Annotated in this window: 111 protein-coding genes and 1 pseudogene (2 of these 112 running past the window's edge); 27 read left to right on the forward strand and 85 right to left on the reverse strand. The window is 54.9% G+C overall.

The features are described 5' to 3' along the window. The 3 genes in view from D0851_RS05080 to D0851_RS05090 are tightly spaced (at most 22 nt apart) and all read left to right on the forward strand, a layout consistent with a single transcriptional unit that may run on beyond the window. Positions 1–22: the final stretch of a putative bifunctional diguanylate cyclase/phosphodiesterase gene (locus D0851_RS05080; RefSeq protein WP_117617647.1), read on the forward strand. It extends 2039 nt beyond the left edge of the window; only the last 22 of its 2061 coding nucleotides appear in the window; its start codon lies beyond the left edge, outside the window; it ends in the stop codon at positions 20–22. Positions 23–44: 22 nt separating this feature from the next. Beyond that, positions 45–632 (forward strand): LemA family protein, encoded by a 588-nt coding sequence (locus D0851_RS05085; RefSeq protein ID WP_117617648.1) that lies wholly within the window; start codon positions 45–47, stop codon positions 630–632. Between the two features lie 11 nt (positions 633–643). Further along, positions 644–2641 (forward strand): M48 family metallopeptidase, encoded by a 1998-nt coding sequence (locus D0851_RS05090; protein ID WP_117617649.1) that lies wholly within the window; start codon positions 644–646, stop codon positions 2639–2641. Positions 2642–2645: 4 nt separating this feature from the next. On the opposite strand, the gene gspD is transcribed toward D0851_RS05090, so the two are convergent. The 6 genes from gspD to D0851_RS05120 all read right to left on the reverse strand — a co-directional run bounded on the left by gspD (position 2646) and on the right by D0851_RS05120 (position 9170). Then, the gene (gene gspD, locus D0851_RS05095) at positions 2646–4595 is read right to left on the reverse strand and encodes a type II secretion system secretin GspD (RefSeq protein ID WP_117617650.1); all 1950 of its coding nucleotides are present in this window, start codon (positions 4593–4595) and stop codon (positions 2646–2648) included. A gap of 32 nt (positions 4596–4627) precedes the next feature. After that, complete coding sequence (locus D0851_RS05100) at positions 4628–5482, reverse strand: type II secretion system protein N (RefSeq protein WP_117617651.1); 855 nt, start codon at positions 5480–5482, stop codon at positions 4628–4630. 1 nt (position 5483) lies between these two features. Beyond that, positions 5484–6284, reverse strand: a complete 801-nt coding sequence (gene gspN / locus D0851_RS05105) for a type II secretion system protein N (RefSeq protein WP_117617652.1) — start codon at positions 6282–6284, stop codon at positions 5484–5486. Between the two features lie 133 nt (positions 6285–6417). After that, positions 6418–8067, reverse strand: a complete 1650-nt coding sequence (gene groL, locus D0851_RS05110; protein WP_117617653.1) for a chaperonin GroEL — start codon at positions 8065–8067, stop codon at positions 6418–6420. A gap of 78 nt (positions 8068–8145) precedes the next feature. Then, entirely contained in the window at positions 8146–8433 is a 288-nt protein-coding gene (gene groES / locus D0851_RS05115; RefSeq protein WP_011785505.1) for a co-chaperone GroES, read from the reverse strand. A 194-nt stretch (positions 8434–8627) separates the two neighbouring features. Continuing rightward, a complete protein-coding gene (locus tag D0851_RS05120) occupies positions 8628–9170 on the reverse strand; it encodes an FxsA family protein (RefSeq protein ID WP_117617654.1) in 543 nt (180 codons plus the stop codon). A 309-nt stretch (positions 9171–9479) separates the two neighbouring features. Between D0851_RS05120 and D0851_RS05125 the strand changes: the two genes are divergently transcribed. The 3 genes from D0851_RS05125 to D0851_RS05135 all read left to right on the forward strand — a co-directional run bounded on the left by D0851_RS05125 (position 9480) and on the right by D0851_RS05135 (position 11780). Then, positions 9480–10241, forward strand: coding sequence for an SDR family oxidoreductase (locus tag D0851_RS05125; RefSeq protein ID WP_117617655.1), 762 nt, complete (start codon positions 9480–9482; stop codon positions 10239–10241). 122 nt (positions 10242–10363) lie between these two features. Continuing rightward, on the forward strand, positions 10364–10606 hold the full coding sequence (locus tag D0851_RS05130) for a helix-turn-helix domain-containing protein (RefSeq protein ID WP_117617656.1): 243 nt from the start codon (positions 10364–10366) through the stop codon (positions 10604–10606). Beyond that, positions 10596–11780 carry a type II toxin-antitoxin system HipA family toxin gene (locus D0851_RS05135; protein WP_117617657.1) on the forward strand — a complete coding sequence of 395 codons (1185 nt, stop codon included), beginning with the start codon at positions 10596–10598 and terminating at the stop codon, positions 11778–11780. The genes D0851_RS05130 and D0851_RS05135 overlap by 11 nt, the downstream gene beginning before the upstream one ends. Here D0851_RS05135 and D0851_RS05140 read toward each other — a convergent pair. The 3 genes from D0851_RS05140 to D0851_RS05150 form a co-directional block, all read right to left on the reverse strand. Further along, positions 11737–12045 carry an MGMT family protein gene (locus D0851_RS05140; RefSeq protein ID WP_117617658.1) on the reverse strand — a complete coding sequence of 103 codons (309 nt, stop codon included), beginning with the start codon at positions 12043–12045 and terminating at the stop codon, positions 11737–11739. The two genes, D0851_RS05135 and D0851_RS05140, sit on opposite strands and share 44 nt — an antisense overlap. A 52-nt stretch (positions 12046–12097) precedes the next feature. Beyond that, the gene (locus D0851_RS05145) at positions 12098–13432 is read right to left on the reverse strand and encodes an AmpG family muropeptide MFS transporter (protein ID WP_205422271.1); all 1335 of its coding nucleotides are present in this window, start codon (positions 13430–13432) and stop codon (positions 12098–12100) included. A gap of 78 nt (positions 13433–13510) precedes the next feature. Beyond that, the gene (locus D0851_RS05150) at positions 13511–13993 is read right to left on the reverse strand and encodes a YajQ family cyclic di-GMP-binding protein (protein ID WP_117617660.1); all 483 of its coding nucleotides are present in this window, start codon (positions 13991–13993) and stop codon (positions 13511–13513) included. Positions 13994–14170: 177 nt separating this feature from the next. Here D0851_RS05150 and D0851_RS05155 point away from each other — a divergent pair, with 177 nt between their 5' ends. Continuing rightward, positions 14171–15142 (forward strand): response regulator, encoded by a 972-nt coding sequence (locus tag D0851_RS05155; protein ID WP_117617661.1) that lies wholly within the window; start codon positions 14171–14173, stop codon positions 15140–15142. Positions 15143–15451: 309 nt separating this feature from the next. Here the strand turns inward: D0851_RS05155 and D0851_RS05160 are convergent, their stop codons facing one another. The 8 genes from D0851_RS05160 to D0851_RS05195 all read right to left on the reverse strand — a co-directional run bounded on the left by D0851_RS05160 (position 15452) and on the right by D0851_RS05195 (position 23281). Beyond that, positions 15452–15712 (reverse strand): DUF2442 domain-containing protein, encoded by a 261-nt coding sequence (locus tag D0851_RS05160; RefSeq protein ID WP_117617662.1) that lies wholly within the window; start codon positions 15710–15712, stop codon positions 15452–15454. Positions 15713–15721: 9 nt separating this feature from the next. Next, entirely contained in the window at positions 15722–15988 is a 267-nt protein-coding gene (locus D0851_RS21015) for a DUF4160 domain-containing protein (RefSeq protein ID WP_053112549.1), read from the reverse strand. Positions 15989–16017: 29 nt separating this feature from the next. After that, complete coding sequence (locus tag D0851_RS05170; protein WP_117617663.1) at positions 16018–17031, reverse strand: AraC family transcriptional regulator; 1014 nt, start codon at positions 17029–17031, stop codon at positions 16018–16020. A gap of 140 nt (positions 17032–17171) precedes the next feature. After that, positions 17172–18383 carry an argininosuccinate synthase gene (locus tag D0851_RS05175; protein ID WP_117617664.1) on the reverse strand — a complete coding sequence of 404 codons (1212 nt, stop codon included), beginning with the start codon at positions 18381–18383 and terminating at the stop codon, positions 17172–17174. Between the two features lie 247 nt (positions 18384–18630). Continuing rightward, entirely contained in the window at positions 18631–19029 is a 399-nt protein-coding gene (fliS, locus tag D0851_RS05180) for a flagellar export chaperone FliS (RefSeq protein ID WP_117617665.1), read from the reverse strand. Positions 19030–19065: 36 nt separating this feature from the next. Further along, entirely contained in the window at positions 19066–21057 is a 1992-nt protein-coding gene (gene fliD / locus D0851_RS05185) for a flagellar filament capping protein FliD (protein WP_117617666.1), read from the reverse strand. 200 nt (positions 21058–21257) lie between these two features. Then, positions 21258–21695: a flagellar protein FlaG gene (locus tag D0851_RS05190; protein ID WP_117617667.1), complete on the reverse strand. Its 438-nt coding sequence runs from the start codon at positions 21693–21695 to the stop codon at positions 21258–21260. Between the two features lie 71 nt (positions 21696–21766). Next, positions 21767–23281, reverse strand: coding sequence for a flagellin (locus D0851_RS05195; protein ID WP_117617668.1), 1515 nt, complete (start codon positions 23279–23281; stop codon positions 21767–21769). A 395-nt stretch (positions 23282–23676) separates the two neighbouring features. On the opposite strand from D0851_RS05195, the gene D0851_RS05200 reads away from it, so the two are divergent. Further along, entirely contained in the window at positions 23677–25188 is a 1512-nt protein-coding gene (locus tag D0851_RS05200; protein WP_117617669.1) for a flagellin, read from the forward strand. 74 nt (positions 25189–25262) lie between these two features. Here the strand turns inward: D0851_RS05200 and D0851_RS05205 are convergent, their stop codons facing one another. From D0851_RS05205 to D0851_RS05215, 3 genes are all read right to left on the reverse strand, one after another. Then, positions 25263–26672: a plasmid pRiA4b ORF-3 family protein gene (locus D0851_RS05205; protein WP_117617670.1), complete on the reverse strand. Its 1410-nt coding sequence runs from the start codon at positions 26670–26672 to the stop codon at positions 25263–25265. An 80-nt stretch (positions 26673–26752) separates the two neighbouring features. Continuing rightward, on the reverse strand, positions 26753–27157 hold the full coding sequence (locus tag D0851_RS05210; protein WP_117617671.1) for a type II toxin-antitoxin system VapC family toxin: 405 nt from the start codon (positions 27155–27157) through the stop codon (positions 26753–26755). After that, on the reverse strand, positions 27144–27389 hold the full coding sequence (locus tag D0851_RS05215) for a hypothetical protein (protein WP_162893689.1): 246 nt from the start codon (positions 27387–27389) through the stop codon (positions 27144–27146). Before D0851_RS05215 ends, D0851_RS05210 begins: the two co-directional genes overlap by 14 nt. A 205-nt stretch (positions 27390–27594) precedes the next feature. Here D0851_RS05215 and D0851_RS05220 point away from each other — a divergent pair, with 205 nt between their 5' ends. Both D0851_RS05220 and D0851_RS05225 read left to right on the forward strand, forming a co-directional pair. After that, positions 27595–29595 (forward strand): tetratricopeptide repeat protein, encoded by a 2001-nt coding sequence (locus D0851_RS05220; RefSeq protein ID WP_117617673.1) that lies wholly within the window; start codon positions 27595–27597, stop codon positions 29593–29595. Positions 29596–29712: 117 nt separating this feature from the next. Beyond that, positions 29713–32979 carry a DEAD/DEAH box helicase gene (locus D0851_RS05225; protein WP_117617674.1) on the forward strand — a complete coding sequence of 1089 codons (3267 nt, stop codon included), beginning with the start codon at positions 29713–29715 and terminating at the stop codon, positions 32977–32979. Between the two features lie 36 nt (positions 32980–33015). Here D0851_RS05225 and sbcB read toward each other — a convergent pair whose 3' ends face one another. Both sbcB and D0851_RS05235 read right to left on the reverse strand, forming a co-directional pair. Next, positions 33016–34461 (reverse strand): exodeoxyribonuclease I, encoded by a 1446-nt coding sequence (sbcB, locus tag D0851_RS05230; RefSeq protein WP_117617675.1) that lies wholly within the window; start codon positions 34459–34461, stop codon positions 33016–33018. 49 nt (positions 34462–34510) lie between these two features. Continuing rightward, positions 34511–35386, reverse strand: a complete 876-nt coding sequence (locus tag D0851_RS05235) for a hypothetical protein (protein ID WP_117620290.1) — start codon at positions 35384–35386, stop codon at positions 34511–34513. A 267-nt stretch (positions 35387–35653) separates the two neighbouring features. Between D0851_RS05235 and D0851_RS05240 the strand changes: the two genes are divergently transcribed. From D0851_RS05240 to D0851_RS05255, 4 genes are all read left to right on the forward strand, one after another. Beyond that, entirely contained in the window at positions 35654–36682 is a 1029-nt protein-coding gene (locus tag D0851_RS05240) for a response regulator (protein WP_117617676.1), read from the forward strand. Between the two features lie 3 nt (positions 36683–36685). After that, positions 36686–37639 (forward strand): GGDEF domain-containing protein, encoded by a 954-nt coding sequence (locus D0851_RS05245; protein WP_117617677.1) that lies wholly within the window; start codon positions 36686–36688, stop codon positions 37637–37639. A 150-nt stretch (positions 37640–37789) separates the two neighbouring features. Continuing rightward, a complete protein-coding gene (locus D0851_RS05250) occupies positions 37790–38443 on the forward strand; it encodes a transposase (RefSeq protein ID WP_117617678.1) in 654 nt (217 codons plus the stop codon). Positions 38444–38558: 115 nt separating this feature from the next. After that, positions 38559–39257, forward strand: a complete 699-nt coding sequence (locus tag D0851_RS05255; RefSeq protein WP_117617679.1) for a Fic family protein — start codon at positions 38559–38561, stop codon at positions 39255–39257. A 76-nt stretch (positions 39258–39333) separates the two neighbouring features. Here D0851_RS05255 and D0851_RS05260 read toward each other — a convergent pair whose 3' ends face one another. Beyond that, a complete protein-coding gene (locus D0851_RS05260) occupies positions 39334–39702 on the reverse strand; it encodes a histone-like nucleoid-structuring protein, MvaT/MvaU family (RefSeq protein ID WP_117617680.1) in 369 nt (122 codons plus the stop codon). A gap of 374 nt (positions 39703–40076) precedes the next feature. On the opposite strand from D0851_RS05260, the gene D0851_RS05265 reads away from it, so the two are divergent. From D0851_RS05265 to D0851_RS05280, 4 genes are read left to right on the forward strand one after another with little or no spacing between them, the layout of a single operon-like run. Further along, entirely contained in the window at positions 40077–41573 is a 1497-nt protein-coding gene (locus D0851_RS05265) for a DUF3375 domain-containing protein (protein WP_117617681.1), read from the forward strand. Positions 41574–41579: 6 nt separating this feature from the next. Further along, the gene (locus D0851_RS05270) at positions 41580–42320 is read left to right on the forward strand and encodes a DUF4194 domain-containing protein (RefSeq protein WP_117617682.1); all 741 of its coding nucleotides are present in this window, start codon (positions 41580–41582) and stop codon (positions 42318–42320) included. Further along, the gene (locus tag D0851_RS05275) at positions 42317–45640 is read left to right on the forward strand and encodes an ATP-binding protein (RefSeq protein WP_117617683.1); all 3324 of its coding nucleotides are present in this window, start codon (positions 42317–42319) and stop codon (positions 45638–45640) included. Before D0851_RS05270 ends, D0851_RS05275 begins: the two co-directional genes overlap by 4 nt. Then, complete coding sequence (locus D0851_RS05280) at positions 45624–46835, forward strand: DUF3322 domain-containing protein (protein ID WP_117617684.1); 1212 nt, start codon at positions 45624–45626, stop codon at positions 46833–46835. The genes D0851_RS05275 and D0851_RS05280 overlap by 17 nt, the downstream gene beginning before the upstream one ends. A 553-nt stretch (positions 46836–47388) precedes the next feature. On the opposite strand, the gene tviB (D0851_RS05285) is transcribed toward D0851_RS05280, so the two are convergent. From tviB (D0851_RS05285) to D0851_RS05495, 44 genes and pseudogenes are all read right to left on the reverse strand, one after another. After that, positions 47389–48651 carry a Vi polysaccharide biosynthesis UDP-N-acetylglucosamine C-6 dehydrogenase TviB gene (tviB, locus tag D0851_RS05285; RefSeq protein ID WP_117617685.1) on the reverse strand — a complete coding sequence of 421 codons (1263 nt, stop codon included), beginning with the start codon at positions 48649–48651 and terminating at the stop codon, positions 47389–47391. A gap of 17 nt (positions 48652–48668) precedes the next feature. Then, positions 48669–48833 carry a DUF2442 domain-containing protein gene (locus D0851_RS21020; protein ID WP_413773545.1) on the reverse strand — a complete coding sequence of 55 codons (165 nt, stop codon included), beginning with the start codon at positions 48831–48833 and terminating at the stop codon, positions 48669–48671. After that, on the reverse strand, positions 48776–48922 hold the full coding sequence (locus D0851_RS20475) for a DUF2442 domain-containing protein (protein ID WP_227539451.1): 147 nt from the start codon (positions 48920–48922) through the stop codon (positions 48776–48778). Before D0851_RS20475 ends, D0851_RS21020 begins: the two co-directional genes overlap by 58 nt. 27 nt (positions 48923–48949) lie before the next feature. Beyond that, positions 48950–49243: a type II toxin-antitoxin system RelE family toxin gene (locus D0851_RS05295; protein ID WP_117617686.1), complete on the reverse strand. Its 294-nt coding sequence runs from the start codon at positions 49241–49243 to the stop codon at positions 48950–48952. Next, positions 49233–49481, reverse strand: a complete 249-nt coding sequence (locus D0851_RS05300; protein ID WP_117617687.1) for a type II toxin-antitoxin system Phd/YefM family antitoxin — start codon at positions 49479–49481, stop codon at positions 49233–49235. The genes D0851_RS05295 and D0851_RS05300 overlap by 11 nt, the downstream gene beginning before the upstream one ends. Positions 49482–49573: 92 nt before the next feature. Continuing rightward, positions 49574–51058, reverse strand: a complete 1485-nt coding sequence (locus D0851_RS05305; RefSeq protein ID WP_117620291.1) for an MBL fold metallo-hydrolase RNA specificity domain-containing protein — start codon at positions 51056–51058, stop codon at positions 49574–49576. 355 nt (positions 51059–51413) lie between these two features. Then, positions 51414–52124, reverse strand: coding sequence for a Fic family protein (locus D0851_RS05310; protein ID WP_117617688.1), 711 nt, complete (start codon positions 52122–52124; stop codon positions 51414–51416). A 278-nt stretch (positions 52125–52402) separates the two neighbouring features. Continuing rightward, a pseudogene (locus tag D0851_RS05315) lies at positions 52403–52531 on the reverse strand (transposase domain-containing protein); the annotation flags it as partial. 401 nt (positions 52532–52932) lie between these two features. After that, positions 52933–54876 (reverse strand): polysaccharide biosynthesis protein, encoded by a 1944-nt coding sequence (locus tag D0851_RS05320; protein WP_117617689.1) that lies wholly within the window; start codon positions 54874–54876, stop codon positions 52933–52935. A gap of 44 nt (positions 54877–54920) precedes the next feature. Beyond that, positions 54921–56687 (reverse strand): SLC13 family permease, encoded by a 1767-nt coding sequence (locus D0851_RS05325; RefSeq protein WP_117617690.1) that lies wholly within the window; start codon positions 56685–56687, stop codon positions 54921–54923. A 4-nt stretch (positions 56688–56691) separates the two neighbouring features. Further along, a complete protein-coding gene (gene cysC / locus D0851_RS05330; protein WP_117617691.1) occupies positions 56692–57297 on the reverse strand; it encodes an adenylyl-sulfate kinase in 606 nt (201 codons plus the stop codon). A 15-nt stretch (positions 57298–57312) separates the two neighbouring features. Continuing rightward, positions 57313–58725 carry a sulfate adenylyltransferase subunit CysN gene (gene cysN / locus D0851_RS05335; protein ID WP_117617692.1) on the reverse strand — a complete coding sequence of 471 codons (1413 nt, stop codon included), beginning with the start codon at positions 58723–58725 and terminating at the stop codon, positions 57313–57315. 81 nt (positions 58726–58806) lie between these two features. Further along, positions 58807–59721 (reverse strand): sulfate adenylyltransferase subunit CysD, encoded by a 915-nt coding sequence (gene cysD, locus D0851_RS05340; RefSeq protein WP_117617693.1) that lies wholly within the window; start codon positions 59719–59721, stop codon positions 58807–58809. A 9-nt stretch (positions 59722–59730) separates the two neighbouring features. Beyond that, positions 59731–60693, reverse strand: coding sequence for a DHH family phosphoesterase (locus D0851_RS05345; protein WP_117617694.1), 963 nt, complete (start codon positions 60691–60693; stop codon positions 59731–59733). Positions 60694–60801: 108 nt separating this feature from the next. Further along, on the reverse strand, positions 60802–61977 hold the full coding sequence (locus D0851_RS05350) for a DegT/DnrJ/EryC1/StrS family aminotransferase (protein WP_117617695.1): 1176 nt from the start codon (positions 61975–61977) through the stop codon (positions 60802–60804). Next, positions 61978–62613, reverse strand: coding sequence for a sugar transferase (locus D0851_RS05355; protein ID WP_117617696.1), 636 nt, complete (start codon positions 62611–62613; stop codon positions 61978–61980). It lies immediately after the preceding gene. Then, positions 62600–63457 (reverse strand): sulfotransferase family protein, encoded by an 858-nt coding sequence (locus D0851_RS05360; RefSeq protein ID WP_117617697.1) that lies wholly within the window; start codon positions 63455–63457, stop codon positions 62600–62602. Before D0851_RS05360 ends, D0851_RS05355 begins: the two co-directional genes overlap by 14 nt. A gap of 15 nt (positions 63458–63472) precedes the next feature. Beyond that, positions 63473–64660 carry a glycosyltransferase family 4 protein gene (locus tag D0851_RS05365; protein WP_205422273.1) on the reverse strand — a complete coding sequence of 396 codons (1188 nt, stop codon included), beginning with the start codon at positions 64658–64660 and terminating at the stop codon, positions 63473–63475. 10 nt (positions 64661–64670) lie between these two features. Next, positions 64671–65801, reverse strand: coding sequence for a non-hydrolyzing UDP-N-acetylglucosamine 2-epimerase (wecB, locus tag D0851_RS05370; RefSeq protein WP_117620294.1), 1131 nt, complete (start codon positions 65799–65801; stop codon positions 64671–64673). Positions 65802–65818: 17 nt separating this feature from the next. Next, positions 65819–66940: a UDP-2-acetamido-2,6-beta-L-arabino-hexul-4-ose reductase gene (gene wbjC / locus D0851_RS05375; RefSeq protein ID WP_117617698.1), complete on the reverse strand. Its 1122-nt coding sequence runs from the start codon at positions 66938–66940 to the stop codon at positions 65819–65821. A 3-nt stretch (positions 66941–66943) separates the two neighbouring features. Next, complete coding sequence (locus D0851_RS05380; protein ID WP_117617699.1) at positions 66944–67981, reverse strand: polysaccharide biosynthesis protein; 1038 nt, start codon at positions 67979–67981, stop codon at positions 66944–66946. A gap of 48 nt (positions 67982–68029) precedes the next feature. Beyond that, positions 68030–69094 (reverse strand): hypothetical protein, encoded by a 1065-nt coding sequence (locus D0851_RS05385; RefSeq protein WP_117617700.1) that lies wholly within the window; start codon positions 69092–69094, stop codon positions 68030–68032. After that, positions 69091–70149 (reverse strand): non-hydrolyzing UDP-N-acetylglucosamine 2-epimerase, encoded by a 1059-nt coding sequence (gene wecB, locus D0851_RS05390; protein ID WP_117617701.1) that lies wholly within the window; start codon positions 70147–70149, stop codon positions 69091–69093. The genes D0851_RS05385 and wecB (D0851_RS05390) overlap by 4 nt, the downstream gene beginning before the upstream one ends. A 144-nt stretch (positions 70150–70293) precedes the next feature. Then, positions 70294–71511, reverse strand: coding sequence for an O-antigen ligase family protein (locus tag D0851_RS05395; RefSeq protein ID WP_117617702.1), 1218 nt, complete (start codon positions 71509–71511; stop codon positions 70294–70296). Between the two features lie 892 nt (positions 71512–72403). Next, positions 72404–73822: a lipopolysaccharide biosynthesis protein gene (locus D0851_RS05400; RefSeq protein ID WP_117617703.1), complete on the reverse strand. Its 1419-nt coding sequence runs from the start codon at positions 73820–73822 to the stop codon at positions 72404–72406. Continuing rightward, on the reverse strand, positions 73819–75015 hold the full coding sequence (locus D0851_RS05405) for a TDP-N-acetylfucosamine:lipid II N-acetylfucosaminyltransferase (protein WP_117617704.1): 1197 nt from the start codon (positions 75013–75015) through the stop codon (positions 73819–73821). Before D0851_RS05405 ends, D0851_RS05400 begins: the two co-directional genes overlap by 4 nt. Next, on the reverse strand, positions 75012–75575 hold the full coding sequence (locus D0851_RS05410; RefSeq protein ID WP_117617705.1) for an acyltransferase: 564 nt from the start codon (positions 75573–75575) through the stop codon (positions 75012–75014). Before D0851_RS05410 ends, D0851_RS05405 begins: the two co-directional genes overlap by 4 nt. Next, a complete protein-coding gene (locus D0851_RS05415; RefSeq protein WP_117617706.1) occupies positions 75575–76687 on the reverse strand; it encodes a DegT/DnrJ/EryC1/StrS family aminotransferase in 1113 nt (370 codons plus the stop codon). The genes D0851_RS05410 and D0851_RS05415 overlap by 1 nt, the downstream gene beginning before the upstream one ends. Continuing rightward, positions 76684–77556, reverse strand: coding sequence for a glucose-1-phosphate thymidylyltransferase RfbA (gene rfbA / locus D0851_RS05420; RefSeq protein ID WP_117617707.1), 873 nt, complete (start codon positions 77554–77556; stop codon positions 76684–76686). The genes D0851_RS05415 and rfbA overlap by 4 nt, the downstream gene beginning before the upstream one ends. Positions 77557–77635: 79 nt before the next feature. Beyond that, positions 77636–78709, reverse strand: coding sequence for a dTDP-glucose 4,6-dehydratase (gene rfbB / locus D0851_RS05425; RefSeq protein ID WP_117617708.1), 1074 nt, complete (start codon positions 78707–78709; stop codon positions 77636–77638). Next, on the reverse strand, positions 78706–79785 hold the full coding sequence (locus D0851_RS05430; RefSeq protein ID WP_117617709.1) for a DegT/DnrJ/EryC1/StrS family aminotransferase: 1080 nt from the start codon (positions 79783–79785) through the stop codon (positions 78706–78708). The genes rfbB and D0851_RS05430 overlap by 4 nt, the downstream gene beginning before the upstream one ends. A gap of 42 nt (positions 79786–79827) precedes the next feature. Beyond that, positions 79828–80403 (reverse strand): UDP-2-acetamido-3-amino-2,3-dideoxy-D-glucuronate N-acetyltransferase, encoded by a 576-nt coding sequence (wbpD, locus tag D0851_RS05435; RefSeq protein ID WP_117617710.1) that lies wholly within the window; start codon positions 80401–80403, stop codon positions 79828–79830. A gap of 60 nt (positions 80404–80463) precedes the next feature. Then, positions 80464–81411: a Gfo/Idh/MocA family protein gene (locus tag D0851_RS05440; RefSeq protein WP_227539454.1), complete on the reverse strand. Its 948-nt coding sequence runs from the start codon at positions 81409–81411 to the stop codon at positions 80464–80466. Between the two features lie 46 nt (positions 81412–81457). After that, positions 81458–82735: a Vi polysaccharide biosynthesis UDP-N-acetylglucosamine C-6 dehydrogenase TviB gene (gene tviB / locus D0851_RS05445; protein WP_117617711.1), complete on the reverse strand. Its 1278-nt coding sequence runs from the start codon at positions 82733–82735 to the stop codon at positions 81458–81460. 101 nt (positions 82736–82836) lie between these two features. Then, positions 82837–83775, reverse strand: a complete 939-nt coding sequence (locus tag D0851_RS05450) for a Wzz/FepE/Etk N-terminal domain-containing protein (protein WP_117617712.1) — start codon at positions 83773–83775, stop codon at positions 82837–82839. 87 nt (positions 83776–83862) lie between these two features. Then, positions 83863–86424, reverse strand: a complete 2562-nt coding sequence (locus D0851_RS05455; protein WP_117617713.1) for an SLBB domain-containing protein — start codon at positions 86422–86424, stop codon at positions 83863–83865. 282 nt (positions 86425–86706) lie between these two features. Continuing rightward, entirely contained in the window at positions 86707–88188 is a 1482-nt protein-coding gene (locus tag D0851_RS05460; protein ID WP_117617714.1) for a capsule assembly Wzi family protein, read from the reverse strand. Between the two features lie 220 nt (positions 88189–88408). Continuing rightward, the gene (locus tag D0851_RS05465; RefSeq protein WP_117617715.1) at positions 88409–89167 is read right to left on the reverse strand and encodes a Wzz/FepE/Etk N-terminal domain-containing protein; all 759 of its coding nucleotides are present in this window, start codon (positions 89165–89167) and stop codon (positions 88409–88411) included. A gap of 277 nt (positions 89168–89444) precedes the next feature. Beyond that, entirely contained in the window at positions 89445–89876 is a 432-nt protein-coding gene (locus tag D0851_RS05470) for a putative toxin-antitoxin system toxin component, PIN family (protein ID WP_117617716.1), read from the reverse strand. Between the two features lie 15 nt (positions 89877–89891). Continuing rightward, positions 89892–90164 (reverse strand): type II toxin-antitoxin system prevent-host-death family antitoxin, encoded by a 273-nt coding sequence (locus D0851_RS05475; RefSeq protein ID WP_117617717.1) that lies wholly within the window; start codon positions 90162–90164, stop codon positions 89892–89894. Between the two features lie 156 nt (positions 90165–90320). Beyond that, the gene (rfaH, locus tag D0851_RS05480; RefSeq protein ID WP_117617718.1) at positions 90321–90800 is read right to left on the reverse strand and encodes a transcription/translation regulatory transformer protein RfaH; all 480 of its coding nucleotides are present in this window, start codon (positions 90798–90800) and stop codon (positions 90321–90323) included. An 86-nt stretch (positions 90801–90886) separates the two neighbouring features. Then, positions 90887–91660 carry a 3'(2'),5'-bisphosphate nucleotidase CysQ gene (gene cysQ, locus D0851_RS05485; protein ID WP_117617719.1) on the reverse strand — a complete coding sequence of 258 codons (774 nt, stop codon included), beginning with the start codon at positions 91658–91660 and terminating at the stop codon, positions 90887–90889. A gap of 42 nt (positions 91661–91702) precedes the next feature. Continuing rightward, positions 91703–92068 (reverse strand): type II toxin-antitoxin system VapC family toxin, encoded by a 366-nt coding sequence (locus D0851_RS05490; protein WP_117617720.1) that lies wholly within the window; start codon positions 92066–92068, stop codon positions 91703–91705. Then, positions 92058–92282, reverse strand: a complete 225-nt coding sequence (locus D0851_RS05495; protein WP_117617721.1) for a hypothetical protein — start codon at positions 92280–92282, stop codon at positions 92058–92060. The genes D0851_RS05490 and D0851_RS05495 overlap by 11 nt, the downstream gene beginning before the upstream one ends. 291 nt (positions 92283–92573) lie before the next feature. Between D0851_RS05495 and D0851_RS05500 the strand changes: the two genes are divergently transcribed. From D0851_RS05500 to D0851_RS05510, 3 genes are all read left to right on the forward strand, one after another. Continuing rightward, positions 92574–92822, forward strand: coding sequence for a helix-turn-helix domain-containing protein (locus tag D0851_RS05500; protein WP_117617722.1), 249 nt, complete (start codon positions 92574–92576; stop codon positions 92820–92822). 3 nt (positions 92823–92825) lie between these two features. Continuing rightward, entirely contained in the window at positions 92826–94127 is a 1302-nt protein-coding gene (locus tag D0851_RS05505; protein WP_117617723.1) for a type II toxin-antitoxin system HipA family toxin, read from the forward strand. 438 nt (positions 94128–94565) lie between these two features. Next, positions 94566–95927, forward strand: a complete 1362-nt coding sequence (locus tag D0851_RS05510; protein ID WP_117617724.1) for an MBL fold metallo-hydrolase — start codon at positions 94566–94568, stop codon at positions 95925–95927. Between the two features lie 56 nt (positions 95928–95983). On the opposite strand, the gene D0851_RS05515 is transcribed toward D0851_RS05510, so the two are convergent. The 9 genes from D0851_RS05515 to D0851_RS21025 all read right to left on the reverse strand — a co-directional run bounded on the left by D0851_RS05515 (position 95984) and on the right by D0851_RS21025 (position 100670). Further along, entirely contained in the window at positions 95984–96310 is a 327-nt protein-coding gene (locus D0851_RS05515; protein ID WP_117617725.1) for a nucleotidyltransferase family protein, read from the reverse strand. Further along, on the reverse strand, positions 96297–96725 hold the full coding sequence (locus D0851_RS05520; protein ID WP_117617726.1) for a nucleotidyltransferase substrate binding protein: 429 nt from the start codon (positions 96723–96725) through the stop codon (positions 96297–96299). The genes D0851_RS05515 and D0851_RS05520 overlap by 14 nt, the downstream gene beginning before the upstream one ends. A 314-nt stretch (positions 96726–97039) precedes the next feature. Further along, positions 97040–97483 carry a pilin gene (locus D0851_RS05525; protein ID WP_117617727.1) on the reverse strand — a complete coding sequence of 148 codons (444 nt, stop codon included), beginning with the start codon at positions 97481–97483 and terminating at the stop codon, positions 97040–97042. Between the two features lie 317 nt (positions 97484–97800). Next, complete coding sequence (locus D0851_RS05530) at positions 97801–98229, reverse strand: hypothetical protein (RefSeq protein ID WP_117620296.1); 429 nt, start codon at positions 98227–98229, stop codon at positions 97801–97803. Between the two features lie 175 nt (positions 98230–98404). Further along, positions 98405–98704: a HigA family addiction module antitoxin gene (locus tag D0851_RS05535; protein WP_205422274.1), complete on the reverse strand. Its 300-nt coding sequence runs from the start codon at positions 98702–98704 to the stop codon at positions 98405–98407. Between the two features lie 12 nt (positions 98705–98716). Further along, the gene (locus tag D0851_RS05540) at positions 98717–98995 is read right to left on the reverse strand and encodes a type II toxin-antitoxin system RelE/ParE family toxin (protein ID WP_117620298.1); all 279 of its coding nucleotides are present in this window, start codon (positions 98993–98995) and stop codon (positions 98717–98719) included. Between the two features lie 118 nt (positions 98996–99113). After that, positions 99114–99698 carry a hypothetical protein gene (locus tag D0851_RS20785; RefSeq protein WP_264756468.1) on the reverse strand — a complete coding sequence of 195 codons (585 nt, stop codon included), beginning with the start codon at positions 99696–99698 and terminating at the stop codon, positions 99114–99116. 523 nt (positions 99699–100221) lie between these two features. Beyond that, complete coding sequence (locus tag D0851_RS05555; protein ID WP_117617728.1) at positions 100222–100413, reverse strand: DUF2283 domain-containing protein; 192 nt, start codon at positions 100411–100413, stop codon at positions 100222–100224. Then, positions 100410–100670: a DUF4258 domain-containing protein gene (locus D0851_RS21025; RefSeq protein ID WP_117617729.1), complete on the reverse strand. Its 261-nt coding sequence runs from the start codon at positions 100668–100670 to the stop codon at positions 100410–100412. The genes D0851_RS05555 and D0851_RS21025 overlap by 4 nt, the downstream gene beginning before the upstream one ends. 149 nt (positions 100671–100819) lie before the next feature. Between D0851_RS21025 and D0851_RS05565 the strand changes: the two genes are divergently transcribed. Further along, entirely contained in the window at positions 100820–102181 is a 1362-nt protein-coding gene (locus D0851_RS05565; RefSeq protein ID WP_117617730.1) for an MBL fold metallo-hydrolase RNA specificity domain-containing protein, read from the forward strand. A gap of 101 nt (positions 102182–102282) precedes the next feature. Beyond that, on the forward strand, positions 102283–103323 hold the full coding sequence (locus D0851_RS05570; protein ID WP_117617731.1) for a GSU2403 family nucleotidyltransferase fold protein: 1041 nt from the start codon (positions 102283–102285) through the stop codon (positions 103321–103323). Positions 103324–103380: 57 nt separating this feature from the next. Here D0851_RS05570 and D0851_RS05575 read toward each other — a convergent pair whose 3' ends face one another. The 4 genes from D0851_RS05575 to D0851_RS05590 all read right to left on the reverse strand — a co-directional run bounded on the left by D0851_RS05575 (position 103381) and on the right by D0851_RS05590 (position 104627). Beyond that, positions 103381–103500, reverse strand: a complete 120-nt coding sequence (locus D0851_RS05575; protein WP_227539456.1) for a CcdB family protein — start codon at positions 103498–103500, stop codon at positions 103381–103383. Positions 103501–103535: 35 nt separating this feature from the next. Further along, positions 103536–103790, reverse strand: coding sequence for a type II toxin-antitoxin system CcdA family antitoxin (locus D0851_RS05580; RefSeq protein WP_117617733.1), 255 nt, complete (start codon positions 103788–103790; stop codon positions 103536–103538). A gap of 179 nt (positions 103791–103969) precedes the next feature. After that, positions 103970–104272 carry a helix-turn-helix domain-containing protein gene (locus tag D0851_RS05585; protein WP_117617734.1) on the reverse strand — a complete coding sequence of 101 codons (303 nt, stop codon included), beginning with the start codon at positions 104270–104272 and terminating at the stop codon, positions 103970–103972. A gap of 1 nt (position 104273) precedes the next feature. Further along, on the reverse strand, positions 104274–104627 hold the full coding sequence (locus D0851_RS05590; RefSeq protein ID WP_117617735.1) for a type II toxin-antitoxin system RelE/ParE family toxin: 354 nt from the start codon (positions 104625–104627) through the stop codon (positions 104274–104276). A 147-nt stretch (positions 104628–104774) separates the two neighbouring features. Between D0851_RS05590 and D0851_RS05595 the strand changes: the two genes are divergently transcribed. Then, positions 104775–105740 carry a transposase gene (locus D0851_RS05595; protein ID WP_117617736.1) on the forward strand — a complete coding sequence of 322 codons (966 nt, stop codon included), beginning with the start codon at positions 104775–104777 and terminating at the stop codon, positions 105738–105740. Positions 105741–106086: 346 nt separating this feature from the next. Here the strand turns inward: D0851_RS05595 and D0851_RS05600 are convergent, their stop codons facing one another. Further along, a complete protein-coding gene (locus D0851_RS05600) occupies positions 106087–107085 on the reverse strand; it encodes an Rpn family recombination-promoting nuclease/putative transposase (RefSeq protein WP_117617737.1) in 999 nt (332 codons plus the stop codon). 175 nt (positions 107086–107260) lie between these two features. Here D0851_RS05600 and D0851_RS05605 point away from each other — a divergent pair, with 175 nt between their 5' ends. Beyond that, on the forward strand, positions 107261–107803 hold the full coding sequence (locus tag D0851_RS05605; RefSeq protein ID WP_227539457.1) for a hypothetical protein: 543 nt from the start codon (positions 107261–107263) through the stop codon (positions 107801–107803). Positions 107804–108135: 332 nt separating this feature from the next. Here D0851_RS05605 and D0851_RS05610 read toward each other — a convergent pair whose 3' ends face one another. From D0851_RS05610 to D0851_RS05630, 4 genes are all read right to left on the reverse strand, one after another. Then, positions 108136–108756 carry an O-antigen ligase family protein gene (locus tag D0851_RS05610; RefSeq protein WP_162893690.1) on the reverse strand — a complete coding sequence of 207 codons (621 nt, stop codon included), beginning with the start codon at positions 108754–108756 and terminating at the stop codon, positions 108136–108138. A 381-nt stretch (positions 108757–109137) separates the two neighbouring features. Continuing rightward, on the reverse strand, positions 109138–109566 hold the full coding sequence (locus tag D0851_RS05620) for a hypothetical protein (RefSeq protein WP_117617740.1): 429 nt from the start codon (positions 109564–109566) through the stop codon (positions 109138–109140). Positions 109567–110277: 711 nt separating this feature from the next. After that, positions 110278–111564 carry an O-antigen ligase family protein gene (locus D0851_RS05625; RefSeq protein WP_117617741.1) on the reverse strand — a complete coding sequence of 429 codons (1287 nt, stop codon included), beginning with the start codon at positions 111562–111564 and terminating at the stop codon, positions 110278–110280. A 644-nt stretch (positions 111565–112208) separates the two neighbouring features. Next, the gene (locus D0851_RS05630) at positions 112209–112700 is read right to left on the reverse strand and encodes a pilin (protein ID WP_413773546.1); all 492 of its coding nucleotides are present in this window, start codon (positions 112698–112700) and stop codon (positions 112209–112211) included. 490 nt (positions 112701–113190) lie between these two features. On the opposite strand from D0851_RS05630, the gene pilB reads away from it, so the two are divergent. Together pilB and D0851_RS05640 are read left to right on the forward strand one after the other, a co-directional pair. Next, positions 113191–114906, forward strand: coding sequence for a type IV-A pilus assembly ATPase PilB (gene pilB, locus D0851_RS05635; protein ID WP_117617742.1), 1716 nt, complete (start codon positions 113191–113193; stop codon positions 114904–114906). A 2-nt stretch (positions 114907–114908) separates the two neighbouring features. Further along, a protein-coding gene (locus D0851_RS05640; RefSeq protein ID WP_117617743.1) for a type II secretion system F family protein crosses the window boundary here: on the forward strand, positions 114909–115343 show its 5' portion. Its footprint extends 786 nt past the window's final position; the window shows 435 of its 1221 coding nt (coding positions 1–435); the start codon lies at positions 114909–114911; its stop codon lies beyond the right edge, outside the window.

Consider the following 115343-nt stretch of genomic DNA (forward strand, 5'->3'; position numbering starts at 1 on the left):
AATCGTGGAAAATAACGCCTGATTCATCACCCTGAGGAGTTGCCATGGGAACTACCGTCATTGGCCTGATTGTTATTGCCGTCGTCATAATCTATCTGGCCTTTATCTACAACCGCCTGGTTTCCCTGCGTAATCAATTCAAAAACGGCTTTGCCCAGATTGATGTGCAGTTGCAGCGTCGCCACGACCTGATTCCAAATCTGGTTGAGGCTGCCAAGGCCTACCTTACCCACGAGAAGAGCACCCTCACCCAGGTCATGGAAGCCCGTAACAACGCAGTCAGTGCCCAGAAAGACGCCGCCAGGGATCCCGGTGACGGCACCAGGATCCAACGGCTCGGTAGTGCGGAAAATCTCCTGACCAAGGCCCTCGCCAACTTTTATGCCGTTGCGGAGAACTACCCGGAGCTGAAAGCCAACGAGACCATCCAGCAACTGATGGAAGAGCTGTCCAGCACCGAGAACCGGGTTGCCTTCGCCCGCCAGGCCTATAACGATGGCGTTATGAGCTACAACATTTTCCGGGAGCAGTTCCCCAACAACATCATTTCGGGCATGTTTGCCTTCAAGGAAACCGCTCAGCTGGAACTGGATTCACCGGAAGCCCGCCAGGCCCCGAAAGTGGCCTTCTGAGGCCCTGAGGCATGGCTCATCCCGGTTTCTTTCAGCGCCAGGCCCATGCCCGGCGCAACACCAGCCTGCTGGTACTCCTGTTCATCACAGCGGTCGCCTTTATCACCCTGGCGGTTGCTCTCGTGGGTTACTTCGTTACCCGCAGCGAATCCTCCGGCCTCGCCTTTCATCGCTGGCTGCCTTCCAGTCACGGGCTGTTAACGGCCGTAACGGTCGTGCTGCTGATTGGTCTCGGCTCCCTGCTGCGCTGGGTCGATCTGGCCGGTGGCGGCAGCCGGGTTGCGAAAATGGTGGGCGCGCGGCCAGTTGACCCGGACACCCGCGACAGCGACGAGCGCAAACTGCGCAACATTGTCGAGGAAATGGCCATCGCCAGCGGCGTACCTGTACCAGAGCTCTACGTAATGGACCAGGAAACCGGCATCAACGCCTTCGTGGCCGGCTACACGCCCGGCGAAGCGGTGATGGTGGTCACCCATGGCGCCATCACCCAGCTGTCGCGGGACGAGCTCCAGGGCGTTGTCGCCCACGAGTTCAGCCACATCTTTAACGGCGACATGCGGCTGAACGTGCGCCTTATTGCCCTGCTTGCCGGCATTCTGATGATCGGTCAGATTGGCGGTTTCCTGCTTCGGGCCTCCTTCCACCGGGGCCACCGGGTCGGACGGTCCCGGGACGGGCGGGCCCAGGCCGCCATGGGCATCATCGGCCTGGCGCTGTTTGTGATTGGCTACGTGGGGGTTTTCTTCGGCCGGCTTATTCAGGCGGCAGTCTCGCGGCAACGGGAAATGCTGGCAGATGCCTCATCCGTTCAGTTCACCCGCAACCCGGAAGGCATCGCGGGAGCGCTGTTCAAGATTGGCCTGAAGGGCGGATACCTGGACACCACCAGCCACGCCAGCGATATGAACCATATGTGTTTTGGCGAAAGCGCCCGAATGAAATTTACCGCCCTGCTGGCGTCCCATCCTCCTATCGATGAACGCATTAACGCGATTCAGCCCGGCATGCTGGCCAGACTGCGCAGCCGGCTCCGGGACACCGAGCCGGGGGCTGATCTTTACCGGAGTTCAGGCCCGGCACCCGCGGCTGGAACGTCGGGATTCACCGGAGCCACCCCGGAAATACTCGGGCCAGTATCCGGAAAAGGCGCGCGAACATCGCCACTGGCTTCCGGCACTGAAGCACCAACGAAGCCAGCCCGGAAATTTTCAGACCAGGTTGGCACCATCAACCGGCAAAGCGAGGATTTCGCCCTCCGCTTTCTGAGCCGGCTCCCGGCCACCTTCCGGAATCTCTTGTACACCCGGGCCGGCGCTGTGCAGCTTTGCTATGCCATGCTGATCAGTGAACTTTCCCGGGAACAGCAGGTGCAGAGGCTCACCCTGCTACCCCCTCACCCGGTACTGGGCAGCCAGCCGGATCTGCTGAAAAAACTGCTGCCCGCCCTGAAGACCATTGGCGACGGTGTCCGGTTCCCGGCCCTCGAGCTGGCCATGCCAGCTCTGCGCAAGCTGGATCCGGAAGAGCGGGAAGGGCTGATTACCAACGTTCAGAAACTGGTGGCGGCGGATAACCGGGTTAGCCTGTTTGAGCTGGCGCTGACCAGCTTCCTGTCCCGGCACCTGGGTGCCGAGGCAGACAGAGTGGTCCCTGTTCGTTTTAAAAGCTACAGGCCCGTAATACCAGCCCTGCAAAGGCTTCTGAGCTTGCTGGCTCGCGCAGGCTCGCCCTCCCAGGCCGACGCTGAAACGCTTTACCGGGAAGCGATGGCGGGCTTTATGGATACTCGTAATGGAAGCCAGCCGGTGCTGGAGAAGGTCACCATGCGCCAGCTACGGGAAGCCCTGACCGCTCTTAACGGCCTGTCCCCCTTGCTGAAGCCTGCGGTGATCGATGCCTGCGGGCACTGCATCACCCACGATGGCAAGGTTGAGACCCGGGAATATGAGCTGATGCGACTGGTGGCGGATCAGATGGATTGTCCGATGCCGCCACTGACTGTCTGAGGACTTACTGAACCCGGGTGTTTCCCTCTTCAAACAGCGCATCAACGGAGGGGTGCTGCTGGGGAGTTGGCATGCCAAGCTTCTCGCGGATATCCAGGTTCACATCCCAAAGCCTGTTGAACTTGTCGCTGGTCGCGGCAACGGCTTCCTCTTTGCCCAACATAATCTTCGGGCGCAGGAACACCAGCAGGTTACGCTTCACACGCCGTTCTGATTCCGACGAAAACAGCCGCCCCAGATACGGAATGTCGCCAAGCAACGGAACCTTACTCTTGTTGACCTGGTAGTCGTCCCGGGTCAGCCCGCCCAGCACGATGGTCTCACCATCATCGGCCAGTACAGTGGTCTTGATTTCCCGCTTGTTGGTTACAATATCCGAGGCATCCTCGATGCTGTCAGCAACGCTTTCGGTGGTCTGCTCGACCACCAGACGCACCAGCCCGTCTGCGCTGATGGTCGGGGTCACCTTGAGCGTCAGGCCGATATCACGACGCTCTATGGTGGTGAACGGGTTAGTGGTGCCGTCACCGACAACCGTCGACTGGCCAGTGCGGAACGGGACATTCTGGCCCACGATGATCTCCGATTCCTGGTTGTCCAGGGTAATGATGCTGGGGGTGGAGAGCAGGTTCGCGGCAGCTGACGTAGAGAGCGCCTGCAGCAGGACGCCCCAGCTGACGCCATTCTCGTTTCGCTGGCCGGCCCCGACGGTGATGCCTCCGGCGGCCGGCGTGATGGCAGACCCGGTGAGAATCGCGCTAAGCACCTCACCCAGGCTGCGACCAACATTACCAAAGTTGGTGCCGGCCACCGGCGTGGACTCTCCGGACTCATCACCGACGGCCACCTGAACCCCCAGATCCTGCCCCAGCTCATCGCTGATTTCGACAATCGCCGCCTCAATCATCACCTGGGCCCGGCGCACGTCCAGGGCAGCGACGATTTGCTCAGCTTCCTGCATCAGGGAGGGCTCGCCGCGGACCACCAGGGCGTTCAGCCCTTCGTCCGCGAACACAGCAAAGCTGCTTTGCGGCTTAGCGCCACCCGCCGCACCTCCGGAACCGGCGCCTTCCTTGACCAGCTCGCCCATGACACCCTTGAGAATCTCCGTCAGATTCTTGGCATCCGCATGCTTAAGCCTCAGAACCTTGGTGGTGCCGCCGGAGGCCGAGGGCTGGTCCAGTTGCCGGATCAGGCCGCGCATCTTGTCCCGGAAGGTCTCATCGCCCCTGAGAATAAGCCGGTTGCTGCGCTCATCGGCGGTTACACTGTATTTCCTTGCGGCATTGTCGCCGCCGGCACGCCCGAGCTCATCCGGCGCCAGTTCCTGCAACAGGGTAACCATGTCGCCAACCCAGGCCTCCTGAAGCTGGATAACTTCAACCTCGTATTTAGAGGGGCTGTCCAGCTCCCGGACAATCTGTTCAATACGCGCGATGTTGGAAGAGTGATCGCTGATGATCAGGGCGTTGGCGGCAGCGACACCGGCCAGGTGCCCGTACTTCGCGACCAGCGGCCGAAGAATCGGCACCAGTTCGAGGGCGTTGGCGTTATCAATCTGAATAACCCGGGTAATCAGTTGTTCCGAGGGTGTTTCCTCGAAGCGGGACAGGATTTCAGCGGACTGCTTGGCGTCCACCTGCTGCACCACCTTGATCACCTCCTCGCCGGGAATTGCGGTAAAGCCGTGTACGTTCAGAACGGCCAGGAACAGGTCGTAAATCTCATCCTTGTTCATGGGTGCGCTGGAAAGCACCGTCACCTTGCCCTTCACCCTCGGATCCACCACAAAACTGTAACCGGTAATGTCCGCCACCTGGGTGACAAAGGCACGGATATCCGCATCCTTCAGGTTCAGCCGCCAGGTTTCTTCCTGCCCGTACGCCAATGACATCATCGGCATCAAAATAAGCAGAGCAATGGCCCGTAACAGATTGGTCTTGTGGTTATACATCTGGCGATTTCTTCCTGTTTCGATGAACCCGGTCAGCGCCACTGCTCGGGTATGGCATAACTGATGGTGAGGATGGATCCGTCACGCTCTATTTCTATCTCCAACTGAGACTGGTCACGCCAGTTCTCAAGCAAGGCCTTGTCCTGATCGATATCACCCAGCCGCTGACCGTTGATGGCGGTAATCACGTCACCGGCCTGCAGATTAACGGCATTCAGCATGGCGTTAGAGCCGTCATATACATACCCGGACATGCCGCTCTCATCCACCGGGCCAAGCCCAAAGGGTGCAAGTGCCGCCATGCCCTGGCTATCAATCTGTTCACGGGCGTTGGCCAGAAACACATCGGGAGAGGAGTCTGCCGGCCTCGCCGCTACCTCTGCAACCAGGTCCGGGGACACCGATTCTTCAAAGGTAAGCGATTCATAACGCGCTCCCCGGCGAATCAGCACACGCCCCGGTTCTACTTCAGCGAGTTCGGCATTACCGGGCAACACCTCTCCCACCCGGTAATACGCTGTCTCACCATTGCTTCCTGCAACTATAGCACCGGAGTCCTCCGGACGCTGCGCAACCAGAACGCCTTCGAGCCGAAGTCTCAGACGGGTCTCCGGTGCCGAACGGCGAACGGCCTCAGCGACCTCCACTGCCCGCCCTGAGCGACCGAAGAAATCGTAGATGGCCATGGACCCTGTCATGGGACCGCCCGTTGCCAGATTACCTGCGCCGTCCGATACCGGCGCACGGGGAACCGGCCTGTCGTCCCAGGCAACCAGCCAGGTAACCCGGGCCATGGCTACCCCCAGGTAGAGCACCAACGCCACCAGCAGCAGGTTCGCGACAGCCCGCGAAATTCGGCTCTGGGCCTGGGCGCTCAGCAGGGCCATACTATCTTGCCCCCGGGATAAGCGGCTGCCGCACCCGGAACACGACGTCCCCCGGGCTGGCGGAGTCCGGCCACGGCTGGCCGGCCAGATCCACCATGCGTTTGTAGACACGCAACTCCATCATCCCGTTCCAGAATATCGTTGCATCCGCCGCCGGGCCTTCTCCACCCTGCTCGGCGACGGTCAGGGCCACACCACCGCGGCTGTTATCGACCGTATCCAGTGTCGCCTGCATCGGCGGGAATTCAGCCTGGCCTCGCTGATCGCCCATGGGCCAGGTAACCAGCCCGCCACCCCAGCGCCCGAGGCCTTCAGCCCGGGTAATCCGGTTGTCCGCCCACGCCATTTCAAGACGGTCAATGGTCACCGCACCCTCAATCATCGCGCCGCCACTCTGGCGGATAAGCCCCTCAAATTCAGCAACCGCCACTTGCCCGCGTGCGTTCATTCGGGCGCTGGCCGGCCATCCGATCGTAACATCACCATCCAGCGAAGATTGTGACGATTCCACGGAAATCCTGAGCGGCAGTTCCAGGCGGGTAACGGAGGGCAGGTGCAGGCGCCAGTCCACACGCAGCGGAAAACCCGCCACAATCACACCAGCCTCGCCATCCCAAAGCCTGCCGGCCACCTGCCGGACCTGCACCTGGGCCGGCAGCGGCACCTGGGCAGACACCCGCTGCCAGACCCAGCCGGCGGGTACCAGAAACACCAGTGACAACAGATAAACCAGAGCGCCCAGCAACAGAAGCAAAAACACCTTGCCGGGGCGGAGAAAAGACGTTGGTTCAGCGTCACTCATTCAGCTACACACAGAAAATGGACCGGAAGCCGAGTCTAGCAAAGGCATGGCGCAAGTTCATGACAAAAAAACAAAAACCCCGCGCCAGTGTGAACCAGCGCGGGGTTTTTAAGGGGCCAGGATCAGGCCGGCACTACATCATGCCGCCCATGCCTCCCATTCCGCCCATGCCACCCATGTCCGGCATACCACCGGCTTTCTCGTCTTCCGGCTGGTCTGCAATCATCGCCTCGGTGGTGATGATCAGGGACGCAACGGAAGCCGCAGCCTGCAGCGCGGAACGGGTCACCTTGGCAGGATCCAGGATACCCATTTCCAGCATGTCGCCGTACGCTTCGGTAGCCGCGTTGTAGCCAAAGGCACCTTCGCCTTCGCGAACCTTGGCAACCACAACAGAAGACTCGCCACCTGCGTTGTACACGATCTGGCGCAGCGGCGCTTCCATGGCACGGCGCAGGATGTTGACACCGGCTTTCTGCTCTTCGTTGAGGGCATCCACCTTGTCCAGCGCCGCGATGGCACGGATCAGGGTTACACCGCCACCAGGCACGATGCCCTCTTCGACCGCAGCGCGGGTAGAGTGCAGCGCGTCCTCAACGCGGGCTTTCTTCTCTTTCATTTCCACTTCGGAACCGGCGCCCACCTTGATGACGGCAACACCGCCCGCCAGCTTGGCAACCCGCTCCTGCAGCTTTTCCTTGTCGTAATCGGAAGAGCTGTCTTCGATCTGCCGGCGGATCTGCTCAACGCGGGCTTCGATATCCGCCTGGCCACCGGCACCGCCAATTACCGTGGTGTTTTCCTTGGTAATGTTGACGCGCCTGGCAGTGCCCAGGTCGTCCAGAGAGGTGTTCTCCAGAGACAGACCTACTTCCTCGGAAATCACAGTACCACCAGTCAGGATCGCGATGTCCTGCAGCATTTCCTTGCGGCGATCACCGAAGCCGGGCGCCTTCACAGCTGACACCTTCACGATGCCACGCATGTTGTTCACAACCAGAGTTGCCAGCGCTTCGCCTTCGATGTCTTCAGCGATGATCATCAGCGGCTTGCCAGCTTTCGCTACAGATTCCAGCACCGGCAGCAATTCGCGGATGTTGGAGATCTTCTTGTCGACCAGCAGGATGTACGGGTCATCCAGCTCGGCAGACATGTTGTCCTGGTTGTTGATGAAGTACGGAGACAGGAAACCACGGTCGAACTGCATGCCTTCAACCACGTCCAGCTCATCTTCCAGGCCACGGCCTTCCTCGACAGTGATCACGCCTTCCTTACCAACACGCTCCATGGCATCAGCGATGATCTTGCCGATGGCCTCGTCGCCGTTGGCAGAGATAGTGCCTACCTGGGCAATGTTGCGGTTGTCGTCGCACGGCTTGGCCATCTCACGGATAGCCTTCACGGCTTGGGCAGTGGCCTTGTCGATACCACGCTTCAGATCCATCGGGTTCATGCCGGCAGTAACGGCCTTAACACCCTCGTTGACAATGGATTGGGCCAGAACGGTCGCGGTAGTGGTGCCGTCGCCTGCAGTGTCATTGGTCTGGGAAGCAACTTCCTTGACCATCTGCGCACCCATGTTCTCGAACTTGTCTTTCAGCTCGATTTCCTTGGCTACGGAAACACCATCTTTGGTGATGGTTGGCGAGCCAAAGGATTTTTCCAGAACCACGTTACGGCCTTTCGGGCCGAGGGTCACCTTAACCGCGTCTGCCAGAACGTTGACGCCTGCGACCATGCGCTTACGAGCGCTATCACCGAATTTAACGTCTTTTGCTGCCATGTCTTCTATTCCTGTTCGTTAAACCGAAGTTGTTGAGTCAGTCGGAATAATGAGAGTTCGTGCCGGTCGCTTATGCGATCACTCAAGCACGCCGTAGATGTCGTTCTCGCTCATAATCAGGAGCTCTTCACCGTCAACCTTTACGGTATTACCGGCGTATTGACCGAAAACCACGGTGTCACCCACCTTGACCGCCAGTGCACGGGTCTCACCGTTATCGAGGATACGGCCATTGCCCACGGCAATTACCTCACCCTGGGACGGCTTTTCCTTGGCGTTGCCTGGCAGCACGATGCCACCTGCAGTTTTCTCTTCTTCTTCCTTACGGCGCACGACAACACGATCGTGTAGCGGACGAATTTTCATTGCTCGGTTTCTCCAATAGTCAGATTGATGTGGCAATGACATTTGCTGTTGTAGGTCGGATTAGCGAAGCATAATCCGACAAATTGCCCGGCTGCTAACCATCTGTTTTTCAGAGATTATAAGCCCGCGGCGAACTTGTGGTTCCTATGTGGGGTAGCAGGTAGGGGTTTTCAACACCCCGAGAGAAAAATTTTTCACTTTTTTTCGATCCGGTCGCGATCGGATTCCGTCTCGTCCTGATACTCGCCTTCGATAATGTCACCGTTGCTGTCCCGATCAAACGGACTTTGCTGCCCGAACGGGTTTTCCCGGCCACCAAACGGATCCTGCCCGAAGGGATTCGAACCACCTCCGGAACGGAAATGGAAACTCCTGCTCCGGCCAGCCACCACCATCCGCTTCAGCGCCTGGGCCGCCAGCCAGTGACGGGTTCCCGGGATCAGGCACAAAAAGCCGACGGTATCGGTGATGAACCCCGGCGTAAGCAGCAAGGCACCACCAACAGCCAGAATCAGACCTTCGGCAACCTCCCTGGCGGGCAGTTCACCACTGTTCAGACGCTGGTTGGCCTTCAACAGTGTTGCCAGTCCCTGCTGGCGCAAAAGCCAGGCGCCAATAACTGCCGTCAGCAACACCAGCCCCACGGTGTTCAGTACACCAATCATGCCGCCCACTTTGATCAATACCGCCATCTCGGCAATCGGCATGATAATGAATAAGAAAAGAAACACAGACATCGGGACCTCAGGGTCTGAACAGGAATTTCAGAAGGTCTGGTATACTCGCAGCCCTCAAAATGAGAATGCGGTCCGGCATTGTGAGTTAGCGCGTCACCGGGTAAGAGGCTTGTGGAACCGCTGCGAGTACGTCCATGTACGCTTGTTTCCGGCCATCCATGGCCTCCAACATTCCACAAGCCTCTTACCCGATGACGCGCACGTGGCAAGGTGCGGGCCGCACACTTAAAAAACTTTTGTCTCTGGTTTGCGTAGAGATACAGGCACACAGAAACTGCTGAACCTCATTCAATTTAGTTAGGGCAAAACATGAAACTTCAAGATTCCGTGATTGCGATTACCGGTGGCGGCCAGGGTCTGGGCCGTGCCATGGCTGAACACCTTGCCTCCAAAGGCACAAAAGTCGCGTTGATCGACCTGATGCCGGAAAAACTGGACGAAGCCGTCGCCGCCTGCAAAGCCGCCGGTTCAGAGGCAAAAAGCTACATTTGCAACGTGGCGAAAGAAGAAGACGTCGAGAAAACCTTCGAAGCCATCATCAAAGACTTCGGCCACCTCAATGGTCTGATCAACAACGCCGGCATCCTCCGCGACTGCCTGATGGTCAAAGCCAAAGAGTGCAAAGTTGAGCGGCGCATGGAACTGTCCCAGTGGCAGGCCGTGATCGACGTCAACCTCACCGGCGTCTTCCTCTGCGGCCGCGAAGCCGCCACCCGGATGATCAAGAACGGCGACCAGGGTGTGATCATCAACATTGCCTCCATCTCCCGCGCCGGCAACATGGGCCAGAGCAACTACTCCGCCGCCAAAGCCGGCGTCTCCGCCCTGGTTCCGGTCTGGGCCAGGGAACTCGCCCGCCACGGCATCCGCTGTGCAGGCATAGCTCCGGGCTTTATCGAAACCGAAATGACCGCCTCCATGAAACCGGAAGTCCTGGAAAAAATGATCGCCGGCATTCCGCTCAAGCGCATGGGCAAACCAGAAGAAATCGCCTCGGCGGCGGCGTTTATCTTTGAGAATGACTATGTGTCCGGGCGTATGCTTGAGGTGGATGGGGCTCTGAGGCTGTAATCCCTTAAATCCATCAGAGAAGTGAGGCCAGCTCAGGGACGAGCCGGCAGAGAGCTAAAATACTTTACATATCGAAAAACAAAGATAATAATGTAAATTATTTTAGCCAAAACAGGCCTTCAATGGACTTTCAAACCCTCGGTCATGACATCTCACGGCTCCGCCAACAACAAGGCGTCTCCCAGCAACAAATGGCCGACCACCTCGGCATTTCCCGTGCCACCATAAATGCGCTGGAAAACGGCCGGTCTGGCGACATCGGCATCCGCAAGGTTATGAAAATTCTCGACTACCTCGGCAAGGAGCTAGCCATCCGGGAGAAGTCTCCGTTCCCGACCCTGGAGGAGCTGCGTGATGAGCGATGAACTGGACGTTCATGTGGATCACAGGCCTGCCGGGATGCTGTTCCGCGAATCGGGCGAATACGTCTTCAGTTACTCCGAGAAAGCCAGTTCCGACGCCTTCGTCTCGCTGACCATGCCGGTACGCAAAAAGGATTATAGCCATCCCCAGCTGCACCCGGTTTTCGAGATGCATCTGCCGGAGGGCTACCTGCTCTCGGTAATCAAAAAGCAGTTTGCCAAACTTACGGATACCGGCGACTTTGGGCTTCTTCGACTCCTGGCGCCGAATATTCGTGGCAGGGTCGAGTTCAACCCTGATGACCACTCTGGCGAGACTTCATTGAGCCTCGAAAAACTCTTGCACTCTGACAACCCCGACCTGTTCGAGGAGCTGGTGTCACGGTTTGCGCTTCGCTCTGCTTTGAGCGGGGTACAGCCCAAAGTCCTCGCGACACTGGAAAACAAGGCGACGCTTCACCTTGAAGACTACATTGTTAAAGCCTGGGGCCCGGATTATCCGGAGCTGGCCCTCAATGAATACTGCTGCATGCTAGCCTGCCAGAATGCCGGCATTCCCGTCCCTGAATTCTACCTCTCGGATGACGAATCCCTGTTCATCATGAAGCGGTTCGATCTGAAAGACAGCGGTGTGGCTCTGGGCTTTGAAGACATGTGCGTGCTTCAGGCAAAACAGCGGGAGGAAAAGTACACCGGCAGCTACGAGCAGATTGCCAAAACCATTAAGACCTTTGTGAGCGCGGAAAACAAAGCCGCCTCCCTGGAGCAGTTTTTCAAGATGATCGTCCTGAACAACATCCTGCAGAATGGCGACGCCCACCTGAAGAACTTTGGCCTGGTTTACGAAAGCATTGATGCCATCAGACTGGCCCCGGCCTACGATGTCGTTTGCACCACGGCCTACATCAGGCAGGACATCTCGGCCCTTACCCTTATGGGCAGCAAAAAATGGTGGCCAAGAAAGCATTTAGAGCGGTTTGGCATTCAGGTATGTGACTTGAGCTCGGCCAGAACGCGGGAATTATACGAACAGTGCCTGAAGGCAATTGACAAGGTTCAGCGCTATATCGAAGAACGGCTTTCACGAGCACCTGCCGGGGCAAAAGCCGACGTGCTGGATCACCTCCATACTCTCATTGCCACCGAAACCGCGACATCGAAACCCGCCCGTGAGTGACTTCTACACCCTCAGCTTCAAGCCGGCTTACCTGCTCCTGGTATTTCTCTGAACCCACGGGAAAAGCAATCTGGCCGTTACTGCGAATCACCCGATACCAGGGCACCGAATGCCCCTCTAGCAACTTACCCAACGCCCTTCCGATGTACCGCGCCTGCCGACCAAGCCCGGCCATCTCTGCTACCTGGCCATAACTGACCACCTTCCCCCTGGGAACGGCCAATACCACTTGCCAGATCTTTTGATCTTTAGTCGGTTCAGACATCCCACGATCTCATTGAACTCGGGGTCAGATGAAAATGGGGTCAGATGAAAGTTCATCTGACCCCATTTTCATCTGACCCCTCTTTATTCCGAGGCGCCAAAGCGTCCAGCCGCTTTCCCTGGCGAATCATAAACATTGCCAGAAGAACCGCTGGCACACCCATAACCGCAGAGACCAGGAAGAACTCCGCATAGCCAAACCCGGCGACCACAATGCCGGAGAAACCACCGAGAAACTTGCCCGGTAACGTCATCAACGAGCTGAACAACGCGTACTGAGTTGCCGTAAACGAGGCGCTGGTCATGCTCGAAAGCCAGGCAATCAGCGCCACATTGGCAATACCGCCGCTCAGGTTATCGGCACTGACCACCGCCGCAAGCGTAATGAGATTGGGTGGGTACTGGGCCAGCAGAACAAACAAAAGGTTGGTTGCGGCGGTCATGATTGCGCCCAGCAGCAGAATACGCCGCACACCGTAGCGAACCACCATCACCCCCCCCAGCAGTGAACCCGCGATGGTCATGAAGAAACCGAAAATCTTGGTAACGTCCGCTACCTCGGTTTTGCTAAAGCCCATGAAGTCCAGGTAGAAGGGATTGGCCATCACCCCCATGGCGATGTCCGCAATCCGGTACACCGCCACCATCAGCAAAATCGCGATGGAAAGCTCTTTATAGCGGCGGAAGAAATCCAGGAACGGACCGGCAACGGCGGCATAGAACCAGCCGACAAGTCGCGCCAGCCGGGGATTGAGATGAGTCCGCTTGCTGGCCTCCTGCTCGATCTTGTGAGCAATGTCCTGGGCTGCGGCAAAGTGGTTCACCCGGGGTTCGCGCACAATCAGAACCGTGAGCGCTCCAACGCCCACCAGAGCCGCCATCACCTCATAGGACACCTGCCAGGACCAGAACTCGGCCAGGTACAGGGCGCCGGCACCGGCCACCAGCAAGGCCAGCCGATAGCCAAAAATATAGGTGGCCGCCAGAGCGGCCTGGAGACGCTCGCCGGCAACCTCGATGCGGTAGGCATCAATGGCCACATCCTGGGTGGCGGAGGAAAACGCGACCAGCAGCCCGTACAGGGCCATCATTTCCGGTGCCGCGGTGGCATCCACATGAGCCATCAGGTAGAGGCCCGCGGCAATACCCACCTGGGCGAAAATAATCCAGCTCCGGCGTTTGCCCAGCAGTCTGTCCAGCAACGGCAGCTTCAGGCGATCCACCACCGGCGCCCAGAACACCTTGATGGAGTAGGTAATGCCAAGCCAACTGAAGAAGCCAATGGTGGCCGTTTCCACCCCCACATCCGCCAGCCGGGCGTTAAGGGTGGAAAACACCAGCAAAAACGGCAACCCGGCGGAAAATCCCAGGAACAGCAAGGCAATCACCTGCCAGCGGGTATAGGTGTAGAGCGTGTCCCGGATCAGGGTCAGGCGGGTGCCGGTTACGATGGTGAAGCCTCCGGATCAGTCGCGGAAATTGTTGAACTGCAGCGGGATATCCAGCTCGGCTTCGCGGAGCATGGCAATGGCGGTTTGCAGATCGTCCCGCTTCTTGCCGGTTACCCGAACCTTGTCCCCCTGGATACTGGCCTGCACTTTCAGCTTGGCGTCCTTGATCATCTTCACGATCTTCTTCGCCATATCGGTTTCAATGCCCTGCTTCAGCAGCAAATGCTGTTTTACCAGCTTGCCGGACTTGCTGTCGCCATCTTCCGCCAGAGCGCGGGCGTCGATTTTGCGTTTGGCAAAGGCCATGCGCAGCATATCCATCAACTGTTCCAACTGAAATTCCTGCTCGGCGCTAATAGTGATGCCCTTGTCATCGTGCTCGATATTCGCTTCCACGTTCTTGAAATCCCAGCGGGTGGCCAGGTCTTTCCTGGCCTGATCCACCGCATTGGTGACTTCGTGCATATCAATTTCTGAAACAATGTCAAAAGACGGCATGGTCGTTATTCTCCGTTACGCTAAGCGGGTATACTGAGGAAAAGCTGAAAGTGGGGTCAGATGAAAGCGTTCATCTGACCCCGGGTTCGCATTCCGCGCCCGTTTGATTTGCAGGGAATCATACCAATCTGCAGCTTATACCGCATCTGACAATGGACTGGTAAAAAGAAGATAACAATGCCGAATCTGGACCTTCCCATCCTCGTAGTAGACGACGCGAAATTCAGCAGTATGGTTGTTGGACGCACCCTGCGAAAGGCCGGCTATCGCGACGTACGCATCGTCAACAATGCACCGGAAGCCCTTGAGCTGATTGAACAGCGACCGGTGAGCGTACTTATCGCCGACTGGCTGATGCCGGAAATGGATGGGCTGGAACTGACCGACCAGGTTCGCCAGCAGGACGAGCAGAACAACCATTATACCTATGTAATCCTGCTCACCGCCCGGGAAAGCGTAGAAGCACTCTCAGAAGCCTTCGACCGCGGCGTGGATGACTTCATCTACAAGTCCGACATGACCAAACAGCTGATCCCCCGCATCTTTGCGGCAGATCGAATGGCAGACCGGCAGAACACCCTGCTGCGGGCCAACTCGCTGCTGATCGAGAACAACCGGGAGCTGGAATCCACCAACATCATCGACCTGGAAACCGGCCTGTGCAACACCAAATACGGCCGCGAGCGGCTGACCAGGATGCTCCGCCACGCCGAATCCCGGGGCGGCTGTTCCGCCTACGTGCTCTGCGGCATCCGGAACTGGCAGGAGCTGAAACGCAAGCACCCGCCCACGGTCATGGGCGAACTCGCCATCGGTATCGCACGCAGGCTAAGCACCCTGATCCGCCCCATCGACGCCCTTTGCCGCGTGGGCGACAACCAGTTCGCCATCATTGCGTATTTCCCGAACAGTGATCACTGCACCACCACCGCCTTCCGGCGCGTGTTCGACGGCATCAACCACAAAGCCCTGAAAACCACTGCCGGTTATATTTCCGTGGAGGCAGGCATGGTGCTGTGCAAGGCAAACGCCCAGAACGGCACGCCCTCGATACAGGATATGGAGCGGGCCGCAGTGCAGGGATTGGTGGATGCCTATGATACCCGGCGGTTTACCGAAACGGCGCCAGAGCTCGATGCAACGGCATAGCCTGAAATTGGGGTCAGATGAAAATGGGGTCAGATGAAAGTTCATCTGACCCCATTTTCATCTGACCCCCTCTTCACAGTCGGTAACACTGATACACACTTCACAAACAGACAGGCAGAAGCGGAAGACCTATTCTGCAATTGTGGATTCAAGCAGTATCCCCCATGGCGGAGGAGCCGAGTAGTACCTCCGCCGCCAAATGGGGAATAGGAATCTACAGAATTAACGAATTTTTCAGGCACTTTCGTTCTTTCCTTGTTTTTTGGGCCAGCTTTTTAGCTGGCCTTTTTATTATAAGCCTGACACCCATTACCCTTCGGAAACTTTCAATAACGCTGACCGCTTTAACTCCTGCTCCACCGTCTCCGGCGCAATATCCTGACCATTGGGCCAAGTAATCGCACCATAGCTGATACCGACCTGCCGAAAATAATCCGTATCTTTCAACTCACGAAAAATGCCTTTTTCAAGGTAAGGCGACATATCCAGAACGCCTTCCAGGCCATCAATACGTACTACCTTCAGCTTATAGTCATCTAGCGCCTCAACACTCTTGATATCCCAATACATCCGCACCTCCTAGAGCGGAGCAACCCTGAAGGGTAGCTCCCCATGAACAGCCAAATCCCAGTCTACCAGCAATTCTTCCCTGTGAAGCTCAATCCATGCCTGAACGAGACGGAGCTGTTTTCTCGGTAGGGTACCGGCGAGTAACTCTCCATCATGCAGACTCACCGATGCTTCAAACTCTGCGTACCGAGCATGAATGTGTGGAAGATTGTGATGATTATTATCCAACAGGTACATTCTTATCAGAATGCCATAGAACATCGAGATTACTGGCATTTTTGCTCTCCTTAGCTTGCCATCCACATTCAGTTCTTACGAAAATCCCCCGGAGTCTGCCCTTTTGCAGCTTTGAATTTACGGTGGAAAGACGTCGTCTCACTGTACCCCAAGCGGAAGGCGATATCGGGAATACTTATTTCGGTGTTTCGCAGGTAATCTTCAGCCATCTGCTGTCGGACTTCATCTAACAGCTTCTGGTACGAGACGCCTTCCTGGCTCAACTTCCTCTGCAAAGTCCGACAGGTTATACCCAGATCTTTAGCAATCATATCCTGCCGGGTGACTCCATCCGCAAGTTGTTTCTGAATACTCTGTTTTACCCGGCTGGTCAGATCCGTATCAGAATCCAGCAGGGCCAACTGTGATAACGCATGAGTTTCCAGGGTCTTGCGCAACAGCGGGTCTGGCTGGCGCAGGCGTGTGGACAGAAGACTCTGGTGCAGGATTACGCAGTCCTCTTCGGCACTAAACTCCACCGGGCACTGCCAACGTTCTGCATAGGCCTTCTCGTAATCGCTCCCCGGGGAGGAACGCCGAAGCTGTACCCGCAGCGGCGAAGCCTTCCGGTTATCCGCCAGCCAACGGGCATAGTTGATCCATGAGGCAAACACATTGTCCACTACCTGGGGCCATACCAGCGGATCCGTAAAGTTGCAGGTCCACACCAGAGACACTTCATCACCATTCATCCGCAGCCCCGTGGTGCCCATATCTCCCACCAACTTTTCATAGGGTGCAATTCGAGTGACAGCCTCTCCAAGCGTCGCACAACTCATCGTTATATAACCAAGCACGCTATAGGAGCCCGGCTGCACGTAATCACCGGTTTCCAGGCCCAGGACAGGATTACCCGTTGTTTCGGCAAGCAGGCGGATAAAGGTTTGAAACTGCTCGCCGTTCAGGCGACCGTCACCGGTATCGAGAATGTTCAGCTCAAGGCCCGCTTTGCTGAAAAGGTTCGAGGTATCAATGCCTTTAGCATCGGCGTAGCGAACATATTGGCGTAGGGCAGAGACGGAAGCGGTTCCGAGAGGGGGCATGGTGACTTAAATCGTTGTTGGTATTTTGTCGAAGAGTATAACCAAAAACGCCGGATTGTGGATGAAAACGGGGTCAGATGAAAATGGGGTCAGATGAAAAGTCATCTGACCCCATTTTCATCTGACCCCAAGTTCACGCTCTAAAGCTTGCGGCCTTTCCCTGCAGCAATCCGCAGGCGAAGTGCATTCAGCTTGATAAAGCCTTCCGCATCCTTCTGATCATACGCCCCCTGATCTTCCTCGAAGGTGGCAATCTTCTCGTCAAACAGGGAATCCTCAGACTTGCGGCCAACCACGTCCACATTGCCCTTGTAGAGCTTCAGTCGAACCGTGCCGTTTACATAATCCTGGGTCTGATCGATCAGGGCCTGCAGAGCCTCACGCTCCGGGGACCACCAGTAACCGTTGTAGATCACCTCGGCGTAGCGCGGCATGATGCTGTCTTTCAGGTGCGCCACTTCGCGGTCCAGGGTGATGGACTCAATGGCACGGTGGGCACGCAGCATGATGGTGCCGCCCGGGGTCTCGTAGCAGCCGCGGGACTTCATGCCCACGTAGCGGTTCTCGACAATATCCAGGCGACCAATACCATTCGCGCCGGCAACCTTGTTCAGGGTTTCCAGCACCTCATGCGCCTTCATCTCATGGCCGTCGATGGCAACAATATCACCCTTCCTATAGGTCAGCTCAACGTAAGTCGGCGTATCCGGCGCGGCTTCCGGAGACACGCTCCAGCGCCACATGTCTTCCTCGGCTTCCGCCCAGGGATCTTCCAGATTGATGCCTTCGTAAGAGATGTGCAGCAGGTTGGCATCCATGGAGTAAGGCGACTTGCCCTTCTTCTTCTCCACCGGGATATTGCGCTCGTCGCAGTAGGCCAGCAGCTTCTCGCGGGAATTCAGATCCCACTCGCGCCAGGGAGCGATCACCTTCACACCCGGCTTCAGCGCATAGGCACCGAGCTCGAAACGAACCTGGTCGTTACCCTTGCCGGTCGCGCCGTGGGAGATGGCATCCGCGCCGGTTTCATTGGCAATGTCGATCAGGCGCTTGGCAATCAGCGGGCGGGCAATGGACGTACCCAGCAGGTACTCACCTTCGTAGACGGTGTTCGCGCGGAACATCGGGAACACATAGTCGCGCACAAACTCCTCGCGCAGGTCCTCGATGTAGATTTCCTTAACGCCCAACGCCTCGGCTTTCGCCCGCGCCGGCTCCACTTCCTCGCCCTGACCGATGTCGGCGGTGAAGGTCACCACCTCACAGTTATAGGTATCCTGCAACCAGCGAACGATGACGGAAGTATCCAGGCCACCGGAATAGGCCAGCACCACCTTTTTGATATCAGACATGCCCTTGCTCCAGACTGAACAGAATGGATGGAAACTGAGGGATATCCGGAGTGAGAGTGAAGACGGGGTCAGATGAAAGCCTTCATCTGACCCCAATTTTAGCCTTACCCCAAGGTATACCCCAATTTCTCGATCGAAATAAGGCGCACATTGTACGGAACTGCAGCGGGAATGGCTATTGACTAACGTAGCAGCGTACACGCAAACCAGGGGTCAGATGAAGTTTTCATCTGACCCCATGTTCAATTCAGACCGCCTGCTGCTGGCCCATGGCTTCCTCGCGAATCCCATCCCAGCCTTCCTTGATGGCGCGGAGCAAATTGGCAACTTCATCGAGCCTGGCCACATCGTTCCTGGCATTCGCCTCGAACAGCGTGCGTTCCATGTAGTCGTAGAGCCCTTCCAGCCGAATCGCCAGATCGCCACCTTTTTCAAAGTCCAGGAAACCGCGCAGGCCGCCAATGATTTCGATAGCCTTGGTGATCAGCTTACCCTTGCCTTCATAATCCTTCGCCTGCATGCGGGCCTTCGCCATGTTGATGCGCTCCAGAGCTCCGTTATAAAGCAGCTGGATAAGCTTGTGCGGATCCGCATCGGTGATGCTGGTTTGGGTGTTTACTCGCTGGTATGCCTGTAAACCGTTCATGCTAGACCTCTTTGTTCGCTAACCGGACCGGGCCGGTCAGTTGTTGTTCCGGTTGTTTTGGGGCGCAAGCGCCGCGAGTTGCTGAGTTACGTAATCCTGGGTGCTGTTGAGCTGGGAAATCAGGGAGTCAGCTGCCGTAAACTGGCGTACCAACCGTTCACGGTATGCCGTTATTCGCTCTTCGAGGCGGACCTGATTTTGCTGAATCTGCTGCAGTTCCTTGTTCAGGCTCTCGGTGCGGGAATCAATGGCACCGTCCGCACCGACAAAACTGGTTACCAGATCCACCGTGCGCTCGGCCACGCCTTCAACAAAGGTAATGGAACCCCGACTACCTGTCTGATCGCCAAGAATACGAACCTGCAGACCGGAGGCGCCACTGCTACCGCTGTCAAGAAACAGCACCTGACCGTCACCAGTGGCCACTTGACCACCAATTGTGCCCGCAACGTCCAGACCTGTGGAAGCAGTGACGGCATCCAGACCAAACGTAGCGGCATTTTCCGCAGAGGTTAAGGCGACTGCGGACTCGCTGCCATATTTGGCCGAAGTGAAACTCAGATTGCCACTAGCGTCGAGTTCAGCTTTGACCGAAGAGCCCGAGACATTCAGCGCATTATTGCTATTGAGCTGTGATTGAATCTCGTCCACCAGGTCTTGGGCGGATGCGTAGGTTTGCTGGGTCAACTGGAGGTTTACCGAGGTTCCACCGTCCACCTCCAGCGTCAGCTCGTCATTACTGGCATCGATAGTGACACCCCCAGCGAGCGCACTGCCGGCCAGAAGATTGCCCTGAGTCGCAGCCTGCGTAATATTGATGTCGTACTTGCCCGGCTCCGTATCAGTGCCGCTACGAACAAACTCCACCTGGCTGTCAGTGGCTCTGCCTTGCTCTGCGAACAAGGCAGTCACATCATCCGGATTGTTCTTGAGCTGTTCCTCGAACTTCGCCCGGTCAAACTCAAGACCACCGGTTTCGAAATCGGTGGTGATACCCACATCGGCGAGGCTGCGAACACTCGAATTCTCAAGGCCAGGCACCACACGTGTCAGCACCTGGCGCAACTGATCCTGGATAGTCCGAACCGTCCTGTCACCAGTCAGTAAGCTACCCACGCCCGCTTCAGCGTTGAAGCCGGCCAGACTGTCAATGGTGGACTGCAAGCTGTTGAATTTGTCGACGAACGCCTGCACCCGACCCGCAACCGCACCGAAGTCCTGCTTCACTTTTATAATCGAGGTGCCGGTAGCTGAGATATCAAACGTCAACCCATCAATCACGTTCTCAAAGCTATTGGTGGAGCGGGTAACCTCAACACCGTTGATTTCCATAACCGCATCTGAAGCGGCAATGGTTTCGCGCAGACCGGAATCCACATCCATTCCGGTATTGAAGGCAAAGCGCGACAACCCCAGGTTATCGGTATCGGTTCCAACCGTGTCACCCGATACAGAAATACTGACAGCATTGGCGGTGCCGGTCTCATCTGCGGAAAGCACCAACTGGAAACCGTTACCGGTATCGATGACACCTGCTGAAACACCGGCGTCTGAATCGTTGATTGCATTCGCCAACCCCTGAAGAGTGTCGTTGCTGCTATCAACGTTTATGTTCGTGGACTTGTCACCCACAGAGAGCGTGAGCGCTCCCTGGCCTACACTTGTCGCATCACGATCAGCAAACACATCCCGGGAGGCCAGTGCCTGAGCACCTGCGAGGCTGGTCACTTCAACGCTGTAGGTACCGCGACTGGCCTTGGTGCTGTCTACAGAGACACCAACGTCCTCATTGGAAGAGCTCGCCGAGAATGCCTTAAGGTTATCTGGGGCGCTCAGCTGCCGCATTGGCAAGCGCAACTCGGTGATGGCACTACGCAGCTTCCCATAGGCCGATAACAGCGCCTGGGTCTGCTCGGTTTTCCGGGCAAGCCGGTTTTCCGTGGGCGCACGCTCCGCCTTGACCAACTGATCGACCAGGTCAGACGTTAAGACTCCCGAACCAACACCCAACGATGATATGTTTGCCATAACCGTGCCTCCTCAGGAGGGCAAATCGCTTCATTGCTCAAGTTATCGGCAAAATGCGGCAAAACTTTGCCTTTTTCCTTCGCCGATTTGTAACAACTTGTATAACCCAAGCTTGGCCCATAACGCAGAGCACCGCCGGCCCCTCGGGTGCGGCGGTGCTGAAATACCGTCATTTTCATCAGCGCAAAAGCGGCAAGCCCTTACACTTTGATGTTAAACAACGTCAGCGGCTCATCCTGCTGCAAGTTCTCTGCCAACCTCAATGCCACTTCATCGGGGATCTGGCGAATTACTTCCTGGGTTTGCTGGTCGACCACACGAACGACCGTTGCACCCAGCTCGTTATTCACCTCAAACTGCAGATCCCGCTGGACATTCTGAACATAATCATTCAGCTGCGACACCGCATCATCAAGTTCCTCTCGCTGGACCTCATTACGTTTCTGAAGCTGTTCAGCTTTGGAAACATTCTGAGCCTGAGAGACTGACTGAGTCGGCATAGCGCGCCCGGCAGACGAAACAGCAAGGTCGGAGGCATTCCTACCTTCGGCCTGAGATGACGAAATTGCCCGAGCCGGTGCTTGCTCACTGGTACGAACCAGCTTCAGATCCGGGCTGTTCAGGTTAACGTCATTCATAGCTCACCTCGCTATCCTCAAACGGCGGTAACGGCCGGAACCCGAAGGTTCCGGCCGTTACCGCCAGCCCCTTATTGCAGGAGGGACAGAACCTGCTGCGGACGGGCGTTCGCCTGAGCCAGGACCGAGATACCGGCCTGTTGCAGCACCTGAGACTTGGCCAGATTCGCGGTTTCTGCCGCAAAATCTGCGTCCAAAATCCGACTGTTCGCAGCGGAGAGGTTTTCGGCAGTGGTCGCCAGGTTCGAAATCGTGGACTCAAACCGGTTCTGGGCGGCACCCAGATCGGCGCGAATGCTACTGATCTGTTCCAGAGCGGCGTCTGCGATTGCAATTGCGCTGCTGGAGCCCGCGACAGTTCCGATATCGATGGAAGACACGGAGTCAAGGTTAGAACCTACTACAGCATTCGCCCCACCCTCGAGAATGCTACCAGCAGTCTCTGCGATACTGGAGCTCACTGAGAATGTGCCGGAGGAACTGAAGCTCACCTCACCGGATGCGATGGCGCTGTCATTAGCGCCAACGCCGCCGGTCGGACCGGTCAGTGTTACCGCTGTGGGGTCGCCATTGCCCTGGAAATCAATAGTCTCACCAGCGTCGCCGCTGCTGGCAAAATCCTCGATGCGAATATCCTTGCCATCGGACTGGGTCAGCGTGATTTCACCACCGTTGACCTTCGCCGACACACCACTGGTGCCAGTAGTGTCATTGATGGCTTTGGCCAGTGCGCTCAGGTCACCCGTGGTCACGGAAGCAGAGATGGTTGCGGCCTCGCTACCACTGCCCAGCTTGAAGGAAACGTTGCCATCAGCGGACAGGCCAGAGAGAGTCGCAGTTGTAGAAGCTTCCGCAGTCACTCCGGTGCCACCGGTCGTTTCGTTAATGGAAGCGGCGATAGCCTCGGCGGTGTCACCGGCAGTAACCGACACGGTTTCCGAACCTTCCGTGCCAGAAATGGTCAGGGTTTGGGTGGCGATGGTGTTAGTCTCGCCGGTCAGGCTGGCCGCTGCTACCGACACGGAGCCAGTACCCTGGCTAACAGTGGTCGTACTCAGTCCGGCCACTGTGTTGTTGCCCAGGTCGGCGCCACGAGCGCCAGTCACAGACACGGAAATGGTCTGGCCGGCGTTGGCGCCCACCTGGAAATCCTGAGCCGTAAAGCTGCCGTCTAGCAGGTTGAGGCCGTTGAACTGGGTGCTTGACGCAATCCGGTCAACTTCCTGCTTGAGCTGGTTGACTTCGTTTTGCAGAGCAGAACGGTCGGATGCAGAGTTGGTCGAGTTCGCTGACTGTACGCTCAGGTCACGAATACGCTGGAGAATATTTGTGGTTTCCTCAAGCGCACCCTCTGCCGTTTGAGCCAGGGAGATGCCGTCATTCGCATTACGCTGGGCAATATTAAGACCGGAAATCTGCGAGCTGAAGCGAGTAGAAATCGCCAGGCCGGCCGCGTCGTCTTTGGCTGAGTTGATGCGCAAGCCGGAAGACAAGCGCTCAAGAGCCTGATCGTTAATTTTCTGGCTACTGCTCAGTTGGTTCTGAGCGGACAGTGACGCAACGTTCGTATTGATACCGAGAGCCATTATGCTTCTCCTTCGACTGGTGTCGTTTTTTCATGGAAAAGGTCTGGCGCCCGTTATTTTAGTTTGGAGCGCCGGCCAGTTATTCCACTTAACGGCTCCAGCCGTCCATCCTTTAGAAAAAAAGCCATTTGATTTGTAAAGGAATGTAAAACCTACCAGAAAGCGGCAAAACTCTGCCAAAAAGCCACCCTCTTCGCCTTCCGACAATTAACCACAATCGTTTTCTAGAAAAGATTATAGCTCATATTTTCATGAGGTTATCACTGTTTTTAAGAAAATGGCACAGCCTTCGCTTAGAGACTTTAAAAACGGCAATTTAACGAATACCTGCCGGTAATGCGTTGCCAGATGAAAAGGCAGCGAACATCCGGCACCTCTGAGCAGGGAGAAGAGAAATGCCTCAGATCATTAACACCAACATTGCGTCACTGAACGCACAGAGAAATCTAAATACGTCACAGCAAGACTCAAACGTTGCATTACAAAGACTGTCTTCAGGCCTGAGAATTAATTCCGCCAAAGACGACGCAGCCGGCCTTGCTATCTCTGAGCGCTTCACGTCCCAGATCAGAGGGCTCAACCAGGCAATCCGAAATGCCAACGATGGTATTTCTCTGGCTCAGACCGCTGAGGGAGCTCTTGGAGAATCTGGCAACATTCTGCAGCGGATTCGTGAACTAGCTGTTCAGTCTGCCAACGCGACCAACTCCGCTTCGGACAGAAAGGCCCTCCAATCCGAAGTAAACCAGCTCAAAGGTGAACTTGAACGGATCGCCACTACCACTGAGTTCAACGGCCTCAAACTCCTTGACGGCACTTTCCAGGCACAGAAATTTCAAGCGGGTGCCAACGAAAACCAGAGCATTGCTGTTTCCATTGAAGGTGCGCGTACTGCAGACCTCGCCAACAACACGCTGACGGCGAGCAATGCGACCTTAAACCAAGGCACGGGTTCTACAACAGCCGCGAACGCTGCTTTGCCGGCGCAAAACACTATAGCCACCCAGAACCTGACAATTTCCAGCTCGCTGGATAGCCAGGTCGTTCCAATCACTGCTGGTGACACCGCAGAAGACATTGCAGCTGCAATCAATGACATTGGGGCAACCACCGGTGTCAATGCCACAGCCCGAACTTCAGCCACCTTGAGCAATACTGCAACAACACCCATTGCCGTCCCTCAAACTGTGTCTCTGACCATTTCCAACGGGAGCAGCTCAGCAACTATTTCGGCACAAATCACCGATGCCACTGACTTGTCAGCTATTGCGCGCGAAGTCAACGCTGCCTCAGGCAAGACCGGCATCACGGCTGAAGTTGAGAATGACGGCAGCATTACGCTGATCCAGGAACAAGGCAAAGACATTACCATCGAAAACTTTACCGCCTCCGGGGCTCAGCAGCTTGCAGTTCAGGGCAGTGGCGATCCGAGCGCCATCGAGCTGACAAGTGGCGGCGCCAATAACACAAGGATTGCTGGCGAACTGACACTCGATTCCTCTGTCAGCTTTGCGGCATCGTCTGACGCGACCATTGCTGCTGGCAGTGTCCTGAATAGCGCCCAGAATATTGCAGCCGGCTCTTCGCCGGAAGCGGTCGACGGGATAGACATCAGCAGCGTTGATGGAGCCACCAACGCCCTTGCGGTCGTTGACGCCGCGCTCGAGACAATCAGTGGAATTCGGGCTGACTTGGGCGCTGCCCAGAATCGACTCGAATCAACGATCGCCAACCTCAGCACCACCTCCGAAAACCTGTCGGCAGCCCGCTCACGCATCCGCGACGCGGACTTCGCGGCAGAATCCGCCGAACTGGCCCGAACCCAGGTTCTCCAGCAGGCCGGCCTCTCGGTTCTGGCCCAGGCCAACGCGCGGCCGCAGCAGGTGTTGCAGTTGCTGCAGGGCTAAAACGCTGAAACAGAGTCAAAACGGCCGGGGCAACGCACGCCCGGTCGTTTTACTTTGAAAGTCGCCGCCCAATCTCACCCCCTGACAAACATTCCCTCAAACAACGCCGTCCGCCGCATCACCTGCTCACTTTCGTCCCGGAGCCGGGCAAACTCCGGGCTCAGCTCTATCAGCCCGAGCATCTGGCAAAGCGTGATCATCCGGGAACGCAGCGCCGACTTCGCCTGATCTTCTTCGCTCATGTAGCTGACCGGGTAAGCGGCAATCGGTAGCCGAGGGAACGCTTTGAGAATGTCGTCCAGGTATTCCTGCACCGGCCGCCACTGATCGCCTTTCTGCGACAGCAGCCAGAAACAGAACGGGCCGATGTACTGTATGTCTTCCATGCCCTCGTAGTGATCCATCGAGGCCCAGTTGAGTCTGGTGAGTGCGGTTGTGAGCAGGTCCTGGTACACGGTTAGCCAGCCCTTTTTCTCCAGCCTGGCTTCCGCGGTTTTTTTGAGTGAAAGTACACCTTTCTGCTTTTTGGTATAGCCGGCAATTTCCAGCAACACGCGGGTGAGAATCACGGCCAGAATGTGCTCCTCGGAGCGAATCGGAGAATATCTCGCCATCGGTGCCACAATCTCTTCTCCACCGGCTTCAATCATGGCCTTGACCTGTTTGAGAGGCAGATTGCCCTTGCCGGTGAGGCGGATGCCCTTGCCTTTCATGGCCTCAACCAGAACTTTCGCCATCCGGATGACCGGCGCGGTGTCGAGTTCGCGGTTTACGGCTTCGGCATTGATCAGCGGCTTGAACACAGAGGGGCAATTCAGTGGGTTCTGCAGCAGCTCATAAACCTGGCTGGGGCTAAGGCCGAAGAAGTCTCTGGCCGGCGGGATATCGGGTTCGGATTCGGTTTCGGAAAACAGGGCATCCCGCTTGGCGAGCGCCTGGTTGATGTCATCAAGATCCACAAACTCCGGCTCGAACCATTCGCCACCCATCCACTCGCGCACTGCCACATGCTCCGGATGAGCGGCATCTTCCATGGCTTCCAGAAAATCGTAGAATCCGGGCAAGCCACCGACATCCTCTGGCGGGCACTGGCGCACGGCTTTTATGCAGCGGGGCAACGGCTCGCCCTGATCGCCCGGCAGGACCTTTTCAAGCCGTACCTCATGCTCCCAGCTGTCGCCGAAATCATAGTCATACGTCAGAGCCTGCCCCTCCTTGTTGAGCACAGCAGACACTGCCACCATGGTTTCATCCTGAAAATTCAGCATGCCATCGAAATCCTCCGCCGGATCACCAATCAACCGGTCATCACCCGCCTGAAACATATGCAGATGACAGGCCTGCCAGCCCATCGCCAACTGGATAATCCGGTGAAGATCCTGAAACGTGGTGTCCGGCGCAATCAGCAACCGGCGCCAGATCGGCGGCTGGGCGCCAAGAAGTGATACTTTGAGTTGGTAGGCTTTGTTGGCTGGCTGGGGCATAAGGGCTCCGATATTTTGGGCCAGACACCAGGACATTAGGCCGCGGTAAATGTTTTCGGGTCTGACCCAATTGCAAAAAGCTACAGCACGACAAGCTCCATGTTGGACTGACTAACAAACCGTGAAAATCCTTTGTCAAAAGTCAGGAGCTTTTCGCAGCCGCTGCGTTCTGCATGAATAAGGTGAACAAGATCATTTATGCTTTTACCCAAGCCGAGCTCCAACGCCATTTTCATGGCCCCGGCAACATCAACCTTCTCAATCGCGGGTGTAGAGAACTTTTGAAAATAGAGCAACAGATCTTTTTGAGCGGGAAGCTGTCCGAGCTTTGCCAAAACAAAAACCATCTCGGTCAGTACCAACGGTGAAATGGCGAATTGCTGCTTGAGTATGGCGTCTTCAATCAATTTCTCGGCGAGCTTTTGCTTATCAGAGTCCTGATTGATGATGGCGTAGACCAGCACATTGGTATCAAAAAACGTCATTGTTAATATCGTCCTCCATGGACTCAACCGCCATGTCCTTGGCTATTTCAGGTTTCTTCTCTCGCGTTGCCTGCAAGGTCCGGAATTCTGTGAGATCATCACTTGCCGTATGTGCTTGTGGAACTTCATCCACAAGAATAATTACCCGCGCATGCTTGTTAAGAAGGCTCTGCCACTCCTTCAACTCCAGATACTTGCCGGTAATATCGGCTTCAAATTCAATGGCGTACATAACTACCTCACTTAACTGTTCTGAACCCATTCTACTCTCAGGCTTCAGAAGATAACAGCCACACGGTCTTGGGGCCTGACCCCATTCATACGCCGCCTCCCAAACTGGCACACCTTTCGCACCACCTCCCCCAAAGCACGGCAAACCGTCAAAAAACTGCAGACCTTTGCCGCTCCGGATTGCGGCTGTTATCACGAGGTGTCCCATGCAAGCCAAGCATCAAGTCCAGGTATCCCAATCCCAACAGGCCCAGGTTGCCCGTCTGCTTCTGCAGGCCAACCTTGCCTACGGGGAGTCCAACAGCAACGGCCTCAGCCATATCCAGCGGCTGAAGACGCGGCAGGAATGCCGGGGATATCTGAACGAGGCGCTGGCTCTTGAGCCGGAGAACGCCGGCGCTCTGGGCCTGCTTGGGCGGGTGGAGATGGACGACGGGCAGCTTGAGAAAGCCCATACCCTGTTCAACGCCAGCCTGGATCATCAGCCGGGGCAGGCACAGCAGTATTGCAACCTGGGTTACTGGGCCCTGAAAACCGAACGCCCGGCGCTGGCCGAGCAGTATTTCCTGCAAGCCCTGGACTGCGACCGGCAATCCGCCGCCGCTTTCTGTGGCGTTGCCCACTCCAAACGCTTGCAGGGGCAGTTTGATGTGGCCTACCTGCATTACCGAAAGCTTCTGGAAACCGGGGCCGAGTGGGAGTCTGTGTACAGCGGTATGCTGACCTGTGCCCAGCATCTGGAAGTCAACAAGGCGGATTCCGCCCTGGCCCAGGATGCCATTGCCCTGCTCCAGCGGGAGGGCTTGCCGCACCAGGAACTCGGCCGGTTTGTCGGCGCGATCATTCACCAGCAGTACGATCTGGATAACCCGGACGCGCAGATTCTCCTGGAAGCCGCCAGTGAGGATGAACTGCTGATCCTCGCCCTCCGGAAAACCCTGATGCCCAATCCGGCGGTGGAAGAGCTGGTCACGATGCTGCGCCGGGCGATTATTGCCGAAGTGGCGCAAACCGTTGAACTTCGGGACGAACTACAACGCCTGGCCCTGGCCATTGCTGAGTATGTGGACAGAACCGGCTACGCCCTGGCCGCTGAAGATGATGAAGAGCGGCTGGTTGCCGCCATCAATGACAGCATCCAGGCCCAGTTCGCCCTTGGCGAAGATCGGGATACACTGATCGGCTCCCTGATGATCAGCGCCATGTACGGCGCCCTCTTCCACCAGGATTTTGCTGTCCAGCTCGGCCAATGGAATCTCGTAGACTGGCCCCTGGCACTGCAACCGGTTCTGGCCGCCAGCTATTACGACAGGGCGCAAGAGGAAGCCATCAAGCAGAACTTCGATGAGAAAGCCGAAGAGCTCTGCCTGGATAAAACCGATGTGCCCCAGGCATGGCCTGCCTGGTCACAGCTGGCCTGCCGCACAGAAAGCAGCCTGAAAACCCTGATGGCAACGGAGCTGGGGCTGCTCATCGACAACCTGCCTGCCACTCTTCGCATCATGGTCTGCGGCGCCCAGTCCGGCCAGCGCGCTATGGAACTGGCCAGTTACCTGGACGATGTGGAAGTGATCGCGGTGGACGAATCCCTGGCCAATATCGCCAAGGCAACCCGCGTCGCCAATGACATGGGCAGAGACAATATTGTGTTCTGGCCCTGGTCCATTGCCCAGCGTTTCGTGGCCGATGGCCATCAGGTGCACTGGATTGAAGTCGGCCGCCTGCCCTCACCGGCCATGACCAAGCTGTCCCTCGCGGCACTGGTGAACGAAGCCACTGGCTCCGGCGCCGTTGTTCACATGCACACGGCCGTTGCCGAGCAAACCAATGGTGACAAACAGATGCGCAAACTGGTCGCCGAGCACCAACTCCAGCCCACCCGTCAGGCCCTGCGCCAGCTTCGCCGGATGGTTTTGGCCAACCGGAAGGATGCAACCTGGCAGGAACTGACGTCCGATGCCGGCTTCTACAGCCTCGGCGGTTGCCGGGACAGATGGTTCCGGCCCCAGGATACGGCCCAACTGAAAGAACTGATGGCGATGGTCAGCAACGAAGTGGAATGGAAGCTGGTCAAGGCCCGGGATATCGACGGCCACAGCCTGGCAACCGGCCCGGTTCAGAAGCAGATTCAGGCGGAGGCACTGGGGAGTGAGGTGCAGAGCCTGATGGGGCAGAATCTGAGTGTTTACTTCCAGCGCAGAAGATGAAGGGGCAGGCCGGCCGTCGCAGCACTACAGCCGGCCTTTCACCAATCCGGGCATTGAGCCGCACACAGCTTTCGGTTAGCGTAGCCCCTCCTGATTCTGGCACTACCGCGGGAAACTATGCTGATCGACAACCACACCCTCACCAGGATTTTCGACACCAACACCCTGCAGCGGGGCAAGCGCTATTTTGCCCATAGCCGGGTACAGGACCTGACTCTCGATATCGAAGGCATGAGCATTCAGGTGTTGCGGGCTGAGGTTATCGGCAGCCAGTACCAGATCTACCGTACTGAGGTACGGTTTGATCGTTACACGCCCTACAGAATCGATACCTACTGCAGTTGCCCCGTGGGTTTTCAATGTAAACATGCCGCGGCGGTTATCCTGCAGGCCAATTACGAGCAGTCGCAGGTGGATGCGCAGAAGGCGGAAGGCCACCGGAACAGGGCAACGGAACACACGGCGGAAACCTGGCTGGCGCGGCTTGCTTCTGCCGCGGATCCGGCCCCGAAGCCCGCCAGCCCCGAGTGCCTGGTGTACATCATCACTGCGTACACCAGCCTGAAGCGCCTTTCGGTTTCGGTTCGGAAGGTCCGGCCCCGTAAATCCGGTGGTTACTCCAAGGGTTCCGTCAGCAGGGTCTGGGGCCGGACCACACTGGAATATGATCGCCCCAAATACCTGCAGGACAGCGATATCGCGCCGCTTACCTGGCTGGAGGCCGCCCCCACATCCTATCGCTCCGAGCCCCTGCTGGAAGGAGCGACCGGCGCCTTTTTTCTGGAAGCCGCCATGAAAACCGGGCGCCTGTTCCTTGAGTCCGTCAGCAATCCACCACTGCAGCCCGGGGATGCCATCGAGACCGGTTATGAGTGGCAGCAATTGCCCGGCGACCAGCACTGGCAACTGGTGCCATGGGAGCTACCACCGCAGGTTGCGATGCTCAACACCAACCCGCCGCTGTATCTGGATTCCGAAACGCACTGCATCGGGCCGGTTCACAGCGCCCTCTCGCCAGAAGTCAACGATCTGCTGGAGCAATGCCCGCCTTTAACCGAAGAACAGCTGCAGGAAGCCCTGCCGGATCTGACACCGTTACTGGAGCAAGCCCGCGCCCCGCTTCCCGAGTCGTTCAGGGTGCCGGAAATGATCGAAGCCGACCCGCAGCCCATTTTGCAACTATACAGCGTGGATGATCCGTCGCCCGGCGCGCACACGCCCACACTGCTTGCGCGCCTACAGTTTAACTACCGGGGCTACCAGGTTGCCTATGCCGAGCAGGAGCCCCGGCTCCTCCGGCAGACACCGGAAAGCCCGGTACTGATCATCCGCGATGAAGACCAGGAGGCCGGCTTCCTGCACCACGGCCTGCCCGGCTTCCAGTTCCTTGCCGATCAACCGGGCGAGCATGCCCTGAACCAGTTACCCGGTTCCGCCTTGTTGGATTTTACCCTGCCAACCCGGGAAGCCTGGCTCGATTTCATCGCCTATCAGCTGCCACAGCTCCATGCCGAGGGCTGGCAGATTGAAATGGATGAGAGCTTCGATCTGCCAGTGGTGGAGGCAGACCAGTTGCAGGGCAGCCTGCGCCCGGACGACGACGCACAGGGCTGGTTTGAGGTTGAGCTGGGCATAACCTTCAACGGCACCAAAATAGACCTGATTCCCCTGCTGCACCAGGCTCTGGCCTACCTTCCCGGTTACATCGAAGGCAATCAGGAGAGCGCCGATGATCTGCCGGAGACCCTCTGGCTGCACAATGGCGAAACCCTGATTCGAATCCCCTCCGAGCGGATCAAACCGCTGGTGCAAACACTCCTGAGCCTGTTTGGACAAGAAACCAACGGCAAATTCAGACTCCCCCGGCTCGACGCCGCGCAAATCATGGGCAGCACCCGGGCCGAGTGGGACAGCAGTGAGGAGCTCAAGGCGCTGGGCAGAAAACTGACCAGTTTCCAGGCCCTGGAACACGTACTGCCGCCCAGCGAGCTCAATGCCCGGCTACGCCATTACCAGCAGGATGGCCTTAACTGGCTGCAGTTTCTGCGGGAGTTTGGCCTTGGGGGCATACTGGCGGACGACATGGGCCTGGGTAAAACCCTGCAAACCCTGGCGTGCATTCAGGTTGAGAAGTCTGCCGGCCGGCGGAAAGCGCCTGCCCTGGTAGTCTGCCCAACAACCCTGATTGCAAACTGGCAATCGGAAGCGGAAAAGTTCGCACCGGAGCTGAAACTTCTGATCGTGCACGGCAGCCGCCGCAAACCACTGTTCGAGCAGATTCCCGGGGCCGACCTGGTGATTACCAGCTATCCACTGCTACCCCGGGATATCGAACAGCACAAGGCGCAAACCTACAGCCTGGCCTTCTTTGACGAAGCCCAATACCTCAAGAACCCTGCTACCGCCCTGGCCAAAGCTACTCGCAAACTGCCGGCGGAAAACCGGATCGCCCTCACCGGCACCCCCATGGAAAACCACCTGGGCGAGCTCTGGGCCCTGTTTGATCTGATCCTGCCGGGGTATCTGAGCGACCAGAAGACGTTCCGTGATTACTACCGCAAGCCCATCGAAGAAAACGGTGACGCCAGCCGCCAGGCCGAACTCAGCCGCCGCGTGCGCCCGTTCATGCTACGGCGCACCAAAGACCAGGTAACACCGGAACTGCCCCGGAAAACAGAAATCATCCGCCACGTGGAACTGAACCGGGAACAGCAGGACCTCTATGAAACCGTGCGCGCCAGCATGGACAAACGCATTCGCCAGCTCCTGGCCAGCAAAGGTGCTGCCCGCAGCCAGATCGAAATTCTCGATGCCCTGCTCAAGCTCCGCCAGATCTGCTGCCACCCGGCCCTGCTGAACAGCGAAAGTAACGCCGGTTCCGCCAAGATGGATTACCTGCTGGAGATGATCAGCGAATTACTGGAAGAGGGCCGGCGGATCATTCTGTTCTCCCAGTTCACCAGCATGCTCGCACTGATAGAAACAGCGCTGGAGTCTGCCGGCATCCGTTACGAAAAACTCACCGGCCAGACCCGGGACCGTGCCACCCCCGTTAAAAGCTTCCAGAACGGAGACAGTCCGGTTTTCCTGATCAGCCTGAAAGCCGGCGGCACCGGCCTCAACCTCACCGCCGCCGACTGCGTGATTCATTACGACCCCTGGTGGAATCCCGCCGTAGAGCAACAAGCCACCGACCGCGCCTGGCGAATCGGCCAGGACAAACCGGTATTCGTGTATCGCCTTATCAGCGAAGGAACGGTAGAGGAGCGCATTCACGCCCTGCAGGCCCGCAAGAGCCAGCTGGCCGATGGCCTCTATGGAAAACCCGACAGCTTTGCCTCGGCGCTGACTGCCGATGACATCACCGTGCTTTTCGAAAAATAAAAATGGGGTCAGATGAAAGTTCATCTGACCCCATTTTCAGATGTACGGAATCAAAGACTCCCCGTACAAATGCAGGTCCTCCAGCACCTGCCGCTTCTCCGGCGTCAATTCCGGATCCGCCGCCAGGCGCTGTAATTCCCGGGCGTAGGCCTCGAAAGATCGCCAGCCCTTCTTGGGATGCATCAACCGTTGACTACGGAACGCCTCCCAACGCTCGAGCTCTTCGCCCATCAAGGTGCCCGGGTAATTCCTTGCACGGTAACGGAACAGCAGTTCCCGCAGGCGGTCATCCTCAAAGCTGACCTCTAGCTCCCCCAGCGTTTCCACCGGCTGCTCCAGTACCCAATTCAGCTTCTCCCGGTCGGTCCTGCTGATAAAGCCGCCGGCGTAGAGCTGTTCGTCCGGGTCGGTGAGGTCGCTTTCGTGGGGCTGGTCAAAGGCTTCGGCAATCCTGCGCGGAAGGTCCGGCGCCTTGCGCAGCATGGCCAGATTGGCCCGCAGGGTTTCGCCATCCAGTTCCAGTTCGTCCAGCCGCGCCTGAGAAAGGGAGGAAAGCATGGTCGCCGGCGCCAGCACCGGGCATTTGTTCAGCTGCACGCCTTTCAGCGGAAAGCGGCTCACGCCCTCCCCCAGTCCCGCCCGGGAAGTAAACACCCGCTCACGAATCTGCTCAGGGGTGGCGTTGATCAGCTCGCTGGGGTCTTCCCGCAGGTCGTAGACAATCACCAGGTTCTTGTTGGTGGGGTGGTCTGCCACCGGAGCAACCAGGGCACAGCATCCACGGGTCGCCGGGTACTTGGCGGATATGTGGAACACCGGCTTCATGGTGGCGGTGTCGAGCATGGACCGGGCGGAGTGCTTGTCCTTGTTCTGCAGCACGAAATCAAACAGCCTGGGTTGCTTTTCCTTGATCAGCTTTGCAACGGCAATGGTCGCCTCCACATCCGACATGGCATCGTGGGCGGCTTCATGGGTGATCCCGTTGGCGACTGTCAGCGCCTCGAGTTTGAAACTGGGGCTGCCGTCTTCCTTGCGGGGCCAGTTGATGCCTTCCGGGCGCAGGGCGTAGGTCAGCCGCACCATATCGATGATGTCCCAGCGGGAATTGCCATTCTGCCATTCACGGGCGTAGGGATCGCGCAGGTTCCGGTACAGGGTGTGGCGGGTGACTTCGTCGTCGAAGCGCAGGCTGTTGTAGCCCACCACGCAGGTGCCGGGCTGGCTGAAGGCTTCGTTGATCCGGGCGATGAACTGGGCCTCGGGGAGCCCGTCTTCCAGCGCTTTTTGCGGGGTAATACCGGTAATCAGGCAGGCTTCCGGTGATGGCAGGTAATCGTCCGCCGGCTTGCAGTAAAGCACCAGCGGATCCTCGATGATGTTCAGATCCGCATCCGTCCGCACACCGGCAAACTGGGAAGGCCTGTCATGAACCGGATCTACACCGAAGGTTTCGTAATCGTGCCAGTAAAAAGAGCGGATCAAGGGACTAAACTCCTGCCAAATAAATTTCGGACTGGCGGGAGTTTAGCATCTAGAACAGCCGGGTACCCATATCCTCCCGGTGGGTCTGCAGTCGCGGCACGCCCTGGTTGATCAACTGGCTCATATCCACCTTCATGCTCGTGGGCAGATTGATAAACACGCCCTTGCCGGCATTGATTACGTTCGTGCCATCCGGGCTTTGCCACTCAACACCTTCTCGCTGGAAACCGATAAAGAAGTCGCTGGTGAAGCCGGTCGTGCCATCCGCGCTTTCCTGGCCCACAAACAGCGACTGCAATTGGGTCAGCGGCGCACAGTTGATGCCCTGAGCGCAATCGGCCGAACCATCGTTTATACCAATGTAACTGGCCCGATAGTTGGTGGCCTGGGAATTCTGGTCGAATAAGGTGGCGTCAAATTCGGTACCGCTATCATCAACAAGCTTAAGCCCGATATCGCCACTGAAACTGCTGGTCAGTGAAGAGACAGATCCCCTCGCCTGCCCGAACCCCATGCGGAATCCGGAGAGCCTGCCCTCGGCGGGATCTTCCGCCAGCTCGATGTAGGGCTGGAACGCTTCAAAAGGCACCGTGTCACCGGCATTGTAGGCGCGACCGTTATACTGAACGCCGTCATTACGGGCAATGTGCCCCAGGGCCACGTGCTGCGCCGCGAAGTCCACTCCGCCGTCGATCTCACCGGCTTTCACATCGTCCACATTCATCCGGGTTTCCATGTCCATGCTCAGCGTCATCCGCGTGAACTGGTGGGGATCTCCCGGTATGTTTTCAATCTGAATAAAGCCCTGCCCGGTCACCTCACCCATTGTTTCGTCTGAAATGGGCTTCAGCTCGGCCTGGGCAACGGGCGCAATACCCAGGCAGAACAGGGTGACGGCAGCGTATCCATACGCCTGCTGTCTCATATAATTGCGTCTCTGAAAAACCATTATTGTTTTATGTGCCGACGACACACTATAAACAAGGCAGACCGGCCAATAGAGTGAGCAGGTTCACAATCGCCGTTTACAATTCAGTAATACTCGGCCAAGTTTGAATACAGTCACAAAACCTTTGGTTTAATATGCTTACAACACCTTACCTACGGTTACGAACGCTGTAGCAAACGTGTACATAACAACCACTACTGATATACTTTCGCCCCTTATGATCAACCCTCAACGGCTTCCTCAATGACCACCCGCATACTGATCTGCGACGACTCCGCCCTTGCCAGAAAACAAATGGCCCGGGCCCTGCCGGAGGGGCTGCGGGGGGATGTCAGTTACGCAAAAGACGGCGTGGAAGCCCTTGAGAAATTACGACGGCATGAGGCAGAGCTGATGTTCCTGGATCTGAACATGCCGGAAATGGACGGTTACCAGGTGCTGGAACAGGTCCGCGAGGAAGACCTGCCGGTCATGACCATCGTGGTTTCCGGCGATATCCAGCCCGAAGCCCGGGAGCGGGTGAAAAAACTCGGCGCCATCGATTTCATCAAAAAGCCCACCGAGACGGGCATCCTGCTCAGCCTACTGGTGGATTACGGGGTTTACCGCCCCGGAGACCTCGAAGACGCCGCACTGCAGGATGCCACCCTGAAGAATACAGGCAGCGCCAACCCGGAGATTTCCGTTTCCCTGAATGACTATCTGCAGGAAATCTCCAACGTTGCCATGGGGCGCTCCTCCGATCTGCTGGCCCGCCTGCTGAAGGTGTTTGTGAAGCAGCCCATTCCCAAGGTGGCCTTCCTCGCCAATTCCGAACTGCACATGGCGATTTCCTCGGTCAGCAACAGCAACACGTACTCCGCCGTATGCCAGGGCTTTACCGGGGCCGGCATTGCCGGCGAGGCATTGCTGCTGTTTGCAGACGCCAGCTTCAGGGACATGGCGGAGATGCTGCACTACGAAAACCTTGAAGGCGAAGCCGTCAACATCGAAGTGTTGATGGACATGTCCAGCATCCTGTTCGGAGCCTTCCTCAAAGGCATCGGCGACCAGCTGGATCTGAAGCTCGGCCTGGGCCACCCCACTGTACTGGGCCAGCACCGGCAGATCACCGAACTCCTGGAGCACCACAGCGCCCGGGAAGAACAACTGCTGTGCATCGAAATCTGCTACACCCTGGAAGACCGGGATATCGAATGCGACATGCTGATCCTCCTCACCGGCGATTCAGTACCTTTTCTCGAAGATCGCCTGCAATATCTGGTGGACTGACCGATGGCCATTAACGACTTTGAAGCCAACTCCTTTCACTGGCTGGTGGACATGCTGGAATCCGTGGAGGTGGGCCTGGTAGTGCTGGATCTCGATTTCCGGGTGCAGGCCTGGAACGGCTTCATGGAGAACCACAGCGGCATCACCGCCAGCAAAATCCGCAACCAGGTGTTGTTTGACGTATTCCCGGATATCCCCCAAGCCTGGCTCGCCCGCAAGGTGGACGCCGTTGCCCTCCTGAACACCCGGGCCTTCACCTCCTGGGAGCAGCGGCCCTACCTGTTCCGGTTCCGTAACACCCGGCCAATTACCGGCACCGAAGAGTACATGTTCCAGAACCTCACCATCAGCCCCCTCTCCGGGGTTACCGGGCAAGTCGAGAAAGTGTGCCTGATGGTGTATGACGTTACCGATGTTGCCAGCAGCAAGCGCGCCCTGGAACGCGCCAACGAACAACTGGCCAAACTCAGCATGACCGACCGCCTCACCGGCCTGCTCAACCGCGGCACCTGGGAAAACCTGGTAGACGCCGAGTTCGAGCGCTTCCGCCGCTACGGCCACGCCACCAGCCTGGTGATGTTCGACATAGACCACTTCAAACCCGTCAACGACACCCACGGCCACCTGGCCGGCGACGAAGTAATCAGACACACCGCGGGCATAACCCGCGCCAACATCCGCCAATCCGACAGCGCCGGCCGATACGGCGGCGAAGAATTCGGCATCATACTGCCGGAAACCGACGCCGAAGGGGCACGGATCATCTGCGAGCGGATTCGGGAAAGCATTGAACAGAGCGTGGTCGAAACCAGCGTGGCGCCGATTCGCTATACCATCAGCATTGGCATTGCCCAGTTAACGGATGAACCCGAGAACTATATGCAGTGGATGCAAAAAGCGGACGAGGCCTTATATGTGGCCAAGGAAGGAGGACGGAATCGGGTAGTGGTGTCTTAATATGGGGTCAGATGAAAATGGGGTCAGATGAAAAGTTCATCTGACCCCATTTTCATCTGACCCCCGAGTTCGTGCGCTGCGTCATGGTAGACAAGGCAGCCGTACGATAAGGTTCCAGCCTCAACCAAACGATCACAAGGATGTGGTGTTATGCCCAGAACCACGAGATTCTGCCCTCCCGGCGTTCCCCAACACGTTATCCAAAGAGGAAACAACCGCCAGCCAACCTTCAAAGGGCGTGTAGATTTTGCGTTCTACTGTCGTCTGATGGAGCAATATGCCGAAGAGCACGGCGTCGCCTTGCATGGCTGGGTACTGATGACAAACCATGTGCATCTGCTGGCAACTCCTTCAACAGAGAAAAGTCTGTCAGCCTATATGCAGTCAATTGGCCGGCGTTACGTGCGCTACTTCAACCGTCGCCATGACAGAACCGGCGGCCTTTGGGAAGGACGATTTCGATCCTGCCTGATTGACTCTGAAAATTATTTGCTTGGCTGTCAGCGCTACATCGAGATGAACCCGGTCAGCGCAGGAATGGTCAGCAACCCAGAAGATTACTGGTGGTCAAGCTATCAGTGCCATGCCCTCGGAAAAACCAGCGAAATGCACAGCCCCCACCCGCTTTACCAGGCTCTCGGCAACGACCAATCGGAACGCCAACGGCGGTATCGCCAACTGTTTGCCAGCCCCATGCCCGACTTTCTCAAAGATCAAATCCGAAAAACGGTAAAAAGCGGCAAAACGCTCGGCTCGATCGAGTTTAAAAGCCAGCTCAAGGCCAAGTACGGTATATCCGACTGAAGACGGGTTGGGGTCAGATGAAAATGGGGTCAGATGAACTTTTCATCTGACCCCGAATTCGCCTTACCTCGCTGCTATAATGTCGCATACATTTTAAACCGGATCCGGAATCAATATGACCGCAGTTGCTGACACTTACTGGCAAATGCCGCCGAACCAGAGTAGAGCACTAATGATTGCGCAGAAAGAGGTTTCGGTCTTTGTCTATGACGCCGTGCGCCTGGAGGGCCTCAACTTTACGCTGCCGGAAATACAAACATTACTGCAGGGTATTACGGTAGGTGGCCACAAGTTGAGTGATCAGCAAATTGCCATCAACCAGAGTGAAACCTGGAAAGCCCTATTTCAAAGGATCCGGGAACGCCAGTTCCAGTTGGCCAAAGAGTGCGCCACAAGCTTGCATGCCATCGCTGCAAAAGAGGAGGCGTTGGAATGGGGGTGCTTTCGTTCAGGATCTGTGCTCATCGCCGGCACCGATTATGAACCTCCAGCCGCAGAAGAGCTTCCGGCTCTGTTCGATGAAATGAAAGACAGCCTGGATGAAATCAACGACATCTACGACCAGGCCATTCATATATTCCTGACCATGGCCCGATACCAGTTCTTCTACGATGTGAACAAACGGATGGGCCGATTCATGATGAACGGCTATCTACTGAACAACGGATATCCGGCGATTAATATACCCGCATCAAGGCAGCTTGAGTTTAACGAGTTAATGCTTGAGTTCTACGAATCCGGTGACGAGACGGCAATGAACCGGTTTGTCCGAAGCTGCCTCAGCGAAAAAATCATCCGCATAATGAGGGAGTGAAGTTGGGGTCAGATGAAAATGGGGTCAGATGAACTTTTCATCTGACCCCATTTTCATCTGACCCCAAGTTCAGCCGTTAGTCCTGCTGCCAGCTCTGCACAGCTTCCTTACCATGCTTCTGACGCCACTCATTCAAGGTCTTGTGATTGCCACCACGGGTTTTAACCACTTCACCGGTGTGCGGGTTCTTGTAGGTTTTCAGTGGGCGCTTCGGGCGGCTGCCAGTTGCTGCATCTGCTTTGCCACCGGCCACAGAGGGATCAATTGCAGAAAGGATCTGAAGCACATCCTTCGGTGACTTGTTATGCTCCTTCATCAAATCACGAACCTTGTCTTCAAACTCCAGTTCGCCTTTCAGTGCATGGTCTTTTTCAAGCTGTTCCAGCTCTGAAGCAAGCTTTTCCATAAGCTGTTTTTTCTGGTAGTAATCGTTAATCTTTGCCATGGAATTAAAACCTTATTCAATAGGGGCCTTAAAAACTAAATTGGAGTTGACCAAAAGTCGCCAACAATAATAGACAAAACAATGTATCCTGGCAAAATTATTTATTTACGAAGCCTTAATAATAAATCCGGTCAATTTTAGCGGCTTCTGAAAAGTTCCCTGTACAAATAATGTGCTTACAACCCCGGATCCGCCTCATACAAAGAAAAAACACCCGGCGGATCAAATAAAACACCATCAACCGGGAAACCTTCCGATGCTTCTGGCTGGCCTGTCGGGCCGCTACAGGATAGAGTATCCATGGTAGAAGGCAGAACTGAACCAGCCACTACCAATGCGAAGCCAATCAGCCCCGGACATCACCAACTACCACCATGGATGAAAGCACCCACCTGCGCACCCAATCCTACCTGGTGGCACGCCACCAGCACCCGGCCTGGAAACTGCTTTCCGCCACCCGAGGGCCGCTGGTTCTGAGTTGTCTGCACGCATTACTGGAACAGAACCGGGAGGAAATCCTTTTCGAGGATGCCCAGCAGATGCTGACGGACATCCTGCTCCAGCATGCCAACAGCGACGACCTGGAGCTGCCCACCGACGACCCGGCTGGCGATGCCCGGCGGGAGCTTCGGTCCTGGATTCGCCGGGGTCTGATTATCGAAAGAAACGGCCGGCTGATTGCCACCGACGCCTTGCAAAAGGCCCTGGCCTTTGCAGAGGGGCTTGATGAGCGCATCATGACCTCCACCGCATCCCGCCTGGCCACCGTTCAGCGGGAAATCGAAAACCTGGAAACCCGGCTGAACCCCGATGCCCGGAGCCGCGCGGATCACATTCGTCGCAAGATCAAAGATCTGGAACACGAACTGGCCGAGGTGGAAGCCGGTCGCTTCAAGGTACTGCAAGGTGGTGAGGCCGCCGAAGGCATTCGCGAGGTCTACAACCTGGCCACCAGCCTGCGGGCGGACTTCCGTCGTGTGGAAGACTCTTATCGCGATGCCGATCGACGCCTGCGCCAGTCCATCGTCAGCGAACAGCATCACCGTGGCGAGATTGTCGACCGTCTGCTGGACGGCCACGACACCCTGCTGGAAACCTCCGAGGGCAAGGTATTCCACGGTTTCCACGAACAACTGGGGCGGTCCACGGAGCTGGAGAACATGAAGCAGCGGCTGCGTACCATTCTCCGCCATCCGGCCACCCACCATGCCCTCTCCCGCCAGCAACAGGACGATTTACGCTGGCTGGTCATTCGCCTGATTCAGGAGTCCGCCGCTGTCATCAAGGCCCGGGCCCGCAGTGAGCGGGACGTCAAGGGTTTCCTCAAGACCGGGCTGGCGGCAGAAAATCATCGGGTGGGTGAGCTACTGAACGGTATTCTCAATACAGCACTGCAGATTGACTGGTCCAGCCATCGGGTCCGCAGGAGTGACACACCACTGCCCCCGGTGGCCGTTGCAACCTCCAGCCTGCCCCTGTTGGAGCGGCTGAGATTCAAGTCCGCAATCGAGGAACAGGCCCGGGGCCTGGAACTGGCGGAGCAGAACGTCAATCTGGAAGAGGTGGACGCGGAATTCTGGCGCGCCTTCGACGGGCTCGACCGGGAGGCCCTGTTCCAGGAAACCGCAGAACTGCTTAAGGTGACTGACCGGCCCATGAGCATTGCCGATCTGGCCCGCCACCTGCCACCTACCCACGACCTGGAAACAGTCGCCCTTTGGCTGGCCATGGCCCGGGAGGCGGAGGTGACCATTTCCGAACACCGCGAAGCTGTGGATATCACCGACAGCAACGGCCAGAAACTGCGTTTCCTCGTACCGAAACTGGCACTCACCAGGGACGACGCAAACTCTATCGACTGGGAGCTATAACACAGCATGCCCGACTACTTTGACCGCCTGACCAGCCGGACGGACACTCCGGAAACAGGCGACGCGCAGAAACAGGATGCCCCCTCACCGGCCCATACCGACGACACCGCGGCACCGGCTTCGGAAACTGACCAGTACACCGCCAGCAACCTGAAAACCACCGCCCAGGAACTGCTCAAATACGGCCTGCTGGAGGCGGATCGCAAACCCAACCTTTATCAGGTAGCCACCAGTCAGACTGCTTCCGTCAACCGGATTCTGGAGCCATTCGACCTGCGCCTCAAGGTGGACGACATCCGCGGCCTCGCCTTCCTGGTGGTATCCGAACAACTATTCCGGGACGGCGGGGAAAACGACGACGAATGGTCCCATCCCCTTGTGCGCCGACAGCGGCTGAACATGGAACAGTCCCTGCTGATTGCCATCCTGCGGCAGCACTTTATCGCCCATGAACAGGAAGCCGGGCTGGGTGCCGGCGACGCTGTGGTGGAGCTGGAAGAACTAATACCGCAGCTGCAACTCTACCTGGGTGACACCGGCAGTGACACCCGGGACCAGAAACGCCTGCGCAGCCTGATGGAGAACCTGAAAAACCACGGCATCGTCTCAGACATTGATGCCAACGATCAGGTAGTCATCCGCCCCATCATCACCCACCTGGCCAATCCGGAAAACCTGCAGAACCTGTTGCACCACTTTCGCACGCTGGCCGGGCAGGCCGCTGGCACGGACGGAGACGAGTCATGAGCCTGCCCCGGAACGACCTGTTTGCAACCGAGGTTACCCCGCCCACCGCGTATATACTGACCCACCTGGACCTGTATAACTGGGGCCCGTTCAATGGCCGGCACTGCGCGGAAATCGACCCCAGGGGTACCGCCATAATCGGCCCCACTGGCAGTGGCAAGACCACCCTGGTGGATACCCTGATGACCCTGCTCACCCACCAGCCCCGCTACAACCTCGCCTCCACCGGCGGTCATGAAAGCGACCGGGACCTGATCTCCTATATTCGTGGCGTCTCCGGCGCAGGCAACAACAGTGGGGACAACAGCCATATCGCTCGCCCGGGCAAGACCGTAACCGCGGTCTGCGCCCGCTTTTCCAATGGCAACAAGGCCTTGCGCATTGGTGCTTTATTCTGGGTGGATGGCAGCAGCTCCGCCGCCAGCGACCTCAAGCGCCTGTGGCTGGTCTCGGAGAGGGACGACCAGGGCCTGGAGGACTGGCTGGCCATACACCACGAGGGCGGCGCCCGGGAACTCAAGCAGCATGCCCGGGACACCCCCGGCCTGCAGGCCAACGACAGCAAGAAAGCCTATCTCGCCCAGGTACGGCGGTTCTTCGAGGTGGGCGAAAACGCCTTCACCCTGCTCAACCGTGCCGCCGGCCTCAAGCAGCTCAACAGCATCGACGACATTTTCCGGGAGCTGGTGCTGGAAGACCACTCCGCCTTTGACCGGGCCTCTGAAGTAGCCAGCGAGTTCGATGACCTCGCAGCCATTCACAGCGAACTGGAGACCGCCCGCAAACAGCACCAGTCGCTGTTGCCCATTGCCGAAACCCACGAGAAGCACCAGGCCACCCGCACCGAGCTGAACCAGCAGCAAACCCTGAAGGATAACTTGCCGGTGTGGTTTGCCCAGGCGGGCTACCAGCTGTGGAGCAACCGTATCCTGAACCTGGATACACAGCTCGGGGAAAGCCAAAGCACCATCCATTCCCTGGAAACCACCGCGGCTGGCCTCAACAGCAAAGCCACCACACTCAAGGACATCTACCTGAAGGCAGGTGGTGCCAGCATCGAGCAGCTGCGGGAACAGATCAGCCTGCAACAGCGGTGGCTGGATGAGCGGGCCCGCGACTCCAGCGATTATCAATCCCTGACTCGCAAACTCGGTTTGGATGACTCACTCTCCGCGGAAGCCCTCGCCGCCAACCAACAACAAGGCACGGCAAAGCTCCGGGAACTGTCGGCGCTGGAGGAGGAACAGGACGAGACAGTCCTGGACCTCCGGATCCACCAAGGCAAGCTTGCCGAAACCCTGGCCGAAATCACCGGGGAGATCGACCGCATCCGGGCCAGGCCGGGCTCCAACATCGATGGCCGGTATCAGGAATTCCGCAGCGAGCTGGCCGAAGCACTGAACCTTGAGGAGGACAGCCTGCCTTTTGTGGCGGAACTGGTGGAGGTCAAACCGGAAGAAGGCACCTGGCGTGGTGCCATCGAGCGCGCCATCGGCGGGCACCGGTTGCGGCTACTGGTGCCACCCGCGGCCATGCAGACGGCCCTGAACCGAATCAACAGCCGAGAGAACCGGCTGCATGTGCGGTTATTGGAGGCCCAGGCACCCCAGACCCCGGCGCGGTTCCTGGAAGATGGTTTCACCCGCAAACTCAACTTCAAGGACCACCCTCACAGGGAAGCCCTGAAGCAGCTGCTGGCCGGTATCGACCGCCATTGCGTCGACTCGCCGGAAACACTGCGCCAGACGCCCCACGGCATGACCAAGCAGGGCCTCATGTCCGGCAAGAAGGGCTATTTCGAGAAGCGGGATAACCAGCGGCTGGACAAAGGCTGGATGACCGGTTTCAACAACCGGGACAGGCTGGCAGCCCTGGGCGACGAACTAACGGAAATCCGGCTGACCGCCGGGCAGGTTGAGCAGCAGCTTAATACGGCACGAGCTGCCCTGAACGACACCCGGGATCAGATCAAGCTATACACCCTGCTCTCAGAGATCGATTTTGATGCCATCGACCTGCCCACTGCCCAGGCCGCGCAGGACGAACTGCAGGCCCGCCTCCAATCCCTCACCGCTCCGGATTCGGACCTGGAAAAGGCACGGCAAGAGTATGAAACGGTCAACAGGCAACTGGAACAGACCCAGCAGGAGTTGTCTGACGAACGAACCCGCCATGCCCTTCTGGAAGACAAGCGAAGCCAGGCCACCGACCGATGCAAAGACCTGCTGGACAGGATCGGCGACGGCCTGCCGGCTGAGCAGCAGGCCCTGGCGGATAAACATTTCACCCCGCCGAAAGCCGACCAGTACAACCATCTCGACCAGTTGGAACGAGTCCAGCGGGAACAGCTGGAACAGGATATCCGCCTTCTGAACAAACGGGTGCAGGGCTATGAACTGAGCCTGACCCAGCTGATGGAAAAAGCCCGTTCCATCGACACCGGCGCCCTGGCGGAAACCGGCAGCGATATTCGCGACATCCCGGAATACCTGGAGCGGCTGCGGGTGCTGGAAGAAGAAGCGCTGCCCCAGAAGCTGGAGCGATTCCTGAACTACCTGAACCAGTCCTCGGACCAGGGCGTGACCCAACTGCTGGCCCATATCCAGAACCAGGTGGCCATCATTGAGGAACGCATTGCGGACCTGAACGCCACCCTGAGGCGGGTGGACTTCCAGCCCGGCCGATACCTGCGGCTGGAACCCCGCCGGGTTACCCACGAGTCCCTGCGCACCCTGGAGCGGGCCCAGCGCCAGCTCCGCGCCGACGCCCTGAAGGATGACCAGGGCGAAAGCCATTTCCGCGCCCTGCAAAACATGGTGGGACTGCTGAGGGATGCCGCCGACAACAAACGCACCGTGGGTGCCCGGGCGTTACTGGACCCCCGCTACCGGTTGCAGTTCGAAGTATCGGTACTGGACCGGGACAGCAGCACGGTAATCGAAACCCGCACCGGCTCCCAGGGTGGCAGCGGCGGCGAGAAAGAAATCATCGCCAGTTACATCCTTACCGCGTCGCTCAGCTACGCCCTGTGCCCGGACGGTGCCACCCTGCCTCTGTTCGGCACCATCGTGCTGGACGAAGCGTTCTCGAAAAGCTCCCATGCAGTGGCCGGCCGGATTATCTCAGCCCTGAACGAATTCGGCCTGCACCCCCTGTTCGTTACGCCCAACAAGGAGATGCGGTTGCTGCGAGCCCATACTCGCTCAGCGATCCTGGTACACCGTAAGGAGCTCCAGGCCACCCTCACCTCCCTGAGCTGGGAAGAACTGGAAACCCACGCCGAACGCATGGCCCGGAAAGCCCATGAAATCCCCGGCTGAACTGGCCAGCCGCCTTGCCCGGCAATGGCAAAACGCTGACCTGCGGGAACAGCGCCTGCTCAATGCCGACACCTGGCCGCTACGAATCCCTATCAGCAAGCCCACCGGCGGCACTGTCCGGGATAATCCCGGCAGCGTTCGCCAGCATCTGCAGCGCTGGCGGGAAATCACCGTTGGAAAAACACAATGGCAACAGGTGCGGTTCCGCAGCGCCAACGACAACGTGGAAATACCCGTTGCCTGGGTGCTTGCATCGCCCAGCGAGTGGATACAGGCAACCGGCAACAGCGAAGTAAGGCGTGAATATCAACGGCTCAGCCGCCTGGCCGCAGCTCTGGATGAGCGCTTTCACCCATTGATTATCCGAAGGCGCAGCCTAGTGCTGGATAAACCGGAAACCGACGTTATCCGGTGCGGAAAACTGGCCCTGCAACTCAGCCCCGGCTGTGCGGCCGGCAAGCCCCTGCGGGCGCTGCCCCTGGCGGGTATCGACAGCAAGTTCTTCGAACGCAACCGCCAACTGGTCGTGCGGATGCTGGACATCCTGTTCGATGGCCAGGTCAGCGAAACAGGCCTGGAAGCGTTTCTGGGTGCGGAGGATGAAGGCCATCACTGGCTGCTGGTCGCGGATCTGGAGGGTGGCCTTACGCCTTTTTCACAGTTCCGGGTCCGGGCCAGCGAACTGCAAAAAACTCCGCTACCGGGGCAACACCTGTTGCTGGTGGAGAACGAACGCTGCCTGCATCAGTTGCCACACACTCCCGGCACCATTGCGGTACTCGGCTCCGGCCTGAACCTGTCCTGGCTAAAGGCCAGCTGGCTCGCCGAAAAAAACCTCGCCTACTGGGGCGACCTGGATACCTGGGGCCTGACCATGCTCGCGCGCGCCAGAAACCACCAGCCCCGCCTCACGCCACTGCTAATGAACCAGGCGGTCTTCGAACAGTTCGCGAAAGAGAATGCCGTAGAAGAACCCCAACCCGCCGAATCCGTTGCGCCCACCGGCCTGACAACCGGCGAAGCCGAACTCTACAACGCGCTCCTGGAAGCAGAACGGGGCAGGCTGGAGCAGGAGTTTTTGCCCGAAGCGTTGGTGCAGCGGGCAATTGGGGAGTGGGTGGGGAAGTGGCCTTTCAGGCAAACCGGATCATGTCAGCAATCTGGTGAAAGTAGTCCTGAGACCAAATATCAATAGCCTCCGGGTCAGGAATGAAGCGGACAACATCCTGACGGGCTGAGCGAATATCCAGAGAATCTATGCGTTCGTGCAACATGAGCCGGAAATCACTATTCGAAAGCCCTTTATCGGCCAGATCCCCACTTTATTGAGAGAGTCTAACATCGGGTGGGGTTCCAACTACCTTGACAGAGGGGGGAATCAAACCATGCCAGGCAAGCGCCCACTCAAGGGAAACGCAGGAAGGGCCGTACAAGTTGTTAGCAATCAAAGGCAGGCTGAGAGGCACCTGGCGCCATTCCGGCCCTACCACGTACATGCCCTTCTTAAGTTGGACCAGCACGCCTGCGCCAATCCACTTCGCTATTTTATCATTTGGGCGACTGTAATCACGAAGCACCGAAAAAAGCGAGGAACGGGTGAAAGGAACGCCGTTAAACTGTTGTAGCTGCTGCTCAAGTCTAATGCGTAAATTTTACGCGCAAAATCGATATTTTGTCGATTATCCGTGTAAATTTTACGCAACCTCTCAGAATCTGCCCCACCTGTGTGAACGATGGGACACTGCATGTTACAACCGCAAATCCGCTTCACCCAACGGCAAAACACCCTTCAGATCAAACAAAACCCCATCGTCCTTCAAATACGCCCGCAGCTCCTTCGACGATTTTTCAGCGTATTCGCGATGGGGTACGGCCAGAAACACCGCATCATAGTCACCGGCTTTCGGGGCATCCACCAGAGAAATACCATATTCGTGCACGGCTTCCTCATTATCTGCCCAGCAATCCGTCACATCCACGGCACAACCGAAATCCTCCAGCTCGCGGATAACATCCACAACCCGGGTATTTCGCAAATCCGGGCAATTCTCCTTAAAGGTCAGGCCCATCACCAGTACCTTTGAAGAAGCAACGGTGTGCCCGGTTTTTATCATGGCTTTAACAAGCTCGGCCGCTGCATACGGGCCCATGTTGTCGTTTACCCGGCGCCCGGCGAGGATAATTTCCGGGTGATACCCGATGGCCTGGGCTTTATGGGTGAGATAATACGGATCCACACCAATACAGTGCCCGCCAACCAGGCCGGGTTTGAAGGGCAGGAAATTCCACTTGGTAGCGGCGGCGGCCAGTACTTCATGGGTATCAATCTTCAGCCGCGCGAAGATCATCGAAAGCTCATTCATCAGCGCGATATTCAGATCACGCTGGGTATTCTCGATAACCTTTGCCGCCTCAGCCACCTTGATGGAACTGGCCTTATGGGTGCCGGCGGTAATAATGCCGGCATAAAGCGCATCCACTTCACTGGCAATCTCCGGAGTAGAACCGGAGGTGACTTTCATAATACTGGCTACCCGGTGTTCTTTATCACCCGGATTAATACGCTCGGGGCTGTAACCCGCGTAAAAGTCCTGGTTAAACACCAGGCCGGAGACTTTCTCCAGAACCGGCACGCAGACTTCCTCGGTTGCACCCGGGTATACCGTGGATTCATAAATCACGATATCGCCCTTTTTCAAAACCTGGCCCACGGTTTCACTGGCTTTAACCAAGGGCGTTAAATCGGGCGTTTTGAATTCATCAATCGGTGTTGGCACCGTCACAATATAAATCTGGCAATCGCGAATGCCTTCGAGGTTATCCGTAAATGACAACCCCGATGAAGCGGCCAATTCTTCCCGGGAAACCTCACGGGTAAAATCAACACCGTCTTTAAGGTCAGCAATGCGCTTGCTGTTGATATCAAAACCGACGATCTCTCTTTTTTCACCAAAAGCAGCGGCAAGAGGAAGCCCAACGTAACCCAAACCAATGACAGCAATTTTCTTCATATGAAATCCTTTCCAGATCAAGCAGCATGGTGACGCTTCGGATGTGTTTGGTCTCCACGACCAGTCAGTAAACCCTGAACACTGATATCCTCATCCAGAGAATCCCAGTGGATACCATGAACGCTCAATTCATAAGCATCCCTGGCTTTTTTTTTTCCGCATGCAGCAGGCGCGGAAACCAAGCCAACGGGGTACCAATTGTGCGACCGTCCGAAAGTATGACCCAAAGATTGTCGTCATCAAACCAGACTTTTTCAGGCGAAGTAGCCATGCCACGCATCCTCAAACAATTAACACATCATTCGAGACGATCTTTTGCCTTTCTGTATACATCGGCTCTCTCACATGTCCCTACGGCGATAACAGTAACCGTTACCGTCTCATCCTGAACTTCGTAAACAAGCCTGTATCCGACACTTCGCAGCTTGATCTTGTAATAATTTTCAAACCCTGAGAGGGCATCCGAGGCAACGCGCGGCATATCAAGCCGCTCTTCAAGTTTCTTTTTGAACTGTTTCTTGACGGGCTCAGCCAGCTTTTTCCATTCTTTTAGCGCAGACCTCTTGAAAGCAAGCTGGTACTCAGAGCTCATTCAGATCGACCCGCACGCTCGGCTCCGAGCGGCGCTCTCGCACAATATCAGCAAGATTCTGGTCATCCAGTCGCTCCAACATTGCCTCATACACATCAGCCGGCACGCAATAAAAGGCAGGCTTGTTCCGGTTGAGCACAGCCACAGGGAAACCACCCCCATCACGAACTGTCGCCATCGGGTTCTTTTTAAGCTCTGACACGCTGGCAGTAACCTCTGAATAGATTGGGCTAGTCATAACAACACCTCAAGACCAGTTAACCGGTCTTATTTTAGACAACTAACAGATCGGCCACAAGCAGAGCGACATTTAACGCAAAGGATTATCTGCTAACCAAATTGGCCGGGAATCAAAACCCGAGCTTGCGGGAAAAACATCTCAAGCCTCTCCCGAAACGCAACTTTCGCACCCCCATCCCCATGTACCACCCGAATCTCCGAGGGCGCCTCAGGAATGCCCTGGACAAATCGAAGTAAATCACTCTGCCCCGCATGGGCCGAATAGCCTCCAACCTGATGAACCCGGGCCCGGATGTCATAGCGCTCGCCATCCAGCTCAACCCAGCCACCCCGAGGACCAAAGGTCAGAATATCCCGCCCGGGCGTGCCGGCGGCCTGGTAACCCACAAACAACACATCATTGCGTTTATCACCAAGCATGGCCTTCAGGTAATTCACCACACGGCCACCGGCGCACATGCCGGAACCCGCCAGAACCACACACGGGCGATGGGACCGGGCCAGGTAATCTACCGCGTTCAGGTGGTCTTCGTGGGAATTGATGACTGTGAGCTGCTCGAACGACAGCGGGTGCCGGCCCTGTTTGACCAGTTCGGTGGCTTCGGCGTCCCAGAATGGCTTCAGGTCTCGATAGATTCGCGTGAACTCTGCGGCGAGCGGCGAATCGACAATGATTTCCAGCGACTCCCAGGTGAAGGAGGGGTCTGACCCCACGGGGTCAGACCCCATTTTCAGCCTTTCCTCCGACCCCATTTTCACGCCCGCACCGACAGCACTATCCCCAAACTCATGAATCAAACTCTCAATTTCGTAGAGTAATTCCTGAGTCCGCCCGATACTGAACGCCGGCACCAGCACGGTACCACCATCCGCCAACGCCCTCTCCAGGATCGCCTTGAGCCGAAGTCGCCGCGTGGCCCTGTCCTCATGGTCTTTGTCACCATAGGTGCTCTCAATCACCAGCCGATCCGCCCGCTCCGGAGACTCCGGCGCGGGAAGCAACGGCGCATGGGGCGCGCCAAGATCGCCGCTGAACACAATGCGCTCTTGCGCACCGCCACACCGGGCATCGCACTCCACATAGGCCGAGCCCAGAATATGCCCTGCCCTCTGCAACCGTACCGACAGTGAACAATCATCCTCGGAAAATACCGAATGCCACTGGCCATAGGGAATTGGAACCAGCCGGGAACGGATCAGCCCCAGAACCCGCTCAATCAGCTGCCTGTCCCGGGTAAATCCGATCTTCAGTGCATCTTCCAGAATCTCCGGCAACATAATGGCCGACGGCTCCGAGCAGATAATCGGCCCGTCAAAACCCGCCGCCAGCAGATAGGGAATGCGACCCACGTGATCAATGTGCACATGGGTGACCACCAGCGCCCGGATATGGTCGATGGGGAAATCGATGGCGAGATCCGAAGCGGAAGCACCCCGCCCTTCGTCCTGGCCCTGGAACAGACCGCAGTCTATGAGGATACCTGCGGAGCCTGAGCCGGTGAAGCTGGGGTCTGACCCCGTGGGACCAGAGATGCCGGCAGCGTTGGCGCCAGTGAAGTTGGGGTCTGACCCCATGGGGTCAGACCCCTTTTTCATCCCCGCAGTCAGAGTCAATCCGGCCCCCATGGGTTCGGGATCGGTGCCAGTGAAGTTGGGGTCTGACCCCACGGGGTCAGACCCCTTTTTCATCCCCGGAGTCAGAGTCAATTCGTGGCAGGAGCCGGTTACGCCAGACGTGGCGCCGTGGTGAAAAACGTCAATCATGACAACATCCTTGTTTGCAGAGCTTCCCGTGGATCTTGAAATGCAAGTATTCCAGCAGCCTGTCGGACTTAAGTGATCGTCACGAGCAAGGTGGGAAAGCGGCACAGTAGATCAGCCTTAAGTCCGACAGGCTGCTGGTATGGATTTAAGGCGTTTCAGGACCCCGCTACTGCGCATCCGGCAGATCGGCAAAACCTTCGGCTACGGCCTGCTCTAATTCAGATGCAAGGTCGGCCTGCGCCAGCACCGGAAACTCCTTCATCAATTTGCCACTAACTCGGCCATGCTGGCGTATCGCCCGGATCATCCGATCAATGTGCTCGTCAGGGCCTTCAACCCAATCCTTGATCGCCTCGCGTGTGCGATACCAAGCCCTCTGAAAGGCAGCCTGGTGGTGCATCTCGTGTTCCAGGGTGTGGCGAATGATCGCGAACAGATATTCCGCTTGTTCGGTCAAGTCCGGATAGCGCCAGACAGGCGCCGCCTCGTCATATGCATTAAAAACAAAGCCGGATTCAATACCATCTGCATACGCCACGCGTTCATGTGTGAAATCGACCGCATCACGGTAAGCCGACATCAATGGCCGAGAGTAGCGCTCAAGAATTCGGTCATACTCGGCCCGCCTCACCGCCGAAGACGTTATCGCCGCCGAAACCGGCAAAATGAAGGGCTCGGGCACCACACCGTCGCGGCGGAGGGTATCATTCACCAGAAAACGGGAGATTCGCCCATTGCCATCCGCCAGCGGATGAATAAAGACAAACCCGAAACTCGCCACAGCAGCACGCACCAATGCCTCCCCCGGATCAGTTCGCGCCAGAAAACACTGCAACCCCTCCAGCATGCCTGGCAACCATTCCCAGTGCGGGCACATGCGTATTCCAGCCGGCGGCCGACCTGGTCATAGGTTTGGCGCCTACGCCCAATACGACTCTGCACCGGCAGCGGCTGGATTGCCTGCACGTTATAGCGTGCCGCCAACCAGGCATAGCCGATTTCATCACCCGCCATCGTGCTCAAAATGATTATCCCGCCAAAAAAACGATTAAAAATGCCGATTATTGGAAAAAAAACAATTCTAACAGGTGTTGACGACATGATCCCAACGTATATCAGGACACCGCGGGCATGGAGTGGGCATAATTATTCAATTCAAAAACCGGCGCCCCACCCTTCAGCGGCCAACCCGACGTTCCAGGGCAACAGCGCTTCGAGCTTCTCCACCGTATCGGCTTCGGCGATGTGCTCCAGCACATGGTGGATGTAGGCTGAGGATTCCAGCTGTGCGCATTCCTCACCGAGGGTCAGTTCGATACGTTCACGCAGCAGCTTCGTCGAAGAGGTAGAGCTGGCAATCAGATTTCTCACTGCTCGCGGCAAACTGCTGGACCTTCTTATGGCGTAGCAGTTCTGGCGGGGTTCCAAATACCTTAACAGAGGGGGGAGGGCAATATCTCAGAATTGAAGCGAGCCTTTGGTGCCGCGAAAGTGATATGGAAAGATCACGATGGCTTCAAGGCGTTTGTCTGGCCTCGGCTCTGAGTTAAAACCCGGTTCGGAAAGCTGACAGAAGCATGTACGGACAAGCCATGCAGGGATCGCCTGTGGCCGGCATTCGGACAAACTGACCAGATGATGAGAAAACTGATCAGTATTTAGCCGCCTTCAATTTTTTGAATATACTAGGCCGATGGCAACCGACGGACCTTGTCCGCATTCTTTGCCTCGTTCACGAGTAGCTCATTGCCATTACACCAAACGAGATCCTCAACACCTCCATTGGGCGCAAACCCGGTGGGCGCTTTTTTCAAGGTTTCCACAACCTCCTGGCAATCAAACTCATGGCTGGCCCGCATCAATCGATTCAGGGTCTGCTCCACCTCATCCCAGGCCATGGAAACTTCTCGGGCCATCATGATACGTGGATGTGCCGTGCCCTGGGGGTCATCACCAATCAATAGTTCCTCAAAGAGTTTTTCACCCGGCCGTAGCCCGGAGAAGACTATCTCGATATCTCCATCAGGCCGCTCGTCGGTTTTCTCCATCAACCCCATCAGGTGAATCATCTTGCGAGCCAAGTCAGCAATCTTCACCGGCTCCCCCATATCCAGTACAAACACTTCACCGCCCTGGCCCATGCTGCCCGCCTGAAGCACCAGCTGGCTGGCCTCAGGAATCGTCATGAAGTAACGGATAATATCCGGGTGGGTCACCGTTACCGGGCCGCCATCGCGGATCTGGTCCCGGAACAACGGAACCACGGAGCCAGACGAGCCGAGTACATTACCAAAACGCACCATGGAAAAGATTGTACCGGACTGTCTCCGCGCCAGCCCTTGAAGCACCAGCTCGGCCATGCGCTTGCTAGCGCCCATCACATTTGTGGGGCGCACCGCCTTATCGGTCGAGATCAGTACAAAACGCTTTACCCCAGCGGCAATCGCGGCCTCTGCAACATTGAAGGTACCAAAAACGTTGTTTTGAACACCCTCAATAATGTTGTGTTCAACCAATGGCACATGCTTGTAGGCCGCCGCGTGGTAAACCGTCTCAACCCCAAAGCTGCGCAGGGCGATTTCGCAACGCCGGCGATGAGTTACGCTTCCCAAAAGCGGATGAATCTCAACGCCCAGCCCTTCTATCCGATTCAAGGCCTGAAGCTCACGCTCAATCGAGTAAAGAGAGAATTCAGACTGCTCAAATAACACCAGTCGGGTGGGACGGTGCAGAATAATCTGCCGACAAAGCTCTGAGCCAATCGAACCACCAGCCCCGGTGACCATAACGGCCTTACCATACAAGCTCGCAGCAACCTGCGCGTTATCCGGCTGAACCGGATCACGGCCCAGCAAATCTTCAAGTTCCAGATCCCGGATATCGTTAATTCGCGCCTGCCCGGCCACCAGTTCCGACATGGTGGGAACCGTTTGCACCGGAATCGACAGCGGTTCCAGCCTTTTGAGTAGCCGCTTGCGATCAATCCCGGAATCGGCATCCAGCGCCAGCAACAGCCGTTTGATCCGATGCTCCTTTATTGCACGCTCAATATGACTGATATCGTAAACCGGAATGCCATTTATCAACGCCTTATGATTGGCTTTCCGAAAGGTGATAAAGGCCGACGGATGATATTCGGTGCCCTGCTCCAGCGCATTCGCAAGCTGCAACCCCGTTTCACCGGCACCCACAATCGCTACAAACTGTTTGTTGCGATGCTTAGGCCGATGCACCAGCATCCGCACAGACATCCGCGTGCCGCTCACGAAGATAAAGGCCAGGGCACCGTAAATAATCGGTACAGAGCGAGGTATCTGCACCTCCAGCCAGTAACCAAGCAGAATAAGCGTTATGGCGGAAATAGCGACGCCGGAGATAACCGTTATAAAAGCGCGGTCACTCAGGTATCGGACCACCGCCCGATACAGGCCCAGTCGCACAAAAACGGCGATAGTAAATACAACGGTAAGTCCCGAAACAATCAGCTGCCCCTGATTGGGCAACCAGAACTGCTGGTCCAACCTGAGCGAAAAGGCCGCCCAAAGCGCGAAAAAAAGCATGAAAACATCGGCGCAAACAGACACCAGGCGCTTGTTAAAACGAGATAAATTCAGGAACTTTTCAAACATGGCTGTCCTTTACCACTAATTAAACATGAAAATCAGATTCAGACTCAAAACGACCACACCTGCGGAATTAATAATATCGCAGTTAAGGCCACCAAGCCGCTCAAAGGCAAGCCAATTCGAATGTAATCAAAAAACTGGTATCGCCCTGGGCCGTATACCATCAGATTAGTCTGATACCCCAACGGTGTGATAAACGAAGCGGATGCTGCAAACATCACCGTAACAGCAAAAGGAAGGAAACTGACCCCGAGCTGCTCAGAAAGCGCAAGCGCAATCGGGAACATGAGAACCGCTGCGGCATTATTGGTAATGAGCTCTGTAAACAAGGCCGTCAAAAGATAAATCAACGCCAGCGCCACCCAGGGCGTTATCGTACCAACCCCCAGCAAACCATCCGCAACCCAGGTAGCCGCGCCAGTTTCGGTCATCGCATTTCCCAGTGCGAATGACGCCGCAATCACCACCAACACCGGTAAATCCACACTGCGCCGGGCCCGACTAGCGGTAAGACACCCAGAGACAATCATAGCCCCAGCAGCCAGAAACGCGGCCTCCATAATCTGCAAAAGCCCGGACGCACTCAACAGCACCATCAACGCCAATATCCCCATCGCCCGCGGCGCTTTGCGGAAATCCGGCGGCGTGGAATCATTCAGCGCACTGACGAGCAGGAAGTCCCGCCGGAACCGATACTGCTCCACAAACTGATGGCTGGCCTCCAGCAACAGGGTATCGCCCATACGGAAGGTAATATCCCCCAGCTTACCTGGCACCCGCTTGCCTTCGCGGGATAAGGACAAAATCACAGCATTAAACCGGGTACGAAACCGACTATCGCGGATGGTCTTGTTCAGTGCCGGGAATTCCGGGCCAAGGACCACCTCAACCAGACAACGCTGATGGTTTTCCACATTCAGCTTGTGAACACTTCCATTGGCCGGTTTCAGACCCTGAATACGGCGCAGCTCACTGGCACACTCGGGAGCACCCACAAAATACAGCCGGTCCCCCGCCTGGAGGGTCCGGTCCGGCTCTACGGCAGTAATCAGGCGACCACCGCGGTCAATCTCAGTGAGATATCCGTAACTCAAAGCCCTCAGGCCGGCTTGGGCGATGGTCTTGCCCACCAGTGGCCCGGGGCCCATTACCTCTACCTCAACCCCGTATTCACGCACCTGGTCAAGTTCTTCGGTGACACCACCACGATCCGGCAATATCCGGGAGGCAAACAGAACAAGAAACGTACCACCCACAATCAGCAGTGGTACTCCCACCCAGGCCAACTCGAACAATCCCAGATTGATACCAAGCCGGGTCTGAAGCATCCCGTCCACCACCAGGTTGGTACTGGTGCCAATCAAGGTGCAGGTGCCCCCGAGAATAGCGGCATAGCTGAGAGGCAACAGCAGTTTGGACGCGGGAACACCCAGACGCTGAGCCCAATCCTGGATGGCAGGAATGAACATGGCCACCACGGCCGTGTTATTCATGAAAGCGCTGAGAATACCCGTGGGCGCAATCATTCGAAGCTGGGCACCTTTCTCGGTTTTTGGGTGCCCCAGCAACCGGCGGGCAATCCATTGCACCGCGCCGGTTTCCTTCAGCCCGGCGGCAACCACGTAAAGGGTTGCAATGGTTATCACGCCCGGATTGCCGAACCCGGCCAGAGCCTCCACCGGCCCCAGGATTCCCGCGATCAACAGGAACGCCAAAGCCGCCATCAGAATCAGGTCGGCCGAAACACGGGTAAGTGCAAGCGCCGACAACACCGAAAACAGTGTTGCCAGGGTCACAATGCCTTGCCATTCCACGGAGTTAGTCCTTGTGGGTGATCAGCTCCCGCTCAAGCAGGTAGGCAATGAGAGAATCAACACACGCCTCCACAGAGTGCCGGGAAGTATCCAGCCGAATCTCAGGGTGTGCCGGCACCTCGTAAGGCGAGTCGATCCCAGTGAAGTGCTTTATCTCGCCCGAACGGGCCTTCTGATAAAGCCCCTTCGGGTCACGCTCTTCACAGGTAGCCAGCGGCGCATCCATGAACACTTCAATGAACTCGCCCGCCGGGAACAACTTCCGAACCAGGCGCCGGTCACTGGTGAACGGAGAAATAAACGCACTCATTACGATCAGGCCGGCGTCTGCAAAGAGCTTGCAAACCTCACCAACGCGGCGAATGTTCTCTTCCCGGTCATCGTCGGAGAACCCCAGATCTTTGCACAAGCCGTGGCGAACGTTGTCACCATCCAGCAAAAACGTGTGGTAGCCCCGCTTGTGCAAGGCCACGTCCAGCGCATTGGCAATCGTCGACTTGCCGGAACCACTCAGGCCGGTGAACCAAAGCAGGCAAGGCTTCTGGTTCTTGTTGACGGAACGCTCGGCGCGGGTAATCTTGTGATCGTGCCAGACAATGTTATCAGCCAAAAGTTCTTCTCCCTTTTAAACCGGCTTACAGCCCCACTCCGGATAATTCTCCCGAATAAACCGATTCAGGTTGCGCTCCGCTTCGGTGTATTCCCGTTCAGTCACAGCACCGGCCCCATCCAGAGCCCGCTCCACCATACCAGCTGCCACAGTCACATTGGTCAGCTTATCAATCAGGATAAAGCTGCCTGTGCCCGGATGGCGCTGATAATCCTCAACCACCACCGGCTCGGAAAGCTCCACATCGCAAAGCCCAATAGCATTCAGCTCAAGGCCACCCTGTGCATCCGGGTAGCGCTCCAGGGTATTTACATCAATCTCTTCAAGAACCTCGTTGACGTAACAATTCGTCACCCGGGTCCCGATCTTGATGCCGTACTCACGGCCGGGCTGAAGCGCCGTTTCATTCATCCAGACAAGGTGGGCCGCAAAACGGTTGCCCATGGCCGGCTGGCTGTTAGCGTGCACCAGCAAATCCCCCCGGGAAATATCCACTTCGTCTTCCAGGGTCAGAGTGATGGCATCGCCGGGCCAGGCGCTCTCTATTTCTCCTTCGTAGTTGTGGATACCCTTCACACGGGAGCTCTTGCCGGAGGGCAGCACCGCCACCTCATCGCCCTTATGAACCACACCGCTGGCAAGCGTGCCGCAGTAGCCCCGGAAATCCAGGTTCGGGCGATTGACGTACTGCACCGGGAAACGCAGATCGGTCACATTCTGATCATCCCGAACCTCGACCTGCTCCAGGATATTCATCAGAGTTTCGCCGTGATACCAGGGCGTCTGCTCACTGCGGTTAACCACGTTATCGCCATCCAGTGCAGAGATCGGCACGTAATAAACGTCTTTCAGCCCAAGCTGAGCAGCAAGCGTTTCATAGTCTTCACGGATGTCGTTGAAGACCTCTTCGGAGAAGTCCACCAGGTCCATCTTATTGATGGCCACCACCACATGCTTCAGCCCCAGCAAGCTGACGATAAAGCTATGGCGGCGTGACTGGGTCAGTACCCCTTTGCGGGCATCAATCATCACCACCGCCAGATCACAGGTGGAGGCACCGGTAGCCATGTTCCGGGTGTATTGCTCATGGCCCGGGCAGTCGGCAATGATGAACTTGCGCTTATCCGTGGAGAAATACCGGTAAGCCACATCAATGGTAATGCCCTGCTCCCGTTCGGATGCCAGGCCGTCCACCAACAAAGCCAGATCCAGCGACTCACCGGCATTGCCCTGTCGCTCACTGTCTTTGTGCAGGGCCGCCAGGTGATCCTCAAAAATCAGCTTGGAATCGAACAGCAAGCGGCCAATCAGCGTGGACTTGCCATCATCAACACTGCCGCAGGTCAAAAATCGCAGCAGGTCCTTGTTCTCATGCTGGTCCAGGTACGCGAGGATATCGGATTCAATCAATTCAGATGCGTGAGACATTTTAAATTCAACTTGAGAGTCTGGAGTGGACAACGGGGTCAGGACAACGGGGTCAGATGAACTTTTCATCTGACCCCAATTTCAGAAGTACCCTTCCCGTTTCTTCTGTTCCATAGAGGCGGCCGAGTCGTGATCAATCACCCGGCCCTGTCGCTCCGAGGTTTTGGTCAACAGCATCTCCTGGATAATCTCCGGCAATGTCGCCGCCTCAGACTCAACCGCCCCGGTCAGCGGATAACACCCCAGGGTACGAAACCGCACCATCTTCATTTCTGGCGTCTCGCCGGGCTCCAGCGGCATACGATCATCATCCACCATGATCAGGGTGCCATCCCGCTTCACGACCGGACGCTCCGCAGCGTAATACAGCGGCACAATGTCGATGTTTTCCAGGTAGATGTACTGCCAGATATCCAACTCAGTCCAGTTGGAGAGGGGGAACACGCGAATGCTCTCGCCCTTGTTGACCTTACCGTTATACAGATTCCACAGCTCCGGGCGCTGGTTCTTGGGATCCCAGCGGTGGAACTTGTCCCGGAAGGAATACACCCGCTCCTTGGCCCGGGACTTCTCTTCATCCCGACGCGCCCCACCAAAGGCGGCGTCAAAGCCGTATTGATCCAGAGCCTGCTTCAATGCCTGGGTTTTCATCACATCGGTATGCTTGGCACTGCCATGGGTAAACGGCCCGACACCTTGCGCCACACCCTCCTGATTGGTGTGCACAATCAGCTTCAGACCCAGCCGCTCGGTCAGTTCATCGCGGAACGTAATCATCTCCCGGAACTTCCAGGTGGTGTCCACGTGCATCAACGGAAACGGAGGCTTACCCGGCGCAAAGGCTTTCATGGCCAGGTGCAGCATGACGGCAGAATCCTTGCCGATGGAATACAGCATCACCGGGTTATCGAACTCGGCCGCAACTTCGCGGATGATGTGGATGGACTCGGCCTCAAGTTGCTTGAGGTGGGTTTTCTTTGGAGGGGTTAATGTCATGGCGTTCGATTAGCTCCAGAACCTTGCAATGGTATTCAAGAATTCATCCAGCTGGCCTGCCGGCAGCGCATTAATCCCAGCGGCTGCCTTTCGCCCACCACCGGTCGGAAACTGGCGCGCCACCTCATCGGCCCCACAGCGGTTGTTCAGGGGCGCACGAATACTCACCAGGTAAGTATTGTTTGCTTTCCCGGTAACGATCGCACAGGCTTTGTCCGGGTTACGGTTGGCTAGCTCATTACCCAGCACACCACTCACGCGGCGCGCCCAGGCCTCATCCGGCAACTTCACCACCAACGAGGTAGCGGATTCCGCCAGCACTGGAACCGCAAACCCCTGAGCCATATCCGCCTCGTAGCCATCTCGCAGTTGCTGCCACGCAGTAGGAGCGGAATCGATTAAATCGAGAGGGTTTTCAAATTTCACGAACTCCCGGTATAAATCGGCGGGGTGAAAGTGCAAGTCCTCAACCGTGGCGCCATAACCGTTGTAGTTGATGCAAACACCCAGTGTTCTAAGCGCCTCAGTCTGATCAGAGGATAAACCAGCCCTGGCTGCCAGTTCCTCACCTACGGCATTGAGGTTATCGCCAAAAGCAGCGGCAATCGCCCAGTTATGAAACCGGGCGCCAAGGTACTGGTCTATCAACAGGCTGGTGCAGGTAGTTGGCTGGGTATCGATCAGGCCAGTAAAGTTGGGCGCATCGGGCAACTCATCGCCAGCGAAATGGTGATCCACATAAAAAACAGAGCAGCCAACTGCCAGCAGCTTATCCACTGCCTCACGGTTCTTGTCGAGGCTGATATCGAGGATATTTACCTTGGCAGGCTCATCTGTCGACACTCGTTGCGCCAGCCCTATATCCCGCTTTACGCCAGTAATCAGTGTTGTATCAGCCGGTTCAGCGAGCCGAAGCTGAATTAGGGCACAGATGCCATCGGCATCGCCGTTGAATACATCGTAAATCTGCATGATTACTCATTTGTATAGGATTTCGTCCCTCTCCCGCGAGGAGAGGGGGAATGTATGCCGAAACTTTCAGTAGCCCCTCGGCCCTCGCGAGAGAGGGGTGCAATAAAATCAGCCCGCCGCCTTCTTCATAACCTCAGTTAACACAGCACACGTCTTGTTTATCTCGGCTTCAGTCAACGTAGGATGCACCAGAAACATCAAACTGGTCTCTCCAAGCTCCCGCGCCACCGGCAACCGGTGTTCAGGCCGCCAATCCGTGCCGTCAAAGGCTTTTTCCAGGTAGACCTCGGAACAGGAACCGGAAAAGCACGGGACGCCAGCATCTACGATTTCCTGCTGGATCCGATCTCTACCCCAACCCTCAGAAAGTGTTTCCTGCTCCACGAACACATAGCACTTATAGGCAGCATGCTCGACATCCGCCGGCACTTCTGGCACACGAAGGCCCGGCAACTTGCGGGCAGCTTGCCACATGGCATTGGCATTGCTCCGGCGGGCAGAGGTCCATTCCGGCATGCGTTTTAACTGGATGCGGCCAATAACACCCTGCATTTCCGTCATCCGCCAGTTGGTACCGAAGCTCTCGTGCAGCCAGCGGAAACCGGGGGGATGCTCGCGCTCGTATACTGCATCCCAGCTTTTGCCATGGTCTTTATAGGCCCACATGCGTTTCCACAGATCCTGGTTATTGGTGGTAACCATGCCACCCTCACCGCCTGTGGTCATGATCTTGTCCTGGCAGAAAGACCAGCAGCCAACATCGCCAATGGAACCAACCGAACGCCCCTTGTAACGGGCTCCGTGGGCCTGAGCACAATCCTCAATTACGTAAAGGCCATGCTCTTCCGCCAGCGCCATGAAGCCGTCCATATCACAGGGCCAGCCTGCCAGGTGAACACACACGATCGCTTTGGTACGGGGCGTAATCACCTTGCGTACGGTTTCCGGGGTGATATTCTGGGAATCACGGTCCACTTCCGCAAACACGGGTGTAGCGCCGGCAGTCACAATACTGGAGGCCGATGCCAAAAATGTTCGCGGGGTAACCACCACCTCATCCCCCGAACCGATACCGAGCCCCTTCAGAGCCAGATCTAATGCCAAGGTGCCGTTGGCCAGCGCTATGGCGTATTCCGAGCCGGAAAAAGTGGCGAATTCACGTTCAAATTCGCGACATTCCTGCCCGGTCCAGTAATTCACTTTATTGGAGAGCAGAACATCGCGTACTGCGTTGGTCTCGTCCTCGGTGAAGGAGGGCCAGGGAGAAAAAGGTCCGTTTAACATCTAATGAAACACCGTTTCCAATATGTATTGAATATCCCGACGAAGAGACCAGTCACGGATGTATTCCAGGTTAATACGCACCTTATCCGGCCATATAACATCACGATTGTATGCTTCGGGGTCGTTCTGGCCGGCCAGGAGCTCTTCCTCGTTGCGGTATTTAAGAGTCGCTGGGCCGGTAATGCCTGGCCGAATGGCAAGCATCGCCCTCTCCTCCCCCTGGAGCTTATCCGCAAAGCCAGGAACATCGGGTCTTGGGCCAACAAAACTCATATCGCCCAATAATACATTCCACAGCTGGGGTAGTTCGTCGATTTTGGTACGGCGAAAGAAGGCCCCCAGCGGTGTAATCCGGGGATCCCCCCGGCGAGTGACCGTGGTCTCAAACGACGCAACAGGGCGCATGGTTTTCATTTTCACTACGCGGAAAATTTTACCATGGCGTCCCACTCGCTTCTGAATGAAAAAACCATTGGAGCGGGTATCGATACTGGCGGCTATCCAGGCCAGCAAGATAAGCCACCAGGCGGCCAAAAGCCCCAGCACCGCAAAAACCAGATCGAATGCCCGCTTCTGAAACGCCTGAACAGGCTCAAGGCCCACCGTACGGCCGGGCAACAAGTCAGAGGTAGTCATAACGCTTCAGCGTCTCCCCTACCAGCGCCTCCAGGTTTGCCACCTCTTGCCCTCCGAGCGCATTGCGGCCTTTGCCCAGGCTACGTGGTGAAACACCCTCCACCGCCTTGGCAATTTTCTCCGGCTCGACTTCTTTACCGATAAACTCAAGAATGCGACTGAGCTCTTCCACCGGCTGGCGCACGAAATCTTCATAGCGCACACGAACCACCTTATCGGTGGGCATGTCAGAAAACGCCTTTTCCGCATTATCCACGCAACGTTGCCATTGCAGCGCACACACCTCGTTCAAGGTGTGGTTTTGCAGAACGCTCTCCATGCCATCCAGGGCCGGCCCCCAGAAGGCAAGGCGCCTCTCCCGCGATATAAACCGATACAGCCGCGCCCAAAAGTAACGCAAGCCGTAATACGGCAGATCCGTTTTGGGGACAAAGCGCACTTTTTCCAGAATGTATGGGATATCCAGCTTTGCCGTCCATCGCTCCTTCGCCGAACCGGTGGCATCAATGCCGTCACGGTAGATGAAGATATACTTTGCATCGGGCAGAACCGCATCCACAAAAGGCACACGAAGCGAATTTGCGCAGGTTTTCTCTACTACAACATCGGCATTGTATTTTTCCCGGATATCGCTAAAGCGCTGCCGGATATAATTCTTTATCGCCGGGTTTGCCCTTTGTGCAGGGATCTCATCGGATGGATAACGCACATTGCCATGGCGCCAGATGTAGTTGATCTCGTCACAAGGCCAGGTGCTAACGCCGTCAAACGACGTGAGCACATCGCGCAGCATATTGGTGCCTGAACGGGGAGCGCCCACAATAATTACGTCCGTATTACTCATTCAAACTTCCGAAGTTCATTGAAGAAGGGAAGACCACCTGCCCAGGACGACGTCGGTCGCGAAAGCCCGAGCGGAAAATTCAAGCGCCTTTTGCCTCATCGAGCCCAGGCTCTCAGGGTCATCGGCAAGGGATAACATCGCATTGACAAGGGCATCGACATCACCACCCGGAACAGCAACCCCCGCGCCATTGTCGATCACATCCCGCGCCAGGCAACTGTCCGTTTCAACCGCAACCAGAACAGGGCAACCCTGCTCCAGATAGGTCATGGTTTTGCTGGGGTAGGCGTACCGGTAGAGCTCCGGCACAAGACTCACAAAGCCTGCACTGGCCTTTGCCATCGCAGCTTTCGCCACCTCAACGGGTTGATGACCAACGAAAGAGACATTTGCGCCATTTTCCTTCGCTTTGCGAGTCAGTCGTTCTTTCTCCGTGCCGTCGCCCATCATTATCAACCGAATATCCTGTCGATCACGCAAACTGGCCATGGCATCGAGTAAAGCATCCAATCCCTGGAAACGGCCGATATTACCGGCAAAAAGCAGTACGAACATTTCGTTCGGCCATGGAAAAGGCAGCTCATCAACCGCTGCACCCTCCGATGGCAAGCTGAAGTTATTGATGACAGCGGTTTCCGGCGGCTTTTCGGATCTGCGGGCGATTAACGTCTCGGCCATATCGTCCGACAGCACCACAACAGGCCTCGCCTGGGCGCAGGTCCACCTGTCCAGGCGGGACAAAAGCGAAAACACTCGGGGATTCCGAAACTCACCGGAAATTCGGCCTATTTCCGGGTGAATATCCATGCAGTGATAGATAAAGTGTGCACCAGTCAATTTCGCCGCCACTGCCACGAACCAGCCCGCCAAAACAGGCGGTGAGGTCGACACCATGATGACATCATACCGTTTCCGGATGACGGCCTGCCAGAACACCCCCAGGCCCAGGACCAGTGCATTCAAAACGCGAACAAGGGGTCTTCCCGCCTCAGGAGGCAAATTGAGACGAACCACGTTCGCACCATCCACACGCTCCCGGGCGGCCTGCCGCGGATTGTCGACTCCGGCCTTGTAAGAGGGCTGGGAGGAAAGCACATCCACTTCGTGCCCATCATCAACCCATCTGCCCACAATGGCGCGAAGCATCGAAGCATACGGCGGCGTGTCCGGCCAGTAAAACCGGTGAATTGCCAATACCTTCAAAGATTCTTCCTCAATACTGCTTCCACACCGTTTGCATCACATAATCCCGGTAGCTGTGGATAATGCGAACCACTTTATCCGCCACATTTGGCATGCTGTAATCAGCCACCAAGCGCAGGGTGCGCTCATCACCACGGCCTTGGCTTTCGAGAATCGCCAAGCCTTGTAAAACACGCTCCCTGTTAAGGCCCACCATCATTGCGGCAGCTTCCTCCATACCTTCAGGGCGTTCGTGCGCTTCACGAATGTTCAGGGCCGGGAAATTAAGAATGGAGGCTTCTTCGTTGATAGTGCCGCTATCGGACAAAACCGCTTTGGCGCTTAATTGCAGCTTGTTGTAATCCTTGAAGCCCAGTGGCTTCAGCAGGCGTACGTTCTTATGAAACTGTACACCCATAACATCAACCCGTTTCTGGGTTCTGGGATGGGTAGAGACAATTACCGGGTAGCCATACTGCTCCGCTACAGCGTTCAGAGTATCGACCAGAGCGAGGAAGTTCCGGTCGGAATCCACGTTCTCCTCCCGATGAGCACTCACCACAAAAAACTCACCTTCGGTGAGGCCATGGCGCTCAAGAACATCAGAGGCATCAATGCCCTCACGGAAGTGGTTCAGCACCTCATACATGGGGCTGCCGGTTTTGATCACCCTGTCTGGAAGCAGGCCTTCGCGCAACAGGTAATCACGGGCGATCGAACTGTAGGTGAGATTGATATCGGCGGTGTGATCCACAATGCGCCGATTTATCTCTTCCGGCACCCGCATATCAAAACAACGGTTGCCCGCTTCCATATGAAAGGTGGGGATTCTGCGGCGTTTGGCCGGGATAACCGCCATACAGCTATTGGTGTCGCCCAACACCAGCACGGCTTCCGGCTGAACCTCCGCCAGGATCCGATCCACCGCGATGATGACATTGCCAATGGTTTCCGCACCACTGGCGCCTGCCGCACTCAGGAAGTGATCCGGCTTGCGGATGCCCAGGTCCTGGAAGAAAATTTCGTTCAGCTCGAAATCATAGTTCTGGCCGGTGTGTACCAGAATATGCTCACAATACTCATCCAGCTTGGCCATTACCCGTGAGAGCCGGATGATCTCCGGCCGGGTGCCGACCACCGTCATGACTTTCAGTTTTTTCATGGCATTCCCAAATAGGTTCAGGCTTCCGTGCCCACCGGGCACGCGAAGGTATCCGGGTTGTCCCGGTCAAAAATCTCGTTGGCCCAGAGCATACAGACCAATTCGTCGTCACCCACGTTGGTGATGTCGTGGGTCCAGCCCGGCACGGTTTCCACAATCTCCGGCTTATCCCCGGCGGTGAACAGCTCGTAGAACTCACCGGTTAATATATGGCGGAAACGGAAACAGGCTTCGCCCTTAATCACCAGGAACTTCTCGGTTTTGGAGTGGTGATAATGGCCACCCCTGGTGACGCCGGGATGGGCAGTGAAAAATGAGAACTGTCCGGAATCTGGCGTTTTCAGCATTTCAACGAAAACACCGCGCTCGTCGCCATGCTGCGGCACAGTGTAGGCGAAACGCTCCGGCGGCAGATAACTCACATAGGTGGCGTACAATGCGCGGATAAGGCCGGTGCCCACCGGTTCCGTGATCAGGTTGTCCCGGGTGGCCTTGAAGCGGCTAAGCTGGTCCGCCAGGCCACCCACGGTAATTTGGTAAACCGGCTCCACCTCAACAAAAGGGCCAGGGTCGCTCTTCTTCCCTTCCATCAGCGAGATGAAATGGCTGATCACGTCGTCTACATAAACCAGATTGATCACCGCGTCAGGATCATTAATCGGCAAGGGCAAATCGCGGGCCACGTTATGGCAGAAGGTCGCAACCGCCGAGTTATAATCCGGTCGCGCCCACTTGCCGAACACGTTGGGCAGGCGATAAATATGCACCGGGTTACCGGTGGCCTCGTTCAGCGCCAGCAGGGCCTCTTCCCCAGCCCGTTTGCTGCTGCCGTAATCGTTCGCCCGGTCCGCCTGAATGGACGAACTGTAAATAATCGGAATCTGACGGCCACTTCGTTTTACCGCGTCACATAAGGCCTGAGTGAGCCCTACATTCCCGGTAACAAACTCCGAAGGGTCTTCGGGGCGGTTGATGCCAGCCAGGTGAAATATCCAGTCCACACCTTCCAGCAAGTGGGGCAAATCCTGCTCGGTATGCTCTCGGGTGAACGGAACCACCTCAAAACCGCCTTTTTCACGCACGTGCATCAGCAGGTTTTTGCCAATAAACCCATTCGCCCCAGTTACGAGTAACTTCATGGCTCAATCCTCAGGGTTGAGGTATTCACCCCGTTCCAGGGCACGAATGAAATCCAGTTTGCGCAGCAAGGTTTGCATGCCCGCAACATCCAGGCGCTCGGTGTTATGGGAGTTGTAATCTTCTGTATGGGAGATCTTCTCCTCACCCTGCTCCACAAACTTGCCATAGTTCAGGTCCCGCAAATCGGGCGGAATACGGAAATAATCGCCACGGTCTTCCGCACAGGCCATCTCTTCTCGGCTCAACAAGACTTCATAAAGCTTCTCGCCATGGCGAGTACCAATTTCGTGGATGGGATGGTCTGCCTTATCCATCAAATCAGTCAATGCCCGAGCCAAGGTCTCAATCGTGGCGGCCGGTGCTTTTTGCACGAAAAGGTCACCATTGTTGCCGTGTTCGAACGCGTAAAGTACGAGATTCACCGCGTCGACCAGGGTCATCATGAACCGGGTCATATTTGGATCGGTAATTGTAATTTCCTTACCGGCACGAATCTGGTCAACAAACAGCGGAATAACCGAACCACGGGAGGCCATCACGTTGCCGTAACGAGTGCCGCAGATAACGGTTTTATCCGGATCGACATTACGAGATTTAGCCACCATCACCTTTTCCATCATGGCTTTGGAAATGCCCATGGCGTTGATAGGGTATACAGCCTTATCGGTGCTGAGGCAGACGACGCGCTTTACTTCATTTTGGATAGCGGCTTCGAGGACGTTTTCCGTACCGAGGACATTGGTTTTTACTGCTTCCATGGGATGAAATTCACAGGAAGGAACCTGTTTTAAGGCCGCTGCGTGGAAAATGTAATCAACACCGCGGGTGGCGTTCATAAGACTGGTGTAATCGCGAACATCGCCGATATAGAATTTAAGCTTGGGATTTGCGTAACGTTTACGCATATCATCCTGCTTTTTCTCATCCCGGCTGAAGATGCGGATTTCTTCGATGTCGGTGTCCAGGAAGCGGTTTAGGACGGCGTTGCCGAAGGAGCCGGTGCCGCCGGTGATAAGTAAAATTTTCGTTCTAAACGGCATAAATAACCCTATAAGAAAAAACAAAAAATAGATATAGCTCCATGAAAGCTACTCCAACGATTCAACAATATCCATGAACTGACGGTAACGATCATGAGCACCATTCTCAGACACCAAATCGCGAACAGAATCTTGGAGACGATAGAAATCTCTCTTACAGAATTCTATTGCTTCTAAAAACTCTTCCTTAGTCGCTGTTTGACGGATAGCCCTTGACTGAATAAAACTAGGCATACCGGAAATAACAAGCGGCATCCCTTTACCAAGCAATTGAAACGTTTTATTTGAGGCACTGACAGCCTCAATTTCCTTTTTCCCAGATTTATAAGGAATAATTGCAGCAAAATACTTAGTGAAGTCAATTTCAGTCAATGGCATAGCCGCTACCAAGACTACATTATCAAAGTCTTGATCTAAGCGTCGGACTTCAGAACTCACAGCTTCACTAACTGGGCCAATTAAATGAAGATCAATGCTTCGGTTATTAGAAGCTGCGAACCTAACTAAGTCAAAATCAATTCTGTTATTAATATGAGCCCAAAGAAGAACCGCAGTTCTATTTGTAGTTTCAGGATACTCATATCTTTCAGCGCTCCATGGGAGGAACAACTTGGGGCTAGACCAAGCCCTAACTTGATCGCATAAGGGATATGAAACACAAAGAACTACATCACTAATTCTACACGTTTTTTCTAGCGCAATACCCGCATACTTTCCATCAAAAAATCGTGACTGTGCAACAAAGTCATCATTAATTATCGTTATTATTTTATTATCCGGAAAAACATCTCTTAAAAAGAAATAATCATAGTTAAAATTCACTATCAAATCATCAGAGTTAACGTCTTGAGTATTTCTATTTATTGATCGAATTTCATAAGCCGCGTTCAATGCTGATAGGATTCCCCCAAGCCGTAACTGATGATGAATTAGTTGTGCAGTTCGCCGCAGCTCGGTACTCTCATCGTTTACTAGAGCTCTTTCAGAAACCAAATATTTTGGCTTTTGGTAAAATACAACGTCGTGACCATTATCATTCATTAAATTAGCGAACTGGTGCCTGATACGAGGAGGCTCGTTCCAGTCACTTTTGGTGAAAATCCTTACTTTCACAACAACTCCTTAACAATTTGCAGCGCGGCCTTGCCTCCACCATAAAGATTACTCGCATCGTCAACAATGCGACCAAAATTTTGCGCAGCTGCTTCAATAATTAAGTCACCATCCGCACCCACCAACTCATTCGCGCCAGCCTCCACCAACTCCACCCACTCGGTCTGATCCCGCATAGTCACGCAGGCCTTCCCAAAGAAAAAAGCCTCCTTCTGAACACCGCCACTATCCGTGAGCACCAGTTGGCAGTGATCCAGCAACCAGACCATTTCAAAATATCCAACAGGGTCAATCAGGTGGACATTCAACTCCAGCCCCTGCTGGGCGATCAGTTTTCGGGTGCGTGGGTGCAAAGGTAAAACCACCAATGCCTGTTCACGATGTATCTTGTTAAGAGCATTCACAATGCTGGCTAGACGTTCAGGGTTGTCGGTATTTTCTGCCCGATGCAGGGTTGCAAGCACAAAGCTTTCCGGTAAATTGCTACCAGCGGGAGCCGCTGCTTTTTCTGCAAACAGCAATGCTGCATCTTGCATCACATCACCTGGTTGGAGCACTTTTGCTGGCTTGCTGGCGAAACCCTCGTTTTCCAGGTTTTTGACCGCAGTTTTAGTCGGACAAAACAGTAGCTCGCTGATCTGATCGGTAAGAATGCGGTTGATTTCTTCCGGCATCTGCATATTGAAGCTGCGCAAGCCTGCCTCCACGTGGGCAACGGGAATGTGTAGTTTCGCCGCCGCCAACGCGCCTGCCAGGGTGGAGTTGGTATCGCCATATACCAACACACGGTCTGGCTTGTGTGCCAACAGTGATTGCTCTATTTCAATCAGCATTCGTCCGGTCATCTCTCCATGGCCGCCGCCATGGATGTCGAGTTGAATGTCAGGCCGGGGGATGCCCAGTTGATTGAAAAAAATATCGGACATGTTGGCATCAAAATGTTGGCCAGTGTGCAGCATAATTTCCTGAATGCCTTTAGTTTGTTGAATAGCACGCGATACTACGCTGGCTTTAATAAACTGCGGGCGGGCACCGATAATAGTCAGAATTTTCATAAATATACTTATGGTAATAGTTGTACAGAAAGATAGGGAATTACTATTTGGTAAACAGCGACAAGAACTTCCCGTAAAAACTAAGTTTTTTCTGTGCCAGCAGGGTAAGCACGCCAAAAAAAATTGATATGCAATTCATGTATCTTAAGTCCCCCGCCGATCAATTGACTGAGAAATAAAACTCATATCTTTTCGTCTATCAAGAATTGCAAACACGAAAATAACCAAAGGGAAAAGCACTAAAGAATGAAAAATTGTAGCGGGTATCATATATAAAAAGCTTGAAACAACAATCGAATACAATAAAGCTTTATCAGGATGGGGCCGCCGGCTAAATACGCCGCTAGTAAAAAAAAGAATAATCAAAAATACACCAACAATGCCGTAAGAACGCCACAACAGAAGCCATTCATTATCAGCAGCATGCTCCATTTCCATCCGCCGGAGCGGGCCTACCCCGATGATTGGTGAGGACCTTGCTAAATCTAGGTTCTCTTGCCAGTTATTAAAACGAGCTCCCATTGACGAATTACTCATAATATCCATACCAGATTCATAACGCCAAGCTACTTTTTCATAAATGTATGATTCTTGCGACAAGCAAATAAAAAAAGAAGAAAACAAAGAAAATAAAATAAAAACACCCAATGATTTTATAGGAGATGAAAAAAAAAGGAAACAAACGATAAAAATGAAAACAGCAGCAATGAAAGCAATAAAGCTTGACCTAGATAAGGTCATAACCATTCCAACAAAAAACAGAGGTATATATAAAAAAACCTTTCTGAAGTCATACTTCCATAAAGAATATAAACTGATAATACTTATAATAACAAAAATAAATCCTACTTCGTTAGGGTTTCCAATCATACCAACAGCACGAGGAAATGGGTATCCACCAACCAAAGTATGGTACTGGGTTGGAGCAATTAAGTGAACATAAAGCTTATTAAGCCCAAAAATATCAAAATATTGAAAAATAACAATGATAGCCAACCCTAACCCGCAACTCATGAAAAACTTTAAAACACAGAAAATTTCATGACCAGTAAACCTAGAAAATACATAAACCAAAAAAATATAAATTACTATAAACTTAGCATACCGATAAAACTGAATTAAATCTCCATAACTCGCGTTAAAATCGGAACTAAGCCCACTAAAAATTGATAATGGAAGCAAAACGAAAAATAAACAAAGGAAAACTATTCTTTTATTCATTCTGAAACGATTAAATAAAAGAAAGGCCAGTAATATTCCTGTCAGGAAGTCATCAAGTCGAAGCGCCGGGACTCCGGACATAAAACTAATCGAAGGAGTTAAGATCAAAGAAAAAATCAGCAACTTGACCAGATTTATCATTATAAAACCATAAATTTAGAGAAGGCATTAACTACTGGATCAATGTCTAAGAAACACGCACTTTTGTTTTTGATAGTGCTCGCACCATCCAAGCCTTAATCCCCGCATTCAAACAATAAACAACACTTGTAGTAGTCCAAGCAACTCCAACAATCCCGTACTCAGGAATTAACAACATATTCCCACCACGTTACTAAGGAGAAACAAAGTAGCCGAACACTGGACCGTAAAGGTCGAAAATATAAAAGATTAATAAAAAAGCACTTTAGATATTATGATTAATTCAAATACAGTGTTCGGCTACAAAGTTACGGCTTAGTAATTATGACCACACCAATCGAAGAGCACAAATTCCACTCCGGCTTTCCTGCTGCGGCTATGCAGTTGGCATATACTCGTGAGCCGGCACCGAGTCAGTAATGACAAAGCGTTCTCGGAATCCTTATTCCGAACACTGAAGTACTGGCCGGAATAGTCTTCATCCGGATTTATGAGCCTGGAGGATGCCGGGCGCTGAGTAGATCGCTTCGTGACCTGGTGCAACACCGAACGGAAGCACAGTACGCTGCCGTTCATGACAGCTCAAGTGCGCCACAGTGTCGACTGGTACTGGAAGTGGCCCAAACAGCGAACACCGAACCGTTGGGGAATCCGCCCGGTCAAGAACTGGTGAACCCGCTGGGCCAACGGCTCTAAACCCGGGAAAAAGTACAGTAGAAAAAGCTGGGGCTTGAACGAAGAGGCAGCGTCAACTATCTTAAAAAACGGAGACTACCTGAGGTGTCGCGAAGACCCAAACTTCCAACCCAAACAAGATGCTCACAGTAACTTCGATATGTGCCCCTATTGCTAAGCCTTATATTCGTTTTCTGGGAGAGTACTAGGCCAGCACTTAACGTAAATCCGGCCCTTTGTGCGCAACAAACCCAACCACTTCCAAAACCTCACCCCAAAAAACCACCGCCCAGGCTGCCAAAACAGCCAACCAATACCCAACCATCCATCCCTTTAAAACCTCCCCCCAAAGGGTAAAAACCACAGCGCCAGCAACGGAAACCAGCGTGAAGATGTAAAGCACAAGCCGGGGCATGGGTTTCCACAGGTAAATGGAGAACTCGGTTCTCAGGAAGAAGAACACCCAGAAAGAAACAGAGGTGCTCACCGCTGCACCTGCTGCGCCAAATATCGGGATCAACCACCAGTTGCCTACGAGGTTGACGACGAGTGCGGTAACGGCCGCCAGCATGGAGAAGGAGCTGCGCCGAGAGATTCCGATGCCTACAACGGTGGTTTCAGAGAGTGTGTACAGCAAGGGGTAGCCAATGCAGGACACCACAATCCACTGAACTGCCGCATAGTTGGCCGGCAGGAAGAAGGTGACTACCCAGGACAGCAACCCGGTTAAGGCAAACCCGAGCACAACCAAAGCCAGTATGTAACGACTTACTTTGTGCACTTTCTCCAGCCCAGTGCCTGCGCTGGCCCATTTGTATACCGTGGGCGCCCAAACGGTTGAGAAAACGCTTTGCAGTAAGCTGGCCGCGGCGGCAAAGCTGACCGCCACCGAGTAAACGCCCAGTTCCTCAAAGCTGGCAAGGGTTCGCAGAAATACCTTGTCTATGGCGGTAAGCCCCCAGAACGCCAGGCCACCAAGAATCAGCGGCAGCCCAAAGCGGAGCATGCTTTTGAGCTGATCCACATCCAGCCTGGTTCGGATACCAGCAAGCCATTCTGCCCGGGTGTTCCAGCCGTAAATTGCACACACGAACACAATCGCTGCGGTATTCGCCAACACAAGGTTGGTCAGATCCTTGTCGGCACCAACGGCAACGTATCCCCCGATAATGGCCAGCAATAGAAGCTTGGGTAGCAGCTGGCTCATTGAGAAGGCCAGGCCGCGCTCGTTCATTCGCAGCACGAGCGACAAGAACCGGGATATATAGCTGGCCACCAAAGCCAAGGCCACCAACACACTCAAGTGCCATGCAGGCACATCAAACAACCAGCCAGCCAGTTTCCCGCCGAGTGACAGCAGTGCCAAAACGGTAACTATCAGCAAAACCAACCCCGGCAGCATTGCTCGCTTCAAGAGCGCTGGCTTGCTCTCCGACTCGTGAAATTCCCTTACGTAAGATTGATCTAGACCCAAGCTGAACAGCAGGATGCTGAAGCCAAGCGTAACTTGCAGCATTGCCATCCTGCCAACGTCTTCCTGGGAAAAGAACCACGTGATGACAGGAAGGGAGATTAAGCTAAGGGCGGCACCTCCAACTGGGCCTATCGCGAAGGTGGCTATTTGTCTCGGTGTCACTGATTTGACCCAGAAAATGCTTCAGACCTTCGAGTTGTCTTCATTGCCAATGCCTTCTTAACCAACTCCCTCGTTCGCTCATAAGCTTTTTCTCGAGACCAGTATTGACTAATAATTTCGCGGTTGCTGTCCCGTTCGCTCTGGGTCAAAGGCTGATTAAGCAAGTCGGAATTTACTTCAAGCTCTTGAATCGTTGAAAGCACAACTCCAGACTTCCAGAAAAAATCGTAAACTGGGTTTTCCCGCCTTACAAATACCCTCGCCCCTAAGTACAGCATAATCACGATGTTCCCAACAGCTTGCTGACGAACATGGTTCATGATTACATAACCACACTTTTTGATGATCTCGACATAGTCTTCAAGGGGCATGAAGTCAATCAATGGCTCAAAATCACGACCAAAATACTCCGCGCCCATGTTAATCAATTTTTTGGTCAGTTTCGCGTCCCCGTAACTAAGAGGAACAATCACACGCCTACCCTTTATTTTTAGCTTTCGAAGTAGGTCAAATGCTTCAACATGGTTCCCTGTTAAGGTGGCGCTGTTGCCAATTAGGATGCTATCACCGGCTACAGACTCCCCTTCGAAGCCTCTAACAAAATTATCTTCCAAGGTTCCGTAATTCCAGCTCGCATACTCCGGAAAAGATTTCCAGGCTCTTGAACCTTTTACCATCTCATACTCTTCTGGAAGAACCGGCGAAAAAACTGAAATTTTCTCAATAGCGCAAACCTTTTTGGTGCGAATCTGAAAGACTTTAACCAACTTTCTAAAACAGTTTACAGCCATGCTCTTAAAATAATTACTGTTTAATCCAACATTCAGGATCCTTGTCTTGTCTAGAAATAAGGGGAGCTCACTCAAGCAATCAGAGTAATAATCATATCCCCACCCTAACCACACCGTCGCTACATCGTGGCTAATATTTTTGAGCTCAGGAAATGTAAGTGGACCCAAAGAATGAAAAATCACAAGATCATACGTTTCGTATAAATCCTCAGATAGCTTTGGCTTGTTAAAAAAATAACTTCTGCGTTTCACCTCGATACGACTTGGCTTCAGCTTGGTGTATTCAAGTGGCACCTTTGTTGTAAAGACAACTACATCATTTGAATTCGGAAATACCTTCTCAAAAACGGGGAGCGCATGGTCGATAAATTTGCTGTCGGTTGCTATATGGATAATTTTCATTTCAATTTTAAAAATTTAAACTCAAGTGCTTTCAAATCTCTCTTCCTGAACTTTAATGCTTTGGCAGGAACTCCTGAATAAATAGTGAACTCTTTACAGTCCCTTGTCACCATGCTTAGTGCACCGACTGCTGCACCTTCGTTTAGAATAACACCAGGAAGAATAACGCTGCCTGAGCCCACAATGACATGACTCTTTAACTCAACCTCAGCTGAATGAACATTCTTAAAATCGGCCGGAACCATGGGGTTGGTCAAACTCGTTCCGGAGTAGTCATCGTTACTGCTATAGATCGAGACGCGGGAGGAAATATTCACAAAGTCCGAAAGCTTAATCTTCCCCGCTCCGATCAATGAACTGAACACAGCAACGTGAACATAGTTTCCGATTTCGATTCCGCCCTCACCCGCAGAGAGGACGCAGAAGTCATCTATGCGGACATGGCTACCTATGGATATTTTCGCGGGGTTATAAAAAGACGCTTTATCCGAGATAAATACATTAGAGCCAATCGCAGAAAAACCAATGCTTTCTAACTGCTCAAGTGATAAAAATGCCATTATCTTTGGAGCCCCGTGGCCAAAAATGACTTAATTACATCAATAATGGCCTTCTGCTGCTGACTTTCTAGACTTGCATAAATAGGGAGGCAGAGAATCCGCCCAGCAATATCATTCGAAACCGGCTGAGGACTCGTTTGTTCGAAGAAATCAATGGTTTCTAGTGAAGGAAAGAAATATCGGCGCGCCAGAATTCTATTCTCTTTGAGAAGTTCCGCTACTTTTACAGCCGCCGGCTCGCTCTCGAACACCGCGGGAAAATAGGCTGCATTGTAAGACAGGTCGTCACTTCGCTTTTGCAACTGCACTAAACTAAAAAGCGCGCGTTCATAGTTAGACCATACTCGGTGTCGGACGGCCATATTGGCTTCCATTTCATCCAGTACACACAAGCCCATCGCCGCCTGCAACTCATTCATCTTGGCATTGATGCCCAGCTCTTCGATTGTCTGCCGCCCAGTGATTCCGAAGTTTATCATTCTCTTCGCACGCTCCAGATCTTCCTTGCGCTGGAAGATAATGGCCCCGCCCTCGCCTGTGTGGAACAGCTTGGTGGCGTGAAAGCTGAGGGTGGCGGCGTCGCCATGCTTGAGCAGGCTTTTGCCTTTGTAGTTCACACCGAAGGCGTGAGATGCATCGTAGATGACTTTCAGGTTGTGCTTTTGGGCGATGGTATCTATGGCTTCTACATCGCAGGCGTTGCCAAATACGTGCACGGGAACAATGGAACGGGTTTGCGGGGTAATGGCCTCTTCAATGCTGGCGGGGTTCAGGCACCAGGTTTCCGGGTCGATGTCTGCAAACACTGGCTGGATGCCATCCCACTTCAGTGAACTTGCCGTGGCAATGAAGGTGAATGGTGTTGTAATCGCCTCTGCAGGCTTTCCGTCTACCGGCTCGTTAATGCCCAGGGCGCGATAGGCAATTTGCAGTGCCAGCGTACCATTTGATACCAGCAACAGGTTTTCGACGCCCAGATACTCTTCCAGCCTACTCGTTAGCTCCTGCGCTAACGGGCCATTGTTGGTCAGCCAGTTGCGCTCATAGATACCGTCCAGAAACTGATTCAGTCTCTCCCGGTTTGGCAGGTACGGCTTCGTGACGGGGATCATTTCGAGTCTTCCAGAATGTCTAACAGGTATTGGCCGTAGCCGTTTTTCTTGAGCTGGTCAGCCTGTTGTAGGAACTGCTCTTTGGCCAGCCAGCCTTGGTTGAAGCCGATTTCTTCAAGGCAGGCGATCTTATAGCCCTGCCTCTTCTCAACGGTTTCTACAAACTGCGCGGCTTCCAGCAGACTTTCATGGGTCCCAGTATCCAGCCAGGCGAAGCCCCGGCCGAGCAGCTCTACATTCAACTTGCCTTGCTCCAGATAGGCCCGGTTTACGCAGGTGATTTCAAGTTCGCCCCGGTGGCTGGGCGTTACCTGTTTGGCAATGTTTACCACGCTGTTGTCGTAGAAATACAGGCCAGTTACAGCGTAGTGGGATTTCGGGTGTTCAGGTTTTTCTTCGATGGAGATAGCGCGTTTGCTCTCATCGAACTCGACTACGCCAAAGCGTTCTGGGTCTTTTACCTGGTAGCCGAATACCGTGGCGCCTTCGCTGCGCTGGGCGGCCTGTTTCAGTTTTGGAGTGAAGCCCTGGCCATAAAAGATGTTGTCGCCCAGTACCAGGCACACGCTGTCGTTACCGATGAACTCTTCGCCGATAACAAAGGCCTGGGCGAGGCCGTCCGGGCTTGGCTGGATTTCGTAGCTGAGGTTAATGCCGAATTGTCCGCCAGTACCGAGTGCGCGTTTAAAGCCGGCCTGATCTTCCGGGGTGGTGATAATGAGGATTTCCCGGATGCCCGCCAGCATGAGTACAGAGAGCGGATAGTAGATCATTGGCTTGTCGTACACCGGCAGGAGTTGTTTAGATGTGCCGAGTGTTATGGGATATAGGCGGGTACCGGAGCCGCCTGCGAGGATAATACCTTTCATATTCAAACTAATCTCTCTGGTGAAGATGGGGTCAGAGGAAAGCTTTCATCTGACCCCGGTGCCGGGTTTAACCTTGGCATCAGGAAGCTTTACCAAGGCGTTCCCGTTGGTAGCTGCCGTCCTGTACCCGCTGGCACCAGTCGAGGTTATTCAGGTACCACTCCACGGTTTTGCGGATGCCGCTTTCAAAGGTCTCCTCAGGCGCCCAGCCGAGTTCTTTCTGGATTTTGCTAGCGTCTATGGCGTAGCGCATGTCGTGGCCGGGGCGGTCTTTTACAGTGGTAATCAGGTCACGGTAGCTGCGTTCCTGCGGGCGGAGTTCCTGGAGGATGTCGCAGATGGTATGCACGACTTCGATGTTCTGTTTTTCGTTGTGGCCGCCGATGTTGTAGGTTTCGCCGGGTTTGCCTTCGGTAACGACTTTGTAGAGGGCGCGGGCATGATCTTCTACATACAACCAGTCTCGGATCTGGTCACCTTTGCCGTAAACTGGGAGAAACTTTCCCTCCAATGCGTTAAGTATCATCAATGGGATGAGCTTTTCCGGGAAGTGGTAAGGCCCGTAGTTGTTGGAGCAGTTGGTGACCAATACTGGCAGACCGTAAGTACGTTGCCAGGCCCGCACCAAGTGGTCCGAACTGGCTTTGCTGGCGGAGTATGGGCTACTGGGAGCGTAGGCGGTTTCTTCGGTAAATAAATATTCCGAAGCATTTTCTGTTTGGCTCGGATGGGGGAGGTCACCGTAGACTTCGTCGGTGCTTATGTGGTGAAAGCGAAATCCCGCCTTTCGCTCGCCCTCCAAAGCTTGCCAGTATTGGCGAGTAGCCTCCAAAAGAGTGTACGTTCCAACGATGTTGGTTTCGATGAAGTCTGCAGGGCCATCAATGGACCGATCTACATGACTTTCTGCAGCGAGGTGCATAATGGCGTCCGGCTGATGCTCAGCCAGAACCCGCTCAACCTCGGCGCGGTTGCAAATGTCTACATGCTCAAAAGCATAGCGGTCGCTCTCGCTTACCTCGACCAGACTTTGGAGATTCCCGGCGTAAGTGAGTTTGTCCAAGTTAACCACGCCATCTGCGGTGTTCCTAATGATGTAGCGTATTACTGCAGACCCAATGAAACCCGCCCCGCCTGTGACAAGAAACTTCACTTCAACAATGCCTCCACTACGAACTTCTGGTCCACTTCTGACATATAAGGATGCATAGGCAACGACATAACAACCCGAGCAGCCTCATCCCCCGCAGAAAGATCGGCAGCAGGGTCTTCAACAGCCGGTTGCTTATTCAACGGAATTGGATAATGCACCGCCGTTGGAACCCCCGCTTCATTTAGCTTTTCCTGGACCGCCTCACGGTTGTTTACGCGAATGGTGTACTGCGCCCAGGCAGATACACTATGTGCTTCTACGAAGGGGGCGATATCAATGTCAGCATCGTTCAACAACCGGGCGTAGTTTTCAGCCACCTGGTTACGCAGCTGAATTTCCTCTTCGAGCAAGGCCAGTTTCGGCAACAGAATGGCTGCCTGCAGAGTATCCAGACGGCTATTCACTCCTACCCTGACATGGTGGTAACGCCGGTCCTGGCCGTGGCGGGCTATTTGGCGCAAGATGGTGGCCAGCTCTTCGTCGTTGGTGAAGATAGCTCCACCATCGCCATAACAGCCCAACGGTTTGCTCGGGAAGAAGCTGGTGCACCCGATGGTGGTCAGATTGCAGGACTTTTTAGCCTTGTAGCTGGCACCAAAGCTTTGCGCACCGTCTTCGATAACGGGAATTCCGTGCGTTCCGGCGATGGCGTTGATCGCGTCAAAATCAGCGCACTGACCATACAGCGACACCGGAATAATGGCTTTGGTCCGGGAGGTAATAGCTATTTCCAGCTTCTCAGGATCCAGGTTGTAGGTTTTCGGGTCGATATCTACGTAGACCGGCTTGGCCCCCAACACGGCTGGCGTCTCCGCCGTGGCGATGTAGCTAAACCCTGGCACAATCACTTCGTCGCCCGGGCCGACACCCAGTGCCATCTGGGCGATCTGCAGTGCATCCGTGCCATTGGCAACTGAGATACAGTGTTTGGCACCACAGAAGGCTGCTAGCAGCTCTTCCAGTTCGGCCACTTCCGGACCGAGGATATACTTGCCGTGGGCAAGAACCTTCTGGATGTTCTGATCAATCTGGTCTTTGATGCGGGCTTGCTGTGCGGCCAGGTCTACGAATTGCATTAGGCGGATACCTTTGAGCTTAACCGATGACGACGATGGTTCTCAGTGTTTGGTCACTTGATTGTCTTTTAACACATAGCGGCTACCGGTGTGTGGGCATATGGTTTCGCCCTCTCCTTGTACCGAAAGATCGAGCTGTTCGCCGAACTCACTCATCCAACCAATCTGCCGGGCGGGTACTCCCACCATCAGGGCGTATGCAGGGACATCTTTGTTAACCACCGCGCCGGCTCCCACGAAGGCGTATTCGCCAATGGTAACGCCGCATACGATGGTGCAGTTGGCACCCAGTGTTGCCCCCTTTTTCACCAGCGTATCCCGGTATTCGCTCTTGCGTTCGATCAGCGAACGGGGATTGTATACATTGGTGAACACCATGCTCGGGCCACAGAACACGCCTTCTTCCAGGTGGACATTGTCATAGAGGGAGACGTTGTTCTGGATCTTGCAGTTGTCGCCAATAGTGACCTTATTGCCTACGAACACGTTCTGGCCCATGGAGACGTTTTTGCCGACTCTGGCGCCACCGCATACGTGGACGAAATGCCAGACTCGGGAGCCTTCGCCGATCTGGGCGCCCTCGTCTACTATGGCGCTGGGGTGGATGGTTACCGACATAGCTCTTCCCTTTTTCTGGTGACAATGGGGTCTGACCCCGAGGGGTCAGACCCCTAACTCTTAGTTCTTGAGGAAAGGATGATAATCGCCGGTCAGGCCGGCCGGAGTGGCGTTACGGATGGTGGAAACGGTGTCGATAGCCACCCGGTTTTCCTCCAGGCCGAAGCCGTTGCCCTTGAGGATCTCTTCGTAGCTACGGGTATGCAGATCGGTGAAGCCACCGGAGAATTCGATTTCCTCACCATCCACAGTAATTGAGCGGTAGGTACGCTGGCCTTCGGCCCTGGCGCTTTCCGGAACATATTTGTAATCCACCGACAAGAACCAACGCACTCGGGCTTTCTCGTATTCCAGGTAGCCGGCGGCCATGGTGTCGTCGCTGTGGTGAACTACGTTTTCCTGCAGCTCGCCAAAGATAAAGTGCAGCATATCGTAGAAATGCACACCAATGTTGGTGGCAATACCGCCAGACTTGTGCTCGTCGCCTTTCCAGGACTGGAGGTACCAATGCCCGCGGGAGGTGATGTAGGTGAGGTCTACCTCGTGCTTGGTGGCTTTCTGCTCACTCTGAACCTTTTCACGAAGCGCGATAATAGAAGGGTGCAGGCGCAGTTGAAGGATCGTGTTCACCTTCTGGCCAGTATCCCGCTCGATTTCCTGAAGGCCATCAATATTCCAGGGATTCAGCACCAGGGGCTTTTCACAAATGGCATCGGCACCGGAGCGCAGAGCAAAACGCATGTGGGAGTCATGCAGGTAGTTTGGTGAGCAAATTCCAACATAGTCCACTGCGCGGCCGCCGTTTGCTCTTCTGAGCTTGTCAATATGGCGGTCGAAACGCTCGAATTCGGTAAAAAAGTCGGCATCCGGGAAAAAGCTGTCAATAATGCCGACCGAATCATTCTTGTCCAGCGCGGCCACCAGATCATTACCGGTTTCCTTGATGGCTTTCATGTGTCGAGGGGCGATGTAACCGGCGGCGCCGATCAGGGCAAACTTTTTGCTCACGCTTTAATTACTCCATTAACGATGTGTGTTCATTGTTGAAAAGTATTCAGAGACGTAGATCGGTCTGATCGGCAGGAAACAAATACTTCAGGTCATAAACAAGATGGTCGTCTTGCTTGCCCAATTTGCGGATGCTCTCCATACCCATTGCCGCGAACTGCTGATGGCCAACAGCAATAATGATCGCGTCATAAATGCCCTGTTCAGGTTCGCTTACCGGCGCGATATCGTATTCCTGTTCTGCTTCTTTTTTTGAAACCCAAGGGTCATAAACGTCAACCTTGGTATTGTACTCCTTCAGTTCACGCACAATGTCGATCACACGAGTGTTACGCAGGTCCGGGCAGTTTTCCTTGAAGGCGAGCCCCATCACCAGCACCCGGGCGCCTTCCACATGGATACGCTTTTTAAGCATGGCCTTGACTAGCTGGGAGACCACGTAGGCACCCATGCCATCGTTTAGGCGGCGGCCGGCGAGGATGATTTCCGGGTGGTAGCCGATGGTCTGTGCCTTGTGGGTCAGGTAATAGGGGTCTACGCCAATGCAGTGGCCACCCACCAGGCCGGGGCGGAAGGGTAGGAAGTTCCATTTGGAACCCGCAGCTTGCAGGACGGCTTCGGTATCTATGCCCATCTTGTTGAAGATCATCGCCAGTTCGTTGATGAGGGCGATGTTTAGGTCCCGCTGGGTGTTTTCGATGACTTTGGCAGCCTCGGCCACTTTGATGCTGCTGGCCTTGTAGGTGCCTACGGTAATGATCTCGTTGTAGAGCGCGTCTACCAGATCGGCGATTTCCGGAGTAGAGCCGGCGGTGACTTTCTTGATGTTGGTGACACGGTGTTCCTTGTCACCCGGGTTAATCCGCTCCGGGCTGTAACCGGCGTAAAAGTCCTGGTTAAACACCAAGCCAGATACCCGCTCCAGCACTGGCACGCAGTCTTCCTCGGTTGCCCCAGGGTAAACCGTGGACTCGTAGATGACGATATCGCCCTGTTTGAGGGTTTTCCCGATGGTTTGGCTGGCTTTGATCAGCGGGGTCAGGTCCGGGCGTTTGTGCTCGTCGATCGGAGTCGGCACCGTTACGATGTAGACGTTGGCGGCCTTGAGATCCTCCGCGCTGGAGGTATAGCTCAGGTGAGACGCATGCCCCAGCTCTTCGCTGCTCACTTCCAGGGTGTGGTCATGGCCGTTCTGGAGTTCGGTGACACGCTTCTGGTTGATATCAAAGCCGATGACGGGACGCTTTTTGCCGAATTCTACGGCCAGGGGGAGGCCGACGTAGCCTAGGCCGATGACTGCGAGGGTGAGGTTGTTGGTTTGCATGGTGATTGGTGCTTTATCTTTGGTGATTAATTGAGGTGTTGAGGTGTGAAGGTGGGGTCTGACCCCACGGGGTCAGACCCCTTTTTCAATTGACCTAGTGTTCAGGCTTCGCGGGTTCCTTTGAAGAAGGCCCGGATGAATACGATGAAAACACCGAGCATGCCGCCGAGCATGGTGGCGAGTATGGCGATCAGCGCCCGCTTCGGTTCACTCTTTTCCTGCGGCACCACCGCCGGATCGATCGTTTTGAACACGTATTCCTGCTGGGCATTGGCCAGCATCACGGTGCGCGTTTCGCTCTCGATAAGCTGGTAGAACACCTGTTGCATACCGGCGATGTTGGTGTCGGTTAATTTGTTTTCCAGATAGTTGATTCTGGCCTCGGCCTCTGCCACGTCTTGCCGGCGCATGTGTTCGTTGATGTCTTCAACCAGCCATTGCGCCCACTGCTGTGCGGCAGGGGGAGAGAGGCTCTTCACGGAAAATGTGACCATGCCGTTTTCTTTGTTTTCGCTGATGCTCAGATGGTTTTGTTTAAACGCTTTTACGAGGTCCCAGTCTGTGGGTTGCTGGCTTTTCCCGTTTTCGTCCGGCAACCATTGCCCGGTTTCGGGATTGTACACCTCCCGGTTGTATTGCCAGTCGCTCTGCTTGATGCTCCAACCTTCCACCGCCATGAGGGGCACGGCCAGATTGTGGCGATCAATAAAGTCGGCCAGGAAGGCGCGTGAACGGAGCACTTCCTTGGCGATAACGGTCTGGTTGGAACTACCCCCGCCGATATTGATACCGGCAAGGCTGGCCAACCCACCAAGCTGGCCAGATATGCCGCCCATGCCATTCTCTTCATTAGCAGGTGCCAGCAGCACGCTGGCCTGGTAGATATTGGGTTTATACAGGGCGTAGGCAACACCGCCTGCCGCGAACAGGAAGGTGACGGCGATAATCAGCCATTTGCCGGCCCAGAGGGTGGCGAAAAGTTCCCTCAGGTCAATTTCATCATCTTGTTGCTGTGGGTTAAGCACTTCGTATTGAGTCATGATTTAATCGGGTCGGGTATAGAGTTGGGTGCTTGAAGTTGGGGTCTGACCCCGTGGGGTCAGACCCCTTTTTCAGCTTTAACTTACTTAAAGGTTGCCGACTGCCGCAGCACCCAGCGCCATCTGGTACACAATCTGGCTGACGTTGCTCCACAGCTCCAGCTGGTTCAGTCGGTCCACATCAATCGGTACGATAACCGTATCTCCCGGCTGCAATTGCTGGCTCCTGCCTCCAAACCAGGCACTCTTCTCAGGCAACATTACTGAACCGTCTGCCTTTACAACGTACACCCGGTCCTGGTCTGCCTGGCGGGTGGGGCCGCCGCTCCGCTCCAGGTAATCATCCACAGTCAGCCCTTCCGAGTGAAGATGGCTCGTGGGGAACTGAACCTCGCCGAATACACTGACGGCTTGGGGAATAGTCGGCACGGTCAGTGTATCGCCATCCTGTAATCGGATGGGTTGGTAACCGGTGTCTGCCAATACTTGGGGCAGATCTATTACCATCCTTCCCACTGGCCGGCTACTCTGCACGTCTTCAAGCAAACCTTTAACCTCGTCTACGCGCTGGGCATTCTGGCCTCCAAACGAATCGCCCTTCAGCTGCACGCCCAACAGGTCGCCCTGGAGCCGCTCCTCCGCCTCGCGGAGGCGCCGGGCTTCCAGTTGGCGGAGTTTCTCCCGGGTGAATACCGCGCCACGGGGAAAGGCATTAGCTGTAAGGCCACCGGCCCGTTCCAGCACTTGACGGAGGGTTTCACCCTCACGAAAGGTGTATTGGCCGGGATACCGTACTTCGCCTTTCAGCGTTATGGTACGGTTGGTGCCGAACGACGGGACGGACTTGATGAGTAGCCTGTCCCGGCTTTGCAGTTGCACATCGCTTTTCCCGAGCATGGCTTCAGCCAGGTCTACCTGAACGATTTCGGTTTGCTCAACACCGTTATCATCGGTGTAGTGGCGGGCAAGCTCTGCGGAATACATGGAGGCGGAATCGGTGAGGCCGCCAGCCACGAAAATCGCGTCTTTTACGGTGCCGGTAGTTGGTAACGGGTATTCACCCGGGTAGCGAACCGGGCCTGAGATGCGCATGGTCTGTTGTGGCGAATAGGGGCCTGCTTGTGCTTTCAGGCGTTTGAGAACAGGTTCAAGCAGGGCTTCACGCGTATTGCCCTGTGCCCGCGCGCTCCTTTTGTTCAGCTCTTCCCTTTTTTCGCTGGCAATATCCCGATTCTCTGGATCACCTTCGAGCCTAGATTTCACTTTTCCGATATCGGTGAAGAACAGCAGTTGATCTTTTTCCTGGAGCATGAGGTCTTCTGAACTGCCGGGGGAGGTTACCGCCTTCCGCAGCTCCAGATTCACGACAGAAATTCGCTGAGTCTCAGGGTCTGTTCTCACAATGGCTGCGTAATTGGTATCAGCAAAGTCCAGCAGATCGGCATCCAGGTTCCGGATGATGGAACTGACCCGCATTCCCGGTACCCAGGCGAATTTACCCGTTCGGGTGGCAGCGCCTTTGATTTCCACGAACTGGCCAGTTACGTCGGCAATGGAGGCTACGGAAATCCAGTCACCGGATCTCACCCGGGCCTGCTTACCGGAATTCCGGGTCAGATCCGCTTCGGCAATAACGCGCAGGAAATCCTCGTTGGTTCGCTCAATTTTCGTGATCTGGGGATAGGCCTGGGGCGTTAGCCCGCCCGCCAGTTCAACAAGCTCCAGCAGGCTGGTGCCTTGTTCAATTTCATAAAGCGCTGGCCGGTAGACTTCTCCGTCAATACCAGCGCGGCTGCCAACTGCCGGAATAAAGATAACGTCGCCGGCCTGAAGGCGGGCATCGTCGGATGTGTCGCCTTCCAGGAGCAGATCATACAGGTCCAGGGTGCCGATCAGCTTGCCATTGCGTTTGTGCTGTACATTCCGCAAGGAACCGGTCTGTTTGATACCGCCGGAAACGTATAGGGCGTTAATAATCGTTGAGAGCGAGCTCACGCTGTAGGAGCCCGGGGTTCTGGCCTCACCCAGAACAAACACCCGGATACTGCGTAACTCCCCCAGTGAAACCGCGGCTTTCACCCCAATATACTGTTCGGAAACCAGCTGGATGATGTGATCACGAGTTTGCTGAAAGGTGAGCCCGGCAACCGATACCGGTCCACGCTCAGGAAAATCAATGGTGCCCTCCCGGGAGACTGGCAATTCCAGTTGCTGGTTCTGATTGCCCCAGAGCTGGACCTTCAGAACATCACCAGGGCCCATGGTGTATTCCGCCGGGACCGGAATCTCGGTTACGGGCGCGAAGGTGGTGGGAGAGCCGGCGAACAGATCGTAGCCAAAAGGCTCCAGGCCGTTATTTTTCCTGGCAAATTCTTCGTCCTTTCTCGCCTGCTCTTCACCTGCCTTGCGGGCTTCCTGCTCACTTTCCTGAAGGGGCTTCACAACTTCCTGTGAAGGTTGTTGCGGGCGGGACTGGCTGGATGACCCGGTCAACTGGCTCAAGTCCACCCCGTATTGCTTTGCCAGGGCTTCCTGCTGGGCTTTGGGCAGGGATTTGAACTGTTCTATCTGTGCGGGAGTGATAGATTGGGCTGTGACTGCCATGGGGAGCAGGAGAGCCAGGGGGAGTAGTAGGGATTTCAAGTTCACAGGTTGATGTTCCGGTTTGGGTATTGAATTTTTTGCCACGGACACTCACGGACGCTCACGGACGGAAAAGAAAAAACACAGAAATTCTTTTGGGCTGTTGTCCGTGAGGGTCCGTGGCTAAAGAATCTTGAAGTTGGGGTCTGACCCCGTGGGGTCAGACCCCTTTTTCAGCTTTCATGACCCCGTGGGGTCAGACCCCTTTTTCAGCTTTCATGACCCCGTGGGGTCAGACCCCTTTTTCAGCTTTCATGACCCCGTGGGGTCAGACCCCTTTTTCAGCTTTCAGAATCGGTAAGTCCATTCAGCGCCAAGGGACCACTGGTCTTTCTCGCCGCCAAGATATTCAATTTTCTTGTCGGTGGCCTGGAGGTTCAGGTCCAGCCAGCCGTTGAGCATTCGAGCGCCATAACCAAGGTCGAGAACGGCTACGTTTTGGTCGCCTTCCGGCACGGTATAGACAATATCCTGGTTTTGGGTGACAGTACGGTTTCCGCCATCCTTATTGAGCCTTGCGTAGGTTATCTTCGCGCTGAGGTTTGTGCCGTCATCAAAGAAGTTGAACGCTCCGAAGGTGACTGCCTCGGCATCGCCATCAAAGCTGGCACCCATGCTGCGACCGTAATAGCGGTAGCCGGAGCGATAGCGCGAGTGGTCGTAAGTGATGTTGGGCATGGCATCACCCAGGAAGTCATCGGCCAGTGTATTGGTGTATTCGATAAACCATTGCTGGTCAGCCTTAAAGAGCTGGGTTGTCCAGTCCGCCCCCAGAAGCCAGGACTTGCGGGCCGGGAAGGCGCCGGCTTCGTCTTCGCCCATCATTTGGGAATAAACACCCATGGATTGCTGGCCAATTCCAAAGCCATAGCGCGCGTCGATGCTTGCGAGCTGATTGCCCGGATCGTTTTCCTCAAGCTGCCCGTTATCCCGGCCAATCAGTGCATTCCAGAGCGTAGAGGTATTTTCCGGGTGCCCTTCACCACCAAACATGATGGCCCGGGATAAACCAATGTCCAGTCCGCTTACCGGGCGAAACGTAAAGCGCATGCCGATCAGCTTTGCCTCTGGCACGGCCCTGTCGCTTTCGTATTGGCCGGCGAACGCGGTAAATTGCCAGGGGCCGACCCACTGCAGCCAGTCCGTTTCCGGCGCGGCGCTGTTGTTGCGATTAAGCCAGAGTGCTGGCATCGGGCGGGCGTTATTGGAGAGGATCAGGCTGGACTGCCAGCCCGGCCCCCACCAGCGGTCAATGGCTCCGGCACCAAACACCCAGTTGCCGGCTGCCGCGGCCAGATAGGAGCCGTCAAGGCGCAGTTCTTTGTCGTCATCGGTTTTAGGGGCATAAGCCGGCTTAAGCCCGAAGGCCCAGACTTCGCCTTGCCACTGGAGATTGATTGCCGTTCCGGCCTTCGCCAACGAATTCTGATCAAACCCCCGGGTGCCGGGAATCTCACTACTGCCATACAGGCTGTACTCGCCCCGAAAGCCTGGCTGGGCCTGCTCTTCCTTCTCAAAGCGGAGGTAGGCGGCGGCTGTCCCTACAGACGGTTGATCGGAGCTGACACTGGCCTCAAGACCGCTGTGCACCGCACTCCACATCAGCGGCCAGGTGCTGACGGTACGATCCATATGGCCTCGGTCTGCCAGCTTTTGTGCCGCAAAACGCGCCCGGGTATCTCCCGGCTCAAGCCAGGGGGCCGCCGAGAGAGGAACACTTGCCAGACACGCTACCGCCCCACCGACCAGGGCCCAGTGTTTTAAGGTCATAGAATAAAATTATCTGAAAGGCGACAGCGAAACAGCATAAGGAAGGGAACAACTCAATCCCAACTGTGTCCCTGTCGGTAAATGAATATGGTGTTTCAGAAGGGAGCAGATTTTACGGCATCGCCTGTGACAAGCAAGTGACAAAAAACCTAACACAAGGCGATTCAGAGAGTTATCTAAGTAAAGAATTGTTAAAACTTCAGAAATGCAAGGAATCCGCTCACATTTCGGTCAATTGCGCCTTCACCAGACTTGCGAACTCTGTAAGGAATGCGAGGAAAACACCTCCCATCAAACCCAGCAGGCCAGCCAACAGAACAATCAGGCTCCGCGCCGGCCCCTTACGCTCCGCGCTTTCCCGGTTTACCGTCAGAACTTCCATTGGCCGCATAGAGTTGAGGGTAGCCTCAAGCGATAACCGCTTTTTGAAAGCCGCTGCAATGGCCGCCCCGGCATCCGTTGAACCTTCCAGCATTTTTATCGTTGAGGAAAGCGATTCGATTTGCCTCTCCAGATTCTGCTTCAGGCTCGATACAGCCGCCGATTGCGCTTGCGAGAGCTCATCAATCAGCTGGGCATGGACCTGTTTAACGCCTTCCCTCTGAGACGGAGATGCCTCAGACACCATTCGGATCAGCCCGGTGTTCTCCGGATTCTCGAAGCGGACTTTGAACGGGATAGCCCCGTCATGCTCTGCGTGGTAAGTCGACTGATAGTCCGGCAGCCACCGATTTTCCAGTGTTGCAATGATAGCCGCCGGTTTTTCTATGTAGCTACCAGAGTCCTTCTCCGCCAGCTTGACCAGACTGACATAATCATATCTTTCCGGCATCAGCACCGCGTAGACAATTCCCGCCAGTAACGTTGAGAAAAGCACTGCGTAAAACACTCTCCGGCGCTTTAGAAAAGTAGTTGCCAGATCCACCAGACTGATTTCGTCGTCGTATTGAGGCTGATTTCGGCGATTATTGTCTTCCATTGGAAATCCACCTCACTTTAATCCGGCGAGCACCCGTAGCCTCATCATCAGCTGACCTTGCACTGAATCAGAGCTTTGCCGTGTGCGCTTGTTATATTTTTATAGCAGATACCGGTACTTTTACCCTCTGCTGCTTCTGCATCAAGTTGATCATTACAATCGGACGTTCATTTTTGCCACGGACACTCACGGACGCTCACGGACGGAAAAGAAAAAACAGAATTCTTTTGGGCTTTTGTCCGTGAGCGTCCGTGGCAAAAAAATAGTTTGTATGGACTTACAACCCCCCGTGCCTGGACCAGAATTCGGCAGGCGTGATCACGGGGTAATGTTCCTTTAGCACCAGCAGGTCTTTATCACCGGTTATGAGGTAATCCACCGAGTGCGTCTGCATCCCTCTTATCAGGGTTCCGAGTACCGGTGTATCTTTGATGTCTCTCACTGATTCCGGCGGCAGTGCCGCCGGCTCAAGGATTTCAGCCAGCAACCCCAGAATGTCCACGAGGTCGTCTATTTCTGCCTCAGACATTCCATGCCGGCTTCGCAGCCTCGGCAATACTCTGCGAATTTCATCCAGAATATACTCGGAGAGATACACGTCGATGGCCCCACTGCGCCAAGCCTGCATAATTTTTCCAGGAACGCTGGCCGGGTAGGCCATGCCCGAAATGATTACATTGGTATCAATAACTGCCTGAATAGATGCCATCCCTGGTGCCTTTTATTAGCTTCCGGAGCGCTCGTCGGCGATTGCACTTTCAATTTCCCTCATGCCTTCTTCCTGAGGCACTTCTGAAAAACCTTTCTCCAACCGCGAACTCAGCGCATCAAAGCGTTGCTCCATTCTGCGGATTCGGCCAAACAAACGGGCATCGACCAAAGCTGCCACCGGTTTACCGTCTTTCTTAATCAGGATGCTGTCGTGCCGGTACTGTACCTGGTTAATCATTTCGCCAAGGTTTTGCCGGAACTTCACTGCGCTGGTTTCTGTGATCATGAGCACCTCCAACCATATTAATCGTATTGATCATAGCACATTGGGATCACGTACAGCTTTTTTTGGCCACGGACACTCACGGACGGAAAAGAAAAAACAGTAATTCTATTGGGCTTTTGTCCGTGAGTGTCTGTGAGGGTCCGTGGCCAAAAATTATCAGGTTTTCAAAGCAGATACCGGCACTTTTACCCGCTGCTGCTTCTGCATAAAGTTAATCAGCACGATCGCCCTCGCTTCGCCATCGTAAGCCTGAAAGATCGCATTAATGCCTTCAAACGGGCCTTCGTTCAGCTGTACGGCCTGGCCCGGTTTGATACCGCCCTGCTCGGCCACCGAATAGAGGCTGTCTTTGATGTGCTGAATGACTTCATCACTGATTGCCGCGGGCTTGTTGGCAAAGCCGACGATTCTCAGCACACCGCGGGTGGAGCGCAGCTTTGCCCACATGGGGTCGGTCTGTTCCAGGTTCACGAACAGATAGCCCGGGAACAGGGGTTCGAGCTTTTTGCTTCGCTTGCCGGCCTTGATTTTTTCCACGGTGATTTTCGGAAAGAAGCAGGCAATATCCTGATTCTGGAGATTTGCGAGAGCGCGATCGCCTTGGGCGGGCTTGAGTTGGAGTGCATACCATGTCATGGGCGGTGAATGTACCAGTTCTTTGTTTTGACGGAATAGGGATTTCACGCATTTTGTTTGTGGTCTTTCAGCTTATAGCGCTTTTTTTAGCCACCCCGAAACCAGCCCCCCGAGGCAATGAAATGCGGATTCAGCAAGTCCTCTTTACCATACCGCAACGGCCTGCCCTCCAGGGTCTCCACCTTGCCACCGGCAGCCATTAATACTGCCTGAGCTGCGCCGGTGTCCCACTCGCAGGTTGGCCCCAGGCGCGGGTAGATGTCGGCATGGCCTTCGGCGATGCGACAGAACTTGAGGGAGCTGCCGGCCTGTACCAGCTCATGCTCACCGAGCTTATCGATGAACGCTCTGGTTTCTTCGTTGAGGTGGTTTTTGCTGGCTACCACACGCTTTACTGCGGTGGGTTCCGCAACCCGTATACGGTGAACTCTGCCGGTGCGGTCGCGCCTATGGGCGCCCTCACCTACCACGCCCCAATAGGCTTCTTTCAGAGCTGGCGCGATCACGACGCCCATCACCGGCTCGCCGTCTTCGATCATGGCGATGTTAACGGTGAATTCACCGTTGCGCTGGGTGAATTCCTTGGTGCCGTCGATGGGGTCCACCAGCCAGAACCGGCGCCAGTGTTTGCGCTCTTCCCAGGGGATGTCCTTGCCTTCCTCGGAGAGGATGGGGATGTCCCGGCTGATGTTGCGCAGGCCATGGGTGATGATGTCATGGGCGGCGGTGTCGGCAGCGGTGATGGGCGAATCGTCGGCCTTGTAGCTCACCTTGAAATCCGACTGGTAAATATGCAGTACTTTCTCGCTGGCCTCGTCGGCTAATTTGATGACATTGGGAAGGATGGAGCTGTAATGCATGTTCGCGTCCTGCCTGTGAAATTTGTGGTCTACCCTGAATTTTCAGGGAACCAGATCGGAAAACAAAACAGATTCTCCAGCGTGCCGGCTACCAAGCCTTTCGTCATCAGTCACAAGAGTGAGCCCATGGCAAATGGCAGTTGCGGAAATAATGCTATCCGGGAGCTTGAGCGACGTTGTTTGGCGAATCTCTATGGCTGCATCCTGTATCGGCTGCTCCAACTCAATGACAGGAATCTTATGAAGCACAGCTCTGAGCTGCTGCTCATCAGCATCGGTAAGCGATGGCCATGAAAGCAATTCAAGTTTGGTGATTACGGAAACGGCGTAGTAGTTGAGTGGCAGGGTCAGCTTGCGGTTGATTGCATAAATGACTGCGTTGGTATCCAGCAGATATTTACCACTCATCCCTCATTTCCCTTTGAATCTTTACGGCATCACTTCCTTTGAACGCCTCAACGGTGCAGTCGCTCAGATCCAGCGATAATTCACTGGCACCTGAAGCACCCTCCTCTGGCACCATAATCAAAACCCGGGCGTGGCTGTTCTTAAGCTGGCGGTACCTCTCCGGGATCAGCAACACACCGTCTTTGATATCCGCTTCGAATTCAATCGCGTACACCCTGGCCTCCTGTTATACCTTGCTCTATCGCCCTATCGCCCTCCCCATAGGAACGCTTTCATTGTCGCACTCCTTACCTGTTTTCTCCAGCAAACAGATGGGTGCTGAGGTCAATTTGGGGTCAGATGAAATTGGGGTCAGATGAAGTTTTCATCTGACCCCAATTTCAGGTTTCCAGAGTATCAATTATAAGGAGGGGGCCAGAAGAAAGGTAGCCATACCCCACAGGGGTTAAATTGACATAATCCTCTTCAGGGTATAAATTTATTTTACCCCCTTTAAGGTATGAATATGAAAATCACCTCACCTGATGCGCTTGCCCAGGAAATAAAGAATGCCCGTAAGCGCCGGAAGCTCACCCAGCAGGTTGTTTCAGATCAGATTGGCGTGAAACAGGCCACCATATCCAGTTTTGAGAACCATCCGGAGCGAAGCCGGGTGGAAACACTGTTCAAGCTGCTGTCCGCTCTGGATCTTGAGCTGCGTGTGGCCAAGCGCGGCGACACGGAACAGGAAGCGAAATGGGATCAGGAGTGGTAAGGAATGCCTGATTTGACCGTTGCCCTGAATGGCATCCAGGTAGGCAGACTGACCCTTGAGCGGTCTGGCGCCATGGCGTTTCAGTACCTTCCCGATTGGTTAAGCCGGCCGGGTGCCAGGGCTATCTCACTCTCGCTGCCCCTTGCACCCGCACCTTACCGTGGCGCAAAGGTTTATAACTTCTTCGATAACCTGCTGCCAGATTCCGAAGCAATCCGTTCGCGCATGCAGGCCCGGTTCGGGGCGCCAACACGGCATCCTTTTGACCTGCTCTCGAGCGTTGGCCGGGACTGTATTGGTGCAGTTCAACTCTACCCTGAGACGTCTGAAATACCCGATGTCCGCTCCGTGACAGCTTCACCCCTGGATGCCTCAGCGGTGGAGAATATTCTCGGCAACTACCAGGATGCGCCCTTCGGAGTAGCGGGGGACCATGATTTCCGGATATCCCTTGCCGGTGCGCAAGAAAAAACTGCCTTGCTTTGGCACCGGAACCAGTGGTGTCTGCCTGCTGGCAGTACGCCCACCAGCCATATCTTTAAGCTCCCGATTGGATTTTTGAATCACAGCAATATGGACTTACGGGAAAGCAGCGAAAACGAATGGCTCTGCTTGCAGATTCTGAAGGCGTTTGGGCTGCCGGTTGCCAACGCACAGCTGGCTCGGTTCGGGAAGCAGAAAGTGCTGATTGTTGAACGATTCGATCGGCGTTGGTCGAGCGATAACACCTGGCTAATGCGCCTGCCTCAGGAGGATTTTTGCCAGTCTCTTGGTGTGGCGCCGGCCGCCAAATACGAAAGTGACGGTGGCCCCGGCATTCAGGACGCCATGACATTGTTGCTCGGATCTCAGGAGCCCACCAAGGATCGGGAGCTGTTTTTCAGGGCACAGATTCTCTTCTGGCTAATGGCTGCCATTGACGGCCACGCAAAAAACTTCAGCCTGTTTATAGAGCCAGGCTCCGCCTATCGGATGACACCATTGTACGATGTTATTTCGGCCTATCCGCTTATCGCTCAGGGAAGCATGGCCGCAGAGAAGGCAAAAATGGCGATGGCCCTGAAAGGCCGCAACCGCCATTACCATTGGGCTCGCATCCAGGCCCGGCATTTTGTGAGCACCGCCCAACAGGTCGGTTTCTCTGCCGAGAAAGCAAAAAGCCTGATGAAAGACGTAGCCGAGCAAACCAGACCGGTTATTCAGTCTGTAGAGGCACGTCTTCCGGCGGACTTCCCTCCACGGGTCAGCGAACCGATTCTGAATGGCGTTGCGAGGCAATCCGAGGTGTTGTCCGCTCAGCTCTGATATAAAGGAGGGGTCAGAAGAAAGCTTTCTTCTGACCCCGGCTTCACCCACAAAAAAGAATCCCAACACGAAACTTCGCTTTAAAAAGTTCTCGAAACACGATCGTGACAAAACTCGACTCGGATGTTGAGGTGCAGGATTTGCTACAACACCAGGATGACAACCCCGAACAGGTTGGGTAATCACGTGTTTAAAGGTTTTTTTCCCGGATTTTATATCTGAACCAATGATTTATTGCCACGGACACTCACGGACCCACACGGACAAAAACTTTTTCTTTCTTTTTTCCGTCCGTGAGCCTCCGGGAAGCGTGGGGTCAGATCAATTTTTCATCTGACCCCATTTTCATAAGTCCATAGTATCATCTATAAAAAAGGGGTCAGAAGAAAGCGTTCTTCTGACCCCGGCTTCACCCACACCCAAAAGAAGGACCTGAACATGAAACTTCGCTTCCTCGGCGGCACAGGAACAGTCACCGGCTCCCGCTACCTGCTCTCGGATGACAAGCATCGGGTGCTGGTGGACTGCGGCATGTACCAGGGCGTGAAAACCCTGCGCCGGCGCAACTGGGCGAAGTTTCCGGTGGACCCGTCCACCATTGACGCGGTGGTGCTTACCCATGCCCATATTGACCACTCGGGCTACCTGCCTGCCCTGGTGAAGAACGGTTTCAAGGGCAAGGTGTACTGCACCAAGGCCACCCACGCGCTGTGCAAGGTTCTGCTGCCGGATGCCGGCTTCCTGCAGGAGGAGGACGCGAAGTACGCCTTCCGCAAGAAGTTCTCGAAACACGAGAAGCCGGAGCCGCTGTTTACCGAGAAGGACGCCTGGGAGGCGCTCAAGCATTTTGAATCCCTGCACTATCACGAGACGTTCGAGCCGGTGAAAGGGTTCCAGGTAACCTTTACCCCGGCGGGGCATATTCTGGGCTCTTCCTGTGTGCACGTTCATCACCAGGGTGCTGACAGAACGGTGGTGTTCAGCGGTGACGTGGGGCGGCAGAACGACATCATCATGCGGCCGCCGGAGCCGCTGCAGAAGGCCGATGTACTGGTGTGTGAATCCACCTATGGCGACCGGGCCCATGGCGAGAGCGATCCTGAAGCCGAGCTTGCGGACATCATCACCCGGACCGCCGGCCGCGGCGGCATCGTGCTTTTGCCTGCGTTTGCGGTTGGGCGGGCGCAGATGCTGCTGTATGTGATTCACAAGATTATGGGAGACGGCAGGATCCCCAGACTGCCGGTATTTCTGAACAGCCCCATGGCCATCAAGGCCACGGAGATCTTTTGCAAGCACCATAAGGAACACAAGCTCAACGCGGCCCAGTGTGAGTTGATGGATGAGAAAACCGAGTTTGTGCGAACCGTGGAAGAATCCATCAAGCTGGACGCCGTGCGTTACCCCTGCGTAATTATCTCCGCCAGCGGCATGGCCAGTGGCGGGCGGGTGCTGCACCACCTGAAAACCCTGCTGCCCAATCCCCGTAACAGCGTGGTTTTCGCTGGCTTCCAGGCGCCCGGTACCCGGGGTGATGCGCTGGTGAACGGCGCAGAGAAAGTGAAAATTCACGGTGAATACTGGCCGGTAAAGGCCGAGATTCACAACATGGATTCACTTTCCGCGCACGGGGACTACAACGAGATTCTGGCCTGGCTGGAACAGGGCTCACTCAAGCCGGAGAAGGTGTACGTCACTCACGGGGAGATGGTGGCGAGTGACATGATGCGCAAGCGGATTCGGGAGAAATTTGGCTGGGATGCGGAGGTGCCGGAGTTGTTTGAGGAGGTGGAGATTTAGCACGGCCCTGGGGTCAGATGAACTTTTCATCTGACCCCGTTTTCATGCCCCCAATTTCAAAGAAGCCGAATACCTACACGCTTCACATGATCAAGTAACTCGTCGTTCTCAACCTGATGTTCCAGGGCAAGATCCACTTTCCAGGGCATCAGCAGGTCATCAATTTCCCCTTCAATCCGGTTAAACTCGCGCCAGGAGATTTCCGGAGCAATCAGCATCAGGTCTATGTCGGAGTTCGGACGGAAATTACCTTTGGCCCGCGAGCCATACAGGACCACACCCTGCACAACCGGGTGGCCCAGGAAAATACCTCTGAGGTTTTCCAGAACATAGTCAGGCAGGCCAGTTGACCGGCCCCCTAAGGCAGTTTCAGCCAATGTCATGTTTTTGGGCCTCTTCACCCATACGCCGCCGGAATTCGGAAAAGAGTGGGTGGTAGAGTTGCAGGATATTCTTCAGAATCTCCCGGGCGGTTTCTTCGTTGTAGGTGTGGGAGGTGCGGTTCCGGTCTTTGAGCATGTGCATCCATTGCTCCCCCTCCTCAATCAGGCCGTTGGCGAACGCTTCCCGGATGGCATCCCTGGACCCCGTAATTCCAGAGTTCCCCTGCCACCGGAAATAATCACGAATGACATTCCACGCCAATTCGTAGGTATATTCGAACACCTGAATAACGCCCTGTTTTTCGAGCTCAGACAGCTCCCGGGAGTGGCTCAGAGCGACTGCCTCGTCCAGTTGCCGGTAGGCCTTGTCAAAATTGCTCAGGCGCTGCAACCACCGAATATCCTCATTAACCATGCCTTAATATCCCCTCGATGCCTTAGACAAAAGCCTATCACACTGCTCTCACCTGAACTCAACCGTTGCTAAATGCTTTGCCGTTATAGTAGCCGGCTTGGTGGAATTCTGGCTACAGAACCGTGGCACCCCGGCGGCCGATAGGAACTGTGCCATTGGCTTGCGTTGCATCATCGAGACTTCGTGGAGGTTTGCGTTCTGGTTGTCTCGGGTTATGTAAAACGTTGGCCAGGAATACTAGTGCCTGTCCATGATTGTGTGTATCCATGATTATGCGCCCGAGCTGTGCGAGGAGGTGGAGCTGTAGCCCTCCGTCAGATCACTGTACATGAATCTGGACTGAACACGTCGCTCCAGCGAGGGGCGGCACTCGGATCAATCTCGCACTGCCAGGTGCCGCCAGCGCTGCGTACAAATTTGAGTAAAACGCCCGCCAGGTTTGGGTGGGCATTGCCCCCCATGGTCACCTGAATGTGACCAGAACCGTCAGCGTTAACTACAGCGATATCTGTGGCGGCATCCCCCGTGGTGAGGTTTGAGGGGGTATACCCCAGCGCATTGTTGGTAACAGAGCCCGATCCGGACATTTGGGTTTCAAAGGACGTTTTATAGGTCGAAAGTTCTCCAACAGCCCTATTTACCTGAGCCTTCAACACATAACCCTGATAGGAAGGTATCGCGACAGCGGCCAGTATGCCGATGATGGCGACGACGATCATAAGTTCAATCAGGGTAAAGCCGGCGTTTTTTCGTTGCATAATAATAAAAATTGCACCAGGGTTCAGATGTCTGTCACCTCGACTGATGCAAAAGGCCGGCCAGATTATGCGTATCGCTCATAACCCATTATTTTTGAGGCGGCATCTGGCTAAGATGCCGCGGAAAATACCCGTGAAACCAGAACCGGGGAAGGTGCCCGAGTGAGACTTCGTTCTGGTAATAATCAAGATCGTCAGCCATCGCCTGCCGGTATCTGAGCACTTCACCGAACCAAACCGTGCTGGCGACGAGAAACACCGCAGTGAGGGCTGCGATAAGCTGCCCTCGTCAAATTGATGGTTTGCCGAAATCCAGATCAGTGCCTGATCTCTGACCTTAATTGACTAACTTCTTCCACAGCCAAACCAGCAATCTCGGCAATCACCAGGTCGCTCATCTCAGTACGTCTGATTAGATTGCGTGCAGCCTCCTTCCTGGCTTCATCTTGCCCTTCCTGACGCCCTTCCTGACGCCCCTCAAGCCGTTCTTTTTTTACCAGATTCTCCAGATTCTCTGCCAACATATCTCTGTCCTCCACCAAACTGTTCAGCTGATCCAGGTGGATCTCGGCTCCCAGCCGACTCAAATGCCGTTTGAGCCAGCGGGTAATGATTCTATCGGTACGGTCCTTGTTCGGGTCTGACTGGATAATGGCAACCACCCGATCCACCGCCTGCTGTAACGCCTCCCAACTGTGGCCGGCATTCTCCACACCAAACACCCCACTTAACGGTGTCTGGCGCAAGCCCAGCTCCTCATCCGTATAGCGCCCTTCATCCACCAGGTCAGGAATACCAGTGCCCGAATACCAGTGCCTGTCCGTGATGATTCGTGATGATTACTACGTCCAAGATGATCGTGCAGGCTAGTGCCTGTCCACGCAGGCTTCCGCAGGCTTCAAAATTGCTGGCCAATGAGTTTCATGCGGCCCGAGGTTGAACTTCTTTAGCCACTTGCGCGGCTTTGCTGATTTGAGCTCTGCGCAACTCAAACTCGATTTGCAAGTTTAGCCAAAAGCGCTCGCTGGTGCCGAAGTAACGAGCCAGGCGCAACGCCGTGTCTGCAGTGATACCGCGATTTTCGCGAACAATCTCGTTCATCCGGGTAGCCGGAACGTGAAGCGCTCCAGCCAACGCATTAACGCTCATGCCCAACGGTTCCAGATACTCTTCCCGAAGAATTTCCCCCGGGTGAATGGGACGCATGCCATTGGATACCATAACGCTTTCTCCTCAGTGGTAGTCAACAATCTCAACATCTTCCGGCCCTTCTTTGGTCCACCGGAAGCACACCCTCCACTGGCGATTAATTCGAATGCTGTATTGGCCTTCCCGATCTCCGGCGAGCGCTTCCAGGCGATTGCCGGGCGGAGATTTCAAATCCTCTAAGGCTTCCGCTGCCGTCAGGATAATAAGCTTGCGCTCAGCAGCAGCCTTGACTGCCGAAAATCGCCGGCTTTTCCCGGTCTTGAACAAGGTTTCAGTGTCTTTACAACGGAAGCTCTTAATCATGGGCGCCATGATATGACGTTTATCGTTAAACGTCAAACTTTGAGCAACTGCGATGGATTACCAGTGCCTGCCCAAGATTTCCTGCCCTCGTCATATTGATGGTTTGCCGAAATCCAGATCAGTGCCTGATCTCTGACCTTAATTGACTGACTTCTTCCACAGCCAAACCAGCAATCTCGGCAATCACCTGGTCGCTCATCTCAGTACGTCTGATTAGATTGCGTGCAGCCTCCTTCCTGGCTTCATCTTGCCCTTCCTGACGCCCTTCCTGACGCCCTTCCTGACGCCCTTGCTGACGCCCTTCCTGACGCCCCTCAAGCCGTTCTTTTTTTACCAGATTCTCCAGATTCTCTGCCAACATATCTCTATCCTCCACCAAACTGTTCAGCTGATCCAGGTGGATCTCGGCTCCCAGCCGACTCAAATGCCGTTTGAGCCAGCGGGTAATGATTCTATCGGTACGGTCCTTGTTCGGGTCTGACTGGATAATCGCAACCACCCGATCCACCGCCTGCTGTAACGCCTCCCAACTGTGTCCGGCATTCTCCACGCCAAACACCCCACTTAACGGTGTCTGGCGCAAGCCCAGCTCCTCATCCGTATCACAGACTAGTGCCTGTCCATGATCAGTTCGTGGTAACGCCTCCCAACTGTGGCCGGCATTCTCCACACCAAACACCCCACTTAACGGTGTCTGGCGCAAGCCCAGCTCCTCATCCGTATCACAGACTAGTGCCTGTCCATGATCAGTTCCTATTAATGAGAAGGCGCTGCCAATTCTGGAACGGCTGAATCTGGACCCGGACCGGTGGTGCCATCGGGCCACGGCGTTTGAGAGCAGTTATCAGGATTACCGGGATCCTGGACGGCGGCGGCGAGCAGCCTAGCTTCCCCCTCTCCTTCTTTATAAAAGCCGTTTATCGGCATTCCCGCCGAGAACTTCGCTCGCCTGAAAATCGACCGTTTTCCAGAGTTCGCTGTGGAATGCCGGCGCAGTTTGCCATAACGCCTGATTATGCCAAACCAGAACGACAAAGGCCTGGGGGGCAGAAACCTCCGGGACTTTGGGAAGTCAGGTCAGGCGATGTTGACGATGTTGTGCCTGTCCAGGTCACAGTGAAGACGGGGTCAGAAGAAAGCTTTCTTCTGACCCCAATTTTGATGAGGCGGCTGAATCCGGGGTCAGATGAACTTTTCATCTGACCCCACTTTCAAATAACTGGCTGCTATGCCACCTGACTACAAAGCAAAGGCCAAGCTCCCTGCCTGGAAGCCTCCAGAATGACAACTTCGACTATCGTGCCATCATCTGCATAGCTGATATGCGTATTCCAATCCTGAGAAACCTCTTTCACGATGGGCTTCTCTGAAAGGTGCAACACCATAATATCATCCGCCTCGTCATAGGTTGTTCTCATCCCTCAACCTCCCAACTAAAGTGATGCATCACCGTCTTTACCACCAGCCTGTCTTCGAGCGCAACTGCAACACAGATCAGGTTATCACACCGGCCTTCAAATGCCTTGGCTACCCATAGCCGTTGATTATCCTGATACCGTATTTCGCCTGTTTCCATGAGCTCTGCGATTTCTGCGTCACTAACTCCTCTCTGAATCATGCGCTCGCTGGCATGGCGAGTAATGTATAGGTCCAACCCGAAACGCTGGCAATGCATTATCTTGGTCCTCCTTGACCTGACGCAAAGCGACCTGCGATGAAAACCATCATCAGTCCCTATTTTTACGCCATAGTATCACTGTTAAAGATGGGGTCAGAAGAACGCTTTCTTCTGACCCCGATTTAATCAACGAAAAGGATCTCAACATGAAACTTCGCTTCCTCGGCGCCACAGGAACAGTCACCGGCTCCCGTTACCTGCTCTCGGATGAGAAGCATCGAGTACTGTTGGACTGCGGTATGTACCAGGGCGTGAAGACCCTGCGCCGGCGCAACTGGGCGACGTTTCCGGTGGACCCATCCACCATTGATGCTGTGGTGCTCACTCATGCCCACATCGACCACTCCGGCTACCTGCCCGCCCTGGTGAAAAACGGCTTCAAAGGTAAAGTGTACTGCACCAAAGCCACCCATGCGCTGTGCAAGGTCCTGCTGCCAGACGCCGGTTTCCTTCAGGAGGAAGACGCCAAATACGCCTTCCGCAAAAAGTTCTCCAAGCACGAGAAGCCGGAGCCACTCTTTACCGAGAAAGACGCCTGGGAGGCCCTGAAGCATTTCGAATCCCTGCACTATCACGAAACGTTCGAGCCGGTAAAAGGGTTCCAGGTTACCTTTACACCGGCCGGCCACATTCTGGGCTCTTCCTGTGTACACGTTCACCATAAAACCGACGACAGAACGGTGGTGTTCAGCGGTGACGTAGGGCGCCAGAACGACATCATCATGCGGCCACCAGAGCCACTGGCGAAGGCCGATGTGCTGGTATGCGAATCCACCTACGGTGATCGGGCACACGCCGACACCGATCCGGAAGCCGAACTTGCCGACATTATCACCCGCACAGCCGGGCGCGGCGGTATTGTTCTGCTCCCGGCATTTGCCGTTGGCAGGGCACAGATGCTGCTGTATGTGATTCACAAGATCATGGGCGCCGGGAAGATTCCCAAACTGCCGGTGTTTTTGAACAGCCCCATGGCGATCAAGGCCACCGAGATCTTTTGCAAACACCACAAGGAACACAAGCTGAACGCTGCCCAGTGCGAACTGATGGACGAGAAAACCGAATTTGTTCGCACTGTGGAGGAATCCATCGAGCTGGATTCCGTTCGATACCCCTGCGTGATTATCTCAGCCAGTGGCATGGCCAGCGGTGGACGGGTTTTGCACCACCTGAAGACTTTACTACCCAATCCGCGCAACAGTGTGGTGTTTGCTGGCTTCCAGGCGCCGGGTACTCGTGGAGATGCGCTGGTGAACGGGGCGAAGTCGGTGAAGATTCACGGTGAGTACTGGCCCGTGAAAGCTGAGGTTCATAATCTGGATTCACTCTCCGCGCATGGGGACTATAACGAGATTCTGGCCTGGCTGGAGCAAGGGTCGCTCAAGCCTGAGAAGGTATACATCACACACGGGGAGATGGTGGCGAGTGACGTTATGCGCAAGCGGATTCGGGAGAGGTTTGGATGGGATGTTGAGGTGCCGGAGTTGTTTGAGGAGGTGGAGGTTTAGGCCAAGCATGCCCCTGACCATGTCCCGGTTTTATCTGTTGTTTTTGGATGCACAGCGTTATACGCTAACTACATTTAGTTAACGTATAACGCGAGTATTTCATGATTCAGGAATTGTCCTTAACCGCTCAGACGCTTTACGCCGAACTTCTTGATCAGGTCCTCGCACTGGGAGTGGCTGAGCCCATGAGCCGGACCGGTGGGTCATTCATCAGAAAGGTCGTGAAAAACAAACCGTATGTGTATTTCCAGTTCCGGGAGCTGGGCCGGGCTTATCGGCAAGTCTTTATTGGCCCGGACAATGAGAAGACTCAAGCGTTGATCGATCGAATCAAGGAGCGCAACGAATCCCTGGCCGAACAGGAAGCGCGCATCATGGACCTTGCCCGGGCGTTCAATGCTGCGGGAGGATACGGGATGGATCACACCAGCCTGAAGGTTATTAAGGGCTTTGCAGACGCGGGAATCATGCGCCCAGGTGTGGGGCAGGCCACGCTGGTCGGCACCTACGCCTACAACCTGCTTGGGAATGTTCTCGGTGTGACCTGGCCAAGCAACATGCGGACACAGGATATCGATGTAGCTGCAGATATTCATATTGCAGTCGAGAAGCCCGATCTGACAGCGCCCGAGGCTCTGGACCAGCTGAGAATGGGTTTTTTGCCAGTGCCCCAACTACGACATGATAATCCGAGCACCTCGTTCAAGATTCGCGGCAAACAGCTGACGGTGGACTTGCTGACTACCGGCAGCGGCAAAAATGAAAACCCAGTCAAAGTGCCGCTGTTCCAGTCGGAAGCCATGCCACTCCAACACATGAGCTTTCTGCTGGAAGTGACCGTGCCAACGGTCGCTTTTGATCGCAAGCATATCGCGCTTGTGAACGTTCCCGATCCGATCCGCTTTGCGATCCACAAGCTACTTGTATCGCAAATTCGCCCAATGGCTTTCAGAGCCAAGGCCGCCAAGGATATCGCGCAGGCATCGACGATCCTGGAGGTATGCACGGATCAATCTCCGGATTTGGTAAGAGATGCGCTGGATGAAGCAATAGCCATGGGAAGCAAAGTGGAACGTTATCTGGTTAACGCCTGCCGAAAGGCCGACATGCCCGATGAATTCATGGCGATGATCGAGGGGTAAGGGCATGTCAGGCTGAGCCAGAATGGGGTCAGAAGAACTTTTCTTCTGACCCCATTTTCAAAAGCCCAAAAACAGCATGTCCAACGCCGAGGAAATTTCATCTTGCTGCTCAGCAAGGCTACCAGCTCCAAACCGCAATTCGCCTTCAGGCACAGCCGCCATATACTGAGTGGCCATTACTAATTCCTGGCCGTCGACGATAAATACAGGATTCAGCCCCTGCGCAGGGAACGGCGCCGTGCGAGAGGCAAACCGTTAGCTTCAACATATGCGTTCGAGCTCGCGAGTGCTCTGGCATTATCTTTCAACCACTTCTTCTGCTTATGAAGCTTCACGGCCTCCGCGATCCCTGCCTCTGCTGCCCGCGAAACATTGATTCCCAGAATTTTTGCCTCTTTGAGAAGGGCGCTATCCAGCGATAGGTTCGTTGGCTTTCGTATGGATTTGGCAGTTTCAGCGGCTTGCATGGCTCAGCCCTCGCGCGAAGTGGCACATCAATTATATGCGCATCTTTTTTTGCGCATCAATTCGGAAGGAAGGCTGTGCCAAGGAAGGCTGTGCCTGTCCAAGGAAGGCTGTGCCTGTCAGGAAGGCTGTGCCTGTCCATTATCTATATGCCTGTAGCCACTGCCTGTGGCCCAAACGATCAAAGCGGAATGGCGTGATGAGTTCCGTCAGGAAGCTCAATATCCAAACGGACTTTCGCACCCGCACTCTCGACGTATCGTTTAATGGATGATAGCTTCAAGTCTTTACCGGCTTTTTCCATATTCGCGATCGTAGGCTGGGTTACACCCATGGCTTCCGCCAAATCTTTCTGGGTTTTCTGCAACAAAGCACGCACTTCACTGAGTCGAATCTCCAAAAGAATGCGATCTGCTTTGATCTGCGCTCGCCTGACAACGTCTGGCTTTTCATTAGCCAGCAGTGCGTCCAAAGAATTCGCCATATCAATTGCCTCCCTTGAGCTCTTCCAAATGGGCGGTGAATTCTCGATCTGCCACTGGAATCATCTCATCGTAAAACCGTTTGTCTTTACCCGATTTCTCGCCAGCACAGAGAATTATGCCAGTGCGAGATGGATCAAATGCAAAAAACGCCCGAATGGGTCTGCCTTTGCTCTGAACCCTAAGCTCTTTCATATTGCTATGTTCAGATCCATAAACGCTGTCGGCGTGTGGCCGGGATAGCATCGGACCTTTCTCTTTTAACACCAGTATCGCCGCCAGGACATTCTCTCTGTCCGCATCGCCAAGCGAGTGGTACCAATCGTCAAACCGGTGAGTTGTTTTAATATTCCACATTAAGCCACCCAGATTATAGCTCTGAAGCTATATCTACTGCAATCTATATGCACGCGATGCTCACATCTATTGCTGTTTATTTATACAGCTGTATACTTGTACATAAAGGCTATACTGTCAACAGTCACGGAAGACAAGGATTTCACCATGCCAAAAGCCAGAGCAGAGCTGGTCAGCGTTTCAGATACGCCCTTCTACCACGTGATCTCACGTTGCGTTCGCCGAACCTTTCTGTGCGGTCAAGACCACACTACAGGGCGTTGCTACGAGCACCGGCGGGGCTGGATTGAGGAGCGAATACGGCTGCTGGCGTCGGTATTTGCAGTAGATGTGGCCGCTTACGCGGTGATGTCGAACCACTACCACCTGGTGGTGAAACTCAGCCCGGATGAAGTGGAACCGTGGAATATGGATGAAGTACTGGCACGCTGGTGCAGCCTCCACAAGGGACCGCCACTGGTTCAGCGGTATCAGCGGGGCGATGAGCTGTGCGCTGCAGAACTTCGGCGGGTTAACGATTATGCGGAAACCTTCCGGCAGCGGCTCGCGGATTTGAGCTGGTTTATGAAATGCCTGAATGAGCCAATTGCGAGGCAAGCCAACCGGGAAGACGAATGTACCGGACATTTCTGGGAAAGTAGGTTCAAGTCTCAAGCCTTAGACACCGAAGAAGCCCTCCTCTCCTGCATGGCCTATGTGGACCTGAACCCCATCCGGGCTGCCATGGCCAAAACGCCGGAAACTTCCGACCACACCAGCATTAAAGAACGTATTCATCCCACCTTTGATCTGGCAGAAGCCGTTGCAAGACAAACGGAACAGCAGACGTTGAACGATTTTTCCGTGCCACTGAAACCGCTGCTGGGTTTTGAAAGCGTGATTCGGAATGGCTTTCAACGCGGCATCCTGTTCAGTTTTGAAGATTATCTGGAACTGGTTGATTGCACTGGTCGGGTCATCCGGAGTGACAAACGCGGCGCTATTGATGAGAAGGCGCTGCCAATTCTGGAACGGCTGAATCTGGACCCGGACCGGTGGTGCCACCGGGCCACGGCGTTTGAGAGCAGTTATCAGGATTACCGAGATCCTGGACGGCGGCGACGAGCGGCCTAGCTTCCCCCTCTCCTTCTTTTAAAAGCCGTTTATCGGCCATGCCTGCCGAGGATTTCGCTTGCCTGAACGTTGCTGATGACCGGAATTATCACTGGAATGTCGGGCATTTTTACCGTAACGCCTGAATAAACGCAGTGAAACCGAAAGCCAGAAACGACAAAGGCCCGGGGGTCGGAGCCGCCGGGCCTTTTGGGTTCTGGCCAGGCTAGTGCCTGTCTGTCCAAGCCTCCGCTGATAGGAGGGTATCGCGACAGCGGCCAATATGCCGATGATGGCGACGAGAAACACCGCAGTGAGGGCTGCGATAAGCTGCCCTCGTCATATTGATGGTTTGCCGAAATCCAGATCAGTGCCTGGTCTCTGACCTTAATTGACTAACTTCTTCCACAGCCAAACCAGCAATCTCGGCAATCACCTGGTCGCTCATCTCAGTACGTCTGATTAGATTGCGTGCAGCCTCCTTCCTGGCTTCATCTTGCCCTTCCTGACGCCCTTCCTGACGCCCTTCCTGACGCCCTTCCTGACGCCCTTGCTGACGCCCTTCCTGACGCCCCTCAAGCCGTTCTTTTTTTACCAGATTCTCCAGATTCTCTGCCAACATATCTCTGTCCTCCACCAAACTGTTCAGCTGATCCAGGTGGATCTCGGCTCCAAGCCGACTCAAATGCCGCTTGAGCCAGCGGGTAATGATTCTATCGGTACGGTCCTTGTTCGGGTCTGACTGGATAATCGCAACCACCCGATCCACCGCCTGCTGTAACGCCTCCCAACTGTGACCGGCATTCTCCACACCAAACACCCCACTTAACGGTGTCTGGCGCAAGCCCAGCTCCTCATCCGTATAGCGCCCTTCATCCACCAGGTAATACCGCAAATGTGGTTGATAGACACGCAGGAAACCCGGTGGTTCCGGCTGAACCAGCTCATACACATCCTGCCGGGCAGTCCACCGTTGCGATCCATTGTACAACACGATGGGGAATACCGGAGGTAATCCACCACCTGGCGTTGTCACCCTGGTTTTCAACAGGTGGTCATAAAAACAGGCCACATAGTGCATCAACCGGATAGGCATGGTGTGATCCACGCGAGACTGGAACTCCAGCAGAATATACAAATACACTTGCTGGGGCACACCCTCCCAGGTGATGTCCACCGACCACACCACGTCTTCAAACTTCTCTTCAAACAACGGGGTAATGTAATTGCCGCTATGGTTTGTGAGGGTACGGAAGTCCATCAGCTCACCAATCTCAGAAGGTGCAAATCCTTCAATTAATTGCTGGACAAATTCCGGATGGCTGAACAGCTCCTTGTAACCGGTGTCGTGGTGATTCGTTGCCATGGGGTCTCCTGTCTCAATACCTGAAGTCTACCACAGCCACTGACCACCACCTCACCGATGAACCAGTAACCTAACGGGCGAGACCGATACCCTATCTACCGGCAGTGCGTAACAGATTCACCTGGTTGTCAAACTCAGCCCAGACCGCAGCCGGTTGGCAGACCTCAGTTGGTTTATGAAGTGCCTGAACGAGCCCATTGCTCGCCAAGCGAACCGGGAAGACAACTGTACCGGCCACTTTTGGGAAAGCCGATTCAAGTCCTATCCACTGGACACCGAAGAAGCCGTACTGTCCTGCATGGCGTATGTCGACCTGAACCCGATTCGGGCGGCCATTGCCGATACCCCCGAAGCCTCAGACCACACCAGCCTCAAGGAGCGAATCCAACCCAGCTTTAATCTGGCCGAGGCCATTCAGAACCAGATCGAACAACAAGCCCTGAATAACTTCTGCGTACCGCCGAAACCCTTACTGGGCTTTGAGGGCGTCATTCGCAACGGGCCTCAGCGGGGCATCCTGTTTGGTTTTGAATATTATCTGGAACTGGTGGATTGCACCGGGCGGATCAGCCGCAGCGACAAGCGCGGTGTAATCGATGAGAAAGCCCTGCCGATACTGGAACGGTTGAACCTGGATCCAGGGCGATGGTGCGAGCGGGCCACGCGCTTTGAGGCGACATACCAGGATTACCGCAAGGAACGCCGACGGGCGGCCTGAGCCCTTTCCTTTCAAACCTTTCTTCTTCAGGACCGGCCACAGGCTGGGAATCGACCGTGGGCGATGGCCGGGCTTTGATGGCCATCAATGGCAGAACGCGGAGTTCTCAGCGCGGTGTAGGCCGAGTTTTTAACGTAACGTTGAAATATGCGTACCCAGAAACGACAAAGGCCCGGAGGTGGAATACCAGTGCCTGTCGGAATACCAGTGCCTGTCCAAGATTTCCGGCGTTTTTTCGTTGCATAATAATAAAAATTGCACCTGAGTTCAGATGTCTATTACCTCGACTGAGGCAAAAGACCGGCCAGATTATGCGTATCGCTCATAACCCATTATTTTTGAGGCGGCATCTGGCTGAGATGCCTCGGAAAATACCCGTGAAACCAGAACCGGGGAAGGTGGCCGAGTGAGACTTCGTTCTGGTAATAATCAAGATCGTCAGCCATCGCCTGCCGGTATCTGAGCACTTCACCGAACCAAACCGTGCTGGCGACGAGAAACACCACAGTGAGGGCGTATCCCGCCATTCTTGGGAGCCTTGACTGAGTGGCATAGGCGGCCATTGTTGGTTGCGCGGGTTCCGGTTTCATGAGCGCCCAGAAAACCGTAAGTATTGCCACCCCCACTAACATGGACCCTGGTGCGATGAACACCGCCGACACCCCGGCGTGAACCAGAGCGGACAACACCGAGGCCGTGAACGCCACCAATAACAGACCGCTGGGGGCCTGACCGGCCCGAACCACTGCAACCTGACGCCACCAATGTCGCAACGCAAAACAGCACAGGAGAGCCAGGCCCACTATGGAAATCCACCCATACTCCGCTGCCCACATCAGGTACATGTTGTGAGGGTGCCCAAACTTCCGGGATGCCCGGTAAGCGTCTGTCAGAATGTCATGGGTCAGCCACGATTGGGGGCCCATGCCGAACGGGAAGTGCAGTAAACTCATAGCCCAGGCTTCTTTGCCATAAGGGCATACGACCAGAGCTGTCAGCCTTGAGCCCACGAACCTGAATCTCATCGAACACGAGGCTGGGAATAACCACTGACAGGATGAGCCAGGCGACCAGACCGTAAACCGCAAATCTGGCGAACAACTTTATCCAGGGCAGAGCCGCTCTTCCAAAGCAGGCCCACACCAGAACAAAACCAAAGAGCAAGCCAACCATGGAGCCACGGGACGATGACAGGAAACAGCAGCCACCACCATATAGCGCCCGTAAATGCTGCACCCAGCCGCCAGAGCCTGTTTCGTTTACAGGCACAACCAGAAGAAATAATGGAAACAGCGGTACCACCCAGGTCGCTATGTGGCTCCAGTAACGGATATTTACAAAGCCCCACGGAATAATCTGGTCGAGCCGGGAGAAATCGTCGGTAATGGCGAACAGATAAACGTAATCGTCATCGCTGCATAGAAGAAACAGGCTACTGCAGCCACCACTACCAGCGCCTGAGCGGCCTCCCGAGCCAGGCCCTCTGTTCGGATAACGTAGCCACTGATGCCAAAGGCGAGGAAATAAAGCGCATAAAACACCGGCTCCACCAGATAAAAAGGCCCGGAGTGATATTGCAGCACGGCAAGGAGGAAGCTGAATACCAGCAGGAGAAACGGCCATAGCTCTGGCACTATGGACGCCAGCTGCCCGTTATATGACAGCCTCCCAAGCCCCAGGACAATCGCGGCAATCAGCAACAACGAGAGCAAAACCCGCTGATCCGCATAAGCGCCAAAGACCGATGGAATAAAGTCGGCCAAAGAGGACTGAACCGAATAACAGAGCGAAAACCGGAACCCAAAACCGGGGAAAGATTTGTTTTCATTTTTTGCGCGTGGCGAGAACAGGAATTAAAGAACAGCGGAATATTATCGACGATTTGCTGTTCCTCTAATCTGACTAAACTTCCGAACAGGCTCAGGGCTGTCGAAAGCAAAGGCACGGGCCAAGGGCTTGCTCGCCCTGACGATAATTAATGCCCCCTGGCCGCTTTTCCACCAGTTGAGACAACCGGTTTTTTTCATCGTGCATGTTAACCGTTTTCATCGCCTTCTTGAGATCGCGTAGCTCAGTTTTATTGGCTTAATCCGACTGCACCAGCAAAGATGAGTCTTGACGCCGACGCGAATTCATTCTTTGGCCTGCTATATTAAGTTGTGCCTGTCCATGATTGTTGTGCCTGTCCATGATTGTTGGTGCCTGTCCATGATTGCTGTGAGGTCAGGTTAGTGCCTGTCCATGATCAGATCATCGGTTTTTTTCATCGTGCATGTTAACCGTTTTCATCGCCTTCTTGAGATCGCGTAGCTCAGTTTTATTGGCTTAATCCGACTGCACCAGCAAAGATGAGTCTTGACGCCGACGCGAATTCATTCTTTGGTCCCCTATATTAAGTTGTGCCTGTCCATGATTGTTCGGGTTAGTGTTCGGGTTAGTGCCTGTCCATGATCAGATCTACATGATTGTTCGGGTTAGTGCCTGTCCATGATCAGATCTCTTGGTTGCGCGGGTTCCGGTTTCATGAGCGCCCAGAAAACCGTAAGTATTGCCACCCCCACTAACATGGACCCTGGTGCGATGAACACCGCCGACACCCCGGCGTGAACCAGAGCGGACAACACCGAGGCCGTGAACGCCACCAATAACAGACCGCTGGGGGCCTGACCGGCCCGAACCACTGCAACCTGACGCCACCAATGTCGCAACGCAAAACAGCACAGGAGAGCCAGGCCCACTATGGAAATCCACCCATACTCCGCTGCCCACATCAGGTACATGTTGTGAGGGTGCCCAAACTTCCGGGATGCCCGGTAAGCGTCTGTCAGAATGTCATGGGTCAGCCACGATTGGGGGCCCATGCCGAACGGGAAGTGCAGTAAACTCATAGCCCAGGCTTCTTGCCATAAGGGCATACGACCAGAGCTGTCAGCCTTGAGCCCACGAACCTGAATCTCATCGAACACGAGGCTGGGAATAACCACTGACAGGATGAGCCAGGCGACCAGACCGTAAACCGCAAATCTGGCGAACAACTTTATCCAGGGCAGAGCCGCTCTTCCAAAGCAGGCCCACACCAGAACAAAACCAAAGAGCAAGCCAACCATGGAACCACGGGACGATGACAGGAACAGCAGCCACCACCATATAGCGCCCGTAAATGCTGCACCCAGCCGCCAGAGCCTGTTTCGTTTACAGGGCACAACCAGAAGAAATAATGGAAACAGCGGTACCACCCAGGTCGCTATGTGGCTCCAGTAACGGATATTTACAAAGCCCCACGGAATAATCTGGTCGAGCCGGGAGAAATCGTCGGTAATGGCGAACAGATAAACCGTAATCGTCATCGCTGCATAGAAGAAACAGGCTACTGCAGCCACCACTACCAGCGCCTGAGCGGCCTCCCGAGCCAGGCCCTCTGTTCGGATAACGTAGCCACTGATGCCAAAGGCGAGGAAATAAAGCGCATAAAACACCGGCTCCACCAGATAAAAAGGCCCGGAGTGATATTGCAGCACGGCAAGGAGGAAGCTGAATACCAGCAGGAGAAACGGCCATAGCTCTGGCACTATGGACGCCAGCTGCCCGTTATATGACAGCCTCCCAAGCCCCAGGACAATCGCGGCAATCAGCAACAACGAGAGCAAAACCCGCTGATCCGCATAAGCGCCAAAGACCGATGGAATAAAGTCGGCAAAGAGGACTGAACCGAATAACAGAGCGAAAACCGGAACCAAAACCGGGAAAGATTTGTTTTTCATTTTTTGCGCGTGGCCGAGAACAGGAATTAAAGAACAGCGGAATATTATCGACGATTTGCTGTTCCTCTAATCTGACTAAACTTTCCGAACAGGCTCAGGGCTGTCGAAAGCAAAGGCACGGGCCAAGGGCTTGCTCGCCCTGACGATAATTAATGCCCCCTGGCCGCTTTTCCACCAGTTGAGACAATCGGTTTTTTTCATCGTGCATGTTAACTGTTTTCATCGCCTTCTTGAGATCGCGTAGCTCAGTTTTATTGGCTTAATCCGACTGCACCAGCAAAGATGAGTCTTGACGCCGACGCGAATTCATTCTTTGGCCTGCTATATTAAGTTGTGCCTGTCCATGATTGTTCGATGATTGTTCGAATATTGGGTAACGCATGCACCAAAAGCCCGAGAAATAAATCATCGGGCTTTTGGTGGATCAGGTCAGATCAGTGCCTGTCCATGATCACAGGCACCTGTCCATGATCAGATCTAGAAACGACAAAGGCCCGGAGATCGAAACCTCCGGGCCTTTGGGGATCGGGTCAGGCTATGTTGTGCCTGCCCATAATTCATTCACAATTTATTATACATGTCCATGATGATCGTTATTTACAGAATCATTATGTCCAGCAATATTATTATTTCCTTCAATGCTATTACTGGCACCCTGTAGGACGCAGATTGGCTGGCGCTGTTGTGGCACAAGTCCAAGTGCCGTTGGCAGTACGTGTCCATGTGAGGGTTGACGGGCCAGCTTGTAGAACCGCTGCGGCATTATTACCAAACGTTGCGGTGATTGTCGAGGTTGCAGTCAAAGGATCTGGCAACTGAGGCACACCAGTTCCCACAGGGATGGCAAGAGCACCAGCACCCTGGATAGCACCAGTTATAAGGTTGGACCCCGTCGCGCCCGAATCACACTGACCGGCACCAGTACCCAGAACAAGACGGCCATCATTGATACAAGCCTCCACCGCAGTTTTCACCGCACCGGTCTCTTGCATTACACGTGTAACTTGAGATCTGGCAATGTAGTTCTGATACTGCGGAATAGCCACTGCCGCCAAAATACCAATAATCGCAACAACGATCATCAGTTCGATCAGGGTAAAACCCTTCTGAGCGTGATTCATTTGAATGTTCTTCATTATTGACCTCTGTGTTTGTCGTTGATCAACTCTGTCTGGCCCGGGGCCGGTGGAGCCGTGCCCCGTGACCGGTGTTTTGAGCCTGCCAGAGTTAATGCACCGGCTGTGCCAATATTGATGAAGTGCAAATTTCCTGGAAATACGTCAATTATTTCAGCACCCTGCAAGGCTTTGTGAGCCAGGTCACACCTCGGTAGGTGGCGGCTTTAGCTGCCCGGTGGCGTCAGTGGGTGACAAATTTGGTCACCGGTTTTAGTCGCCACAGGTGCACTACGGCTGAAAATGGGGTCAGAAGAAGGCTCCAAGGCTGAAAGTGGGGTCAGAAGAATGAAAGTGGGGTCAGAAGAAGGCTTTCTTCTGACCCCGGGGTTTGACGGCTGGGGTTGGCGCCAGGGCAATCAGCTTTCCAAACGCTTTCTAGCCATCTAAACTCACTGCAATTGACAAAACACCGGTTTCAGTAACTTAGGCTGCGTTCCTTATTCAATTTATGTCTACCAACAAAAGCAATATCACGCTTACCGGCCTTGCGAGGCGCTTCGTGGACGACGGGCTCCTTGACGAGGCAACGGCAAAAGACGCTTTTCTCCAGGCGTCTCAGAACCGGATTCCTTTAATCACCTACCTCACCCAGAACAGTCTGGCAGACAGCTCCAGGCTTGCATTTTCAGCAGCTATGGAATTCGGGGTTTCGGTTCTGGATCTTTCCGCCTTCCTGCCGGAAATGATGCCCGAGAAGGTGGTAGACGAGAAACTGATCCGAAAGCACAACGCTCTCCCACTCTACAAACGCGGGAATCGTTTGTTCATTGCGGTTTCAGACCCGACGAACATCCAGGCGCTGGATGAAATCAAGTTCAACACAGGCTTGAGCACTGACGCCATTCTGGTCGACGACGCCAAACTGAGAGAGGCCATCGACAAGTATCTGGAATCCCAGGACACCACGATGGGAGACCTGGACGACTCGGACCTTGAAGGCGTTGAAACCGAAGGCGGCGAGCAGGAAGACGATGGCGCGGTAACCGCAAGCGAAGTTGATGATGCGCCCATTGTTAAGTACGTGAACAAGATGCTGCTCGATGCCATTCGTGGTGGCGCCTCGGATGTTCACTTCGAGCCTTACGAGAAGATCTATCGTGTGCGCTACCGCACCGACGGCATTCTGAAAGAGGTCTCCCATCCTTCCATCAAGCTGGCACCCAAAATTTCGGCCCGCGTAAAGATCATGGCCCAGTTGGACATTTCCGAGCGCCGGGTGCCTCAGGACGGCCGGATCAAGATGAAGCTGTCGAAAACCAAGGCGATCGATTTCCGGGTGAACACACTGCCCACCCTCTGGGGCGAGAAAATCGTTTTGCGGATTCTGGATCCGAGCCAGGCCAAGCTCGGCATTGATGTGCTTGGGTATGAGGAAGACCAGAAAAAACTGTACATGGATGCCCTTGCTCAGCCCCAGGGTATGATTCTGGTCACCGGCCCGACCGGGTCCGGTAAGACGGTTTCCCTCTATACCGGGCTGAACATTCTGAACACGCCGGGTATCAATATTTCCACGGCGGAAGACCCGGCGGAAATCAACCTTGAGGGCATCAACCAGGTAAACGTGAACACCAGGGTGGGCCTTGGCTTCGCCGAGGCCCTGCGAGCCTTCCTGCGCCAGGACCCGGATGTGATCATGGTGGGTGAGATCCGGGATCTGGAAACCGCAAACATTGCCATCAAGGCGGCACAAACCGGCCACCTTGTTCTTTCAACACTCCACACCAACAGCGCGGCGGAAACCCTCACGCGGATGATGAACATGGGTGTACCCTCGTTCAACATTGCCACGTCGGTTAGCTTGATTATTGCCCAGCGCCTGGGCCGGAGGCTGTGTAATTCCTGCAAACAGGCTGCGGACATTCCGAAAGACGTGCTTTTGGCGGAAGGGTTCACACAGGAACAAATTGATACAGGCTTCACGTTGTACCGCCCCAAGGGCTGTGATAAATGCAATGGAGGATATAAAGGCCGCGTCGGTATTTACGAGGTGGTCAAGATTACCGACGAGCTGGCGAATATGATTATGGAAGAAGCCAGCTCCATCAAAATTGCAAAGCAGGCTCAGGCAGAGGGCTTCCGGACATTGCGGCAATCCGCTCTTCGCAAAGTTGTTGAGGGGGTTACCAGTCTTGAGGAAGCCAACCGCGTGACGAAGGATTAAGCATGGCAGAGAAAGCGCAGAAGCTGGAATCGTACGTTTGGGAAGGGAAGGATCGGAAGGGTAACAAGTCCAAGGGTGAGCTTACCGGGTCAAACCTTGCGCTTGTAAAAGCGCAACTCAGGAAGCAGGGCATTATTCCGGATAAGGTCAGAAAAAAACCCAAACCGCTGTTTGGCGGCAGCAAGAAGATCACGCCGTTTGATATCGCGATGCTGACCCGGCAGCTGGCAACCATGATGAAAGCCGGTGTGCCTCTGGTTCAGAGCTTTGACATTGTTGCGGATGGCCTGGAGAACAAGGGGCTTCAGGAACTGGTGATGAGTATCCGGAATGATATTGCTTCGGGTACCAGTTTTGCCGGGGCTCTTCGTAAGCATCCCAAGCATTTTGACGACTTATATTGCAACCTGGTGGATTCGGGTGAGAAGGCCGGTGCG

Source organism: Marinobacter sp. Arc7-DN-1, from assembly GCF_003441595.1.
Taxonomy (GTDB): domain Bacteria; phylum Pseudomonadota; class Gammaproteobacteria; order Pseudomonadales; family Oleiphilaceae; genus Marinobacter; species Marinobacter metalliresistant.

Excerpts from the sequence above, each read along its gene's own strand:
- D0851_RS05085 (WP_117617648.1), top strand. The coding sequence starts at position 45 with ATGGGAACTACCGTCATTGGCCTGATTGTTATTGCCGTCGTCATAATC.
- D0851_RS05090 (WP_117617649.1), top strand. The coding sequence starts at position 644 with ATGGCTCATCCCGGTTTCTTTCAGCGCCAGGCCCATGCCCGGCGCAAC.
- gspD (WP_117617650.1), bottom strand. The coding sequence starts at position 4,595 with ATGTATAACCACAAGACCAATCTGTTACGGGCCATTGCTCTGCTTATT.
- D0851_RS05100 (WP_117617651.1), bottom strand. The coding sequence starts at position 5,482 with ATGGCCCTGCTGAGCGCCCAGGCCCAGAGCCGAATTTCGCGGGCTGTC.
- gspN (WP_117617652.1), bottom strand. The coding sequence starts at position 6,284 with ATGAGTGACGCTGAACCAACGTCTTTTCTCCGCCCCGGCAAGGTGTTT.
- groL (WP_117617653.1), bottom strand. The coding sequence starts at position 8,067 with ATGGCAGCAAAAGACGTTAAATTCGGTGATAGCGCTCGTAAGCGCATG.
- groES (WP_011785505.1), bottom strand. The coding sequence starts at position 8,433 with ATGAAAATTCGTCCGCTACACGATCGTGTTGTCGTGCGCCGTAAGGAA.
- D0851_RS05120 (WP_117617654.1), bottom strand. The coding sequence starts at position 9,170 with ATGTCTGTGTTTCTTTTCTTATTCATTATCATGCCGATTGCCGAGATG.
- D0851_RS05125 (WP_117617655.1), top strand. The coding sequence starts at position 9,480 with ATGAAACTTCAAGATTCCGTGATTGCGATTACCGGTGGCGGCCAGGGT.
- D0851_RS05130 (WP_117617656.1), top strand. The coding sequence starts at position 10,364 with ATGGACTTTCAAACCCTCGGTCATGACATCTCACGGCTCCGCCAACAA.
- D0851_RS05135 (WP_117617657.1), top strand. The coding sequence starts at position 10,596 with ATGAGCGATGAACTGGACGTTCATGTGGATCACAGGCCTGCCGGGATG.
- D0851_RS05140 (WP_117617658.1), bottom strand. The coding sequence starts at position 12,045 with ATGTCTGAACCGACTAAAGATCAAAAGATCTGGCAAGTGGTATTGGCC.
- D0851_RS05150 (WP_117617660.1), bottom strand. The coding sequence starts at position 13,993 with ATGCCGTCTTTTGACATTGTTTCAGAAATTGATATGCACGAAGTCACC.
- D0851_RS05155 (WP_117617661.1), top strand. The coding sequence starts at position 14,171 with ATGCCGAATCTGGACCTTCCCATCCTCGTAGTAGACGACGCGAAATTC.
- D0851_RS05160 (WP_117617662.1), bottom strand. The coding sequence starts at position 15,712 with ATGTATTGGGATATCAAGAGTGTTGAGGCGCTAGATGACTATAAGCTG.
- D0851_RS21015 (WP_053112549.1), bottom strand. The coding sequence starts at position 15,988 with ATGCCAGTAATCTCGATGTTCTATGGCATTCTGATAAGAATGTACCTG.
- D0851_RS05170 (WP_117617663.1), bottom strand. The coding sequence starts at position 17,031 with ATGCCCCCTCTCGGAACCGCTTCCGTCTCTGCCCTACGCCAATATGTT.
- D0851_RS05175 (WP_117617664.1), bottom strand. The coding sequence starts at position 18,383 with ATGTCTGATATCAAAAAGGTGGTGCTGGCCTATTCCGGTGGCCTGGAT.
- fliS (WP_117617665.1), bottom strand. The coding sequence starts at position 19,029 with ATGAACGGTTTACAGGCATACCAGCGAGTAAACACCCAAACCAGCATC.
- fliD (WP_117617666.1), bottom strand. The coding sequence starts at position 21,057 with ATGGCAAACATATCATCGTTGGGTGTTGGTTCGGGAGTCTTAACGTCT.
- D0851_RS05190 (WP_117617667.1), bottom strand. The coding sequence starts at position 21,695 with ATGAATGACGTTAACCTGAACAGCCCGGATCTGAAGCTGGTTCGTACC.
- D0851_RS05195 (WP_117617668.1), bottom strand. The coding sequence starts at position 23,281 with ATGGCTCTCGGTATCAATACGAACGTTGCGTCACTGTCCGCTCAGAAC.
- D0851_RS05200 (WP_117617669.1), top strand. The coding sequence starts at position 23,677 with ATGCCTCAGATCATTAACACCAACATTGCGTCACTGAACGCACAGAGA.
- D0851_RS05205 (WP_117617670.1), bottom strand. The coding sequence starts at position 26,672 with ATGCCCCAGCCAGCCAACAAAGCCTACCAACTCAAAGTATCACTTCTT.
- D0851_RS05210 (WP_117617671.1), bottom strand. The coding sequence starts at position 27,157 with ATGACGTTTTTTGATACCAATGTGCTGGTCTACGCCATCATCAATCAG.
- D0851_RS05215 (WP_162893689.1), bottom strand. The coding sequence starts at position 27,389 with ATGTACGCCATTGAATTTGAAGCCGATATTACCGGCAAGTATCTGGAG.
- D0851_RS05220 (WP_117617673.1), top strand. The coding sequence starts at position 27,595 with ATGCAAGCCAAGCATCAAGTCCAGGTATCCCAATCCCAACAGGCCCAG.
- D0851_RS05225 (WP_117617674.1), top strand. The coding sequence starts at position 29,713 with ATGCTGATCGACAACCACACCCTCACCAGGATTTTCGACACCAACACC.
- D0851_RS05235 (WP_117620290.1), bottom strand. The coding sequence starts at position 35,386 with ATGAGACAGCAGGCGTATGGATACGCTGCCGTCACCCTGTTCTGCCTG.
- D0851_RS05240 (WP_117617676.1), top strand. The coding sequence starts at position 35,654 with ATGACCACCCGCATACTGATCTGCGACGACTCCGCCCTTGCCAGAAAA.
- D0851_RS05245 (WP_117617677.1), top strand. The coding sequence starts at position 36,686 with ATGGCCATTAACGACTTTGAAGCCAACTCCTTTCACTGGCTGGTGGAC.
- D0851_RS05250 (WP_117617678.1), top strand. The coding sequence starts at position 37,790 with ATGCCCAGAACCACGAGATTCTGCCCTCCCGGCGTTCCCCAACACGTT.
- D0851_RS05255 (WP_117617679.1), top strand. The coding sequence starts at position 38,559 with ATGACCGCAGTTGCTGACACTTACTGGCAAATGCCGCCGAACCAGAGT.
- D0851_RS05260 (WP_117617680.1), bottom strand. The coding sequence starts at position 39,702 with ATGGCAAAGATTAACGATTACTACCAGAAAAAACAGCTTATGGAAAAG.
- D0851_RS05265 (WP_117617681.1), top strand. The coding sequence starts at position 40,077 with ATGGATGAAAGCACCCACCTGCGCACCCAATCCTACCTGGTGGCACGC.
- D0851_RS05270 (WP_117617682.1), top strand. The coding sequence starts at position 41,580 with ATGCCCGACTACTTTGACCGCCTGACCAGCCGGACGGACACTCCGGAA.
- D0851_RS05275 (WP_117617683.1), top strand. The coding sequence starts at position 42,317 with ATGAGCCTGCCCCGGAACGACCTGTTTGCAACCGAGGTTACCCCGCCC.
- D0851_RS05280 (WP_117617684.1), top strand. The coding sequence starts at position 45,624 with ATGAAATCCCCGGCTGAACTGGCCAGCCGCCTTGCCCGGCAATGGCAA.
- tviB (WP_117617685.1), bottom strand. The coding sequence starts at position 48,651 with ATGAAGAAAATTGCTGTCATTGGTTTGGGTTACGTTGGGCTTCCTCTT.
- D0851_RS20475 (WP_227539451.1), bottom strand. The coding sequence starts at position 48,922 with ATGGCTACTTCGCCTGAAAAAGTCTGGTTTGATGACGACAATCTTTGG.
- D0851_RS05295 (WP_117617686.1), bottom strand. The coding sequence starts at position 49,243 with ATGAGCTCTGAGTACCAGCTTGCTTTCAAGAGGTCTGCGCTAAAAGAA.
- D0851_RS05300 (WP_117617687.1), bottom strand. The coding sequence starts at position 49,481 with ATGACTAGCCCAATCTATTCAGAGGTTACTGCCAGCGTGTCAGAGCTT.
- D0851_RS05305 (WP_117620291.1), bottom strand. The coding sequence starts at position 51,058 with ATGGGGTCAGACCCCAACTTCACTGGCGCCAACGCTGCCGGCATCTCT.
- D0851_RS05310 (WP_117617688.1), bottom strand. The coding sequence starts at position 52,124 with ATGTGCCCGCACTGGGAATGGTTGCCAGGCATGCTGGAGGGGTTGCAG.
- D0851_RS05320 (WP_117617689.1), bottom strand. The coding sequence starts at position 54,876 with ATGTTTGAAAAGTTCCTGAATTTATCTCGTTTTAACAAGCGCCTGGTG.
- cysN (WP_117617692.1), bottom strand. The coding sequence starts at position 58,725 with ATGTCTCACGCATCTGAATTGATTGAATCCGATATCCTCGCGTACCTG.
- cysD (WP_117617693.1), bottom strand. The coding sequence starts at position 59,721 with ATGACATTAACCCCTCCAAAGAAAACCCACCTCAAGCAACTTGAGGCC.
- D0851_RS05345 (WP_117617694.1), bottom strand. The coding sequence starts at position 60,693 with ATGCAGATTTACGATGTATTCAACGGCGATGCCGATGGCATCTGTGCC.
- D0851_RS05350 (WP_117617695.1), bottom strand. The coding sequence starts at position 61,977 with ATGTTAAACGGACCTTTTTCTCCCTGGCCCTCCTTCACCGAGGACGAG.
- D0851_RS05355 (WP_117617696.1), bottom strand. The coding sequence starts at position 62,613 with ATGACTACCTCTGACTTGTTGCCCGGCCGTACGGTGGGCCTTGAGCCT.
- D0851_RS05360 (WP_117617697.1), bottom strand. The coding sequence starts at position 63,457 with ATGAGTAATACGGACGTAATTATTGTGGGCGCTCCCCGTTCAGGCACC.
- wecB (WP_117620294.1), bottom strand. The coding sequence starts at position 65,801 with ATGAAAAAACTGAAAGTCATGACGGTGGTCGGCACCCGGCCGGAGATC.
- wbjC (WP_117617698.1), bottom strand. The coding sequence starts at position 66,940 with ATGAAGTTACTCGTAACTGGGGCGAATGGGTTTATTGGCAAAAACCTG.
- D0851_RS05380 (WP_117617699.1), bottom strand. The coding sequence starts at position 67,981 with ATGCCGTTTAGAACGAAAATTTTACTTATCACCGGCGGCACCGGCTCC.
- wecB (WP_117617701.1), bottom strand. The coding sequence starts at position 70,149 with ATGAAAATTCTGACTATTATCGGTGCCCGCCCGCAGTTTATTAAAGCC.
- D0851_RS05395 (WP_117617702.1), bottom strand. The coding sequence starts at position 71,511 with ATGATAAATCTGGTCAAGTTGCTGATTTTTTCTTTGATCTTAACTCCT.
- D0851_RS05405 (WP_117617704.1), bottom strand. The coding sequence starts at position 75,015 with ATGAAAATTATCCATATAGCAACCGACAGCAAATTTATCGACCATGCG.
- D0851_RS05410 (WP_117617705.1), bottom strand. The coding sequence starts at position 75,575 with ATGGCATTTTTATCACTTGAGCAGTTAGAAAGCATTGGTTTTTCTGCG.
- D0851_RS05415 (WP_117617706.1), bottom strand. The coding sequence starts at position 76,687 with ATGATCCCCGTCACGAAGCCGTACCTGCCAAACCGGGAGAGACTGAAT.
- rfbA (WP_117617707.1), bottom strand. The coding sequence starts at position 77,556 with ATGAAAGGTATTATCCTCGCAGGCGGCTCCGGTACCCGCCTATATCCC.
- D0851_RS05430 (WP_117617709.1), bottom strand. The coding sequence starts at position 79,785 with ATGCAATTCGTAGACCTGGCCGCACAGCAAGCCCGCATCAAAGACCAG.
- wbpD (WP_117617710.1), bottom strand. The coding sequence starts at position 80,403 with ATGTCGGTAACCATCCACCCCAGCGCCATAGTAGACGAGGGCGCCCAG.
- tviB (WP_117617711.1), bottom strand. The coding sequence starts at position 82,735 with ATGCAAACCAACAACCTCACCCTCGCAGTCATCGGCCTAGGCTACGTC.
- D0851_RS05450 (WP_117617712.1), bottom strand. The coding sequence starts at position 83,775 with ATGACTCAATACGAAGTGCTTAACCCACAGCAACAAGATGATGAAATT.
- D0851_RS05460 (WP_117617714.1), bottom strand. The coding sequence starts at position 88,188 with ATGACCTTAAAACACTGGGCCCTGGTCGGTGGGGCGGTAGCGTGTCTG.
- D0851_RS05465 (WP_117617715.1), bottom strand. The coding sequence starts at position 89,167 with ATGGAAGACAATAATCGCCGAAATCAGCCTCAATACGACGACGAAATC.
- D0851_RS05470 (WP_117617716.1), bottom strand. The coding sequence starts at position 89,876 with ATGGCATCTATTCAGGCAGTTATTGATACCAATGTAATCATTTCGGGC.
- D0851_RS05475 (WP_117617717.1), bottom strand. The coding sequence starts at position 90,164 with ATGATCACAGAAACCAGCGCAGTGAAGTTCCGGCAAAACCTTGGCGAA.
- rfaH (WP_117617718.1), bottom strand. The coding sequence starts at position 90,800 with ATGACATGGTATGCACTCCAACTCAAGCCCGCCCAAGGCGATCGCGCT.
- cysQ (WP_117617719.1), bottom strand. The coding sequence starts at position 91,660 with ATGCATTACAGCTCCATCCTTCCCAATGTCATCAAATTAGCCGACGAG.
- D0851_RS05490 (WP_117617720.1), bottom strand. The coding sequence starts at position 92,068 with ATGAGTGGTAAATATCTGCTGGATACCAACGCAGTCATTTATGCAATC.
- D0851_RS05500 (WP_117617722.1), top strand. The coding sequence starts at position 92,574 with ATGAAAATCACCTCACCTGATGCGCTTGCCCAGGAAATAAAGAATGCC.
- D0851_RS05505 (WP_117617723.1), top strand. The coding sequence starts at position 92,826 with ATGCCTGATTTGACCGTTGCCCTGAATGGCATCCAGGTAGGCAGACTG.
- D0851_RS05510 (WP_117617724.1), top strand. The coding sequence starts at position 94,566 with ATGAAACTTCGCTTCCTCGGCGGCACAGGAACAGTCACCGGCTCCCGC.
- D0851_RS05515 (WP_117617725.1), bottom strand. The coding sequence starts at position 96,310 with ATGACATTGGCTGAAACTGCCTTAGGGGGCCGGTCAACTGGCCTGCCT.
- D0851_RS05520 (WP_117617726.1), bottom strand. The coding sequence starts at position 96,725 with ATGGTTAATGAGGATATTCGGTGGTTGCAGCGCCTGAGCAATTTTGAC.
- D0851_RS05525 (WP_117617727.1), bottom strand. The coding sequence starts at position 97,483 with ATGCAACGAAAAAACGCCGGCTTTACCCTGATTGAACTTATGATCGTC.
- D0851_RS05535 (WP_205422274.1), bottom strand. The coding sequence starts at position 98,704 with ATGGTATCCAATGGCATGCGTCCCATTCACCCGGGGGAAATTCTTCGG.
- D0851_RS05540 (WP_117620298.1), bottom strand. The coding sequence starts at position 98,995 with ATGATTAAGAGCTTCCGTTGTAAAGACACTGAAACCTTGTTCAAGACC.
- D0851_RS05555 (WP_117617728.1), bottom strand. The coding sequence starts at position 100,413 with ATGAGAACAACCTATGACGAGGCGGATGATATTATGGTGTTGCACCTT.
- D0851_RS21025 (WP_117617729.1), bottom strand. The coding sequence starts at position 100,670 with ATGCATTGCCAGCGTTTCGGGTTGGACCTATACATTACTCGCCATGCC.
- D0851_RS05565 (WP_117617730.1), top strand. The coding sequence starts at position 100,820 with ATGAAACTTCGCTTCCTCGGCGCCACAGGAACAGTCACCGGCTCCCGT.
- D0851_RS05570 (WP_117617731.1), top strand. The coding sequence starts at position 102,283 with ATGATTCAGGAATTGTCCTTAACCGCTCAGACGCTTTACGCCGAACTT.
- D0851_RS05575 (WP_227539456.1), bottom strand. The coding sequence starts at position 103,500 with ATGGCCACTCAGTATATGGCGGCTGTGCCTGAAGGCGAATTGCGGTTT.
- D0851_RS05580 (WP_117617733.1), bottom strand. The coding sequence starts at position 103,790 with ATGCAAGCCGCTGAAACTGCCAAATCCATACGAAAGCCAACGAACCTA.
- D0851_RS05585 (WP_117617734.1), bottom strand. The coding sequence starts at position 104,272 with ATGGCGAATTCTTTGGACGCACTGCTGGCTAATGAAAAGCCAGACGTT.
- D0851_RS05590 (WP_117617735.1), bottom strand. The coding sequence starts at position 104,627 with ATGTGGAATATTAAAACAACTCACCGGTTTGACGATTGGTACCACTCG.
- D0851_RS05595 (WP_117617736.1), top strand. The coding sequence starts at position 104,775 with ATGCCAAAAGCCAGAGCAGAGCTGGTCAGCGTTTCAGATACGCCCTTC.
- D0851_RS05600 (WP_117617737.1), bottom strand. The coding sequence starts at position 107,085 with ATGGCAACGAATCACCACGACACCGGTTACAAGGAGCTGTTCAGCCAT.
- D0851_RS05605 (WP_227539457.1), top strand. The coding sequence starts at position 107,261 with ATGAAGTGCCTGAACGAGCCCATTGCTCGCCAAGCGAACCGGGAAGAC.
- D0851_RS05610 (WP_162893690.1), bottom strand. The coding sequence starts at position 108,756 with ATGAGTTTACTGCACTTCCCGTTCGGCATGGGCCCCCAATCGTGGCTG.
- D0851_RS05625 (WP_117617741.1), bottom strand. The coding sequence starts at position 111,564 with ATGAAAAACAAATCTTTCCCGGTTTTGGTTCCGGTTTTCGCTCTGTTA.
- D0851_RS05630 (WP_413773546.1), bottom strand. The coding sequence starts at position 112,700 with ATGAAGAACATTCAAATGAATCACGCTCAGAAGGGTTTTACCCTGATC.
- pilB (WP_117617742.1), top strand. The coding sequence starts at position 113,191 with ATGTCTACCAACAAAAGCAATATCACGCTTACCGGCCTTGCGAGGCGC.